The organism is Haloarcula sp. NS06 (assembly GCF_051122755.1).
Lineage (GTDB): Archaea > Halobacteriota > Halobacteria > Halobacteriales > Haloarculaceae > Haloarcula.
Window position 1 is genome coordinate 229687 of record NZ_CP184846.1, and the last position, 115343, is coordinate 345029.

The window sequence follows — 115343 nt, forward strand, 5'->3', positions numbered from 1 at the left end:
GGAACAAAACTCGCTAGACGAGCCGACCGATGATCTGGAGACGGGCGACGGCACCGTATACAGCGAGACTAGGCAGCGATTCCGTCACGCTCGAAGAGATCGGCTACGAGGCCGCCTACGGCGACGACGAGCGCGAACACATCCTGGGGAAGGGGACCCACTGTACCGAAGAGAGTCCCCCGCCGTTCGCCGCGCAGTTCGCCGACGTGACTGTCGACGAGACCACCGGCGAGTTTGAAGTGCACAAACTGGTCGTCGCGGTCGACTGCGGCGTCGCCATCAACCCCGGTATGGCCGAGGGCCAGATCGAGGGTGCGAACCACATGAGCTACGAGATGGCCGTCAGTGAGGGGATCACGCTCGATGACGAGGGACGGGCAGAGATAGCTGACTTCGACGAGTACGGACTACCGTCGGCGACCGAGACGCCACCCATCGAGTCGATTCTGGTCGAGACCCACGAACCAACCGGTCCGTTCGGCGCGAAATCGGTCGCCGAAGTTCCGACTAACACAGTCCCGCCGGCGCTGTCAAACGCCGTCCGAGACGCCGTCGGCGTCCGTGTCCGGGCGATGCCGATTACCGCCGGGAAAATCAGGGCAAAACTGGACGAGCGTGAAATCTGAATCGGAGTGCGTGGACAGTCACGGCTACAGTGCCGGTGTGTCGGCGTGCCATATCACAAATCCGCGATAGCTATTTATCGTTCTGTTCGTCATGTACCTGACATAGCCAGCGAGCTGATGAGCCATATGGAAATCGTACTGGAAATTAACGATATGGAACGGACGGTCGAAGCATCGAAGTCCGATTCGCTTCTCGATATCCTTCGACGGAACGGATACACCGGCGCGAAACGGGGGTGTGACACCGGCGCATGTGGCTTCTGTACGGTGCACGTCGACGGCGAGCCGGTCAAATCCTGCGTTGAGCCGGTGATGAAAGTACGGGACGCATCGGTCGAGACGATTGAAGGTCTGGGCGAACAGGACGACCTGCATCCGGTACAGCAGGCCTTCGTCGACAATACTGCGCTGCAGTGTGGGTTTTGCATTCCAGGGATGATCATGCGGTCGACGGCGCTACTCAGAGGAGAATCCGGACCCAAGCGAACAGGAGGTCCGGGAAGCGTTGTCGGATAACCTCTGTCGGTGTACCGGTTACAAGAAAATCGTCGAAGCGGTGCTTGACGCCGCTGAGCGGATGGACAGCGGGACAGCGGTCGCCGCCGACGGTGGGCAAACAGTCGATAGCGACGGAGGGGCCGCCACTGTAACCGAGTGTTCACGCACCGACTGCGGCTGCATGGAGGGCGATCAGTGAGCGATTCCGACCGGGTGCGGGAGACGAGCAAGCAACCTGATGGGACAGAGAGGGAGGAAGCGGACCCTGCCGAAGCCGAGAGGGAGGCAGAGACGGGCGTGGCACGCGAACCTGACCGGAAGCCCGAATCCGAGCGCGACGCCATCACCGTGGACGAGGAGAAAGACGACGCACGGAAAATCGTCACCGGGCAAGCCCGCTACACGGCGGACTACCGCGACCGGTTCCCGGACCTCGCCCATGGGAAGGTCGTCCGCAGCGACATCGCCCACGGCTACGTCGAATCGGTCGACACAAGCGCCGCCGAGACGATGGACGGCGTCAACGCCGTCATTACGCCGTTCGACGATGTGGTTCCGGACAAACTGTACTCCAGTTCGGGCCAGTCCTATCCCGAGCCGAGCCCGTGGGATCTGAAAGTGTTGCGCGAACACGTCCGTTTCGTCGGCGACCCGGTCGCCGCCGTGGCGGCTGACGACCCGGAAACGGCCGACCGCGCCGCACGGAAAATCGAAGTCGAGTACCGAGAGCTGGATGCCGTCTTCGACCCAGAAGAAGCCCTCAACGAGGGCGCCCCGCAACTGTTCGAGGCTGATGACGTAGAAAACAAGCAGTCGGGCGCGGACTACAGCCGAAACCTCGAATCACACTTCGAGGGGGAACTCGGGGACGTAGAGGGCGCGTTCGAACAGGCAAACGACGACGAGAGACGGCACGTCATCCAGACGAAGTGGGAGACACCGTATCAGTCTCACTGCGTCCCGGAGCCGCACGCAACTATCGCCTACACCGACGAGGACAATCGGCACGTGTTTATTACGGCGACACAGGTTCCCTTTCACACCCGTCGCCAGATAGCGCACCTGTTCGACGTGCCTATTCGCGATGTGCGGGTGAAGAAGCCCCGCATCGGTGCCGGGTTCGGGTCGAAACAGGAGATGGCAATCGAGCCGATAACGTTCGCACTGCATCTGGCGGCCGACCGGCCGGTCAAACTGGAAATGAGCCGTCAAGAGGAGTTCACCGCGCTTCGCTTTCGACACCCGATGCGGATGCAGATGCAGACCGCAGTGACGGACGACGGCGACATTGAGGCGATGGACCTCTACACGCTGTCGAACTCGGGGGCCTACGGCACCCACGGCATGACCGTCGCGAACAACGTCGGAACGAAGCCGCTCCCACTCTATCCCCGCGTCCCGAACGTTCGCTTTTCGGGGGATGTGGTACACACGAACCTCCCGATGGGGGCAGCCATGCGGGGCTACGGCGCGCCACAGGGGCATTTCGCCGTTGAATCGCACATGGACGAGGTAGCCCGTCGCCTCGACTTCGACCCCATCGAGTTCCGGCTTCAGAACGCGGTCCGCGAGGGCGATCTCGACCGGAGCGTCGCAATTCTGAAAGACGGTGACCGGTTCACCCGGACGATTCGCTCATGTGGCATCCGCGAATGCGTCGAACGCGGGAAGGAAGCCATAGGCTACGACGATCTCGAACAACCCGACGAAGACCACCGCATGCGCGGGGTCGGAATGGCACTCATCGCTCAGGGGAGCGGTGTCGCGGGGAAGGAACTCGGCGCGGCACAGGTGCAGATGAACGAGGACGGGAGCTTCCACCTGCAGGTCGGCGGCGTCGACACTGGGACCGGCGCGGACACGATGTTCTCCCAGATTGCCGCCGAGGTGCTCGGTTGTACGCCGGACGATGTCGTCGTCATCGCCGCCGACACCGACCTGACGCCGTTCGACTACGGGGCGTACGCCTCCTCGACGACGTATATCAGCGGCCGCGCAGTAAAGAATGCCGCCGAGGACGCCAAAGAGCGGTTGCTGGAGTGGGGATCGAAACTGCTCGGCGAGCCGCCGGATGTGCTCGACACCGGCGACGGCGGCGTGTACAGCGAGCGGACCGGGAACCGCGTATCGCTGGAGGACATCGGCTACGAGGCCACGTACGGCGACGACGAGCGCGAACACATTCTCGGAGACGGCAACCACTCAACCGACGAGAGCCCACCGCCCTACGGCGCGCAGTTCGTCGACGTGACTGTCGATACGGAGACCGGCGAGTACGAACTGAATAAGCTGGTGTTTGCGGCAGACTGCGGCGTCGCTATTAATCCCGCGCTGGTCGAAGGCCAGATAGAGGGCGGCGAACACATGAGCCTCGAATACGCCACGAGCGGCGACCTGACCTTCGATGAGGATGGGAACCCGGAGGTGCTGGGCTTTCGCCAGTACGGGATGCCGAGGACGACGGACCACCCCGAAATGGAGACGATTCTGGTCGAAACACACGAACCCACGGGTCCGTTCGGCGCGAAGTCTATCGCGGAACTCCCGACGAATGGCGTGCCGCCGGCGCTCTCGAACGCCATCCGCGACGCCGTCGGTGTTCGGCTGACCGAGTTGCCGTTCACTGCGGAGGACCTGAAGGCGGCACTGGACGGGCAGTCTGCTGACGATTGATTGGTTAGTTTCGGGCAGTTTTGTCCCGGTTAATATCACACACGGAGTGTTTTTACGTTGTGTCGAGCAAACTATTAAGAGGTGTTCGAGAAAATCTCGAAAGTATGGCGTACATCGGCTTTCTGCTGACAGGGGGTCCCTTCGACAGCGAGCGGTGGCGCACCGCCTACGAGCTGGGGCGGGCGGCGCTAGATCAGGGCCACGAGGTGAGCTACTTCCACTACCTCGACGGCGCGCTCGTCCCTGTTGCGGACCAGACCCTGCCCGGCTGTTCGGACAGCGGGCTGTACGACGAAATGCCGACCGAGAAGTTCCAGGAACTCATCGCAGACGGGGCGGAAGTCATCTGCTGTGGGCTCTGTGTCGATGCACGGGGAATCGACGCGCCAGCCGACTATCCTGAGGGCGTCGAGGTCGGGCTGCTTCCGGACCTCGCGGACATCATCGGCGAGGCCGATCGGGTGGTTTCGTTATGAAGCGAGATGTCGTGGTACTGCTCACTCGCGCCCCGTGCGGCCGAGTCCACATCCCAGAAGGACTGCGCGCCGCCCGCGGCGTCGCGGCCGGCTTCGATATGCACGACGTGACCGTCATATTCACCCAGGACGGCGTGTACGGAGCTCGGGAAGCTGTCGACCGCGAGGCGCTCAACATGAGCGGGCACGTCGCCGACCTTGTGGAACAGGACGGACAGATGGTCGGGGACGGGGCGGCAATGGCCGAGCGCAGCGTTGACGAGACCGAAATCGCCGACGACGTGATGATCTGGTCGGACGACCGTGTCACCGCACATATCCGCAACGCCGACCGAACACTGGACTTTTGACAATGCTGTATCTCATCGACAAACCGATGGCAGAAATCGGACTGCGTACCGCCGCCGGGGACCCCGAGGCACACGTCGTCCTGATTCAGGACGGCGTCTACCTCACACCGGATATCGACGCACCCGTCTCAGCAGTTGAGAGGGACGTAGACGTGCGTGGCGTCTCGCTACCACCGGATATCGACCGGATATCCTACGACGCCGTCGTTGATCGCCTCGTCGAACGGGAGGTCAAGAGCTTCGTATGAGCCTGTTCGAACGACTCGACGAACTGGCTGCCCGGGGAGAGCCGGCGGCGCTCCTGACTATCGTCCGGAAGGACGGCAGCGCGCCGCGGGACGTGGGGGACAAGATGATCGTCACCGCCGACGACGAGTACGGGACCATCGGCGGCGGCACGGTCGAGCACCTCGCTGTACAGGACGCCAGGTCAGTGCTTTCGGGAGCCGACGAGCCTGGCGTCCAGACGTACGAACTCGAACGAGGCGGCAACACGGGCATGGTCTGTGGCGGCGAGATGGACGTGTTCATCGACCGCGTTCGCGGGCAAGCACGGCTCTACATCGCCGGCGGCGGCCATATAAGCGCCGAGCTGGCCCCATTGGCCGAGCGGCTGGGCTATGCCGTCACCGTGGTCGACGACCGCGAGGCGTACGCCGACCCGGCGCAGTTCCCCGACGATACGGACGTGATTCACGGCGACTACGGTGAGGCGCTCAGTGACCTGCCGATGGGGACAGAGACAGCCGTGGCCGTCGCGACGCGGAGCGGGACGTTCGATCAGGCTGCCGTCGCCGCAGCGCTGGACGGCGAGGCTGGCTACGTTGGCCTCGTCGCAAGCGAGACAAAGGCCGACCACGTGCTCGATTCGCTCGCCGAGTCTGGGTACGTCCGTCGGGACCTCAGCCGGGTCCAGACACCGGTGGGGCTCGACCTCGGCGGGAGTGGGCCGGCCGCCGTGGCGCTCTCGATTCTCGCCGAGGTCACCATGGACCGCCATGACGCCACCGGTGAGCGGGCGACGCGCCTGAATCTCGACGACCTCGTCGTCGTCCGCGGTGGCGGCGACCTCGGGAGCGGCGTCGTCTATCGGCTTCAGCAGGCCGGCTTTCCGGTTATCGTCACCGAAGTCGAACAACCGACAGTCGTCCGGCGGGCGGTCGCCTTCGGCGCGGCGCTGTACGAAGACGAGGTGGAAGTCGAAGGAGTCACTGGCCGTGCAGCAGCGGACATCGACGAGGCACTCGAACTGCTCGCCGACGATGTCGTGCCGGTACTCGTCGACCCCGAGGCGACTGTCGCTGACGACCTCGACGCCGCAGTCCTCATTGATGCGATCATGGCGAAAGGGGCGTTCGACACCGATACGCGCCGGGAAGACGCCGACGTGGTGGTCGGGATGGGGCCCGGTTTCGAGGCCGGCGAGGACGTGGACGCGGTCGTCGAGACAGACCGCGGGCACGAACTTGGCCGCGTGTTCTACGAGGGGGCAGCGAGCGAGTACGACGGCGAGCCCGGCGAGCGGCGCGGCTACACCCACGAGCGGGTGCTTCGCGCCCCGACCGATGGCGAGTGGACCCCGGCGGTCGCCATCGGCGATAGTGTCACAGCCGGCGACGTAGTCGGCACTGTCGGTGATAGGCCGGTTGAAACCGAGATAGATGGACTGGTTCGCGGCTTAGTTCACGGCGGCCTCGGCGTCAGTGAGAGCACCAAACTCGGCGATGTCGACCCTCGCGGCGAGTCTGTCGACCCAACGAAAGTCTCCGACAAAGCGTTGTGTCTCGGCGGTGGCGTGCTAGAGGCAGTGCTCCGGTTGCGGTAGAAGGCACCTAATCGACGTTAGCGACGAACTTCTTCGATGGCCGGGTCGTCAATCGTGACACCGCGTCCAGCCGTAACACGGCCGACAACCCGATAGAATACGCCGGCGTTGTCGAATGCCGATTCGACGGCGTCAGCCGAAGCCGGCGGGACGGAGACGAACAGTCCCCCGCTGGTCTCTGCGCTCTCACCCTCAGTCAGTCCGTATCCGAAAAGCGTCGAGAGGGCGGGCGTTCCCGCGATGACCGGGAGGTGCGTCAGTTCGATACCGACATTGGAGCGGGCGGCCACCACGCGGCTCTGGCCGGCGAGGCCGAAGCCGGTAATATCGGTGGCGGCTGTCGCGTGTTCGCGGCACGCGAGCGCCGCGTCCCGGTTCGGTGTCGTCATCCACGCGATGGCCTCCGACTCGATTTGGTCGAGCGGGCGCTCAGTGGCGTCGGTGACCGTCTCGACGAACTGGTCGTCGGTCACGCGGGTCGCCCCCATAGCTGGCTGAGTCCCGAGCGGTTTGGTCAGGTAGAGCCGGTCGCCAGGACTGGCTCCCTGTGATGTGAGGAGAGCGTCGGGACGCGCCGTCGCTGAGATGGCGCCGCCAGCGAAGGGCCACGGACTCATGATGGTGTGGCCGCCGGCGATGACGCCGTCCATCGCGTCCAGCGCGTCGGCCATGCCGGCGAGAATCGGCGCTGCGCTCTCGGTTAGTTCTCGCGGGAGGCCGAGAACGACCAGGCAGTCGACGTTCTCCACCGCACCCGTGGCGAAGGCATCGCTGGCGGCGTTGCAGGCGGCGATACGGCCGAAGTCGTACGGGCCGTCGACAATAGGTGTGAAAAAATCCACCGTCGAAACCAGCGCGAAGTCGTCAGTGAGTTTCCGCGCAGCGGCATCCTCACCGATGCCGAACAGCAACGCGTCGCTCTCACCGGTGAGGCCGGCATCGGCGAGCAGCGAATCGAGGTCGCTCTGGCCGACTTTGCAAGAGCAGCCGTGGAGTTCCGTGTACTCCGTCAGGCGCGTTGTCTCGTCATCACCGTCAGTCACCGCGTCGGGTCCCACACTCAGGCCTCCGATAGCGACGCCATCTCGGTCACCCGAAGTTCGAGTTCGAACTCGTCGGACTCGCCAGCGGTCTCCGCGGTTGTCACGTCGATACCGTGAGTCGTACACATCCGCCGGAGGTTCTCTTCGGCCGGCGGGTAATCGCCTCGCACGACGAGCGTCTCGCCGGTATCGAGGTCTGCAAGCGCCCGCCGGACAATGAGTGCCGGCCGGGGACAGATTTCACCACGAACGTCTACGCGGGCCATACCGGTACGTGTGCCATTAGATCACAAAAACGCTACCGCCGCCACACGTGGTTGCGCCGGTAAGCTATTTGTGTGTCTTGCGCGGAGCGAGCGTATGGATCTGGCTGCTGCGCTGGGCCTGGGTTCCAGCGCCGCTGTCGCCTTCGTCGGGGCCGGTGGGAAGAAAACTGCGATGGGACAGTTGACTGTCGAAGGGACCGACAGGGGGTACGACGTGGGTTACACGACGACGACGGCGATGCCACCGCCGCCTGACCTGCCGCTGACGCTCACGGGTCCGAACGATTGGCGCGCCAATCTCGAAGCCCACGACCCGCCAGTTGCCGTTGCTCGTGAGAGGGTTCCCAACCCAGCACGAGTCGACCGGAAGGTCCGTGGGTTCGAGGCGAGTGTGGTGGAGCAGCTATCCGATGCCGGACTGTTCGACTGGCTCCTCGTCAAGGCTGACGGGGCACGCAAGCGGGAGTTCAAAGCGCCTGGCGACGGGGAGCCAGTCGTCCCGAGTACAGCGACCCACGTCGTCCCGGTCGCCTCGGTCGCCGCCGTCGGTGAAGCGCTGACGACGGACGTGGTCCATCGACCGGAGCGGGTCGCTGATATCACTGGCCTCCGTGTGGGCGACACGATTACTGCGGCGGCTGTCGGGATAGTGCTCACGCATCCGGAGGGTGGCCTCCGAAACGCGCCGGCCGAGGCGTCTGTGATACCGCTAGTCAACAAGGCGGATACCGAACCACAGCGGCGTATCGCTACGGATGTGCTCACCCACGCGCTTTCACAGACAGAGCGGTGTTCTCGGGGCGTCATCACATCGTTTGCGTCGGATGTCTGTGAGGTGGTCTCAACAGCGGATGTGCAAGAGGAGGAGCAGCGATGACTGACTGCGGGGGCACAGCCGGTAGTGTTGCGAGACGAGGGGTATTATGAGCGGTCAACATCGGACCAGAGTCGGCGGTGTCATCCTCGCTGCTGGGCAGGGTTCTCGATACGAGTCGGGTAACAAACTGCTGGCGACTATCGATGGGAAAGCAGTCGTCCGACAGGTGGCCGAAACCGCCTGCAAGTCATCGCTGTCGGACGCTGTCGCCGTCCTCGGCCATGAAAAAGTGGCCGTCGCTGCAGCGCTGGATGGTCTCTCGCTCTCGGTTCAGCATAACGACGAGTACGCGACCGGCCAGAGTACGTCAGTTCGACACGGTGTCGAGTTCGCCCGTTCGGCCGGCTGGGACGCCGTCCTGTTCTTGCTGGGCGATATGCCGTTCGTACGCGTCGAAACCATCGAGGAGCTTCTTGAAGCGTACCGTACAGGAACGGCAACCGTTGTTGTTCCCGAGCACGAGGGGAGACGGGGTAATCCGGTGCTTTTCGACAACTGCCATTTCGATGGGCTCGCCACTGTCTCCGGCGACCGCGGCGGTCGAGATCTCATCGATACCACCGAGCGGACAGCGTTCATCGAGGTTTCGGACCCCGGCGTCCACTGGGATATCGATACCGATACTGATCTCGCCGAGTTCACCGAGCGCCGCGACAGCCTGTAAATTTAAGACACTGATGGTGGAACACTCGGCTGATGAAACGGACCATCAGCACGGCCGATGCACCCGATGCGGTTGGCGCGTACAGCCAGGCGACGACAAACGGCTCGCTCGTGTTCACCGCGGGCCAGATTCCGATGACGCCCGACGGCGACCTGCTAGACGACGAGCCGATAGCGACGCAGGCGGAACAGGCGCTATCGAACGTCGAAGCGGTGCTGGCAGCCGAGGGGCTGGAGATGAGTGACGTATTGAAGGTGACCGTCTATCTGGACGACATCGACGATTTCGAGTCGATGAACGACACGTATGCCGGCTTTTTCGACGAAGAGCCGCCGGCCCGGAGCGCAGTCGAGGTCGCAAACCTGCCAAAGGGCGTGGGAGTCGAAATCGAAGCCATCGCAACGAACGACTGAGGCCGACAGACGCGCACTGCTGTCGTGGGCCACACAGCCGGGATGTGGCGCACACAACTTTCAAGCCCGGCGACTCGCATCACAGCGTAATGCGACCTACGAGGCGTGAATTCCTGGGTACAGCGGCAGCGCTCTCGCTGTCGGGCTGTCTCGGAAGGACAGCGACGGCGACGCTGACGGTCGGTGTCGTGCCCGACGTGGACCCGGATACCGCCATCGAACAGAACACCGAACTCGCGACGTATCTGGCGACCGAACTCGACGTCGAGACCGAGCTACGCACAGCGGCTGACTATGCCGGTATGGTACAGGCGATGGTTGCGGGGCAGGTCGACATCGCCTATTACGGCGGTGTGTCGTACATTCTGGCGCATCATCGAGCAGGCGCAAAGCCAGTCGCCGTCGGGTCACGGAACGGACAGACGGAGTGGCACTCTGCGTTCATCGCCCCGTCAGACAGTGACCTGACAGAGATGGCAGATGTAGTCGAAACCGCAAGCGAGATCGAACTGGTGTTCGGCGACCCACTCTCGACCAGCGGGACCGTGATGCCGACGTACCACCTTCAGACGGAGTACAGCCTACACACCGACGCGTTCGCACAGGTCACACACGTCGGTGCCCACGACGCAACGGCAGCAACAGTCGGCCGGACGAGCGGTGTCGTCGGGGCGCTGAACGCCCGCATCTACGACAGACTACGCGCAGAGGACGCTGTTGAAGGGGTGCAAGAGCTCTGGCGGACCCCCGGTTTCCCTGACTACCCGTGGGCCGTCGCCCCGTCGCTGGAGGCAACGACAGCGGACGCTGTGCAGAGGGCGTTCACGACTCTCGATTCGAAAGGGCGAACGGACATTCTCGACCAGCAGGCCGTCGACCAGTACGTCGGGGTGAGCCACGACGTGTTCGCCTCGCTGGAAACGGCTGTCGAGATGGCTGGCATCGAACAGGGAGGCGACGGGTGAGGAACAAGCACACAGCGCGGCCAGAGGGGAAACAATCAGGACAAGGACTTGTTTTCGACAGTGTCACCAAGCGATTCGGCGGGAAAGTTGCGGTACAAGATGTCTCGCTCAAACTGGATGCTGGTGAACGGGTCGCCGTCATCGGTCCGTCGGGTGCCGGCAAGACCACGCTTCTCAGGCTGGCAGCCGGCGCGTTGCAGCCTGATGTTGGAACAGTGCGCTTCGACGGGAGCAGCAGTACGGGTTCGACCGCGACGCTTGCGTATCAGGGGGAGACGCTCGTGGACCGGCGGACAGCACTGTCGAACGTCCTCACTGGGCGCCTCGGAGCCCTGTCCTGGCTCCGTGGCTTCATCGAGCCACTGCTGCCCAAGCATCCCGAGCCAGCCCTCGAACGGCTCGATGCCGTCGGGCTGGTCGACCGGGCCGATGTCCCCGTGAAGTCGTTGAGTGCCGGTGAACGCCAGCGGGTCGCCTTCGCACGGGCCCTCATGCAGGATGCTGAGGTCGTGTTGGCCGACGAGCCGACAGCGAACCTCGACCCCAGCTCCCGTCGGAACGTTATCGACGTGCTCAACGCTGTCCTCGATGGAGAACTGCTGGTCACCGTCCTCCACGAAGTCGATCTAGCACTGAAGCACTTCGACAGAATCGTCGGCATGGCTGACGGCCGAGTCAGGTTCGATACGCCTGCATCGGCAGTGACCGACGACCAACTGGATGCCCTCTTTGCAGCGGGCACATCCACACCGGATACCGACGCCGAGCGGACGCGAACGGAGAAAGAGAGCGACGCCCCGGTTCCACGGTATGTCTGAGAAATATAGCGGTCCAGATGCCGCCCAGCACGCTGCTTCCGGACTGTCGAAGCGCCAGCTCACGACACTCCTCAGCGGCTGTGTCATCCTGGCGACCGCGGCGTGGATTGCCGAAGTGGATCCGATGGCCCTGTTCGCCACCGGAGCTCGTGAGCAGATGGCCGCGTTCGTTGCCGAGGGCGTGCCACCGGAGACTGGCCGTGAATACCTGCTGGGACGAAGCCTTCGGGACGGTCTGCTGTGGGCTATCGTCGAAACCCTGGCTATCAGCGTCGTCGGAACCACGCTTGCCGTCGCGCTCGCCGTCCCACTCGGTCTGACCAGTGCCGCCACTGTCACCCATCGTGGCCCGCTATACAGAAACGCTTCAGCCGGCCGTATCGCCGTCGGACGCGGTCTCTATCACGCCAGCCGAACCGTGCTCAGCTTTCTGCGCTCTGTCCCCGGCATCGTCTGGGGGTTCCTGTTCGTTACCGCTATCGGCCTCGGCCCGTTTGCGGGTGTACTCGCGCTTGCGGTTCATAACGCCGGTGTCTTGGGAAAACTGTACGCCGATTTCCTCGAAGACACAGATCCGATGACGACCGAGGCAGTTGCCGGAAGTGGCGCGACACGCCTGCAGGCGGTCTGTCACGGGATGGTCCCCCAGGTGACACCCACAATCGCCTCGTACACGCTGTACCGCTGGGAGTGTACCATCCGGTCGGCCGCCATCCTCGGGTTCGTGGGGGCGGGCGGCGTCGGATACTATCTCGTCATCACCATTCAGCGGTTGCAGTACGGGAAACTCTCGACCGCCATCCTTGCCGTGTTTGCGCTGGTCGTCACGAGTGACTGGCTCGGCTCTCAGTTGCGGACGCGGCTCGGCTGACGGTCAGACGGGAGATAACAGCCTTCTCAGGGCTTCTGTTCCTGTGCGGACTTGCGCGCGTCTTCGAGGTCCATCTCAAGACCCATCGTCGAGGCCTGAGAGCGGACGGCGTCGGCGTCGATAGTGGTTACCTCACCCTGTTCCATGAGGACGTTCCCGTCGACCATCGTGAAGCGGACATCGTCTCCGTGGGCCGCAAACACCAGATGGGAAAGCACGTCGTGCAGTGGCGTCGCCCGCGTGAGGTCCGTATCGAGGCCGACAATGTCAGCGCGCCATCCCTCCCGGATCGCACCGAGTTCCTCGAAGCCAGCGGCTTTCGCACCGTTTCGCGTCGCCATCTCGAAGATTTCGGCTGCCGGCGTCACCGTCGGGTCTAGCTGGTCGACCTTCTGTAAGAGGCTCGCCTGTCGCATCTCGGTAAAGGCGTCAAGCGTGTTGTTACAGGGCGGTCCGTCGTTGCCGATTGCGACGTTGATACCACGGTCGCGGTAGTCCCAGATCGGTGCGATACCGCTGGCAAGTTTCATATTCGAGGACGGGCAGTGTGTGACGTGAGTCCCTGTCTCTGCGAGGACTTCGCGCTCGCTCTCATCGGTCCAGACGCAGTGCGCAAGAACGACGTCCTCGCCGGTGAGACCTACCTCGTCGAGCCAGTGGATGTTGCGCATCCCAGTGTCTTCTTTCACCGTCTCGATTTCGCTCTGGTTCTCACTAGCGTGGGTGTGGATGCGGACACCGTCGTATTTGTCCACGAGCTCGCGCACCCCGCGGAGGCAGGCCTCACTACACGAGACGGCAAAACGGGGTGTGACGGCGTACCGAATCCGGTCGTTGTAGGCACCGTGGTATTGCTGAATGAGGCGTTCAGACTCGTCCAATGCGGCCTGTGTGTCCTCCAGCAGGCCGTCCGGCGAGCGCTGGTCCATCAGCACTTTCCCGAGCACGCCGCGGATGCCCATCTCACCCGCCGCTTCAAAAGCGCGGTCCGCGTGAGCAACCGACAGGTGGTCGATGCAGGTCGTCGTCCCGCTTTCGATCATTTCCAGATAGCCCAGTTTCGCCGCGACTTCCATCTCCTCGGCCGTTAGAGAGGCTTCCATCGGTAGAATGTAGTCGAACAGCCAATCGAGTAGTTCCGTATCGTCGGCGATGCCGCGGCCAAGACTCTGCACGGAGTGGATATGACCGCCGACAAGTCCCGGTAGCAGCACGTCGTATGACTGGTGTTCGTGGTCGGCGTACTGCGATTCGAGTTCGGCCCGGGAACCCACGGCCTCGATACGGTCCCCGGAGACGACAACCGCCCCGTCCTGCAGGACGGTCTCAGAATCCGCAACGACAGTCCCAGTGAGTAGCATACGTCCTGCAAGACGGTCTCTACATAAAGAAGGTCCTCATATCGGGATGGCCGCCGAGTGCAGACAATCCGGCCACAGACGTGTGGCACTCCGTGTGGCGCGTGTGCTTCGCAATGGCTTCAGCTTTGCGAGCCGTTCCGTGTCCGTTTTTCACGGGTGATATATCTGGTGAGGCGAGTCTGGGTCCGAAACGAATCCACGCTGGCAAGTCGCTGAACGAGACGAGTGTTTGTCTCGTACTGCTCAGTAAACAGTTCAGGGTACTCCGACAGTAGCCTGTCGCCGATGTCGATTATCTCCTTGGGATCGGCCTGCATGGATGTGAGAATCGCGGAGTATAGCTGTTAACTGCTTTGCTCACAGAAAGACCACCGTTTGGCTCATACTGTTGGCCGTCCCTATTTCGAGAGGTTTGTCACCCTAGGTGGCCAAATACGCCACGGACGGACGTCAGTTATCCATCGAGGGCTTTGGTGGCGTGTGTCGCTTGTGCCGCGTGCTGGCACACCACTGAATCGTTCGCTCAACGACAGATTCGCCAACACCGACTTTGTCGGCCACTGTCGACGCGGAACAGCCCCTATCAATCGCGAAGTGGAGGATGCTGTCGAGGTCCTGCTGGTCGATGCCCAGCTCCGCCGCATCAGTTGCACCAGTGTGCTCCATTGGACGTGAGGACTGGTCGAGTAGGTCCGATGGAACCGCAAGCGCATCAGCAAGGACCTCGATCTCAGTTCGATAGAGGTCGCCAAATAGCGACAGGTCAACGCCGTTCTCGCCGTGTTTCGCAACGGAACCCAGCAGCCGGTCAGTCCGGGAGACTGTCCCGACAACGAGTTCGTTTCTGGTGTTTGCGACGTAGTACTTACACGCCATCCGGAAGCGTTCGCCGGCGTTTTGCATCGCCACGAGGTCGTCGGTCGGCTCGCCTGTTTCACCGACGACCCGCTGGAACGCCGTCAGTACCGGCTGCAGGTTGAGCCGGTGACAGTCGATATCCAGCAGCGACGCGACGGTTTCAGCCGTCCGGGCAGGCCCTTCATCGCTTAGCTGTACCGGCATCACCAGTCCGGTCACGTAGTCGGCCCCAATACCGTCGACGGCTAGCGCCGCCGCAACTGTCGATTCGATGCTGCCGTCAAGCGGCACGACCAGTCCATTGGCCTCCGCCTCCATGATCTTGTTCTCCAGAAACACCGGAAGGATACCCTGTATCCGTCTGGTCGCTGCCTTTGAGGTCGCCAATCCGTGTTCCTCACGCGGGAGTTTGAGCGTGTGAGGGTGGGTCGCTTTGCTCACAGGTCACTCCCTCGCTTGCAACTCTGGACATGCTCGGAGATGCAACTAGCGAAGCGCGTGCATCCAACCAGCCTAATCATACTGGAAAGTAGGTCACTGATGTCGTATAACTGTTGTCGACAAACGTCATGGGTGTCTTCAGTAGCCTCAATACACCTTATATATTATCTCGAGCCATCTCACATTATAGGCGACTCTATAAATCAAACCAAAAGAATCTACGGCCCATAACCGACAGATCACACCACAATACTCAGAATATTGTACACTCGTTAGATTTATCACGGAGGTAGAAGGGGCACTTCGAGGCGAAAATGTACCCAGCCACTCAACCCGGCATCCAGTAGACCACGTTCTGCGAAGGACGCCACATGCACCAGCAATGAACTAAAGCACGAGGCATCAGGGTCGCTTATGTTGCTGGTTTGGTCGTTTCCACGGACCGCTCAGTGACAACCAGTTCACGGTTGACAATCCAATCGACAATCGTACTACTGTCTATCTTATCCAAGATGACATCGCCGTCTACAGTGCTACGTCTGATTTTGTACGAATCAATCGCATTCCGATTCTCGGTGACAGCTTCGACGGCTTCGATTCGCTCGTCAGTCACGGTGTTACGATACGTGACGCCGGGGACAACGCTGACAGCCGGAACGTCAGTCGGCCAGTCCCAAGCGAACTGCTTGTGGTACTGGTCGAACTGCCACACGAGACGGTCGGCAGAAGTCTCTATTTCGAGCGTATCATCAGCTGCCGTCTCAAGTGTCCGGTCCCAATAGTCTATCAGGCAGGATTTCAGGTCCGCCTGAAGCTGTCCCTCGATCATCTTCTGTTCGATGGGATACCGCAGTTCAATAGCGACGATGGCGTGGCTGTCGAGATGGGTAAGACATCGCTGACACTCCATCTCAAACACGGAGAGGCCAAGCGGTTGCTCGACCGTGAGATGGACGAGTTCGTTCCCACAGTTCGGACACCACAGGAACAACACATCGTCGTGGCTCCCAGTTAGTTCCGCCAGCACAGTCAAATCGTCGAACGCCTTGTCGATGTCGGCGTCCTGTGGCTGTCCGAGCTCGCTTGTCGCTGTACTGGAGGCGTCGTCGGTGTACTTCGCGAGTTTGCGGTCTTTGAGCAGTGTTTTGATGACCGAATCGTATGACGAGTGTGACTCCGCGTTTCGTATTTTCCGCAATTTATTTTTCGTCCAATCTTTTACCCGAATGGTCGCCATCTGATTGTAGAACAGCCCTACTACTAATAGTATTTTTGTATAATTATCCTAAAATTGAAAATACTCTTAGAGAATGTGTTCCATTCTTGGACAACAGAGGTATGCAGTCAAGCAAGCCATCGGCATCGGTGGTGCGGACACTCCGACTTGAGGGAGTGTTAGTCGGCCGAGGCCTGTTTCTCGTTCGCAACAGTCCACTGGGTCGGGTCGATATCGCGTCCGTCAAACGCAGTGTATTCCGGGTACGCAGTGAATACCAGATACTCCGTTCCTTGTTGTAGATACTCAATAAGCGTGTGGAGATTGTCGTCGTCAAGGCCGCCAAGGCCGTCAACGAGCAAGAGCGGGACAGCGTCGCCAACATCGAACGACTGGCGGCCGGCCAGCGCTGCCACAAAGCCGATGAGTTCGAGCTCCCCCTCGCTAAGGGCATCTAAGCTCGCTTCCTGGCCGTCGCGAGCGACCACAATATCGAAGTCAGCGGTGAGTCGAGCCGTTTCGAACCCAGTCCCGAATCGGGAAAGAATGTCCTGCATCGCCGTGTCGAATGCTTCCCGTGCCTCACGCTTGAGCCGGTCTTTCCGGCCCCGGAGTTCCGCGAGGTCGTCACGAAGGGATTCAAGATCGGTTTCGAGCGTGTCGACGCGGGCCGCTCTCGTTTCGAGTTGCGCCAGTTCGTCGGCGGTGTCTTCGAGTTCGGCCTCGCGGTACTTGATCTCACTTTCGACATCCGAAAGTTCCGCCACGGCCGCATCAACGTGGTCGGAAAGCCGCTCCACGTCCGCCTGGGCCTGTTCGAGCCTGTCTCTGGCTGCGTCGAGGCTCTGTCTGCGGTCGGCTAGCGTCGTCTTCAACTCAGCGATGTCTTCCTCTAGATCGGCTTTTCGCTGGCGAGTCTGGCTAATCTCCTCGCGCTGTGTTTCCAGTTCCTCGACAGTATCTCGGTAGGTCTCCTTCTGAGCGCGGAGCGCCGTAAGTTCGCTCCCGAGTGCGTCCAGTTGGTCATCCAGGTCCGCTCGTGTCGTCTCACTGCCGCACGTCCAACAGGCGACGGTGTCCCCGTCAATATCACGCTCCACCTCGGTAAGCAGGTCCAGCCGGTCTTCACTGAGTACCATCTCGGTGGCGGAGTAGATGGACTGGAGTACCTCGGCATCTCGTTCTATTTGTGAGAGCCTCTCCCGGGCCTCAGAGAGTTTGCCTTCAACATCATCGTACTCCGGGATTTTGAGAGCATCGAGAGCGTCTTGGCGTTCCAAGAGACGCTGTTCCGTCCGCTCGATGCTCTGCTTAAGTCGTTCGACGCGGTTTTGCGCCTGATTCTGTTCGGTCCGTGCTTGGCTGAGTTGGCGGCGGGCCGACCCCGAACTGTCGTCGCCTCCTGCCTCACCGTCGATTGTCTCACGTTTGGTCCGCAGGTCTTCGATCTCGTCTTCCAGCCGTGTCACTTTCTCTTGCACGCTGGGGATCCGCTTTTTCGCTTCACGCGCCTGCGTGAGTTCAGTTTCAACCTGTTCGCGCTCTCGCTGTAACGTCTCGATCTGTGCGTCGATGTTCTGGAAGTCAAGCGGCCGCAACAGCACGTCCTCAAGGTTTTCTCCTGCCCGGACGGCACGACGGACTTCGTTCCGCTCGTCCAAACACGCGAACAGTTCAACGCGAATCACGTCGTACTCGTCATTAAGATACGGCTCACCATGTCTGACCACGGTGCCGTTCTCACGGGTGAGCGTCACGTCGTAGGCGCCTGTTGGTGTTTCCAGATGTACTGTACCGCTTTCTGCTCCTTCCGTCAATTCTGTCGAGGTGCCAAGAGCCGTTTTGATTGATTCGATAAAGCTCGATTTCCCCTGCCAGTTTGAGCCGCGGACGACGTTTACTCCCTGCTCTATCGTTGCCGACCCGTCAAGTATACCCGCGATTCGTTCGATATCGATGTTCCACGTCATGTGTTGTGTGCTGATAGATTCGCACTCCGATGTTGCTTACAGACGTACCCACGCTCGAGTGCGACATCGAACGGAACACGGGTCGGACAGTCCGGGCATCCGAGTTGTATCTGGGCCTCGATCTCCGCTGTGTCACCGCCGTCGATATCGCCTTTCTTCGCGAGCGATGACAGTGCCGTTTCGGCCTTCTGTTCGACAACCGTTTTGGCCGTTGCCACGCTTTCGCGCTCCCAGTTAGTTGTCGCCTTCCGTGGCTCTTTTTCACCGTCCAGACAGTCGTTGAGATGCGTTCGCATCGTCCCCCACGAGACCATATCATCGTGGAGCGACGCACCGGGAATACCTGTAGCCTGCAGCCGCTCGATGAGTTCGTCCCGTTGTAAGTCAGCATCACCACGCAATGTCTCGTAGTCACTGTCTATACGGGTATCAAGGGATTCGCGACCGTGTTCAGTATACACCTGTTTAAGTAGTCGTTTGTTGAACCACGCTGTCAACGACCGATACCCCATTTCGGTTCGGTCATCAGCGCCCGTCCAGCGTGCGAGCAGGCCATCGTCAAGGGAATCGTAGACGGGGTCCGCCGACGCCAACCCGTACTTGTCGATAACCGCGTCTACTTTACAACTGGAGTCAGCAACCATTGTTGAGTTATCTCAGTCTACTCAGTAATAGTTTTTGACGGCCGGTGTACGCGCAGTGGACATGATCCCAGACTGGGATAAAATGCACACCCTTAGTGTGTGTCTCAGCTATGGAGAAATAGGGGTGGGAAAAATTTGGTCGCAAATAGAAATTGCTATCATCCATGTGCTAATAAATGTATTACCACTATTATCTGGTATTTCGGCCACCCTATTATACACCCAATAGTACCTGAACTAAATGCAGATGTCAGTCAGCTCCTTTAGGAGCGGTTTTTAAGGCAGTTGATAACTGTATAATAGTCTACGGACGAAGGCCATTCAAAATATAGGATTATTATAATATAATATATTCCAATAAGTATGGTCAAAAAGAATTAGTCCTTCGGAGGACGTAGTATCCGTATACTAGTAAAAATAGAAGTTACTTACTGATTTAGAGGGGGCCGGTTTCCTCGAGAAAAACGGTTATGACCGGAGGCAGAACAATGGCGGCGTTGCAACTAAGTCAAACGTTTATACGGACTGTCGTATAAGTAGTGTAGTATGCGGAAGTTGGCCGGTGAGACTGGACCGGCGCCAACGGACAGTGAAACGGCAGCCTCGAAAATCAGGGTGCTGTTGGTCGATGACTACGGAGAGTTCCGGCAGACGACAGCGGAACTGCTGGAACACGAAAATGACCGGATCGAGGTGATTGAGGCCGCAAGCGTCGATGATGCGCTTAGCTACTTCGATTCCGAGTCGATCGACTGTATCGTCAGTGACTACGAGATGCCCGAAGCTGACGGGATTGAATTCGTAGAAACAGTGCGACAGTCGAACGGAGATCTCCCGTTCATCCTGTTAACGGGCCAAGGGAGCGAGAAGCTCGCCAGCGAAGCGGTTTCGGCTGGCGTCACTGACTACTTCGTCAAAGGTGGCGGGCCGGAACAGTACGCAGTACTCACAAACAGGATCGAGAACGCAGTCGAATCATACCGGTTCCGGCGAGAAACAGCACGGTTATCGCGGATTAATTCCCTGTTCCGAGAAATAAATCGCCAGGTACTGAGGGCGTCAACAGCCGATGAGATCAAAGCGGCTGTCTGTGACATTCTGACCAGGTCGGATGCCTACCAGTTTGCCTGGATCGGCGAGAAAAACGAGTCAGGCGATGTCGTTCCCACCGCTGGCGGTGGCGACGCACTCGAATACGTGGAAGCGATGCTCTCCCGCTATGGCCGCTCAGTGTTCGATGACGGGCCATTTGGCCATGCAATCGAAACCGGGGAACAACAGGTAGCGTCGGATATCCGGACTGGAACATCTGTTCAACCATGGCAGGAACTCGCATCGGAGTATGGGTTCCGGTCAATGATCGTTCTCCCAATCCAGTACACGGGATCAGTACAGAGTGTGATTTCGATATACGCGGACACACCCTTCGCGTTTGACGAGGCGGAGCAGACAGTGCTGACAGAGCTTGCTGAGATTGTCGCCGATGGGCTCCATTCAACCGCAACGCGTGCCGAACTCGAAATGCGGGAGGAAGTCCTGCGGACGATGACAGAAGTGTTCACAGCACGGGATGGGGCGCTACAAGAACAGATAGCGGATCTCATGCAAGTCGGCCGCAGCGTGCTTGGAACCGAGTATGCGACACTTTCTCATGTCAACGGGGTGGAATACGATTTCGAAGTGCTCCAGACACCTGAGGAAACGATTTTTTCAGGCGGAACGATTCCGTTGTCGGAAACCCCCTGCGCGAAAGCTATCGCAAACGGGGAAACGGTCGTGATGACTGATGTTGATGCCGAATGCGGTGACAGTGGCCGAGATCATATATGGGATGACGAAGTCGATCGGTATCTCGGAACGCCACTCACTGTGGGTGGGAGTATCTACGGGACGCTCTGTTTCTACGGGTCCGAGACGAGCGGGACCGGGTTTTCAGACTGGGACGTAACGCTCGTGGATCTGCTGAGCAAGTGGATCGGAAACGAACTACAGACACAGCGAGCTGAAATGGGCTTTACACAGTTGTACGAAACGGCAACAGATCTCTTGGGTGTTACTTCAGAGGAGGAAGCCGCCCAAATTGTGGTATCACGGACCCGCGATATCATCGGTCTCCCTGAGGTTGTGCTGTACGCGTTCGACAGCGAGACGAACACTTTTCGCCCGCTTTCGGCCACGGAGACTGAGGAACACCAAGCTATCCCAGCAGACGGTGATAGCTTCGTGAGTTCGGCCTTCTTTACCGAGGAAACTATAATTTTCGACGAGAACACGGCCTCGGAAGCGGATGAGGACACGGCAACTGACCGAAAAGCCGTGTTTGTCCCGCTGGGCGACCATGGGGTACTTCGAGCGGGCGATACAATCGGCGGCGAGTTCGATACTCAGACCCGTCGAATTACCGAACTCCTTGGGGCGACAATTCGAACAGCGTTCGATAGGCTGAACTACGAGACTGAACTTGAGGACAGGCAGCGCGACCTAGAGCAGCAGACGGTGCAGCTCGAGCAGATGAATCGGTTGACAGAGCTGAGTCAGAAGATTCACGAGCGAGTGCTCAGAGCAGACAGTCGCTCAGAAATAGAGCAGGCAGTGTGTGACCAGTTGGTCGCGTCCGATATCTGTTCGTTTGCCTGGATCGGTGAGTACGAATCCGATACCGACCGAGTCACGCCACGGACGTGGGCGGGAACCGACCGTGGCTTTCTGGAAGAATCCCGCACGCCCTCAAATGAGACACCGCCTCCACCAGCAGTCCAGACAGCCCGGACGAACGAGCAGACACTGAACAACAACATCGCGGACGGGCTCAGAGGGAAAGGATGGCAACGGCGGCTATTGGAACGGGGGTTCCAGTCAGTCGTCAGCATTCCACTCAGCTATCAGCAGCTCTCCTACGGAATCCTGACTGTGTACGCGAAATCGCCGAACGTTTTCGATCTGCCGACACAGTCAGTACTCGAAGAGGTGAGTGAAACGGTTGGATACGCCATTAACAGCATTGAGACGAAGCAGGGGCTCGTGGCAGATCGAGCTGTTGAGCTTCAACTGGAAGCAACCGAATCCGACGATATCCTTCATCGGATCGCGGGGGTCGTCGATACAGAAATCACGTTCGAGGGGATCGTCCCACAGGGAGATGACAGCTGTATCGTGTTTTTCAGCACTGATGCCCCCACAGAAGACCTGCAGGCGTGCTTGGACACCCTCCCTCGCATTGAGCGATTAGAGTGTTTAACCGACACAGAGGACACGAGTTTGTTCGAAGCGACAGTATCAGGTACACAACTCGCACTGACAGTCGCCGAACAAGGAGGGGCCCCGCAGTTAATCCAGTCTGACGGGAAGACACTGGAGATCCAGATTGAGGTCCCACAGACCGTCGATATTCGCCAACTCATAGCTGAATTACGGCGTTCGTGTCCGGACATCGAACTCATCAGTCGTCACAAACGGGAACGTGGTGTCCAAACCCGTGAGTCGTTCTACGCAGAACTGACAGCACAGCTAACCCCCGGCAGTTTGAGGTGCTGCTCGCAGCCTTTTATAGCGGATTCTACCAATCTCCCAGGGACAAGACCGGACAGGAGATTGCTGATACACTCGATATATCACAACCGACGTTCAGCCACCACCTTCGGGTAGCTGTTCGAAAACTACTTGAGCAATTGTTTGGCGAAGGGAGAACGACACAGCATCTAGATAGATAGCGCCCGTCGTCTGAGTTTGCTAGTCTGATAGAGTATATCCTGATACGGGAGTAGATTCATACAAAGAACAATGAGTCTGGAATGGAATGAGACAGAAACTGTCTTTTGGGCAAACCAGTACGAATCACCGAGCGAAGCAATTGTTACCGCTATAGCGGCGAAAGAATCAGTAACGGAAACCAAACTCCCGCCGTTGTATAATCAAATTGACCCAGATGCTCTCGACACGCTTGTCGCAGGGCAGTCCAACGACGACATTCAAATCAGTTTCACATACAGTGGATACACCGTTCGCATTCGAGACAGCGAGACGATCGAGATCACGCCCACGTAACCGGCTGACAATCCTCTACTAGTTCTTAAGTGAGTGGTTAATAACCAGCCCCGGTAAAAGAGTATGCTGGGGAGACGATCTGGAAGGGCAATACAGTAGCCGCAGAGGGGATGCCCGAATTTTGTGAGTAGACTTGGGGTGTCAGGCTCTTACCTCGACGGTTGGCGATATATCCTCTATGGCTGAGGTAAGCCAGGTATTTCAGCGTGGATAACAGCTATGCGACATTCGTGCGTTATCAGTAGAGTTGCAAAAAGGCCAACTGTTCACAGAGAATGGGACATACTATTTCTGGGATTGCTATCGCAGCCGCGGCTACCTTTTAGACTGGTCTCACTGAATTACTACTCAGCGATCTAATAATCAAGTGACAGGGGCATACCGCATAACCACAATATATTATTAATAGGATACTACGTAGTTCCCGCCTATTCGCGTTAGGGTTCGACCGCGTAGCACTAATCTTTGCAGATATGCTAATAGAAGGAGATCCGGAGCGTAGTAGTGTGATACAGCGACTTGTCCAAGATCAAATAATAACTCAGCGTACTGCGGTTTCACCCGTATATCAATTTTTATTTATTCTCAGTTGCTGTTATTTGTTGGTATAACACCAAGAACACTTCCCATCGCAAACTCAGAGATTATATACCGACTGTGGCCCATCAGGGAAGGACAAGAGCCCAGTACGTCATACAAGTAGCTATTTCTTACTCAGGAATTAGAAGGTAACGGGGGTGTAACAAAACGGTACCCCGGGTTTCGTGTATATATGTCGCTCTCGCGGCCTGACCACCAACCAAAGCAGCAACCGAGGTCATGAGTGCACCGATGGTAGAGGAAGAACCAGAGCTCTCACGAGACCAAATGTTCGATATCCTCAGCAGTTCCAGGCGTCGATATACACTTTACTATCTACGCCAGCAGCTGGAGCCAGTCCAGCTAACCGATCTAGCTGAGGAGTTGGCTGCGTGGGAAAACGATACAACCGTCGAAGAACTCTCCTCGCAGGCGCGAAAGCGGGTGTATGTCTCGCTGTATCAGACCCATGCTCCGAAGCTTCAAGAGGCAGGACTGATAACTTATGACGCTGACACGGGTGAGATAGCTCTTCGAGAGGATGCTCCGGAAGTTGAACCATTCATCAGTAATGGCGATGACGAGTCAAAATGGTATCAGTACTATGGCGCCGTGGCCCTGTTGAACGCCGTTTTACTCATAGCAGCAATCGTCGGTGTGCCTCCGCTTGGTGCGATTAGTCCATTAGTTATCGGATTAGTCGTCATGAGTTCGTTTCTCGTGCTTTCTATTGCTCACGCGGTCTCCAGACGACGGGGAAGAACGACAAGTCCTTTGATATCGGTGAGCCGTGAGTGGAACCGTATGCTAACTGAAAAATACCCCCCAAGGGTGTGTTATTCTTCGTCGTCGGCCGCACCGTCCGGCAGTAACTGGTCGGGCGACCGCTTGTACATCGGAGTGCTCGCGAATTCCGAAATCCGTTCCATTTCGCTGTCGGAGATATGTTCCGGCATACACCGCTACGTGAAACTGTTATAGTTTAGTAATTGAGTTCATATTTTGAGGTAGTCGGCTTCTTCTAGCACTTGCCAGTTATCCATGTCCTGAAGTATACTTGTGTCGAGCTTGCGAGTTTGTATTATAAAGCGCTCTGAAGTTCTCGACTACAATAGGTACCACCCAAAAATTAGCTATGAGAGTGCTCATCAGGGGTCTGAATAAGATTATAATATCAGTTTCACGTTCATTATATCTGATGTGTAGTTGTACTGTGCCTACCAGACATCAGTAGCTTTCTGATAGCTCCATCTAATTCGAGAAATTTTCGGTAGTATCTCAACAGTTGGTCAAGAGAATCGGCGAAGTCTTGGGAAAGATTAGAGTCCACTCGTCATAGCTAAAAAGTCAAGGCCAGAATGAGCCGGAAAGGACGGTGTGACCGAAGCCGCTCCGGCTCACTGCAAATGGAGAGAGCGATCCGAGTCGACAGCGACTATACAGGGCACGAGCGTCCCTGAGGGGGGTGGTAAGGATTGGGCCGGTGTTGTGGGTGTCGGGTAACTGCCCTCTCCATCACTGTCTTACGCGCAGGGGGGTATTGTTATAGTCGTGTTATTTCGGCATGGCGAAGCTTACCACTCCAGACGGACGTAGAGCAGCGGTAGCTAACCAAATTATTCAGATGTTGGGTAGGACTAAGATACGTGGTAGCACCATTTGAGAAAGAGTGTCGGTTTGGAGCTTCGGAGCCACGGTCACGGCTAGGCGAGACGTGTAGAATTACAGATTAGGATCCGCAGATACAACAGTGGTATTGATTTGGGTGGACTCGGAGATGTTCTTCACCCTGATCGATGGTGAATCCCGTTGCTGCGCTCAGCGTTCATTGGCTCGGGTACGTCGCAAAGTAGTGTCATTGTCCAGTGGCGTCCTATCGAATAGCAGGGTAATTTTATCCTACTATCAGAGATTAGTCTGTTTTCAGGGGCTTTGTTAGGTCCGAGATTGCAAGAAAAGTTGGTAAGTAACTGCTTTGCAAATGGTATATAAATATGCGATATAGGGACGCAATCTTTAATACAGTAATTACTCCTTTCCGAGATATGCTCGATGTCAGCGCAGCAGAGAGGAAGTTTAAACATTGTCTTAATCTGGGATTAGGGCAGGGCCAGAATTCGTGGTTTACACACAAGTGGCTAAGTTTGTCAAGATCAAGATGGTTGAATGGAGTGGCGGCTGAATGATGACCTCAGAGGAGTGGGAAGACGTAGCAACAGACCCAGACTGGGAATCTGACCTGGGCTACGAAATGGAGGAACTCACCGTCGTCAAATCATCGACTGATTCACAGTTGATATTTTTACCGGAGCATGAGTCGCAGCTCGGTGAAGAAGAGTTCATTGTTATTCACTCAGATTCACTTGTAGATCTGCGCCGATAGCTGAACAACGTTACTAGCCGAAAGAATATGTGGCTCATCCACCGATAACTGAGTAGCATTAGTAGCGGCATTACAATGTGTCATCTGGAGAAGCGTGTGAGTGATGAAAGCAGTAGTTCTCGCAGCCGGGAAGGGAACACGACTTCAGCCATTGACTGATGACCTCCCGAAAGCGTTAGTTCAAGTAGATGGAAAACCGCTTCTAACCCACTGCCTTGACGAGCTCGTTTCACTTGATGCAGACGAGTTTGTTATCGCCGTCGGATACCGTCAAAAGCAGATTATTGATCATTACGGTAACTCGTACGATGGTGTCCCAATAACGTACGTCCACCAGGAGGAACCTGCTGGGCTAGCGCACGCCTTGCTACAGGCCGAACCGGAAATTGAGGATGATTTCATGTTGATGCTGGGAGACAATGTATTTCGAGGAAACCTCAGCACAGTTGTGCAACGTCAACGGGAACAACGGGTCGACTGTGCGTTTCTGGTAGAGGAAGTTCCAGAAAAGGAAGCGTCTAGATATGGCGTTTGCGTGACCAATAAATACGGTGAAATAACCGATGTAGTAGAGAAGCCGGACAACCCTCCGTCTAATCTGGTCATGACCGGCTTTTATACGTTTTCGCCGGCAATATTCAAAGCTTGTAGCCTCGTCCAGCCCTCTGATCGCGGCGAGTACGAACTCAGCGATGCTATTGATTTACTGATGGACAGTGGAAGAACAATCGACGCTGTTCGTCTCAACGGGTGGCGTATCGACGTTGGGTATCCTGAAGACAGGGATGCTGCAGAGCAACGTCTTTCAGGAGAAACGGCCACACTAACTTCTGACGGCGGGAACATCCCTCAATAGATCCGGCCAATACAGACGATAGTTGATGTGCTCCAGAAGTTCCGGTCAACTAGCTATATCGCGCTTTCAGCATTGGTTCCTATTCCCCTGCCACATGGTGAGTATACGGGAGAGTCACATTTGTGCCATGCCGCATGTACCGGTTTTTGCCCTGTTATCTCCAATCAACTGCTTTGTTTGGTGGCCGGGAGTCGATGAATCCCAGTGCTATTTGATTCATTGTTTACGGAGTCTACTCTTATCAGCAACAATGTTCCTGTGGCACATCGACGGGGCGCCCAGTTGGAACATTTTGCGCCGGCAATTGCCGATACAGCGACTGTCACAAGCAAAATTACCGCCCAATAGCACTCTAGTAGTAGCATAACAAAACAGGAAGGCGTGTATTGACTTGTCTATGTGCGCTGGATGGGCCCGACAGTTTGTGGGAGTTTTTGTCGTCTGGCTATCGACGACGCTGGGGGGATGATATTTATTGGTCGTTGGAATCCGTTATTGTATTACCTGCTCAGCTACGCGGGCTTTCTCTTTGCGGTCGAACTCAGTAAACCAGATGGTGTCCGGCCAAAAAATCACAGGCGACTACGCTGGATTTCCATGGGCGGGTTTGTGGTCTTTATTTACGGGGTTGTGTCATGGGTCCAGGCAGTCATTGCAACCATGCCGGCGTAGGCCGGGCAAGTGAATGGCTTGCCTAATAATGACAGGGGGGCTATACTAATATCTTGAAAGCGAGAGCAACCTTATAGAAGGAATTTCATGGTATCGGTTAGTGTTGTCATCGCGACATTGAAAACGCGAGATGAGATTGAAGCGATACAGTGCCTCAAAGATCAGGCATTCGATGACTTTGAGGTTATCGTGTGTGACGAAAGCCCAGTGACCAGAGCACGAAATGAGGGAATCAGACGGGCCTCAAGCGACAAAATCGTGTTTCTAGATGACGATTCCCGAACCCGACCGGGGTATCTTCAAAAAGCCAACGAGGTCCTTGAAACAGAGGCGGCATACGCCGGTCGAACTATCCACCCTGCAGATGACGTGTTTGCTCGACATTTCACCACGCATTACGACTGGGGAGACGATGCTTGCTACGTCAAACATTTCTGGGGGTGTAATATGGGCGTTCACAGGGACGTTTTCGAGGCCGTCGGTGGGTGGGACGAAGAAATGGGGTGGGGGCACGAAGAAAAAGAACTCGCCAGGCGAGTCAGAAGCGAGTTTGACATTCGGTACGATCCCGAACTCATTGTCGACCATCCATATGCATCATCCATTACTGACTACTGGAAAAAACAGTATAAACTCGAAACGAAGAGTCCGTACTACTGGTCAAAGTGTAACATCTCGCAAGCGGATCAACTCAAGAATATTTTCTGTGAGGTACTTGACCCGCTGAATTACGTCAGAATAACGCCAGTAGCTACCGTGATAGAAGCGGGTAGTACTGTTGCAAAGACGGTCGGACGTCTTCGAGGAGTCCTCGATCAGACCCACCACGACGGAGACAAAGGCGAGGTGCCGGATATTGATCGGACCTCCCAATCTGCAGAGCTGTCGAGATAACGTTACTCTGGGATCTTCGATGTTGAGAGTTTAGACAGATAGTTGCTTCTGGTCTCAACTCGTTCATTAGAGAAAATTGGAAGAAATTCAGTACTAGTTATTCGCCGAAGCCCTGTTCACCATACCCATCTTCACCGTACCCACGATACAACATCTCCCGCTTCATTAGCACTGCAGCACCAAACGAGAGTCCAGTCGCAACGAGGGTCAGAATGGTCCGCCGGGTCGCCTGCTCCGACTCCACAGTCTTAGTCTCTTCATCTGAAGACATCAGTACAGTGAGATAGTCTCCCTCGGTACCGTAGCTACGCTTTGTCGGCGACGATTTTGGTCCATCGTTATCGAGAATCCAACGACGGAGACCGTTTTAGTAAACAGGCCATACCGTCAATCACGCTACAGTATATCCCCCTATTGACCACTTTGTGATTTGGACACAAGGCCAACTACTACCGATATGGAGGGATCCCAAAACTAGACTGTAGCCGGCTTGGCTGGCTTCGTATGTTCACTCACAGAGTGACTGTGATTCGTCCACGGGTGAACGACCAATTAGTTGGAGAACCGGTTGTCCTCATTGGAATTCACCAAGTTTGGGGTAGTTAAGAGTCATATAACACGCTGTTCGTGATCTAAAACGACACGAGATGGCGCTTACTCCCTTCTCAGATAGAACCGGCCAGAAGTTCATATATATTGTCACGATGGTAGTGAGAAAGCAGGCAGTCGGTGGGGACTGTCTGGGTAAATCAGTACGAGGTTACTACTATTGAGGCTACTAACCCACCTTCCATCGATGACTTACACTGTCGCAGTCATTGGGACTGGTGAAGATCCGGATGACCCGGATACCGACGGGTTCGCAATGGCATACAGACACGCAGGCGCGTACGAACGGCTGGATTCGTGTGAACTCACCGCCTGTGCTGACGTCGTCCCAGAGAACGCGAAAAACTTCGGCGAACGATGGAATCTCCCAGATGGAAACGTCTACACGGACACTGAGAAAATGCTCAATGCTGTCAAGCCCGACATTGTCAGTGTCTGTGTTCCGCCCCATATCCACGCACCTGTCGTGATGACGTGTGCGGAGAGCGGAGTGATGGACGCCATCCACTGCGAAAAGCCGATGGCAACGAGATGGGAGGACTGCCAAAAAATGGCATCGGCCTGTAAGCGGGCCGGCATCCAACTCACATTCAATCATCAACGGCGGTTCGGAAAGCCGTTCCGGAAAGCAAAGTCGCTGCTTGAAAACGGAAAGATAGGCTCGTTAGAGCGAATTGAACTCGGTGGGAAAAATCTATTTGATTACGGGTCGCACCTGTTTGACCTCTGTGGGTACTTCACCGATCAGGCGATGTCGAAATGGGTGATGGCTGGGATCGAATACAGCGAGGAAAACGTGCAGTTTGGGGCCCACAACGAGAACCAAGCCATCGCGCAATGGCGGTACACGAACGGAGTCGACGGACTTGCATCGACAGGCGACGGTGGCATTGTCGACTGTCATATGCGGTTACTGGGCTCAGACGGAACGATAGAAATCGGTGGTGAGGTTCCGCTACGAGTCCGAGCTGGTAAAAGCTGGACGACGATCGATACCGGTGGAGAGGACGTACATGGTCCCAACGAAACAATATTCGACGCTGCAAAACAGAAGATCAGCGCTCGAATACCGGGAGCCACTGTAGAAAACGCGAGACCCGAAAGCTATATCGACCGTGCCATAGCGGACACCGTCGACGCACTTGCCACAGGCCGTGAACCTGAACTTTCAGCTGACAACGCACTGCAGGCAACGGAACTTATATTCGGATGCTGGGAGTCGGCTCGGCGGTGCGGGCGAGTCGATTTCCCGCTGGAGATTGACGACAACCCGCTGGAATCAATGGTCGAAAGCGGACAAGTGCTCACAGCTGACAATCAGTAAATCTAGTGCACTCGAACAGTTGCACACTGAGAGGGTCCGTCAGGATACCCCCTCATAGGTCGGCTGCGTTACAGTTACCCCGCCCATAACAAACAGACGGTATCCGAAGTATGTAGCAACAGAGAGTCTATGCAGGCACAGCAATACAGAGTATTGAGTCGGGAGAGCGAACTGGTGTCCGGTAATCGGCCAGATGTCGTGGCTCGTCACATACGTGACGGGGAGTTCAAGCGACGATGCTAGATAAACTGAAACAGTTGATAAAGCGACTGCTCCCAGCCAGTGATGATATTATGGAGCAGGCTGTGAAGAGTGGCGTTTGGGTCGGCGTAATGAACGTCACTGAGCGGGGGCTAGAGTTGCTATTGCTGGTCATCGTTGCTTCACTGTTGTCTCCGCGTGCATTCGGGTTGATGGGGATTGCGCTGTTAACACTCTCCTCACTCAAGAAGTTCTCTGAGTTGGGTATCAAGTCTGCTCTGATACAGGCCGAGGAGGACAACGTTGACGACGAGCTCAACACGGCCTGGACAATCGAGACAGCCAGGGGGACCGTAATCGCCGTGATCCTGTTCCTTGGAGCCCCGTTTATTGCATCGTTGTTCAACGAACCTGCGGCGACCGACCTGTTTCGGGTCATCGCCCTCTCGCCGTTTATCGTTGGGTTACGAAACCCCGCTGTCGTCTATTTCCAGAAGAGTTTAGATTTCCACAAAGAGTTCGTCTACAGAGTCAGCGGCGCGGTGGCGTACTTCGTCGTCACTGTAGGCATAGCTCTGTATGAGCCAACTGTCTATGCACTGGCAATCGGATACATCGCCGGCGACGCAGCCCGGTTCCTCGTCTCGTATATCGCAGACGGATACCGGCCATGGCCGTCGTTTGACGTCGATGTTGCGAAGAAACGGTACAGTTTCGGGAAATGGGTTACCGCCAACTCGATCCTATACTTCCTGTACAGTAGAGGGGACGATGCATTTGTCGGCTGGGCGCTCATGGCAAGTGCATTGGGATTTTACCAGCTCGCTTACCGGCTCTCGAACGCGCCGGCGACCGAAATCACACAGACAATCTCGAGTGTAACGTTTTCAGCGTATTCGAAGGTACAAAACGATGTCGAGAAGCTACGGTCCGGATACTTCCAGACGCTCAGAATGACCACATTGGCTTCGTTCCCAGCAGCGATGGGGATCGCGGCAATCGCACCCGCGTTCGTCGAGGCGTTTTTTACCCCCGAATGGCAGCCGATGATACCGGTAATGCAGTTGCTAGCTATCTTATGGGCTATTGCGTTCAATGGGAGCAACGATGGGACCGGGTCTGGAAGGCAGTCGGACGGCCTGACTATATTGCTAAGCTCTCCGCTGTACGTGTAGCCCTCATTGCGATATTCATCTACCCAGCCACGATGATGTATGGGATCGAGGGCACCGCAGCCCTCATTACGGGCATCTACATCTTCCCGATGATGCCGATAGACACCTATCTTATTGCCCGGACTGTCGAAGCATCTCCGATTCGAGTCCTCAAGGAGGTCTCGTATCCACTGGTGGCAAGTCTTGGGATGGGGGCCGCAGTGACCTACGTCTATCAGACAGTGACTCTTAATGCGCCGGTATTGGAGTTTATCCTGTTAATTCTCGTGGGTATCGGAGTGTATGTGGCACTGGCTCTGGCCCTCATGTTTAGTTTCAATTGGGAAGTCAAGCAGAACCTCGAATCAATATTCGATGCGTTGGCGTGATCAAAATGAGACAGACAATCCAAATCAATCGACCTGGCGAACAGAGGAGTGAAGCGCGATGAAGCGACGAACAGTGCTTGCTGGCGTCCTCCCGTTTTTACAGGGTACGCGTTGGTTAGATCAGCTGCTGCTTGTCAATCAAGGAGAGGTAGTTCAAAAACGGTTTGTTGGCATCGCTGAAGGGGAGACGACTGAGATCGCCGTCATCGACGATGACGAGACAACTGTTTCGTCCGAGCATGAGGGGCAGCTCGGGCAGTCACCAGGGGAGATACCGCCAGAGGTTGCAACTTCGATACGAAAGACCTACGACTCTATACAGTTCCACGTCACAGTCGATCACCACAACAGCAGTTTCAAACTGTTCAGTCGGACTGGAACAATGGATTACCGGACATCAAGAGCGCTCTACAGCGGTACCACAGTGGGGACCACATTTCGTTTCAGACATCTCTCCTGAGCGGTGATTCCATCATCTCACTGTCGTGTCTGGCAAACGAAAAGGAGTCCCTACAACGTCGGTGTCGAGTCGGAGTCGAAGACCCGACCACGGAATGACCACTCCAGCGTAGAGACTCGTTCAGGAATATTGCGTAGAGCGTGGCCGCATTTTTCACAGAATATTCCTCTGTGAATATACTGCTACATCAGGTCCAGCAGCAGGGTTTGTTTTCGAGTGAATGCATCCCAAACTTGAATACCGAAGTACCGGACGGAGTGGTTCAAGAAATTCAATCAGCACCATATTAGAAGTCAATAGCGCAGTTGCTAAACCGAATATACTTCAAGAGGCCTGACATCCCACAGCTAAAGATGTGAGTGACAGCCATCCGTTAATCACTGCTGAGAATAGCTGGTACATCGGACGGACTGGTAGGAGCTGTGAACCCTATTGCGAATGGCTCGAACATCTTGAATCCACAAGAGAACTTGAGCGGACGACCTCGTTGTCTCTGAAACAAGACCCAGTGATGTAGGTCTATTGAGTTCCAAACAAGACTGATCTGATTGCCACGAGTTAGGGGTCTAGCTGATGGTAGGACGCTCTTAATATTCCAAATATACAGCAACACAACTATACCAGATAAGATATAATTTCTCAATTGCTATTTTCAAACATAAGATTTGCTCGAAATGTGGTATGCAAGAAAGTAACGGATGGAGATCAAGCTATGTAAACGAGATCTAACCGGTAACAACGAATAAAATAGTAAATAGGGATTACCGGAGTGTGACCAACGAAGAACAGAATCGCTCGTGCGACAGTGGTGAGGTGTCGCGAGATGAAAGTAGTACGACGGGATCGACTATCGTAGACCGCCGCACGTACATGAAAATAGCAGGCGTTGCCGCCGCGTCCTTGGCAGGATGTGCCGGTAAAGATGATCCTACCGCAGGGGGAGCGGCAACAAAATTCGGCTACGGTGGTGAGCCTGCAGTTACGACGCAACTCGCCGCAGTCGACGTTTCGAAGGTGGCCGAAGATACCAGCATGGCAAGTTCGGTCAGCAGGCTCAGCATCGATTCACCGCTCTCGACAACACTGTCTCCAGGTTCCTCTGACCTTTTTGCGTTCAGGCCCGACAGCGAAGATGTAGCGGTTAAATTTACGCCAAGTGCAGATACGGGTGCTGCGGCGCTTGGGATGTTCAATCCCGACGGTGAACTACTCTCCCAGGCGTACGCGAGTTCGGATGCCCCGGTGTATCTGCCGGAGTCTCTCTCAGACAGTGGCACGCACTACCTGCAAGTAATGGATATCAGTCGAAGCGGTGGCGATTACTCACTAACCATTTCGACGGACAGCACGACACAGTCTCAGTCACCCTACGAGGGGACTGTCAGAGCAATTCCTGGTCGTATTCAGGCACAGAATTTCGACCTTGGTGGCGAAGGCGAAGCGTACCATGACACGTCTGGTGGAAATATCTACGGTTCATCAAGCCGAGATACAGACGTTGATATCCGGCCAACAGAGGACGAGTCAGGGAAATACAATATCGGCTACTTTCCAGACCGGTGAGTGGCTCGAGTACACACTCGACGTCTCACCCGGAACGTACGATGTTAGGGTCCGAGTGGCCTCGGCACTTTCTGACGGGCGACTCGAACTGTCTCTTGGGGATCGTACCCTCACAACCGTCACTGTCCCTAACACAGGCGACTGGACCTCGTGGGAGACAGTCACCGTAGAGGACATCGAAATCGAGTCCGAGCAGCAATCGACGCTTCGCGTCGAAGCACTAGATTCCGGTGTGGAATTCAATTGGGTCGAATTCGATAGAGTCGATGCACAGAAGCCGTACAATGGAACTCAGCCACGATTCCCGGACGCATCGAGGCACAAAACTACGACACGGGTGGTGAGGGGGTATCATACTCTGATACGACTGCTGGAAACGAATACGACACCAGTTACCGTGACACCGATGTCGACATTAGAGAGACCCAAGACGACTCCGGGGAATACAACATCGGGTACTTCGAAGACGGCGAATGGCTCGAATACTCGGCCGATGTTTCGCCAGGACAATACGACCTCAGGGCTCGTGTTGCAACAACGCGAGACGATAGACAACTCAAGTTCTCTCTCGGCGATCGGGAATTAGGAACCGTTGACGTTCCCAACACGGGCGGATGGACCTCGTGGGAGACTGCAACACTGGAAGACGTGACCATCGATGCCGACGGACAGCGGGTGCTTCGGGTCGAAGCTATCGGGTCCGGCATCGATTTCAACTGGGCCGAGTTTGAGGTCGTCGGGAATCAGCCATTCGATGATATCCCGACGCTTCCCGGCAGGATACAGTCACAAGCATACGACCTTGGCGGAGAAGGCGTGTCGTATCACGATACTACTGCCGGCAGTGAGTATGGTCTTGGCTATCGGGATTCTGATGTCGATATCCGAGAAACGCAGGACAGTTCCGGGACGTACAACGTTGGGTATTTCGAGGACGGTGAATGGCTCGAATACACCGCGGAGGTGCCGGGCGGAACATACGACATCGACGTTCGCGTCGCGACGACACGCGATAACAGGCAATTGCAGTTCAGCCTCGACGGTGAGCAACTTGGGACAGTAGATGTCCCGAACACCGGCGGCTGGACGACCTGGGAAACGGCGACGCTTCCTGACGTGACGGTCCAAGATGATGGCGAGCACGTCATCCAAGTGAAAGCAGTTGGCTCCGGCATTGATTTCAACTGGTTCGAATTCAGCGAAGCGACCGAGACGGAGACACCAACTCAGACGCCAACGGAAACTGAGACACCAACTCAGACACCAACGGAAACTGAGACGCCGACTGAAACCGAGACAGCGACCGAGTCAGGTACTGACGACTTTGGCAGTGAAGGCTACGGGATGGGTGGGTACGGGGGTACCCAGTAACGCGACAAATCAATGGCAGAACGATACAACACGCCCGCAGAGGGCACGCTCGATTGGCACGTACCGCTCAACGAAAACTTCGAAAAACTCGACAGCCACGTCGAACTCCGGGATGCAGAGTCCAATATCAGCCAGTACGAACCGAAGACGGGGTCGAAGTTCTTGGCGACCGATACCGGTACGGTATACATTGGCGACGGCAGCAACTGGAACCGCGTTGGGAGCCTCAGTGCATCCGACGATTCCGTTTCTGAGGCCGACGACGGGTCGCTCATCGCACCGCCGGGCGAAGTACAGTCCGTAATCGATCAGGCGTCTAAGTCACACACCTGGGCACAGGGCCCGAGCCGAACTGTGAAGCTCGTCTCCGGTGAGAACTACTTCCCATCGGATACTATCAGACTGAAGCGGAATGTCCGGCTCGAATGTAACGGCGCTCGGATCATTCCGGAAGGCGACTTCAATGTCATTGAGATGTACCGCGGGACGCAGCTCATCGATCCGTTCATTGACACCCGGTCGGTTAATTGGAATTCGACACAGGTCGTCGTCGGCGCATCGGACGCAGACAAAATTGAGCTGGCGAACCGCGCAACCGTTGAAGACGCCTATCTCTGGGGAACACCCGGCGAGGGCATCGGACTCCAGTTCTTGGGTGGTTCGAAACCCTGCTCGATGCAGGTCGCTAGCGGAACAATACACGGGTTCGATATCGCGATCGACCTCTATGCCAGCGGCAACGATTACAGTGGACAGGGCGACTGGTCGAACGGGAACCAGTTCTACGGCTCACTGGAAGCCTTCCGTGTCGGCGTCAACCAGCGCTCTGAGGGAGCTGAAGTCTCGGGGAACGTCTTCAAGTTGATGGTCCAGCCTGACAACGATGTGAGCGAATGGCTCTGGTACATGGAGGACGATCCCCGCTCCGATAGCGATCGAGACGACAATATGTACCGGAAGTCGGGGAACACCATGATGGTGTATCCGTGGGACAACAACAATTATATGGACAACAATCCGTTCGCTGAGAGTGGCGATCGGAAGCCACCAGTGTGGTATATCGGCGAGGGGATAAACTACGGTAATTCACTCGTTGACCAATCCGGGAAGCTCGGAAACCAGTATATCGTCAATAATTCTGATTACCCAGATCGAAATGGGATCTTCACCTATCATGGTGGGAAGGTCACCGGCACCAGGCAGTTCTCACATCCGCCTGCGTACCAACGGAACAGCGAAAGTCGGATGTGGCACGAAGACTCGAAGAACTAATCCCATTAGGACTACTTAGGCGCTCGTAGCCGACAGGGAAACTATTTACTCAGCCTCATTTCGTGACTGAGGATGCCAATTTCGGCTATCGTTTTGCTGGTATGCTGGTTGTGTCTCAAACTCTGTTGTACCCACGACAAAGCCACCATGTGCAGTGAAGATGCCGTTCCTGTCTGGCGTATCTGAATTGTTGAGCACGTATTGGTTACCACGCACCCCGCTCATATCTAAGAGTGAGTTTCCGTACCGGCGACCACGCCCGATAAACCAGAACGGCGCATCTCGATCGCTCTCCGAATAATATGAGTTATTCCGCTTGAATGACGATACGTCCCAGGGATATGCCATTACCGTATTGCCTTTCATAACGAATTTATTATCATCTCGGGACTCTCGTGGGTCGGCCTCCATTTTCCAGAGCCATTCACTTACCTCTGGTTCGGGCTGCGTCTGTATGCGAACGGTATTCCCACTGACCTCCGCACCGTCCGACCGCATACTAATCCCGATCCGGAAGTCCTGTATCCGTCCCCAGAACTGATTCCCGTTCGACCAGTCACCTTGTGGATCGCGGTTCTCACCAGCAGCGTAGAAGTCTACTGCCCGGTCAAACCCATCAAGGGTCCCGTTTGCGACCTGCATCGAGCAGGGTTTCGAACCACCACGGAACTGTATTCCGATACCCTTGCCTGCGTCTCCAAGAAGGTATGCGTCTTTTACCCAAGCACGGTTGGCTGTATCTAATTTCTGTGCGTTTTGAGGGCCAATAACGACCTGTGTCGAACTCCAACTCTTGCCCCGAGTGTCGACAAAGGGGTCAATTAGAACTGTATCACGGGCGAGTTCGAAGACGTTGAAGTCACCCGTCGGGACTACTTTCGCCCCATTACATTCCAGTCTGACACCTCTCTTTAGACGGACCGTCTCGGATACTTCGTACGTCTCACCGGAGACCAGCTTGACGGTCTGTGCAGGAGCCTGTCCGAACTCAGACCCAGTAGATGCGGTATCGATAACGTCCTGTAGTTGTCCTGGTTGCGCGACGAACGTGCCGTCACTCATTACTGTGGCTCTCTCGCTGCCCTCAGCAAGTGAGACGGAACGCGCGCGCCCTGCCGCGCTGCCAAACTCCAGCCACTCCTCTCCGTTTCCGATAAATATACGTCGCGAATCTGTTGCGAGGAACTTGGCACCCTCCTTTGGTTGATACTGATCTAGGTTTTCAGCAGCATCTTTGATCTCAACTTCCGTGTCGATACGTGAAAAATTCTCGTTCAACGGGACATGCCAGTTCTGTGCTCCGCGATCCGGGCGCTGGTAGCTGTGGTTCGGTGTCTCTTTAGCCATATCGGTCACTTTACACAAGGCAAGTAAAATATACTGTTGCTACTCTCCCGGTGGATTTTCCCAGGGCTATTACTCAATCAGCGGTTGTGCGTAGGCGGTCTCTTCGGGTCTCGTCTCAAGTTCCCGATACACTCGCTCAAAGCCATCCACCATCGATTCAATCGTAAACTCACGTGCCGCCCGCTGCCGTGCAGCGGTTCCAAGCGTTTCAGCAAGTGACCGGTGCTGATGTAGACGGATAGTCGCCCACGCAATTTCGTCAGGTGACTGTACGTCGACGAACAACCCAGTCTGGTAATTCTCCAGCAGATCATTCGTGCCGTCCACAGGTGTCGCGACGATCGGAAGCTCCGCAGCCATCGCCTCGATCACTGCACCGGGAAGCCCCTCGTAATGAGAGGGAAAGGCGAAGATGTCAATCGAACCGAGAAGCGCTGGGACATCTTGCCGCGTTCCGAGGAAATGAACCGAATCAGCACATCCGAGTGAATTGACCCGCTCCATCAACCGCTCCCGATCGGCACCATCACCGACGAATACAAGATGTGCGTCAGGGATCTCAGCGACGATAGTGGGCCACGCATCAAGCAGATCAAAGTGGCCCTTCCGCTCAACAAGACGGCCGACGGTTCCGACTACAGTGGCCTCCGTCGGGATGTCCAGCTCTGATCGCAGGTCCGCCGAGTCTGTTGTCCGGTACTGTTCGATGTTCCGGCCGTTGTACACCACCGCCACGTTTTCTTCCTCTGCACCGCGTTCAACAGCGTAGTCCCGTCCCGCTGTGGAGTTCGAAACAATCGCGTTTGAGAGCGGTATCGTCATCCGGTCGATAACGCGGCGTGCAAGCGGTTCGTCGTTAGGCACCTCGCGAACCCCAGTGATAATGGTTGTAGAACAGAATACGCCGGCGATCCTGGCAATTACGTTGTCGTAAAAAAGAAACGACTGTATGATATCGGGTTGCTCACGACGGGCGACGATGCAGAACTTGAGCGGGGCGAACAGATAGACGAGCGGGCTTTCGACTCCGTCTATTGCCCCGTTCGAAATACGACCAGCGTCAGTAAGCGACCGAACGGTGACTTCATCCGAGAGTTCTGATTCGAGTGGGTTCGTCGAGAATATCGTCCAGATAGTGATGTCGTACTCCTTGCCATTAACTTCATTCGCTAAATCAACGAGTGTTCGCTCGGCACCACCGACTACAAGTGCGCCGATAAAGTACCAGAGAGTCGTACGCTCTGCTGTCATTCGGGAATCACTCCGTTGAGTTGTCTGGTATTTATGAGATGAGGTGTGGTCTTCATGTTCATACGAACGGTCATACTCAAAGGTAACCCATGTTTTCGAGCTGTTCTGTCGTCCCGTCGTCAATGTCACGTACTGTCTCCTCACTCTCCCCGGAGAGGCGGTCCGCTATCTCCACCCGCGCTTCGTCCGCAGTAAACTGTGGGTTTCCGTACGACTGATGTCCCGGCAGAAACCGACGGTATGAGTCTCGAACCTTCCGGTTGTGGAAGACCTGTCGTCCGAAGGGTTTCTGCAGTAGTAGTGCCATGTAGATAATCGATGACGTTATTTTGTGTCCATCCACGAACGTGTGACCACCGTGTTCATCCCAGAGACTCTTGATTGTCCGCTCAAACCCACCAGTGAGGCTGACGAACTTCTCGGCGGGCCCTGGTAACGAACCGTATCGAATGTGGTTCAGGTGCGTGTAGCCGGTTGTCCTACCCGCTCCTTCGTTGGTCCCGTCTACCTTCCCGAAATCAGGTTGCGTGGCCATCGCGCTGGCGACTGTCGGTAGGATGTCTACATGGTGTAGGAGCCCGTTCTCACCCGAAGAAGCCAAGTCCGGATGAATGAAGCTCGTCGGAACGTATACGACTTCAGGCGTCGCGAGATGTGTGTGTCCGAAGTACCCGTACTCTCCGAGTACCTCACCGTGGTCACTGGTATAGACGACGAGAGTATCTTCTCTGAGCCCTCTGCGTTCAAGCGTCCGTAGGACACGCTTGAATTCTTCGAACGAGCGGTCTACACCCTCGTAATAATCTCTGCGTGCCGTTTCCGGGTCCGAGGATATGCGCCAGAGGTATTCAAGAGCAGTTTCGTTGCGGTATTCGTAGTCGTCCCAGTCAAATCCGTTGTACGGTGCGTGGCCACCAGGCCGACGCGCAACGTGAACGAAGGGGGGTTCAATATCGTCAATCGATTTCCGTGGGGGATCAGCAAACATCTCCGCAATACTGTGGTTCATGCCGCCTTGAGCAGCTATCGAAGCCTCGTGGTCCGCAATATCGAATACCGAGCGGACGTTCGCAGGTACAGAATGCTTGAAGCTGTGGATGTTACTGTTCGGTGGTAACAGCCCAGTCAATAGACTCCCAAACGATGTGGGGGTGTGCGTTGATGCTGCAATCGTTTTGTGGGTCTGCCCGAGTTCCGCAAGATCATCGTTAACTGCGTTATATCTGACAGCGTCGTCAACGTATATGAGGACGTTCTCTACGTCGATCTCCATGCTACCAGAGGGTGGCTACTACAACAATATAGTAAAGATACCCCTACGAAGTATGAAACAGCAGGTAAAAACGCTACCAAGAGACGAGAGATCTATCGAGAATATCTCATTTCGTAATTGCTTCACTTTTGATTGAGTTGAGCGTCTTCATCGCGTTTTTGGCCGGCATATAACTAAATCTGCCCCCGAGCGAAGCAAGTGCAAACAGCCACCTATCGGTTCGAAACGGCCAGTAATACACTGATTTGAGTAGGTGCGTTCTCGCATCTGAGTATGCTCTGGTACGTAACGCTTCCTGTCCAAGAATGAACAGGAGTGACGCGAGAAAGGCCCGCTCGTATTTTCGTCCGTATCTCGCAGCGAGTTCCCGGTGTTTCTCAACCATCAGCGGATAGGAGATATCCCGTTTCTCAGCATAGTTGTTGCTGATTCGGTCCGCCTCTTCAGGACAGTGCCGATATGTCAGCACTTCTGGAATCACGCGAAACTCGGTATGTAGTGAGAGTCGTATCAGCCACTCTCTATCTTGCCAGCTGGGAAACCGCTCGTCAGGGAGTCCGGCCTGTGGAATGATATCGGCCGCAACCATCAGCGTCGAGAATTCACCGAACGATTCCCCCAATAGGAGATCTTTGGTAACATTTCCTTCCGCCGTGAAGATAACGTCACGTGTGTAGTCTCCGTAATCATACTCGCATCCGGTGTAGACTACGCCGACACCGTCAGCACTATCTTCCAACTCAGCGACCTGTCGAGCAATCTTTTCCGAGTCCCAGGCGTCGTCGTCATCTAGTAACGCGATGTACTCGCCTTCTGCTCGCTCAATACCCGTGTTCCGTGCCTGGTTCGCTCCTCTGTTCTCTTGATGACGGACACAGTTGACCTTAATGCTCTCTAGCGGCTCTCCGGCAAGTGTATCGGCTGCCAGCTGCGGGGAATGATCATCAACGACAATGAGTTCGATGTTCGAGTATGTCTGGTTCGCGACACTCCGTGCTGCACCTCGAAGTTTGTCCGGTCGCTTGTATGTCGGGAGAACAACGCTGACGAGCGGATTTGGCATATGGCTGGTGGTGATTTGCGGTATCGAAGTAAAGTTAGTGTCTGGCTATGCGTGGCTCTGCTGGCTAATTTTGGGGCGCCACGGACCAGCCGGTGAACCCTCCATTAGCGTATACCTTGTTCGCCGTTGGATCGTTGTGCATTCTCGCCAGACTGTCTTCGCCGTATCGGAATAGATAATCCTGTTGGTCTTTTGTATAATATGATGCGGTGTGCTGTTTGACATCGTGTGTCTTCGTGACGACGTAGCTTCGTCCAAATGTGTCAGAGGCAATAATGTCCGGACTGAAATAGCCGAGGTTCCGTGGCAAGTTATTGTCCATACTGAAACTCTGTGGGTAGTAGCGCGGATGGTTTGTGCCCAAGACGAACGCTTCCATCTTGTGTGACGTGTCCATTGCATGAATGGGAACTCCTTCATCAATATTCGCTGCCATGAATTGTGACCCGTCGTACTCGGCGTATGTCATGTGACGGTTTGGCTCGTAAGCAGCATTTGCAGCGAGACAGGCGCTTAAAAGCACGAGTACGGTCAAGGCAACGGTGATGGCCGAATGGCGCCTAGCAGCGGTATGGATCAGTGCCAGCCCTGTAAGGACCGCAGCGAACAGGAGGGCATATCTGTTGACTCTGATTATTCCCTTCACGATGAGATTGCTCAGAAGGAAGGTCGCTGCGATACCGAGTCCTGCAACGAAGTGAACCGAAGCGAAGCCCCAATCGTACCGCATCCCTTCGGAGAGAAACCAGTACAAGGTCAAGAGGACGGCTACCCCGGCGATAGCGAAGTAAATTGTAGTCGACCCGTATAGGGTGATGAATTTCTCGGCGAGTTGTAGAGGTGAAAACTGGACTGAGCCGGCTCGCTGTACCTCTCTGGCCGCTGGATTTACCTCATCTTGCGACGTGGCGATTTTTATTATAGCTTGGCGCGTCTGACCAAAGTTTGTGAGCCAGGCAAATACGGAGCGGAAGGAAGGCCACGCCAAGCCGGGGGCTGAGTTGCGGAGTGGATGATAGGGAAAGCCGTCCGAATACCCCGGAATAGATAGAGGTCAACAGTAAGACACCCAGCATAAACAGAGTTGTCATCGGGTGTGAGTAGATGATGAACAAGCCGACCAAAAGAATCAAAAGAAGGTACTCGGTGTCGTTACTCCGTCGGTAGAGTTCTGTGAGCGTAAGCAGAACCGGAACGATCATGAATGAGTTCATCGCCGGGTGGTTTGAGAGGTGGAAAGTCGTATAAATGAGAGTGCTTCCGGCTGCTAATCCGGCCGCTAGACTCCCCCGTTTGCCAGAGAGCGTCTTCACAAGGACCCCGATGCCGATGATCTGGAGCGTCGTAAACAACAACGCTGCCAGGTATGGCATCGCGTCAATCGGGACACCTAGCATCGTCATCTCGGCCATCAGCACGTGTTCACCAGGATACCAGATTCCGGGAAGTGATCCTGTTTCGAGAATCGCCCTGACATCGCCGAAGTGTTGCAGTGCGTCTGCTGTTCCCTGTCCGTAAAACCGATAGCCGCGAGCTTTCGGGAGGAAGAAATACAGCGCGTAGTTTGAAAGAACGAGGCCAAGGCCATGTCGCCAGTACCTCGTTTGCGTAATAGCTGCTGCTATCAGGGTCAATATTCCACCGACCATGATCGAATAGAAAGTGAACCAGAACATCTGGGACAGTCCATCGACCAGAGAGGTTTCATATCCAGTTACTGGTTGAATGGACAGGAAGAGCGCGCTCTCGAGGACAAGGACCCCGGACAGTAGTATGACCAGATATTCCTGTATATCACGGTTGGCGAACTCAAAGCTGTCGAACGATTCCCGGTCAAGATCAGTCTCAGTGACTCATTTATTACCCTTCTGACCCGCTACGCAGTGTGAGACCCACGTCTTGCCCAACCTTGCGTAGGGTAGATATTAAGTAATCAGCGACTAACGCTTCTGAGGCTATCGCCCTCACCAAGATCATGTTCCGACCAGTGTCAATAGACCGTCTGAACCGCAATGTCGATTGGGCCACAAAACACGGCATGGATGTGGAACTGTGCAACCTGAATCAGTCGAGGCTCGACTCGCCATTCGTTCAAATCTCGTCCTTGATCACGGGGTGTAGGGCTGCTGGTCGACTCCTTCTGGTCTCGAATCACAGAGTCACCGATTTCAGCCACTTGACCCAGTATTTCTGTTGTTTCTTGCACTGTCTCTTCCCAGTTGTAACGTGTCGTTACGATTTCGCGGCCGTGTTTTCCCAGTTCTGAGAGACGGCCCTGATCGCTGAGTAAGTCAGAAATCGCCGTCGCGAATCCCTCGACATTGCCAACTTGGACTGTTTTTCCGGTTTGATTGACTATTTTTGAGGTCTGTTCGAGATCGCTGGCAACTACTGGAGTTTCACAGGCTAAAGCTTCGATAACTGTCCGTGGAAAGCCTTCAGTCCGACTCGGAAGAACGAATAGGTCCGCTGCTCTGAATACCGAAGGCATTGCCTGATAGGGGACCCGTCCGAGGAGATGTTACAGCATCTGTCAGCCCCTTATCAGCGACAGTCGATTCGAGACTGTCGCGGAGCGGGCCATCGCCACAGAAAAACAGCGATGCGTCCGGACAGCGCTCTTGTATCCTATCGAATGCAGCTAACACGTCTTCGGCCGCTTTCCGTCAACTAAGCGGCCAACAAATACGATTGCCTGGCCACTCTGGTGCGCGATATCGGGATGGGCCTGTCCAGCAGGTGAAAAGCGGTTGGTATCGATTCCATTGTTTACAACCGCGATGTCAGCGTCAACACCAAGATTACGGAGTTTGGATTGCTCAACATCTGTGTAGCAAAGCGTAACATCAGCCGAATTATATGTCCACTTACCCAGCGTGCGAAGGTGTGCACGTGAGAACCAGAACGGACCTCGTTGTGAGTTGAGGCCGTGGCACGTGATTGCAATTGGGATGTTAGCCATTCGGCAGTACAGCGCGGCCACGTTACTGGAGAAGAACAGGTGAGAGTGGGTGTGAACCACGTCGTAGTCTTCCATACCACGCAAATCACGGACGGTGTTAGCGAAGATCTGATTGCCGAGGAGCTCTAGCTTTGGCGGTTGTTTGATCAGAGTGTATCCCTCTTGGTTAGTGACCTCTCGCTCTTCCACATCTTCCGAGACAGTCAAGACGGTGACCTCGTGCCCCATCGCGGCCTGATCACGGCTCAGAGCATGTATGTGATATGGCGCACCACCGACGGTTTCAGGGAAGATGCTTTGGGCAACCCGGAGTATGTGCATTTATTTCGCCCGACTCTTACAGGTAGACGGGTATAGTTAATAGTCCGATTTTTTGAGTAATAGGCCTCTATAGAGAGTACAAGAAACCAGATTGTGGTGAGCAGTCACACTAACTCCGGGCTCCGTATGCCTATTCGAGGACTCCCTGTTCTTGCATACGCACAGCCCAATGTTTGAAAACGTATACGGTCCAGAGGAACCGCGAGTGATCATGGTTTCCATCGAGGTGCTCTTCGAATAGGTCTAAAATCGCAGCAGTATCGAGAATACCCAGGTCGGTAGAGCGGACCATCGAGACGAACTCATCAGCAAGTTCGTGTTTGAACCACTCACCGATTGGCATATCGAACCCGTGTTTGTTTCGCTGTAAGATAGACTCCGGCAGCACATCATCAAAGGCTCGTTTCAGCACACGTTTTCGAATCGCGGCCAGTTAGTTTGTGATCCGTCGGGAGACTGAGTGCATACTCAACGACATCAGTATCAAGGAACGGAACACGAACCTCAAGTGAGTTGTACATGCTGGCCTGGTCGACTTTCGTGAGCATCTGATCTGGGAGTGATAAACGGGTATCGACAGCCTGTATCCGTGCCAAACTCTCTCTATCAGTCAGCTCAGGGGATATCGCGGCATGCTGTGTCCGGAGAGTGGTCTGCCCAGCCTCGATTGGGTCAACGTTCGTCACGGACTGGATAGCTTGGTCATCGGATACGCGCATTAAGTCGAAGTGACGTTCCGGAACCGATCGTTCTCCGCTTCGGTTTATGAACCACTGTCCTTTGTATACGGCGTCGCCGATTGCAGTCCCACGTGAGGCTGGTAGTGCATTTACAGCCGGTTCGACGGCGTATTTCCGTATCTGAGATGGAAGCGCCCGATAGTATTTTGACAGGGACTCGACTCGGTACTTATCGTAGCCAGCGAACAGTTCATCGGCACCGTCCCCTGAGAGTGCGACCTTGACGTTATTTCTCGTGGCTCGAGACACAGCGTAGCTCGGCATCAGTGCCGGGTCAGCGAAAGGTTCCCCCAATTTATTCAGGACATCCGGCACGGACTCGCGTACGTCATTCGCTGTGAGCGTGATCTCGTGGTGGTCAGTGTCGTGGAACGAAGCCACCTCTCGTGCCGCCCAAGATTCGTCGAACCGATCCTGATTGAAACCGACGGTAAACGTCTTCACGGGCTCATCAAGCAACTGTGCCATCGTGCCGACAATTATCGTCGAATCGATCCCACCACTGAGGAACGCGCCGAGTTCAACATCGGCCATCAGGCGTTTTTCGACTGCTGATTCGACAAGCGAACGTAGGTGTGAGGCAGCGGTGTCAATATGGGGTCACGGAGCGTGATGGATGGCTCGTGGTATTTCTGGCGGTCAATACCATCGTCAGATATGAGTATCCGCTCGCCGGGTCGCACCTTCGAGACGTTACGGAAGGCCGTTTTCGGTGCTGGAATATAGCCGAATGCGAAGTACTGAGCTATTGCGTCTCGGTCAATGCCACCGAGGTCCATCTCACTCTCAAACAACGCTGGGAGCTCGGATGCGAACGCGAGTGTGTCGTCCGCTTCGGCAAGGACAAGCGGCTTGATACCCATCGGGTCACGCGCCAGTAACAGACGTTCTCGCTTACTGTCCCACAGAGCGAACGCGAACATTCCGTCGAGTTCGTCGACGAAACTGGGACCCTCTTCCTCATAGAGATGAACCAGCACTTCCGTGTCAGTTTGAGTGGTAAATCTATGTCCAACAGACGTGAGTCGTTCCCTGAGAGGACCGTAGTTATAGATCTCTCCGTTGAAAATGACGGTTACGGTACCGTCCTCGTTGTGGATCGGCTGGCCGCCATTCTTGGGGTCTATGATACTGAGTCGGCGGTGTGCGAGTCCAACACTCCCATCTCTGAAAATCCCGTCGTCGTCAGGACCTCTGTGGCACTGACAGTCGTTCATACGTTCAAGAACATCAGTTTCAGGTGAGCCAGATTGTACATACTGACCACAGATTCCACACATTGTTCGCGTAATCGACACCAATGCTCAAAATTATACCCTCCCTACAGTGTGGAGTGAGATTGACTCTCTTTTGCTCACCGCTACCATTATGCAGTCTGACAGTCCGCTGCTGAACGTCCACAGCGTAGCTCTATTCGATTACGCTGCCTGAATAAACGAGTCAAGCTATTCGAATCAACTAAAGCACTGCAGGAAGGTCAGAACCGTGCTCCGAGGGTCGGCGTAGGGTGAGTATAAACAAGCCCTCTCACACAGACTGTGAAACTAATGGAAAACACTGGCCCGATAGCGTTCTTCGTTCCCTCCCTGACAATCGGTGGTGCCGAGCGTGTGACAGTTTCTGTCGCGAACGGACTCTCAGACGCGGATATGACGTAGACCTTGTCGTATCGTACGATGAGGGAGATTTCCGGAGCGATGTCGCCGGAAGCGTGAACGTCGTTGACCTCGGAACACAGAGGATACCAGGGATAGGAATCGGTGCGAGCGTTCCCGCTCTCGTGCGATATCTGCGGCGACAATCTCCCGAAGTACTCTTCTCTCAGATGACGTATGCTAACGATATCCATATAATTTCGCAAATTCTATCGGGCACCGATACTACCGCAATTGCTACAATTCATAATACACTCGGGATGCAGGAGGAATCGAAAGAAGAAACTCGTCCAGTGGCTGCAACGTCGCCTCGCCCATCAGATAGACCAGTTCGTCGCTGTTTCAGAGGGTGTTGCAGAGAGCGTCGTGGAACACGTTGGTATCAACCGGGAGAAGGTATCCGTCCTCCATAACCCGGTCCCCGTCAATGAGGTCCAAGAGCGGGCAGGAGAGTTGGTGGATCATCCCTGGATCGAATCTGCGAACCTTGACGTTGTCCTCGGTGTCGGTCGCCTAGAGAGAGCGAAAAATTTTGAATCGTTCCTCCGCGCTTTCGAAAAGGTCCATTCCGCCCGACCGGACACACGTGCGATCATTGTCGGCCGCGGGTCAAAGCGAACCAAACTCGAAACCCTCGCTGCCGAGTTAGGTATCGACGACGTGGTTTCGTTTCCCGGCTTTGTCGACAACCCCTACGGCTACATGGCGGGTGTGGATGTCCTCGCAATGTCTTCGGTCCACGAGGGGCTGCCGACCGTACTCATCGAGGCACTTGCCTGCGGATGTCCAGTCGTCTCGACCAATTGTCCCAGCGGCCCGGCAGAGATCCTCAAAGATGGTGAGTACGGCCCACTCGTGAATGTCAATGACGACGAGGGACTCGCAACGGCAATCCAGACGGCACTTGACGATCCACTCCCGAGCGACGTGCTAGTTGAACGTGCGAACGATTTCGCCCCGACAGCCGTAATCGACGAGTACGAAGCGTTTATTCGAAGTTTCGCATCAGTGGATATCGCCGATGGTGCCGGTAAATCGATCCGAGCCGCTCACCCCTTCGTGAGCGGCGCAGCCTACAACAGCCATCAGAACTGTGCAAAATCTACCCCAGACTCCTGTCGTCGATAGCTTACGTTACGTCGATCCAGATATGCGTCTCACGGTACGCGTTCTCAGCCGTGGGTTGATCCGGAAGACCTCCCCTGTACAACAAGTACGTTAACCGCAGGCGTTCGCCCTCCAGTACCGGCGTAACCGTGTGACGCTGCAGCCAACGGTCTCCAGCCGCTGTCCGGTTATTATAAGTATCGAGACGTGTGCGCTCAATCACCTCTCCAGTCGGCGCCGTTCTGGCCAACTGCACGGTGACGACGTACTCAGTTGTTGCCATCTCGTGATTCGTGACAGTGAAGTACATCTGTTCGGACTCGCCCATCGTGATCTGTTCCGGATAGCCGCTCGCCTCCAGATCACCAGTCTCATTCTCGGTCAACAGTCCGAACTCTGTGTACGCTTCGCCACGCTGTGGCTGCGCCGCGACCAATGTTACGCTGGCAAGCGCGACGAGGATTGCCACACCAACGACTATAGTCCCCAGCTGGACCCCCTCCCCTTCGGAGCCTCCGCTCGCCGCTCGTGAGTTTCCGAAGGGCATTGAGGTCTGGCCCAGACCCGTCGGTGTCCTTTGGTGGCGGCGATACCACGCGATTCCAGTTGCCACCACAGTTACGATAGCAAGGGTAGTGACAACTGGTGTTGGACGAATCGACCACGGTGTGAACTCAAGATTGACGCCAACGATGATTGCCAAGCAAATACTTGCCGCAACCGAGTATAGTATCCGTTCCGTGGCGATCAACCGGTGGCTCTCGTACTCTGGGTTCCGAGTCGGAAAAAGCGACGCGACCACGGCGTAACCTGGGACAAATAGCAAGAACGGCAGCGCGATGGCAGCGAGGAAAATTCCTTCAAGAGACGACAGTGTTGTGAGGAGCACAACCGCTGTGTACCCCACGACAGCAAGCAAATCGACAGTCGCTAGCGAAGTATCCGACCACCTTCCCATACGTTCCGCTCGCGCCTACGTCATAATAAGTAGCAGCCGCATAACGGTCTTTGAGTATGCCGATCGCGGTATCAAACGACTACAACCGTCCGGAATGAGTCCTACGACTCGGTTCGGGAGAGGTATTTTTGCTGTAACCGCCGGACGCACCCACGAAGTAACAGAAGCGATAGCTTCGGAACGAATGAGTTGTATCTGATTCCGCTCGATTCGTCACCATAAAGCGCCTCCATCGGCACATCCCGAACAGTCATTCCATTGGCGTCTAACTGAATTAGCATATCGTTCAGGAACCCGTAGTCGTCGAACAGGTCGTTCAGAGAGAGTTGTTCGAGCGCCGTCGCGGAAATCGCGGTGTATCCGTTCTGTGGGTCGCGCATTTTCCAGTGTCCGCTCGCGATTTTTGTCAGCATCGTGAGCAGCGCATTCCCAAATAACCGCCAGTTAGACATCTGAGTACAGTGGCGACGCGATATCAGGCGGTTACCTTTCGCGTAATCTGCTTCTCCCTCGACGACTGGGTCAAGTATCTCATCAAGGATGTTCGGGTCCATCTGACCGTCGCCATCAAGGACTGCAACCGCGTCCATGCCGCTCATAAGCGCTAACTCATATCCAGTTTGTACGGCGGCCCCCCGACCACCGTTGGTCTGATGACGGACCGGGACGATCCGCTTGTCGAGGAAGGTCTGGCTTTCAGAAACCGTTTTTCCGGCCCCGTCGGCGACAACTATTTGTTCTGCGGAATCACTGGTTACACCTGCCTGTTTTACCTCGGTATCGACGTATTCTTTGATCTCGGTCCATGTACCATCTGTCGAGCAATCGTCAATAACAAAGACCTGATCAACGTACGCCGGGAGTGAGTCGATGACATCACCGATGAACCCCTCTTCGTTGTATGCAGGGACAACAACACCAATCGTCGAACCCTTATACACGCTCTGTCCCCCCTGAGAATGAGCCGTGTCGCTTCGCGTCTGTGAGTTGCACGGCATGGTTGCATTGCTGGAGTGAATCCGCTACGAGACACACAGAGTTACCGGAAAGTGAGCTACTCATCTCGGGTCTGCTTTCATGCCAGACCCACGCGCCAATAGCAACCTCTGATTCAGTGATAGTCATGGTAGGTTCGTAGGGCCACTCACCGGCCACCAATAGGGCCCTCTCTGTCGCCATGTTGGAGAAATCAATCTATTGTTATTCCTTACTTTCCAGGGTTAGCGGTTATATACAGTGAACTGTTGGGTCGATAAATATCGCGTTAGATTAATTCTGAAAAGCACCCATGTACGGCGATTACTCCTGTGAGAAGGAGTGGTTACTCGAATTGGTCCTGATACGTCGTCCTGATGTCCGCCTGGCGACTAGCGGTTAGATTTTCGTATGACGACCCATATGTATCGTTGGCCAGTTCGTCCCATGACTCAATTCGGTCGCCAGAATCGGTCTGGAACTGTGCATCGAAGTCCGCTTCGACATTCTGTTGAGTTTCGATTTCTAATTTAGTGAAATTAAACTTCTCGCCGGCTTTCACATCGGCATCATACTCTTGCCGAGCTATTTCCTCACGCGTCCGCACCTCTGCGGCTGCAAGACCGTCTGCGAACGGTTGGCGTTCGTGGATCTCTTCGACTTGGCGCTTCGTTTCACTACTCACCTCATCATAGTAGAGTCCGTACTTGTCTTGAGTTATTTCGTCAAGCGAAGCACGATCACCCTCAGAGACACTGGTACTTCCACCGGAACCGCTTGACCCTCCGTCTTTTGCCCAAGACGGCTTGACCGACATAGCTGTGGACGCACGCGCGTCTTCTGAATAAATTCCATAGACGTACGTCTGCAGCCTCAAGGGTTCTACGGGGTACTCTGTCGAGTCAGTTACCGTATATTCGATCTCGAACTGAACGCGAGTCGACTCGCCGGGTGCAAGCGTGACGTTTCTATCGACTCCATAGGCCTCCGGTCGATCATCGTCATCGCTGTCGATCCGATGCTGGATCGATTGGGCTCCAGTTATGTTACCGGTATTCGTTACGTCCGCGGAGAACACAGCCACATCGCCGACGTACAGAACATTTGGTCCATCCAGATCCGACACCTCAAAATGACTATCTTCGACTGTCATGGAGACAGCTTCTGTGTCGGTACCAGTTCCGAGAGAATGGTTGTGTGTCCCACGGCTCAAATTTGTCGTATTCACGCCAATAGACACCGTTGTCGTTTCGTTGGCAGCAAGTGAAACGGAGCGTGAATAGGTGGTATTTAGCGCATCACTGCGGATTGTGACGTTGTCGGTGCCGTCCACATCACCAACGTTCTTGACGACTACGGAGACATTGGCGGTTTCGCCTTTTGTCACGTTGGCCGGTGTGGTCGTGTTCTGCACTTTGAACGTCGCCGGTTGCTGGACAGAGAGTGTGCCAGTCGTTGTTGTGTTTTCCGTGGTGATCTTGTACTGATATTGCCCAGGAGACATATCAGTGGTGTGGACCGTGGTAGTACTCACCTGACTCTGGCCGCCCGCAAGCGAGTATACGCTCTCGTTCAGCGTTTCAGCATCGGTGTATTGGCCGTTTTGGTCCTCGTCGATAGCGATTCGAACGGTTTGGACGCCACGATATGCACCGACATTGGTCAGGTTTGCTCGGACTGAAGCGTTCGTTCCACGGACGATAGTCGCGTTTTCAGTGGTATCCTCGAGTACAAACGTAGGAGGGGTGAGGACAGCCACATTCCCAGTTGCCTTCGGGGACGATGATTCACCGACAGCAACACCGTACGTGTACTCTCCGGAACTGAGTTGCTCAGGCTCGACAGCCAGAGTCACGTTCGTCAGTTCAGCTGCCGAAGCCTCTACTTGTTTTGTTGCTACTGTTTCGGGAGGCTGTTGATCTCCGTCCCCGTTCAATCGTAGTCTTACTTGTTTCGTTGTCGGTTCCGACCCCGTGTTTGTAATCCGAAGTTGTACATGCAGTGGCTCGTCCGGCCGAATTTCGGTCGGAGTCTGCACAGCACGTATTTCCAGTTCGTCCTCGTCCACAGTGGTCGCCGAATCTGCCGGCACATCGGCGAAGCCACCGATTCCAAGCCCTAGCGTAGCGCCTCCAAGGACTAACAGTCCAGCGACGCACCCAATCAGTAATTTTCCATAACCTATTGACAACATGCGTACGCAGGTAGGTTACAAATCATTATTGTTACGACCGCTATACCCGCCGGTAGAGACCCTTTGCATTCAAGATCGAAGAGCGGCTTTCGTTCGGCGATATCTTGGAATGGGTAGCATTCGTTTACCACCAGACGCATCCGTCAAAATGCGAACTGACAGCCACAGTCGTAGTGAATCGATATCGTTCGTTGGCGTCTCAATTAACCGACGGTCGTTAGCTGGACCTGTGGAAATCACACCAAGTTGTGACTCAATACCGGAATTGATCTCACAGAGTCGCGTGTACTCGGGCTATCCAGCTCCGGCTACAGTTACAATCTCAATTCGAACCGAAGAAGGACAGAGATGATTCTAAGTCGGCGCACCTGTACGATCATATCGGTATGAGTCCGAGCCGCGACGGTTATGCCATATTCTTCCGTTCGATTGTTTCCCAAATATCGACACCCTTCTCAGTAATGTCGTACACACGGCCTTTCTTCCGATCTTCCGAAACTAGTAGATCAACCAGTTCCGACTCACGAAGCTCTTGCAAGGCGCGTGAAACGTGAGCAATACTCATTTCTCTATCGTCCGCGATTAACGACGGTGTCGCAGGGCCTTCTGACAACCGTCGGAGAGTCTCGACTCGATACCGTGAGCTGATTACGTAGCTCACTTCGTCCCACTGATCAAAGTCTGCCATCGTATCTATTCGTATGCACGAGTGTACCAACTACTTTTCTTGGACACAAACTCGTGTACAGTGATATTCCATGTGCCTGTGGTTAATTGTTTCGCTCGTGTCGCTTGGTATCGCTTCGTAGCCATACACCATTTCGGTTGATTACCCTGCATACTGAGTATATGGTGAGTAATGTCTCCCTCCCCTCTGGTTCACAGATCGCGCGTTTCACCTGCGTATTCGGCAACCAGTCAACAACCGATCTACAGCAGACACTGCAGAGTTCGTGAGGTTCCAATTGCTGACGACCAGCCAAGTAAAGTTCCATCAAGGGTTCGTACGTAGAAGGCATTTAGCGGTGGAGGTAGCCGTTCAATTGCGATGCATAGGATTACGTTACTTGAACAGCCGACAGCAATAGACGGTATACGCGATGATTTATCCTGTACAATCATAGACAGAGTGATAGCGTATAACGGTAATATATCCGCCCCTCAGGAATTGAAACGTCCATTCTATATCTCTATTGTGTCTCAACACATTCCGAAACGGCGTCTTACCGTGGATCACCGGAGATTGATTCCAAGAACACTGTTACTCCCAGAATACCAACGCAGCTACTGACTATCCCCGATGGTAATCAGAGAAAAACTATTCAATATATTACATAACAAAGTATTAAGTGGCAAGGTGATGTTGATTTGAAATGCTGGCAGACAGCGTAACGCTCCGTCGATACAGCCGGGGGGCTGTGTGAGCGCAATTCCAGACGGGTGGACGATGTCGCAGCACACAGGAAGTGGGTAAATATGGGAGTCAAAGACACCGCACAAACGAAAGCAGAACCGAATAATGAACTAAGCGATGATTCCGTCCCAGCGCCAAAGGAGAACGAAAACAGTGCCGACCAAGCAGCATCACAAAAGCAGGACGACCCTAGTGCATCTCTGGACGTTATCTTTGAGATACTGAAAAACAGCCGCCGTAGAGAGGTCCTCCATTTTCTTCGAGAACGAGATGAACAGGTCTCTCTTGGAGAACTTGCAGAACACGTCGCGGCCATCGAGAACGAGACCACAACTGATGCGCTGACATCGAGCGAGCGCAAGCGCGTGTACGTAGGGCTTTACCAGTGCCATCTCCCGAAGATGGACGATATCGGTGTCGTCGATTTTAACCAAGACCGTGGGCATATTACCCTTACCGAGAAGGCCAACGACTTCGAAAAGTACCTCGACCGCTCTGAGGGGGAGGAGGTAGATAATCGACCGTGGTATCAGTATTATGCAGCTGTCTCGGTGCTGGGTGCAATGGTCCTCGCTGCCTCTATCGCGTTCTCACTTTCCGGGAGCATGGTTTTAGGACTGTTCTCCCTAGTTGTGGGTGTTGCAGGCGCGTGTTCCGTGTATCACTGGTCAGTTGAGCGGGAAGCGCCGGACAGCGGGTAGCTCAAATAACAACGTTTTGGTTCCGAACCTAATTTTCACGCAGTACGCGTACCGATTAGCTATGCCGAATAATACACTTCGTCGCCGGCAACATATGTTCGTACTATGGATGGAGACGGATCTGGATCAGCGATAATAATATCTGCCCTTGCCCCGCACTCCAACCGTCCTCTGTCGTACAGGCCGGCAGCAGCAGCTGGCGCAGTAGAAACACGTAACACCCGGTCTTTGAGCGGCTCATCGTTTTCAATGAAAACAGAGCTGAGCAGTGACTGCGGACGAAAGTCGCTACAAAGGATGTCGACGACGTCGTCTTTGATTGCCTGAGACGCATCGGGCCCGTCACACAGGCTCCCACCGCGAACCACATTCGGCGCACCCATCGCAACGGTCAGATTTAGCTCGGTTGCACGCTGCGCAACACGGTGAGATGGCGGGTATTCACTGATGTCGACCCCGATGGCAGCGACGTTATCTACACTCGCAGCAGTTCCATCGTCGTGTGAGGCGACCGGCATGTTTCTACTCCGTGCTAATTCTGTGATCCCTCGTGCGCGCGATATCAGTTCTGCCTCGGAGACACCACTACGGCGTGTTTTGAGGGCTTGAAGGCTGGTTTCTAATTCCCCGTCAGGGTGGTCATAGCGTTGCGCAAGTGTATTTTCGCTAGCGAGCGGACCTGTTCCGGGAACATGTGAGACCAAGGAAACGAGGTCGCCCCCTGATTTGATTTCTTGCGAAACAGCCTCAACTGCCGTTTCATTAGTTATCTCACACCGCATATGGAGTCTATTATCGACTCGGGCGCCAGTTTCGGAGTTGAAATTTCGTATCTGCTCTGCGAGGCGGCGGGCTAATTCGATACTCCGGTTATCATCTGGAACGTCTTCGAACGAGATAGCGTGATATTTTGTCGTAACGCCAGCGCTGGCATTAGCAATATCACATCGATCTAGAGCGATAGCTGTATCGACGCGCTCCCCTTCTCTTGGAAAAAGGTGCCGTTCGATGTCATCACCATGGAGATCTACCAATCCAGGTAGAATATATTTACCCGTCGCATCAATATCGGGGTTGGCATGAGATTCTGCTTCCACTGAGACTATTTTTCCGTCAGAGAACGTCACTGTCCCGTTCTCTACTACAGCTGTTGGCGTAACAACATTTCCTCCTGAGATCGATGTTTGGTTTGCGTTGTCGTTCATTCACTGTGGCTCCCTGTCAGATGTATCAGTGTGGTAATGATCCACTTCCTCGAAACATGAATATGAGCTTGCTACGGCTACACCACGGTCGAATATAGAGTTTATATTTATATGTGAGAGACGGTTGTAGCTGAGAGTTATGCGGAATAAAATAATCGGAGACCTTCGTCAAGCCCACTATTAATTCGTGGAGATGCGATCCACAGAATTCGACACCACGTAACATACCAGGTATTAATTCATATGTCAGTCGAGCACATGTTCTAAGTTATATTTATATAATACCTTCACAGAGTGAACAAGATACGGATGATTTTGGCAGATTCATATTTATTAGGTTACACCTACTCACATAATACCACCTTAACTGTCTGAACGAGAGTGTTTGACCAGTGATTTCTCCCTACTTTTCCCGTAGTGAGAAAGAGTATAATGGCACCTGAGTAAAGGACAGAGTCGCTTGTAACGACATCACAGTACCGAGTAGTGATTGACTCCGGCGGCATCAATTCACTCGCCAGCAGATCAAACGCGGAATCGATCAAAACCAGGAACACCATCAAGTATCGCCATCAAGAAGGACTCGGTCGGTCGGAGTTGTACCGAAAGTCTACGTGTTTCTACTGCCAGCGTGGTGTTTGCGTGTCCGGAATCCGAAGTTTTTAGCGCTGAGCGTTTAAAACAAATTCGTATGAAAGATTGGGTTGACACCTATAACGAGCGTGACTGGGAAACTACAACGGACGGAACGGTCCGGTACGCACTATTGGGCCTCGGCTGGTGGACAATCGATCTAGCGTTCCCCGCAATCCAAGACTCTGATCTGGGTGAAGTCACGACGTTTGTGAGTAGTTCCTCGGAGAAAGCTAAACGTCTCGCCAACGAGAACGGTGTGGACCATGGGATCAGTTACGAAGAGTTCCATGACGGGGAGGTGTCCGACGCGTTTGATGCCATCTACATTGGGACACCGAACGCTTTGCACCTAGAATACGCAAAGACAGCCGCGGAGTTAGACAAGGCAGTCCTATGTGAGAAACCGATGGAGTCAACAGTCGAACGGGCGGAGGAAATGGTTGAAGTATGTGAGGACGCCGCTGTGCCGCTGATGATTGCCTATCGAATGCAGACTGACCCCGCGGTCAGGCGTGCAAAAGAACTCATCGAAGACGGATTCATCGGCGAGCCAGTATCCGTCTACGGCAACAACAGCCAGCCATTGCTTGAAATGAATCCGGACACAGACCAGTGGCGGCTCGATCCGGACCTGTCAGGATATGGCACCTCAGTGATGGACCTAGGGATTTACTCGATTAATACGACTCGCTTCTTGCTCGAACGAGAACCACTGGCGGTGCAGTCACAGATGGAATCTCATGGAGAGGCCTTCGAAGACGTGCCTGATGAGCGCTCTGGGGCATTGCTTGTGCTCGAAGACGGTGTGAAGATGGTTACGACCGATAGCCAGAACGCCCACAGTGATACGCAATTGAAGATAACTGGAACGGACGGGCAGATTGAGCTCCGTCCAGCATTCCACGGGAAAGTAAACCTCCACCTGTCTCGGAACGAGACCACAGTAACTGTCGAACACGAGAACGTTGACGCAGAGGACGAAATGCGGGAGGAGTTCGATTACTTCGCTGATCGCGTTCTGACTGGCGCTGACATTGTCCCGGACGGCCGCCATGGGCTCCAAGATATGCGAGTTATCCGAGCAATTCACGAAGCCGCGGAGAGCGGCGATATCGTCGAGCTGTAACAGAATCGTTCGGATTTATCTAATCCCACCGCTGGCTCATTGTCTTGAGACTGAGTTATGTGCCGATAACGGTTGTTATGTCATCCCAGTCAGGACTGAGTACAGCGTGATCACAGATAGTATTTCGAATGGATTTCCAGAAGAGGCACCACTCCGCTCACCTATCCGGGATTGAAGATCTGTTTTTGCGAGCCATAGTTAGCTGAGAGGCCTAACGAAGATTTACAATACAGCGCACCAGGTGTCATTTAAAAAGCTGTGGCCTAGGCATAAAGCCGGAGCGTAATAACATCTGTACAGATGTTATATATATCCCAGCGAGCTCGACAAACCCTCGAAAGCCGTGTATTGACAATTGTGTTTGATATAGAGCCTTACTGATTTGATTCTACAGGCACCATATAGGGTTGAATTTACCTATCTGTTATCATCTAAGTCAACCTATCTTCAAGATATTACTATCTGTAGATATAAATGACGAGTATGGTTTCAAAGTTATCTATTCCAGCCTGATATTTTGACCCCCGCATACTCATTTTTTGCCGTTACCACTGTTATGATCGTATTTGTCCTATAGAGATTATGCGGTGGTATGTTTACAAGTAAAAAGTGGGGAGATATAGTAGGCACAGCAAAATACCGAGGAATTCTGTCACAGATTGAAATTGATCAACATCTACTGCAGTAATAACGTGGTCAGTCACTCGTACTGCAAGCAAGGCACAGAACATCCACAGTGGAACCGATTACCTGTCGGAGGCTAACTGGAGCTGACGATGCGTAACCCGCCGTTCGGGAGTCATCATGGAACGTCCTCGGTGAGTAGTGGTGCTGTCTGGGTGTTCTGGGTCGCCCTGTCAGTAATCAACGTTGTCGTCGGGAGCGTGGTTGTATCTCACCGCATTCGGACTTGGTTTCTTCCTCACCGTCAAGATCCTTTCGTATACCTAGCTGCAGATGTCCGATTAATTCGAAAGTCATATACACAGGATTAGGACAACCTAAAATATGGATAAGACAGGCGACACGGGTAGTCTCACACGGCGCGACTACCTTTCCGGCAGTAGTGTGCTGCTTGGCACGTCGATACTCGCTGGCTGTTCCAGTGACGGTGGCGAACCATCCAGTACAGCTACATCGGACAGTGGTGAAACGGGCACATCAACCCCATCAGATAGCGGCCTCTACACTGCCTCACTTTCTCCTGTCGGGGAAGTCGAATTCGACTCCGTCCCGGAGAACGTCTTCACGATGTACAATCAGTATGCAGATATGTTAGTTGCGCTCAATCACGGTAACGCGGTCAATTCGATGTTCGTACCGGATATGGCTGGGCCAGCAATGAACCACTACTACGAGAGACTTTCTGGTGTCTCTTTTGAGTGGGAAGACCTTCCGAATCCCTACGATAATTTCAGCAAGGAGTTCTTCTACAGCCTCGGTAGCGACGTTCACTTCCTCGATCCTGCATGGGCGATTACCCAAGAGAACTGGAATATGGGCGATATCGAGGAAATTGTCGACAACATTGGACCCTTTTTCGGAAATTTCTACAGCGGAACACACGGTGACCCGCAGGAACCCTACAGTGGGAACTACCAGTATTACACGCTGTGGGAACTTTTCGGTCGTGTTGCCACCGTGTTTCGGGAGCGAAAGCGTTACCAACAGCTCAGAGCCGTTCACAATGAGCTCATAAATACCATCCAGATGGACCTTCCACCCGAAGAAGACCGACCGACAGCGGTTCGGGTTACACTTGGCGACGGCCAGTTTTGGACGTATCACCTGAACCGCCCTGGCTTCTGGCTCGCCGACACGCGTCCGCTCGGAGCCAACGATGCTTTCGAGGATGCAACGTGGGACGGTCTCTGGGGTTCGGTCGGCTATGAAACAATGCTGGCGGCAGACCCTGATGTAATCCTCCACCTCTGGGGAATGACACCGCGCTACAACATGGACGATGTCCGTGAAAGCCTCACATCACACAGCGTTGGGAAAGAGCTCGCCGCAGTCCAAGCCGACCGTGTGTACGCACACGGAATGCGATACCACGGCCCGATCATGAATCTGTTCCAGATCGAGATGACCGCGAAACAACTCTACCCAGAGATCTTTGGTGAGTGGCCAACCTATGAAAACGGAGATCACTACCCGGAGATCCCGACGGATGAACAGCTTTTCAGCCGTGACCGGGTTGCCAAGATCATTACTGACGGATAGTGTAGTCAAGCCGGCGTCCGAAGCCTATGGCGCATTCCAGTCGTACCGCATGACAAGGTCGTCCTCGTCGATTTCACTTGCGAGTTTATCTACGATTTCATCCCGTTCGAGATTGTCGAACCGCTCCAGTTCGTATGGCTTGACCGTTACCGGCGAGGACTCACCCTCAGCGATTCGCTCTTGCAGTTTGGCGACGCCGTAGATGAGTGCCTCGGGACGTGGCGGACAGCCCGGCACGTGGATATCGACCGGGATGACCTGCTCTACACCTTTGATCACGTTGTATCCTTCCTGAAACGGGCCACCGGAAATAGTACAGGATCCCATCGAAACGACGAACTTCGGCTCGGGCATCTGGTCGTAGACGCGCTTCATCCGCGGCGCGAACTTCGAAACAATGGTCCCCGGGACGATAATCAGATCCGCCTGTCGCGGTGACGCCCGAGGGACTCCGGCAGCAAAGCGGTCAAGGTCATGTTTCATTGCGAGAGTGCCCATCATTTCAATGGTGCAACAGGCGATGCCGAACTGCAGCACGAACATGGAAGACCCCCGAACCCAGTTCATGAACGAGTCAAATTTCGTGAGTATGAACGGGGATGAACCAAGCACCTCTCGAAGTGTAGAATTAAATCGGTTGTTCGTGTTTCTGCCGCAGCGTGCCCGCTCAGCAGACTGTGCATCGTCCACATTTCGCCGATCACTACTCATGACCAGATGGTGATAGATAGTGGAGGCGAATACGCGAACTGTCGTACACACTAGTGTCTTTATTTAGAAGCCACCTCCAAGACTCGCCTGTGAGATATCTCCGCTTGGAGATTCAGTATGCACCGGAGTATCAGCGTCCGATGCACCGCTTTATAACCGAAAGTGAGGCAATCAAGCGCGAATGGCTCGTTACATGGAAAGTCGGCGTCGAAGACGGAATTGCCTATACGTTGTTCTATGTCGTCGGCGATCGCGATCCCTACGAATCGGCGCTTTCTGCTGTCGAAACCATGGAAAGCTACGATATTACACCCGTTCGCGACGAGGCGTTCTACGCATTTGTCCGTGGCCAAGAGACCGACCAATCACAGCAGTTCTACACGGCGTTCGAACAGCCGACGCTAATGGTGGTCCCGCCGATTGCCTACCGACCGCATGGGGTAGTGTTATTCGATGTCGTCGGGGAGCCTGCCGCTCTCGAACAGGTCCGAAATGCACTCCCCGACGGAATTACGGTAACTGTCCGGAAAGTCGGCGAATACGATGCCAGTCCCGGAACATTCGCCAGCGGCCTTACTTCACGCCAGCGCGAGGCACTCGCCGCAGGACAGGAAGTTGGTTACTACGACGTCCCACGAAACGGGAGCGTCAAGGACGTTGCCGAAGAACTCGGTTGTGCCCCAAGTACTGCATCGAATCATCTCAGAAAAGCGGAGGCACAGCTTGTTGAACGCGTGTTCAGATGACAGCTACCACAGAGGCAGTTAGATATCAGTGCGCCACTCCCGTGTTTGAATTGCTTGAACGGATGGAAAGCAGTAGAACGTAGCGAGTGGATTGTTGGTCATTGAGAACACCACAGTGTCTGCAGTAACACCGTATTAGATAGTATCTACTGCCGAATTACTGCGGACATTGTGGCGTCTGACCGAAGAAGACAGCGCATAACTCTAAGTGGACGCCACGATGTCCGCTGTTCTACTGAGCGCTTGAGAAGTCGGGGTCAGTTACTGCGGACATCGTGGTGTGGCTACGACGGAATAACGCCACGATGTCCGCTGTTCTGGTGGGTTAGAGAGGAGAACAGCGGACACAGCGGTGTGTGCTTAGACAATAGAAATGCTATGAATCGCTTAAAGGGAGTCTGAGAGTCGCAAACTCGGTCAGTAATTGGAGAGAACACTCCCACCCCACTTTGTCCGCTGTTCTTCGCGATGAGGCGAGAGGGGGAGAGAGAAACAGCAATTTTTGGGGTGAAATATGGTTTGCCTAGGCTAGGAATGCTCTAGAGTAATACTATAGTGCTGTCGCTTACAGCTATCAAATTGCATTACGGTCTAGTTCTTCATAGACTGTAATAAACCCTTCTATAATTTATGCTTCCTTTCTTTCACCCCCTCCCACCCTTCTCTGGTTACTGCGGACATAGTGGGGTGGGAGAGTCTCGCCAATTCTTTATAAAGAAAAGAACAGCGGACGCTCCGGACACTGCGGATGGGGGTGGTTTTATATATGTTCCTTCCAATACGTCAAGCAACGACTATGGGGATGTTCGAACGCGACACCGAGATCTACTTGGATCGGGACGCTCTTCGAGAAGATTACCAGCCTGATAATCTCGTCGGGCGTGATACCGAGCTAAACCGGTATCGAGCCGCTCTCCAGCCCGTAATCAACGGTGAGCAGCCCAACAATATCTTCTTATACGGTAAGACGGGGGTTGGGAAGACTGCTGGCACGCGGTATCTAATCGATCATCTCGAAGAAGACGCAGCAAAGTACGAGGATATCGATCTCACGGTGAAGATGTTAAACTGTGATGGCCTCTCCAGTAGTTATCAAATCGCTACCCGACTCGTCAACGAATTCAGGGACGAAACGAGCCAGATCAGTACGACAGGATATCCCCGCGCGACGGTGTATGATATGCTGTGGACCGAACTCGATTCCTGTGGTGGTACTATTTATATTGTTCTCGACGAAGTTGATCACATCGAAGACGACAGTATCCTCTATCAACTCCCGCGTGCGCGAGCAAATGAAAACCTTAGTTCTGCGAAGATTGGGATCATCGGCATCTCGAACGACTTCTCTTTCCGTGATGACCTCTCCCCAAAAGTCAAGAGCTCACTCTGTGAAGAGGAAATCCAGTTCCCTGCATACGACGCGAAGGAGTTGATACAGATCCTACAACAACGCGCTGACGTAGCGTTCCATGACGGTGTCCTCGAAGACGGCGTCATCGAGTTGTGCGCTGCGTACGGTGCGAAAGACGCTGGTGACGCACGACAGTCACTTGACTTGCTTATGAAAACGGGCGATCTGGCCCGGGATAAGACACAGACACGATTTCAGAAGACCTTGTTCGGGAGGCACGCGACGTTCTGGAACGGGGCCGGATTCAGGAAGGTATTTCGGGACTGACCCAACACGGTCATCTGGTCGTATACGCGATGGTGACACTTGATCAGGAAGGGAAGACGCCGGCCCGAACACGGGATATCAGACCTCGATACACGAACTTCGCGGAAAAAGCAGGGATCGACCCCCTTGTTCCACGCCGGATGCGTGACCACCTCGGTGAGTTGTCGATGTTGGGTATCATCTCGGCAATCGAGCGGAACGAGGGACGGCGTGGAGGGACCTGCCGTGAGTACTCTCTCGAGATGGATCCGGAAATGATTCTCGCGGCGCTTGAGAAGACTGTTGATGATGTTGGAATCCACAAATCCGTCACTAACCTTGTTGACAGCGAAGCGACACTCTCGGACTTCCAGTCCACGTAGGAACAGCGGACATGGTGGTGTCGAAACCGACTAATACGGAGTGGTTTTCAGGATATAGAACAGCGGACACAGTGGTGTCGTCGCCGACAATTGGAATCGTCTATTTTTACTTTAGTAGCGCGAATAACTCCGGACACGGTGGTGTCTCATAGTGACGATTCTCCCGTTGCTGCGACTATACTTCCTGTGAAATCTACTGATATTGCTTTTGAGAATCAAATACGTGTGATGTGTGTATTCAAAACCATCTTTCAGGAAGGAATGGCTGGATAGTAGTTTTCCCCGTCAAATGATTGCTTGTTCGAAAATTCAAAACGATCTCGCCTACTACATGAATCGGATCTTTCATCTGGTCATCCCGTAAATCCTCTGTCTGCACAGTTTTACAGGCCTGATTACTGCAGCCTGTCGTGGTGTTCCCGTTTGATGATGTGAGATTCTCCAACTCAGTAAGTGAAGACTCTGAGATTGATCGTCAGTGAGGTATACACACAGAGAAGCTATCAGACCGGCTAAGATGTCCTATAGCCCTGCGATTAGTTCCGTCTTGGACTGCAACTGTCAGTGCCCGACAACTGGATTACTCCGTCAGCGCGAACTGTCACCAGAAAGTTTCGGTATTGAAACGTGATGGTCTGGGTCGCTGATCCGGTTAACTCGTTTGGCTGCGTGCCGAACAGTAGTGTCTCAATTGCACCGACATCAATGTAGTCGTGCAGTGGAGACTCATGATACGTTTCTGTTCTCGTCTGGTCGGCGATGGCTTGAACAATAACTGCAGCAAGCTCTTGATCGCCAGTTGGGTCGTACCGAACTTCAGTTGGGGTGCCGCTTGTCGCCGCGAATAGGCCCGCATCCTGGTCAGCCTCATGATTCTGGCTGTTGTCGGCCATCCATCTAGCAAACAACTGGAATGCATATATAATACATGTATGAATATTCGGGTACGATATTTACCTTCTCCAATCTGACTGGGTTGAATTCATATCTACTCGAATCAGCTATACTATATAGCTATACAGCCTTCAGCAGTCAGCCCATACACATACGCCGATCCGACTTACAGCCAGATTGGCACACAAATGGTAACAATAAACATGGTATTTTGTGTGGTACACGTCAGTTGAGGATGTCTGTATCCATGCACCAACTACACAGGCGGCAGCTACTCGGAGCCGTGTGTTCGGGCTTGACTGTACTTGCCGGTTGTGGCAGCAGTCAAAGCGGTGGCCCTGGTGAAACCGAGAGTGGTGGCGGTGCCGAACCAACGCCTGACTCAGCCTCGACAACCACTACAGATAAATCAACGGCTCGCGGTAACGACGACAGATCGACACAGTTCGGTCAGGTTACACGATTCCCCGATTCGTATGCGATGATAGCCACAGTCCAGTCTGGAGGGCGGACCGTCGAGATGTCTGGCCGTTTCTATCAAGGGGATATGTACTGGTCGTTCGACCAGCAGGGACAACAGATGGAGATGTATTACATTGGGAACAGCACGTACACTGTTACTGGAGGGCAGTGTCTCCAGGGAACGATGCAACAGGGGATGAATCGTGACGCGGTCGATCCAGGCCGTTTCTCCGATCAGCCGGAGGAAAACCCGGAAATCACGCCGGCCGGTCGGGATACTATCGATGGTGAGGCAGTGCTGGTGTATGAAATCTCTCAGGGAGGCTCTCAGGAGCCGCTGACATACTATATCCTCGCGGACTCCGGATATCCGCGACGCATTGAAGGCGAGTCAATGCGGTGGGACTTCCATTCATGGGGTACGGTTGACCCGATCCAGAAACCCGAAGAAGACTGCCAGTCGATGCCCGGTGGCGGCACGATGGCTGACGGTGGCAGTTAATCGTTCAGCTAGACGTGACTTGGCGGGGCTACTCGGAGAGTAGACAGTTCTCGATATACCGCCGAAATTCGGCTCTCACGTCGTCGATTGTGTCCTCGTCGCTGGTAATCCGCTCCGCCTGGATCCCAACTAAAACCGTGTGGAACAGTGCGGCTGTCTGCGATGGGTCTTCGACAGCAAATGCGCCGGCATCAACACCCGCTTGGATGACACGGGCGATCTGCTTTCGAATAAAGTCATCACTCCTGCGAAAGAGACGGTTGTAATCCTCGTCGTGTGCTGCCTGCGCTCGCAGCTCAATCACAGCCTGGGAAAACTCGATATCACTGTTGCTGCTGGTCCCAAATATTTCGTCGACGATTACGTCAATGTACGCTTCAGGGGACTGGTTGGGAAGCGGAACCTGGTTTTCGACCTGCTCAAGCATGTAATCAAGAAGATCTACCAGCAACTCGTCTTTATTATCGTAGTGGTGGTATATCAGCGACTGACTCTTCCCGAACTCATCGCCTATCTTTGAGATAGTCAAATCCGCGTATCCGTGTCGACGCAGTGCATAGAAAGTAGCCTCGAGGATCTCCTCGCGGGTTCCATCCGGGTTCCTGAAAAAGGATATCTCGTTAGTCATCGTTACATCGACCGTTCCCTGCTTGAGCGGTACGGTTCAAATGACTCACGGTTTTACTGTTTCCTCGTTGTCGGCCACGTGGCCAGTCTGGGATCTCGTTTTTATCACTGGATTGAGTCGGGGCAGCTGTTCGTAGATAGCTATACTGTTGACTATACATTCAATAAACTTAAGCGTACTGTTGCCTCCTACATCAAGGGGTAAACTGGACTGCATTCCAGTTCTCCGTGTTCGTATATCGATTTGTGTATCGTCTCTCTAAGTCCACTTGGGGCCTTTACGGCCGTTCTGAGGCAAATAGACCGAAGAACCGAAATCGAGCAGCGCGGACTGTGATTGATTGGATGTTCCGATCCGACCCCGGGAGATACGAAAGCACTATATGTGATTGAACGTTTAGTCAACTACAGGAACATGACGACTGGTAACCGAAGAATTTCGAAGCCGTTTACGACTACTAACGAACCGCGGATTGAATGGAAGTCTTACTAATATGGCATCTAACGCACAGAAGCTGCTACTCCTGGCCGTAGTTGGCGTTGTCGTAACTAGCGGAACGGCAACCGCTGCGATTGTTGGGAGCCCCGATATCGTTGCAACGCTTGAAGACGACACTGTCTCCCTTGGTGAGCAAAAGACAATAGAAATTTCGCTGGTCAACACTGGTGATCTTGACAGCGGCTCCACCCAGAACCCGGCGTTAAACAGTGAGGTAACCACGGCAAAAGGACTCACTGTGAAACTTATTTCTGGCGACGCGCCGATATCGGTCAAGAACTCGAAGCGAAGTATTGGCACGCTCCAAACCGGACCGCAGGCGACAGTGCCGTTTGATATCAGCGTGGATGACGACGCTTCCTCTGAAACGTACGAGGCACAACTGAAACTAAACTACAAGCACACGAGCTACATTTCCGAAGGAACAGGATCACGGGACGAAGAGACGAAGACCCGAACTATTGACATTGAAATCGATGTCACCGATGACGCCACATTCAATGTGACTGATGTTGAATCAAATGCCCGTGTTGACTCTACAGGCACGGTGGCGGTTAGCGTCGAGAATACTGGAGACGGCTCTGCACGGGACGCCGCGGTAACGCTGGCATCTCAGAATCAAGACCTCGAAGTAAGTGGTGGCGAGGCGACTTCACGGTTTGTTGATAAGTGGGAGCCGGGTGAAGTCCGAACGTTCAACTATCGTGTAAGTTCCGCTGAATCCGCAGAGCCGGAGCCATACGGGTTTGAGCTGTCGGTCGCATTTGACAACGAGGACGGCCTCCGAACACAATCAGTCGGACAATCTGTCGCGGTCGAACCTGATCCGGAACAGCGGTTTTCGGTCGTCAATTCAAGCAGTTCTGTCGCCGTCAGCAACACGGGAACGTACGAGGTTCAACTCCGCAACACGGGCCCGTTGACCGTTGATGACGCATCTGTCACGTTTGTCTCACAGAACGCCGATATAACGTTCGGCAAGAGCTCCTCAACAATAGCCTATGTGGGCGACTGGGAACCCGGTGAAGTTCGGACCGTTCGAGTCGATACAACAGCGAGCCCCGATGCTGAGGAACGAAGCTACGCGCTATCGGCCAACGTCCAGTACGATGATCAAGAGGGCGATACCAGCACCTATGACGATGTACAGTTGAGCCTCAGCCCGGCACCTGAACAGAACTTCGACGTGTCTAATATTGATACCTCACTTCAGGCCGGCGAAGACGGATCACTGAGTGCAACCCTCACAAACACCGGAACGCGTGATGTCGAGAACGTTGTCATCGCGTGGGAAAGCCAGCAATCGACGCTATCGCCAAAAGAGACGCAGTACGCTGTCGGAAATCTCGATGCGGGCGAATCAGCCAACTTCAGCTTTGGCGTTGACGTGTCTAACAGCGCGGAGGCAGGCGCTCGGCAGTTTGACTTCGGCGTGAGCTATCGCGACGATAACGGTGACAGGGTTGACGCAGACACACTTGAGGTTCGTTCAACAGTCGATGGCAGTCAGGACGAATTCGACATCGAAGTGCAGAATTCAACGCTCGGTGTGGGACAAGACCGCTCAATTACGTTTACGATAACGAATACGAAAGACAAGACGCTGAGCAGCATTGAGGGGAAGGCGTTCGTCAATGACCCGCTCAGCAGCAGTGACGATGAAACGTTTATCGCTGAGTTGGAGCCCGGTGAGTCAGAAACGGTCTCCATCCAGCTCTCAGCGGGAAGTAATGCGCTGGACAAGACGTATCCGCTCAATCTTGACTTCCAGTATGAGACGCCTGACGGGGACAAACGGGTTTCAGACACCTACAGTCTCCCGATAGAAGTCACGGACCAGTCTGGAGGCGGCGGGACACCACTGTGGCTGATCGGTGGTGTTGGACTCCTCGTAGTCGTTGGCGGTGCGGTCTGGTACAGCCGACAGTAAGTCTCCGAGGCTAACGTATATGTCACAATGTTAGACTACCAGAAATATATCGACGTCCTAGACGATTGGATTGTCAACCGTGACAAGACAGTCGTTGCTGCGTTCATCGTGATGACCCTCATTCTGTCGGCAGGGTTCGGCATGACCGCAACCGACTCTGGGACATCACAGTTCACCGACGGCGTTCCTGCACAGGAAGCCTTCGACGAGGTCAACGACAACTTCGAGCGCGAACCGTTCGGTGAAGGGACCGGCTCTACGACGCTAATTCAGAAGGACCAGAACGTCCTCTCGAAGCCAGCGATCCTCAATATGCTGGAGGCCCAGAATCGGCTGACACAGCGCGAATCACAGGACGTTGTCGGAACGACGAGTGTCGCACAGGCCGTCGCACAGACGCTTGACCCGGAGGCGGAGACACTGCCTGAACAGATCGATGCCGTAGAAGCAGCCTCACAGTCGGAAATCAAATCGGCCACTCGAACGACGCTCGAGCGCCAGCCGGCAGTTGCAGGACTTCTCAGCAACGACCTAAACACGGAAGATCCGTCGGCATCGGCAACACTGACGACTGTGACACACGAGGTGCCAGGTGTCTCAAGCAGTGCCGGGACAGAGGGGACATCACCACTGACGCCCATTCAGCAGGAAGCTGAGTTTATCGTCAGCTCGGTCGACGGTGATATCTCTGTCTTCGGCAGTGGGATCATCTCTGCAGAACTGAGCAGTGTCATCTCTGATTCGCTGGGACTCGTCGTCCCAGCTGCCGTGGTCCTGATTCTGTTCTTCCTCATTATCGCGTACCGGGACCCGTTTGATCTACTCATTGGCCTCATCTCCCTAGCGATGGCAATTATATGGACATTCGGGTTCATGGGATGGGCCGGTATCCCCTTCACGCAGATGTTGATCACAGTCCCGCCGTTGCTTCTCGCCGTTGGAATCGACTTCGGGATTCACGCCGTGAATCGATATCGTGAGGAACGCGTCGAGGGCATTGAACCGACGCCTGCAATGCGGACCGCGACAGACCAGTTACTCCCGGCGTTTTTCATCGTGACTGGCACGACAGTGCTGGGATTCGCCGCCAACGGGACCAGTCAGCTCGGTCCGATCCGCGACCTCGGGTTTGTCGCCAGCGTCGGAATCCTATTTACGTTTCTCATCTTCGGTATCTTCCTGCCGGCGTTGAAGCACTTCATGGACCAGCAGCGGGTGCGATATGATCTCCCCGAATTCAGTACCGCTCCCATTGGCTCTGAGGACTCCGCAGTCGGTAAATCGCTGACTGTCGGTGTCACAGTCGCTCGCCGAGCCCCGTATGTATTCTTTGCCCTCGTACTGGTCTCTACGGCGGCTATGGGGGCGTATGGAACTGGAATCGATACCCGGTTTACCACTGAGGACTTCCTCCCACCGGAGGAGAACCCCGGATACGTCGAGGTCCTGCCGGAAGCTGTGGCTCCGAGTGAGTACACAGTCACGAAACAGATAAACTATCTTGAGGACAACTTCGAGAGCGGCGAGAGTGATACAGTAACGATATACGTCGAAGGATCGATGCAGGACGGAACAGCGCTAGAGGAGATATACCGAGCGAATCGGGACCCACCGGGCTCCTTTGTCACAGCCGGTGGGAGTGCAGATTCGACAAGCATCCTTACGGTGATTAACCGTTACGAGCGTGATTCACCGGAGTTCCGACAACTCGTCGCACAGAACGATCAGAACGGTAACGGCGTCCCCGACCAGAACCTTCCGACCATTTACAACGCGCTGTATGACTCACCGTACGGTGACCGCGCGGCATCGTACATGACTGACGACTATACGCGCACGCGAATCGTGTACTCTGTTGAGTCCGATGCGAGTCAACAGGAAGTGACAGACGACACAAGGGCCGTTGCTGATGAGTTCCGGATGGAGGCGACCGCAACCGGCAGCGTTGTGGTACTCAAAGCCGTCTCGGATGTAATCGCAGAATCGGCGTACATGAGCCTGGGTCTCGCCATCCTCGCGTCTGCAGTGTTCCTGTTGTTCGCGTACTGGCTCCTCGAACGCCGTCCCGGACTTGGGATTGCGAACCTCATCCCGATACTGCTCACCATTGCCGCCTTGGCTGCGACAATGCGATATCTGGATATCCCATTTAATGTCCTCACCGGAACGACGTTATCGATCGGAATCGGGCTCGGTATCGATTACTCCGCCCACCTCGTCCATCGGTTCTCTGAGGAGTACCGTGGCGACACCCAGCTGCTTGAAGCACTCGACATTAGCGTCCGGGGAACAGGTGGCGCGTTGGCGGGCAGTATGGTCACCACGACCTCCGGCACTGGAGTGCTCGTCCTCGCGGTCGTCCCGATCTTGGGTCAGTTCGGGTTGTTGATCGCCCTCAGTGTCCTCTACTCGTTCACAGCGTCCATACTGGTGCTTCCGACCTCGATCGTCATCTGGGACCGCAGCCGGGGACCGCTTGGGGAACTGCTCTCGTCGCGCCAATCGCGGAGCGCAAACTAATGCGGTCCACTCACTTCGGCTCCTGCTCACCTGAGGCCCGCCGTGACCAAACTGAACGAGTTGGTCAGAATCGTTCGGGTACTGCCTTCGAGCAAGCGATACCGTACCGCCAGCCCAGCTACAGTCAGGGGGGACGACTGTCTCTATGACTAAAGAGAGCGACGCACTGTGCGCAACTGAAAAGGAAATTATGCACGCAACTCACAGAGCGCTTGTTAACAGCGGGTACGCTGAGCTCTCGATATCGCGTATTTCTGATGAATTTGACAAGGCTAAGTCGACGATATACCACTATTACGACTCAAAAGACGAACTGCTACTTCGGTTTCTCAGATTCACCGTTGACCGATTCGAGGCGACAATCACGACCAGCATCGGTGACGACCCGAAAGAAGACCTCAACCACATCATCAGAACACTCCTCCCGTGCCAGCTAACGGAGGAGAAACGCCAGCTACACAGCGTTTTAGTCACGCTCTCCCCACAAGCGCTGGAACGGGCGGTATTTCGCGAGCAGTTCACCGAAATCGATACTCGACTCGTTACAATCATCGAAAAAATTGTTCGCCGGGGCGTTGATGCGGATGTGTTTCGCGATGTCGATCCGACGCACGCGGCCGAGCATATTCTAGCAACGATTAAAGGAACCATGTATAGCCGCCTCACGACCAACCGTGAAGCCGCGACGACCGCAGCGAAAGCGTCTCTGTTCTCGTATATCGATTCGCATCTGGTTTCGTAGCTCCTGTCAGTTATCAACTATTTCTGCTACACAATTTTATCAAGCTGATTAACAGGATGTCCTCCCGGAGACTACGAAGGCTGGGAAAGTATCGACAACTGCTGTTTCTCGATAGTGTATTTCTAACCTGAAAGGAAGGGTAGCGGAGCCGACACCGTTCAGCCCCGAATTACTGCAGCTAGTAGCCGAGGTGTTCGCGGATGAGAACAACGGTCGTGCGATCCTCTTCGAGCTCCTGGCGGAGGATGAGTTGCTTGGCGATCGCGGAGTCGACGCCGTAGGCCTCCTTCGCACGCTCGTTTTCCAGAGGGTACGCGACAGTTTCCAGTCGGTCGAGCGCGTCCTCGAGCGTCGGCACGATCTTGTTCGCGCCACTGACGATGACGACGTTACTGGCCGCGAACGGATACGCACCGATGCGGCTTCCCGAACGATCCGCCGCGACGAGTTCACCGGTCTGGGAAATGCCGTTGATGCCCCCGAGGAAGTAGTCGGCCGTTTGTGACTCCCGCCGGGCAGCTTGGCGCTTTGCGTCGTCGTCGATACTCCAGATCTTGTCGGGAAGACTCTCCCAATCGTGGTCCCCATCACTCAGGTACTCGTCGAACCCGATCTCTTCGAGTGTCGTTGAGTGGCCGTTCATGACAGACGCTTCTGCCGGAATGAGTGATTGCAGTTCCGCGAGCGCATCATCGGCCGAGTCAACGACGATGACTTCGAACCCGTTTGCCTCCAAGTTCTCGACGGTCTCCTCGATGGTTTCTTCGGAGGGCAGTTCGTCCAGTGATTCGTCGATATCCGCGTCGTCTACGTAATCTGATTTCTGTTGAGACATATTCTTTGGCGGTAGGTGTATCAGCATCAACACGAAGGCGTACCTAGCCCAAAAATCCTCGCGGACACCGGTGTCAGGTAGTTACATCGGTGATACTCCATCCTCAGACAGGCTGTAATATGCGGCTGGAACCTCTGTGAACACCGTTCTCTGGATTCAAATCGTTCCTTCCCCGATGCGGTCGGACTCGACTCTGTCCGTACACAGCAGGGGTGGCTGTGATATCAATTGCTGAAAACCGGGGGGTAGCATATATTGCTCTCCATTCATCATGTTACACTATCAATGCAAATGGCACGGAAGGAAACTACAGACACTACTGGGACACTCTCGAAGATGGTACTGTTCTGTCCGGACTGTGATTTTGAGAGCGGGATGGTCGGTGGAGACTGGGATGTTTCGAGCACCGAACGAACGACCCGCTATCACTGCCCACGATGTCAGCACTCGTTCGGCGTTTCCAACCGCCGATAATCCTGAGCAGAGAACGGACGACGTATAGCGACTCGAACGTTCACGTTCGAAGAAATTCCGAGACGTACACTGTCATTCCCAGCGTATACCTCGATATTGGGATGGTACTCGGCACCCCGCCCACCGCCGCGACCGATATGGCACGCGCGCCACCGAAGTTCTACGATACTCTCCCGGTTGTACGTTTCAACGAGGACGACATCATGGCACTGGCGGCGGCTCCGAGTCCGGCTACGACAAGGCGAACTTCTACGCTGCCGACCCCGATGTCAATCTCACCGACCCTTGGAGATTAAAACGGTACACTGACTGGGCGGACTCCGACATCTTGGAGATTGAAACAGCCACCGGCCCGCTTGTTGCGTCGGCGATCCGTTTCGGCCTTGAACACCCTCTGGGAATGAACAGGATACCTACTACGAACTCTACGACGTTTTCGAGAAAATGGCGGCAACCTTCCAGCGCCAGGTACGGCATCAGGCCTGGAGTCGCTGCACGACAAATTTACCAGACCATCCGGTCTTATTTTCTGCCGGAAGATGAGCGCCTCCGTCATTGCGGTGTGGCGCGGCGTCGACCCGACTACCGAGTGGTCCCGTTCGAATTTCAGCGAGTTGCTAACGAGCTGCTGGTCTTTGAGTAGGTAGTTGCTCTCTTAGTCGTCGCTCGGCACAGCGTCAACGGATCTCTGCCCCTCGTCCTGCCAGCTGAAGAAGCTTGCCAGCGCCGGTCCCGTGATGTTGTGCCAGACGCTGAACAGTGCGGGAATGAGTGCGGCCGCAGGATCAAACAGGGTCGTCGCCAGCGCAACGGCCAGCCCGCTGTTCTGGAGCCCGACCTCGAACGCACAGGTCCGAACGCGGTCTTTCGGCATCCCGGCTGCCCGACCGACACCGTATCCCGAGCCGAGTCCGATAGCGTTGTGAGTAACGACTGCCACCAGCACAAGCAGACCAGCAGTGAGAATATTGTCCACGTTCGCACCAACGACGCCAGCGACGATCGCGACGATGGCGGCGACACTGATAACGGGGAACACATCGGTACCGATTTCAGCGGCTTTGGGCGAATAGCGGTCCAGCAGATACCGGATCGTGAACCCGAACAACACCGGAATAATGACGATCTGAATGATGCTCTGAAACATCTCCGCGAAAGTGACGTTGATCTGTTCACCGAGAGTAAGCACCACCCAGGCCGGCATCACGATCGGTGCTGCAAGGGTTGTGAGAGTCGTGATCGCGACGGAAAGGGCCACATCGCCCCGACCGAGATACGTCATCACGTTCGATGCAGTCCCACCGGGGGCGGCACCAACCAGAATGAGGCCGACACCGACCGCATCTGGAAGATCGAGCAGGACATACAGCCCGTACGCAGCGGCAGGCATCACCAGCCACTGCGTGGCAGCGCCGATACCAATATCCACTGGTTCCTCAATTAGCCGGCGAAAGTCCGCCGGCTGGAGCGTCAAACCCATCCCAAGCATAATTAGCCCGAGTAGCGGGGACACGTAGTTTAGAACTGGGACAAACGGGTCCGGCCTGACAAGAGCGAGTCCTGCCAGAATGATTACCCAGACAACGAAGTATTTGCTCGCAGCGCGACTCACCGCTCGAAGCGTCGATATCGAAGTCACATATCTGGATGATGAACAACATAGAAAAAGTTTACTCTGGACCGTCATAATGCTGAATTCCGACCCGTGGTGAGGGGCGGCAAGTGGTTCGTCGGTAAGCTATGCGATTGTTGGTACCAAGGTCGGTACCGACCTTCGACAAAATGTTCGAGCGAATAAGTACTCCTGTTGCTGTACTGCGAAAGAGATCTTGTTGCTCAATTTTCCATCGTATTCCACCCCATACTTCTATTTGAAGACTTCCGCCAGCAGCGTAGTAACCGAAATTCATCAAAACCGCGCAGCAACGTGACGGAAATAAATCATGTTGCTATCGGATGTGGTATAACTGGTTATTTCAATTACATTCTATGTCCGTACTAGCTTACTATTAGATATCTATCGCTATTCAAACGTAATCAACTGGAAACTACTATTAGTAGCACATACCAATCAAGCTGGAACATGATGACTCAACCCTCAATTCTGCTGCACCGGGGCAGACACCCGTACAGTACTCCGGCTACGCCAGAGGTGGCTCACCGGTGAGCACTCTTGCACGTAACATCAGTTCCTGGCTACTCATCGTCACTGTGGTCGCTACTAGTGGGACAGTCGGGACAACGGTTGCATTTCAGGATTCTGCACAGGACATACAGACAGAGAACGAAGCCCTCCGCGCTGAAAACGAGGAATTGCGTGAACAACTGAACGAGACTCAGGAAGACCAACAAGCCGCAAAAGCCCGCGCTGAAGAGCTCAACAGACAGTTAGAAACCCGTAACGAGGACGTAGACACACTTGTTTCGGAACTAGAAACGAAAGAAAAGATGCTAAACGCCAGTCAAGCCCGGCTCGCAGAGTCCCGAGAAGATCAAGCGGGTATGTCGCGATCCGAAATGGAAAAACGGCTTGATTACCTCTGCGCACAGCCAGAGAACAGGGATCGGTTCGGCTGTCAAGAGTTTGGTCCCGGTGAATGACAACGGGCTGGGTCCCAAGCAAATCCGTCCTTCAGAACTGCTGAATCCTCTTCTGTGCTGTTAGATGTGGCCACTGCATAAGACTTCCATTCCGGGTGGCGAAATTCCTCATGGACTCACGACAGTCGCAGTCGCAGGAGCTACTGTGCGTACTCGGAATATGATATCACTGTTGCGGGTTCCTGCCCACCAGTGCTCTGTGAAAGACGATGGAGAGTGGTTGTCCTCAGCATGGGTGTGTCGGGAGATAGTGCCTGACTCTTCGCACGGTATGCGGAATCTGCATGCAAATGAACCATATCGCATAAAATCGGACTTTCTCCGGACTGGCTCCGCTGAGATTTTGATATAGCCACATACAGTTTATGTGTTATGGTAATACAACCACCAGTGCTTGTCTTGTTGTGGGTTTCTGCATGAGAAAACAATACAAGACAAATTATTAGTGGTACGACGGAAACACGCTACATACGAAATTCCGGAGACTCAGAGTACCAGTAAGGACAGTACGTCGGTTACGCTGTCCACATACTCAGATCAATGACTGAAACCCGCTACTCAACGATGGACTTGGCCGACTGCAAAGCATTCTACCATGAGACCGTTGTGCCGGCGATGAAAGACGACGGCCTCAATCCAACCACTGAAACCCCCACATATGCGTGGCTGAACGGACAGTTTCCGGGATTCGTCAAGCATCTCCAGCGGCGATTTGATCTGTCCCCCGGGCAGTTCTACGACGAGATCGAAGCGATAGAAGATAAGCAGACACCGGAGCCATTCGATTTCCTCTCTGATAACACGCAGCGCGCCATTGAGGATTACCTCATCGAACTTTCGACCCGGCGTGGGCGTGCTGATGCGACAATCGACACACGTCGGTCGATTTTGCGACGCTACGCGAAAGTATATACCAATATCCACGATACAAAAGATTTGCTCGCACCACTGGAGAAGCCTAGTGAACGCGTTGCAGAAATGGATCGGGTTGCAGCGACATTCGACGCACTTGACCAGTTGGACGAGGCCCTGACGACGCTTGCGTCCCGGCGTAAATACGTTCAGGACACACGGCAGTTCTACAAGCACCTGGTGATGTTCGGTAATGCCGCGTACAACCCACTCGCCGACCTTGAAACTCGATTTGGGTGGGATAAGACTCCATCTTGGGACAACAAAGCACTCGACAGAGATGCCGTCCAGCGCCTCTATGCAGCGGCGACTGAGCTACGCGACCGATTCATCGTGGTCGCATGTTGTGGATGGGGACTGCGACCGAGCGAAGTCGCATCGCTCCATGTCCGACAGCTCAATCTTGATCCGGATGATGACTCCCATCCGTATATAGAGTTCGGCGATGGCGAGCGGAAAAACGGCCCTGGGACTGTGGCTCTACTGGCCGGTCTGGAAACAGTCTCTGAGCGTATTGAAAGGCTCTCTGATCCGGATTGGAATGGTTATCTGCTCCCTTCCTCGGCCGCAGTCTCTGGCCACCTGACCGCTGAAACCGTTCGCCGTCGGTTCAAATCAGTGGCCGAAACCGCGGATGTTACCGTTGATGATGCTAGACCAACGCCGAAGACGGGTCGCCGATTCTGGTATACGACGTATGGTGCTGCTGTCAGGCGGGTCGCGGAACGGTTTGAAGATGTCGCAGCTGAGCAGGGATCAGCGTCTGCGCAAGTCGTGCTTGATAACTACCTCTCGGAGTCTGAGGCCCGGTCGCACCGCCGGGCAGAGATGCGGGAAACGCTCGCAAGGTTGTTTGACGAGTAGCTGGCTTCGCCGGGCTACGTAGTTAGCTGAAATAATGTGGCTATACTGTATAGCTATACCGTCTGACTAATCCTTATATCTGTGCAGTGTATTCGGTAGAGTATGCTGACCTACACCGTGTACAGCGAGGCCGGCGGTGTCGGCAAGACAACGATGGCGGCGAACCTCGCCGTCGCCGACGCCCGCGCTGGTCACGACGTACTCGCAATCGACATGGACCCACAGGAGGGGAGCCTCTCGTTCCTGTTTGACGTTGCGGACCACCGAACTGACTCAGAGGCCGATAGTTTGGTTCGACATCTCGTCGAGCGGCCACGGGGTCCTTTCGCCGACCTCATTGAGACCGCCGAAGGTGTCGATGTCCTTCCCGCACACAACTCTCTGGAAGTGCTCTCGAAACACCTTCGTCGCCGCGAGGAGGAAGCAGCGGACTTCGGCGAGAATTGGAACCCGAATGTCCAGCTCTTGCGTGTGCTAAAAGACGCGGGCGTTCCGTCCGAGTATGACACTGTCATTATCGATCCACCGGCAACCGCGGATGTGAAACTGTACAATGCGTTGCACGCGACGCGAAACCTCGTCATCCCGTTCGAGCCGAGCGGGAAGGGCCAGCAGTCCGTTGCGGGACTTGCGGATCTCGTTACTGGCCTCGAAGACACACTGGACATCAACGTGGGCGTGTTAGCCGCAGTACCGAACCGATTCAAAGGAACGAACGATCAGGAAGAGATGCTTAAACGGCTTCAGGCGGAATCGTACGATATCCCGGTGGTGTTCCGTGAGCGAACGTCCTTGCTTGAAGGGTGTTGGCGCAAGCAGTGTTCGGCGTTCAAATATATCGAAGAACATCGGAGTCGGGAACGTGACTACGAAATCGAAACGCTGGAGCAGTTCGAGGAATTGGCGGCACACCTCCGACAGACCCGCGAACAGGAGGCAACAGCATGAAATCCGGCTCCGGTGACGATCCGTTTGCAGAGACGGATGCAGATCCAGAGCCAGAACCGGACGACCAACAGGATGAGATGGCTGTCGAAACTGAATCCGCCGACGTAGAAACTTCGACCCAACCCGATATCCCATACAAATTTCGTCGGGACTCTGTCAAACAGAATCGCAAGCAACGGCCAATTTTCATTCGGCCCGAAGTTGAGGAGCGCGAGTCTACATTTCTCCGTAACTTGGAAGATGAAGTCGGTGAAGACGTGTATAAGACCGACGCGCTGGAGGCTGCCCTCGTCGTCGCTATGGACAATCCGGACCTTGTCGCGGAAAAGCTCCGCGAGTGGGGCTACGACTGGGAGCAGTCAACCGCTTCTCCATAAGCTCTTTTTGCTTTCTGAGTCGCTGTTGACGAGGTCCTTCCTTCGTGTTCCGCTAATGGTTCTGTCTGGTGTGCCTGTACCGATGATTCACTAGGTTGCCGAACAGAACTGGAATTGATAGTTGTGTCCACTGACTGCTCTTGGCCGCTGGACCATTCGGCTACTTGTTCTAGCTACAATGGCTAGCTATACTGTCTAGACATACTAAATAGCTATTCTACTTAGCTATTCTTTATGGCTATGGAGACAAGTCAAATCTAATAGCTGAAGGGCTTTATTAGCCCTTGTAGGTGTTACGGCGAGCTAATACAAATAATCCCTATCCGAACCACCCAACTACTCAGACGGTTGCTGCCGACAGGCTGAAGCAGGTTGCGCCAATTGTCGATGCAAGTGCAGACTACTGGTAGCGGGTATCGACTCCCTGGTAAAGTAACCCACAATATGTCGAATTCTGTATCCACGGCTCCTGACCGTACACCTGTCTCTGGCCAACCGAGTGTCTAATCTGATTGGAGACGCTAGACGAAGGTCCGAACAGCGCTCAGAATATCTGTTGGCTGCTGTGGTTCGAAGCTCTCCTGATACTCAATATCGGACTTTGCCAGACGAGCGATTCCGTCTAACCCGATGGTGTGATGGATGGGGGACGCCGCACTGGTGACCGCTTTTGTCCAGAAGTTCTGGCACAGTAACCTGCGTTTATACGACTCTCCTTGCACGAAGGAACTCACAGCAGCTCGGCCAGATTGTGCCGCATGCACCATCCCAAAGCCCGTCAGGCGGTTCGCCAGCCCGATAGCATCGCCAGCGATATGAACTGCACAATCGTTTAGCTCGTACGAGCAGTCTGAGAGACTTCGCAGGCCGTTTGAAACGTCGGTTCCGCTGTATAAGGTCTCACGTTCGGGGGGCTCAATATCGACTTCTGCAAGTAATCGTCGCATATCTTCGTACAGTTCGTCAGGAGACTTGTCCTCCCGGCAGCCGAGCCCGACAGTTGCTTCCGCTGGTGATTGTGGGACGATCCAGAGGAAGTAATTCTCGTACGCAAGCGCTCTCGGCTCCGGATACAGGTGTGAAAAGTCGGCCTCGATTCTCCCGCTCAGTGTCGGACATGCCACGTCATATGACAGGGACGTGAACCGGCTTGAAATCGGGAACTGACCGGTAGCATCAATTAGCAGATCTGATTCCGTAGATAGCCGCCGAAACTCCGCTTCGTCGACTTCTGCGTCCTCTACAATCTCTGTTTCTTCGAGTGTGCCTGCCCAGTGTTTCTCTAATTCCCCTCTATTCAGTATCACACCATCAGGGACATTTATCGCAGTCTTCCCGTCGGCACCGACAAATATCCCGGTTGTAGCTTCCCTGACGTAGCCCGGAACGTGCCGATCTAGTGGCACTTGTGAGTAGTCCCAAACCATCTCCCCCCAAGCGCCTCTTCGGTCACCAGTATATGCGCCCTTATCGTAAAGTTGCACGTCTGACGTTACCTCTTCAGCCAGTTGTGCTGCCGCTAATCCGGCGAATCCCCCTCCGACAATAGAAACCCTCATAGTGTCTCCTTTGGTGGTAGCTATTTCAAACATACCCTCTTGCCCGCATGCATTTCGCGCCGTTTTGTGAACTCCGTGAGCGGCTGATCTGACCGTTGAACAACGGTACTCGCGTGTTACCCCCGGCTTCGACAGCACTATCTGCGTATTAGAACTGTAGACTCGATATCTACCAATAGGGCTGCTAGGGTGATGAAGGGGAACCCGTTGGTCGATGTCTGACAAACCCTGTAATAAGCTTAGCCGCAGATCGAATTAGAAACACAGTCATTCTTTCTACCTGTAAGACTCTAGAAATGGACTTAAATGTCCTATGTATGTACCTATTTTCGAAAGTAAAGACAAAAAATCGAAATATGGTAACAGAATACCTATACATAGTCATATGAGAAGAAGTATAGTTTTAACCTCCCAGCCATTGCCTGGAATATAGCGACCGATATTGAAATGTGGCAAGGACTTCGAATTGCCATCTTCGTTCAAATTGTACCGTGCGAGAGTATAACGAATGTACCACTGTTATTGGCTTGCGGACATACCAATCCCGCTGGTTCCGAACGCTTAGTTCCCACTACAGCACGCTCCTCCGATCTGACCACGTGAACCGACTGAGGGGTCAGAGATGTAGTTGCTGGCGAGCGGAACAGAAGCCACTGGTGTCGTCTGTGGGTAGTATCTGCCCGATCAGGTCACGACTGGTGGCGGCGAGTGGATTGGGGACAAGCTGCCCACTATATACCCAGCAAAGGTCTGATTCCCCGCTGCCCTCTGCTGTATATGACTATACCGAACAAAACCTCGGTTGCTCCGGTCCCTGACGCGCTGGCTGACGTGTGGCTGAGCCCCCTCTATGGCCCACAAGACGTGTCGTTGTCGGCACTGGGGTTCCCTGCGTTAGCACGCAACCCCAGTTCGGAATTACCGAAGACAGCTAAAATTCAAGCTGCTTGACGTGGTTTCAGGAAGATTCACAGTACTCGCTACGACCTGTTAACTCATATAGAGAGCGTCTGAAATACGACTCTACACGGGGCCTCCTGTGCTGTCTCTGAGCCAAATAACTGTAGTACCGGTCTGCTAAGTACCCGTAATTATTTGACATACGTGAATACTACTCGCTGCTGGCGGCTGCGGACTCCAAATTGATCTCGATGATGTTTGCTGCCTGCATCACCAATTCCGGGAGGTCACTACAGAGGTATTCACCGGAGAGTCGCGTTTTCGGTGCGGTCACACTGATCGCACCACAGACCGTGCCGTCCACGTCCTGTATCGGAGCGCCTACGGATCGCATCCCCCGGATTTCTTCCTCATCGTTTACCGCGTACCCCCTGCTTTGAATTTCTGCGAGTTCTTCCCGCAGCTTGTCGGGTTCGGTGATCGTCTTCTCAGTCTGCTGCACAAGTCCTTCAGTAGCCACTGTTTCAGTGATTTGATCGTCATCGAAATATGCCAGCAGCGCTTTTCCGGTCGCAGTACAGTGGAGATACTGTGGGGATTCTCTGGTTCGCCGTTGATAGTCCACGGCGACAGTTTCGCCCTCATTATGCTCGTACAGCGTTACCTCCCTGTTCCGGTACGCAACTGTGAGATGGACCCATTCGTTTGTCTCTTCGGCGAGGCGCTCTACTTCCTCTTTGCCGTGCTGATAGAGGTCAACCCGATTCCGGACGCTCTCACCGAGCGGTATGAACCGCAGGCCTAATCGATAGACGCCATCTGATTTATCGATAAAGTCCTCAGCAACGAGTGTCTGTAGATACGTATGTAGCGTACTTTTAGCAACATCTATATCCTCACAGAGATCGGACAGCGTCGCCTCAGACTGTGACTGAATTTCACGCAGGACCTCACTGGCAGTCTGCATCGACTTGATTCGTCGGGACGGTGGCTCGCGTTCAGTCATGTACTGATCCTCGGTTATCATGGTTATATGATTTTGGTATATCGAACGCACAGTCTGTTGCTGTAGCCCTTTCTCTACTATATACGGACCAGACTGGGACGGTCCGCCTCAGTGCATTGGATTTCGACGCACAATTTAATCTGAGCCAGATTCATCGACTGTCAGCATCCCGCCTCTGCATGAACTTTTATTAATGATGGTGTCGATGGAGCAAACGACATGCGCTGTTGCCACAGTCGGTGTAGTCGCCAAACTACCGGTATAGCGACTGAAAAGCTGATCCGAACCCCATCAGTCAGAACAGACTCTGATGCAAATAGATCACTGCGCAACGAGCGGAAACGCGATACGTAATTGAATTACTACGAATGAGTTCTGAATTCGACATCAAGCTGTACGACGACATTGACCCCGAAGACCGACCCTCTCTGGGGGAGGCGCTGATACCGATCATCGGGATGCTAACCGCGCTGGGCATAGGAATCGGAATTTACGGACTTGACCCGCAGTTCCCTCTCCTCTGGGGCATTGCCTTCACTGGACTGTTCAGTTACTACCGATTCGACATCTCTTGGGACGAGATGTATGCTGGAATCACACATACGCTGCTGATGGGCATTCAGGTCGTATTCATCCTGTTTATCGTCTATGCGCTTATCTCGACCTGGATACATGCTGGAACGATTCCGACACTCATGTACTACGGCCTTGACCTGCTGCACCCGATAGTGTTCCTCCCGCTCACAGCGATCATCACTGCGGCGATAACGTTTGCCATCGGGTCATCGTGGACCGCGGCGGGGACGCTCGGTGTTGCCTTCATCGGAATCGGTTCGGGACTCGGGCTCCCTGAGCCGATGACCGCAGGTGCAATCCTCACCGGCGCATACACGGGTGACAAGCAGTCACCGCTCTCGGACACAACAAACCTCGCTTCGGCGGTGACGAACACCGATCTGTACGATCATATCAATGCGATGCGGGCAGGGACGTTCCTTGCCTTCTCTATCGCTGTCGTCCTGTACGCCGGTCTCGGTATTCGCGCGTCAGGATCTATTCCTGTTGATCGGATCGCTGAGATCCAGACGGCACTTACGGGTTCGTTCACGATCTCTCCGCTCGCCTTCTTCCCGCTTCTCGTGACATTCGGGCTGGCGATCTACGGCATCTCCGCGATTCCAGCTCTCGGTGCTGGTGTCTTTGCCGGCGCGATAACCTCGGCCGTGCTTCAGGGCAACTCGTTCACGTCTGTCTGGACCGTTGCACAGAGTGGGACAAGCCCGGAAACGGGGATGGAACTCGTAAACGGCCTCCTCGCAAGCGGTGGCATGGTTGGCGGTGCATGGGCGGTAACAATTGCTATCGCCGCACTCGCACTGGGCGGCCTGTTCGAGTGTACTGGAATTATCGCTGTCTTAGCTCATCATCTCGGCCGGCTCAGCAAGAGCGTTGGAAGTCTCACCGGCATTACGGTTCTGTCGTCAGTCTCGATGAACGTCCTTGCGGCAGAACAGTACATCAGTATCGTTGTTCCTGGCGTGACGCTGGGCAGTCTCTACGAAGAGAAGGGACTCAAGACGGAGAACCTTTCGCGGGCGATTGAATCTTCCGGGACTGTCACAAGTGCGCTCATTCCATGGAACAGCGGCGCGGTGTTCATGGCTGGCACGCTCGGCGTCAGCACGTTCCAGTATGCGCCCTACTACTTCCTGGGCTTCCTTTCGCCGCTCATCCTCATTCTCATGGGAGTTACCGGCTGGCAGATCACATATACTGAGACTGAGGCTGACGAGCATATGACGAGTAACGTGGCTGCACCGGCAGATAGTGACTGAGCGCACCGCTCGAAACGAGTAACCATGTGAGAATCCGGAGCCAATTCTGAATCTACAGCACACCTCCGTTCTCGTGACCTGCTGCCTACTGGGTCCAACTTAGTTGTGAGTGAAATACAGTAACTGACACAGCCGCGTGAGAAACAATGATTGAAGGAATTGAATATATGAAATATTATATGATATATTATCTATTTGGGAACCTAACAACTGTTTCCATGACTTGTTGATGTGGGAGGCTAGTCTACTGGAGATTAAAGCCAGACTATCTCACGCTTTAACACTTTAAACCCACATTCAGCGATTCTTACGCTTAGAGAACCAATTTAACATACCGACAGATCTAGTTTCACCGGGTATAGTGGAAAACTACATTTTTGGTTCATCTGTGTATAAAGTGGCAAGTGAGGTACTGAAAAACTGAACAGCGAGATCTCATTCTTTGCTGCTAGGGCAGTGCATCTGGCGTTAGTGGCTCGCCGCAATAGCGTAGACGGCAAAATGACTTGAACTACCATCTAAATAGTAATATATCCTTCTTATATTAGAATATTACACGACCGCGGAAGAGACGTTCTGATTGAAGCGTTCTCGTATTATTCATCCCACTGTCTTGTGCTGGCGGGCCGACACCTGTAGAGCGTTCTCTGGGTAAAAACGCATGAGAGAGATGCCAGTAGCACCTGAGCGGATGGAACTAGCAGTAGCTATTGCAACCTAGTTCACAACACGGCACAAATCACCAATTCGGTTGGCACTGCCCCCGTTCAGACCACCACAACACGGTCAGTCTGCCAGCAGCCCCGAAACTCGCCGACGGACTGCACTGACAGACCGAACTCGTACGTGGTTGTCTGTCTATCCGGCCCGGTAATCGTTACCCGCTGTTCAGCGTAGTTCTCATCCCGCTCTACAGGGCCTCGCACAGCCTCCCTGAAGTTGATCATCGGGCGGTACTGCGGTGACTGGACCATGGCTATAAATCGGTCAAGTGGGCCAGTCGAGCGGCGGTTGGCCGGGGAGGCGAAATTGTACGCCGTCATGATCCCCGCGTTCTCAAACGGGTCGTCGTTCGTTTCCAACGCAGCAAGCTGGAGGGAAACGGCGTCGCCAGGGCTGTACGTCTCATTAGGCGTCGGAAGGTCGGCCACCGGATACTCGCGTTCAGACATTGGTATCGTAGGGACGAGCGCGTACCTGTAACAGGTGCTGTATCAGCATGAATGGCACGGCTGAGCGGCCACAGGCCGGACACCGACGGGAGTTTGTGTCACCGCCGACTAGATCAACTGACCGCGAACATGGCCTCACTCAGGGACGTACTTATCGAAACCATGCTGCTCGACGAGGAGCAGTTTCGCCGTCGGCTTCCGGACCTCGTCGAAACACACAACCTCCAGAGTGTTGACCCGGAACCCGCTGACGAGTCACCGGCCGCTCTCCTTCAGGATTTCAAGGGATTCGAGCCTACCTCGGTAACGGGTTTTGAGCGAGAATATATCGCGAAAATGGTGCGACTTGGGACGATCCCTCTGGGCCTGACGCTCACTGGCCCGGCGTATCAGGACAATCCAGTCCGATATGCGACACAGACGTTCCAGGAGATGACCGGGTACTCGCTAGCCGCGCTTCGCGGCGAGAACCTTCGATTGCTGCAGGGACCAGCAACTGACTCCGATGCAATCGCAACGCTCCAGGAAGGGATCGATATCTGGGAACAGCGGACCGTCGAACTGTGGAACTACCGAGCGGACGGGACACACTTCAAAAACCGAGTGACGATAGTGCCACTTACTGGCCCCGACGGCTCTATCACGAACTGGCTCGGTGTGCAGGAGGCTATCGATACGCCGAACAGCTGACTACGGGTGGCACCACTGTGGTGGCCGGCTACGTCTATTCGACCGACAACCGAACCGAGACGCTACACCTCGTCTACCTTCCCATCGCGTCGGTCACGCTCTCTTGCTTCCGGGTCCCGCTCTGCCGGATCGCCGTGTCCGCCGCCACCGGGCGTTCGGACGGAGACGGTCGTCCCGGCCTCGATGTCAACGGACGCCTTCGCAGGAACGGGGTCGCCGTCGACCAGATTCTCCCCTCTCGCGCCATCCTCGCCGCCATCGATTCCGGCAGGAGCCGTCCGCCGCCGCTCAGTCAGCAGTGACACGGTGGCGTCGGTCTCAACGGTAACGGTGCGTTCGAGGCCCAGTCCGCCGCGGTATCGGCCGTCGCCGCCGCTTGACCGACGCAGCGCGTACCGCTCGACTCGGAGCGGATACTCGGCCTCCATCGATTCGACAGGCGTGTTGAGCGTGTTCGTCATGCCGACCTGTACGCCGTCCATCCCGTCTTTCCCGGGCCGGGCACCGAACCCGCCGCCGATAGTCTCGTAATAGGTGAAATCGCCGGTCCGGTCACCGATGATGAGGTTGTTCATCGTTCCCTGTCCGCCGGCAGGAACCCTATCGGGGACTGTTTCGGCGAGCGCTGCCAGTGTGACGTCCATGACGCGTTGACTCGTCTCGACGTTGCCACCGACGACTGCGGCCGGCGCGTCCGGGTTGAGTACTGACCCTTCAGGTGCGGACACGGATACCGGCTCGTAACAGCCGTGGTTTGGGGGTATTTCCGGATCGGTGATCGCTCGAACGACGAAGTAGACCGCGCTCTTCGCGACCGACAGGGGTGCGTTCAGGTTGCCCGCCACCTGGTCGGCAGTCCCGGCAAAGTCGACGGCTATCGAGGCCCCATCGATGGTGACGGCCACTTCAATCGGGATGTCGGCATCGGTCACGCCGTCGCCTTCGAGGATATCCTGCGCTCGATACGTTCCGTCCGGGAGCGCGTCGAGTTCAGCCTCGACCCGCTCGCGGGAGTACTCGATGACGGCATCGAACGCCTCGAGCAGTGTCGGCCCGTGCTCCGACAGGAGTTCACCGATGCGTTCCTCGGCCCGTTCGTTTGCCGCGCGCTGGGCCCGAAGGTCCGCCTCGCGCTCGTCCGGCGTCCGGACGTTGGCACGGATGAGGTCGTGAACCGCCTCATTGGGATCGCCACCGTCGACGAGTCGGACAGCAGGCAGGCGGAGCCCCTCCTCGTAAATTTCCTGTGCGCCCGGTGGCATACTTCCCGGCGAACTCCCGCCCACGTCGGCGTGATGGGCCCGCGAGACGGCGTACCCGACTATCTCGTCGTTAGGCGCGATGGTCGAGACGAGCGTGATGTCCGGGAGGTGTGTCCCGCCCGCGAACGGGTCGTTAACGATGAAGACGTCGCCCGGTTTCGGGTCATTCTTGAGGACAACATCCACTGCATCGGGCATCGCGCCGAGGTGGACCGGGATGTGTTCCGCCTGTGCGACCATCCGACCCGACGCGTCGAAGAGCGCCGTCGAACAGTCCTGTCGCTCCTTGATGTTCGGGGAGTACGCCCCCCGGATGAGCACGTGGCCCATCTCGGTTGCGACACTCTCGAGCTGGTTCCTGAGGATTTCCAGCGTTACAGGGTCGATTGTCTCCTGTCCGTCACTCGATGTCGTAGCTTCGTCGTTCATGTGTCGCTCACCGCCGCTGTCAGTGTCCCGTCATCGCGCACCTGGACGTTCCACGTCGGTGGGATGACGATTGTGCTCTCATCGCCCTCGACAATCGCGGGGCCGTCGATGCTATTCTGTGGTTGCAGTTTCGCTCGCTCGTAGACCGGGGTTTCGCGGACCTCGTCGGCGAACACCGCCTCCCGAGAGCCCTTCTGTGGGTCGCCTTCGGCAGTGTACTTGACCGGCGGCGCGCTCCGTTCCACGGTCGTCGTCACGCGACAGTTCACCAGGTCGACCGACTCGTCCGCTCGATAGCCGTACGCGGACTCGTGGGCTGACCCGAAACGCTCGCGGGCGTCCGCGGTGTCGAACGGCCGGTCGACGTCTACGGTAAGTTCGAAACTCTGGCCGGCGTACCGGAGGTCGGCTGAGTGTCGCACTGTCGCTGCCTCGCGGTCGCTAACCTCAGCCAGAAGTTCTTCGGACAACTCCTCGTAGACTGTGTCGACCTCGTCGGGGTCGACCGCGTCGAGCGAGCGCTGATACGTCCGTACTGCGTCGCGCTTCTCGTCAGCTGCGAGCAAACCGTATGCCGACAGCACGCCTGAAGCGCGCGGAATCACCACTCGATCGATATCGAGGCTGTCCGCGATTGCCGCCGCGTGCATTGGCCCGGCACCCCCGAACGCGGCGAGCCCGAACTTCCGCGGGTCGTACCCACGCTCGACGGTCACGGAGCGAATGGCTCTGGTCATGTTCGCGTTCGCGACGCGGTAGACGCCACGGGCGGCTTCCAGAGGCCCACCGAGACCCGCCTCGTCGGCGAGGTCCGCAAGCGCGTCGTAGGCGGCATCCGCATCGAGTGAGAGTTCACCACCCAGACTTGTGCTTTCGCCGATATAGCCCAGCACGAGATTCGCGTCAGTGACGGTCGGCTCAGTTCCGCCTTCCCCGTAGCAGGCTGGACCGGGGTAGCTCCGGCGGAACGCGGGCCGATTCGGAGTGCGCCCCCGGCGTCGACCCAGGCGATGGACCCGCCACCTGCACCGACTGTTTCGACGTCGACCATCGGTGTCTTGATCGGCCGCTCGTTGATGACGCCCTCTGTCGTCCGTTCCGCTTCACCGTCGCGGACGAGACTAACGTCACGTAGAGGTCCCACCCATATCGAACGTGACTAGCCCGTCCTGTTCCTCAGACGCCATCGACCCTGCCCCAACGACCCCGGCGGCAGGGCCCGAAAGGACGGTTGTCACGGCGTTCCGTCTGACGGTAGCAGTGTCGGTGATACCGCCGTTCGCCTGCATAATTCGGGGCTGTGGAACGCCGAGGTCCCGCGCACGGTCGGTCAGACGGCTGACGTAGTGGTCAATCGCCGGCCGTACGTAGGCGTCGACGGCTGTCGTCGACGTTCGTTCGTACTCGCGGAACTCGGCGAGGACTTCGTGCGAGGCCGAGACGGGCACGTCGAGTTCATCCCGCAGGATGTCTGCGACGCGTGTTTCATTTTCGGGGTGTGCGTACGCGTGCAAGAGCGAGACGGCGACAGACTCGACATCCATCTCGCGTAGCTGCTCGGCGATTGCCCGGACTTCGTCCTCGTCGACGGGCTGTTCGATACCGTCGGTGATCGTCCGTTCGGACACTTCGAAGCGGCGGCGGCGGGGAACCAACGGTGTCGGCTTTTCGGCCGACAGGTCGTACAGCGACGGGCGGTCCTGCCGACCGATCTCCAGAACGTCCCGGAACCCGTCTGTCGTGACGAGTGCGGTCTTTGCGCCGTCCTCTTCGAGCAGTGCGTTGACCGAGACGGTCATCGCATGAGAGAACTCGCTCACGGTCTCAGGGTCGATATCAGCCGCTTCGCAGGCCTTCTCGATCCCGGCGATAACGCCCTCGCTCTGGTCTTCAGTGCTCGGGACTTTCGCGGTCACGAGCTCCCCATCGAGCGACAGCGTCACGTCAGTGAAGGTTCCACCGACGTCGACACCGACCCGCCGGCCGCCCATCTACAGCACCCCCGCGACGCTGAGTAGCGTCCGAACCCCGAGCCACACGACGATAAGCGTCACAATCGCGCCGAGGGCGTTCGCTATCGACCCGTTCGTGTACTCGCCGAGGAGGTCCCGCTGGTTCATCGCGTATATCAGGAATACCGCGACGATCGGCAATAAAATCCCGTTGACCACCTGTGCGAACACGATGATCTGGACGGGACTGCCACCCAGCAACACCGAGAGAACCCCGACGCCGAGGATGGTCCCCCAGACGGCACGGAACTGTGTGCTCTGCATATCCGAATCCCAGCCGAGTGCACCTGTTGTCGCCCACGCGCCCGCGAGCGGTGCTGTCGTGGCACTCGTGAATCCGGCGGCGAAGATGCCGATGCTGAAGAACAGTTCGGCGTACGGACCCGCGATGGGGCGCAGCTGTTCGGCCATCCGACCGATATCGCTGATCTGCGTTCCGGGCTCGAATGCTGCGGCCGCGGTCACCATGATCGTAATCGTAATAATGCCGCCCGCAACGATCGACACCACCGTGTCGATACGGGAGTGGCCGATATCGTCGGGACCGCTCCACCGCTCTTGGACGTTACTCGCGTGCAGGAACAGATTATACCCGACGATGGTCGTTCCGATGAGGCCGGTGATGAGGTACAGCGACCCCGAGGGGATACCGGGGACGAACCCCATCGCAATCGCACTGGGGTCGGGACCGATAAGCACCGCCGATGCTACGAACGAGAACGCCATCACGGCGACCAGACCAATGAGCGCTCGTTCGATCAACTTGTAGCGCCCAGTGTAGAGCAGGAGTCCGGCGACGAGTCCCATCACGACCCCCCACACCGTTGAGTCGATACCCGTGATCGTCGCGAGCCCTGCGGCACCGCCGAGGATATTCCCAGCCTCATAGGCGGCGGTCCCGACGCCGATCGCGCCGACAACGAGGAATATACTCACGTACTCGACGATTTGATTGTCGAACCGTTCTCGAAGTGCTTCCCCGAGCCCCTCCCCCGAGACAAGGCCAAGCCGCGCACTCATCTCTTGGAGAACGATCGTTGCCACAATCGAGAAGACCATGGTCCACAGAAGCGCGTAGCCAAACTCCGCTCCGGTGACGCTCGCAGTCGTGACCGTGCCAGGACCGATAAACGCGGCGGCGACCATCGCCCCCGGGCCGACGGCTTTGAGTCGTTCTGTAATGCTCATGATTGTTGGTTTTGATAGCCACTGTCACGGTCCCGGCAGGTAAGGAAAAACATTGTTAAGACCTGTGTGTGGCCGGAACATCGGTCGTATGAACCCTGTGTATACGTCACCAAGTGTGTGAAATAGTAAGAAATACCCAACCCCCAGATTCGAGTCGGTTTGCGTTCCGTGCAGAGGTATTCACGGTTCTCGTTCTCTTAATAGTACTTTCGAAACACTCTCTTCGATTTCAATTTCGAACGGAAGGTCGGCGATGCTACCGCGGATGAACCGAATCATCAACCACCGCACCGATTCGGATGGGAACACCACGTGGAAACTCCCCTTTTCGTCCCGCCGAACGGTCAGGAACCCACACAGTGAGAGCCATTCGAGAACATCTTCGAGCGAATCGAACCGCTCAGCATACTCTTGAGCGTGGTACTGTGCCACCTGATCGATCATATTGAGAACCTCCTCGTCCCGCTCATCCGGGTCAGTAAACTGACGCAGGAGTGCGTGCAGCAGGTCGATGTCCAGCAGGACGTGTTCGCCCGTCGAGAGCATTTCGTAGTACGTCTGGAGGTGATCGCTATCACTTGCGTGCGCCGAGTCGAAGTTTGCCGCGTAGAACGCGATTGCCTCGCGGATCAACTGGCTCTGGCTTTCCCCAGTTCGGTCGGTTAGCCCTTCTAACGTCTCCTTGGTCTCCTCGTCAGAGAGACGGTGACGCGGTCGGTTGGCATAGTGCCTCTGCTCACTGGATGGTCTTAATATCGTGTCGTTTGGTGACAGAGGGCTCTCAACATGGCAGCGAGAACGGCGGCCGATGTGGTTCAGAACCCGTTACGGCCAAGTGCCGCTCTGCTCGCCGGCGTTCATCACCCGCTGGAGTGCAACGACGTATGCGGCGGTTCGGAGCGAGGAGAGGTTTCGCTCCTCGTAGGCGTCGACGAGGTTCCCGAACTGCTCGACGATAATCGAATCCAGTTCCTCGTTCACACGCTCTCCGGACCAGTAGAAGCGCTGCCTGTTCTGGACCCACTCGAAGTACGACACGATGACGCCGCCCGCGTTCGCGAGGATATCCGGAATGACCAGCGTCTCGCGGTCGCTGAGAACGTCGTCTGCTGCGGGAGTAATCGGTCCGTTCGCAGCCTCAGAGATGACATCGGCAGAGATGTCATGTGCCAGCGACTCATCGATGGCGTTTTCGAGTGCGGCCGGGATCAACAGGTCGACGTCGAGCGTGAGCAGTTCATCATTCGTGAGTTCCTCCGCCGCGTCGGTATATCCGACGACGCTCCCGGTTTCGCGTTTGTAGTCCTTGACTGCGACGGGTCGAACGACGCGTCGCTGTATATCGCGCCGCTCGAATCGGACACGGCGACGACGTTGGCCCCCATTTCGTGAATGAGTTTCGCTGCGATCCAGCCGGCGTTCCCGTAGCCCTGAACCGCGACCGTCGCGCCTTCGATGTCCTTGTCAAGATACTCGAAGGCTTCACGTGCTGCGACGACCGTCGAACGCCCGGTCGCTTCGACGCGGCCTTCACTGCCACCGCTTGCGAGGTCCTTCCCGGTTATCACGCCGGGCTCTGTCGTGTTTTCGAGTGTCTCGTAGGTGTCTTTGATCCAGTTCATCTCGCGCTGGCCCGTGTTGACGTCAGGTGCGGGCACGTCACGGTCGGCCCCAATCAGTGGCGTCAGTTCCTTCGCAAATGAGCGTGTGACCCGCTCCAGTTCGCTCTCGGAATAGTTCCTCGGGTCGATGACGATTCCGCCTTTGCCACCGCCGAGCGGGATATCGCTCGCCGCCGTCTTGTAGACCATCCACCCGGAGAGCGCCTTGACCTCGTCGCGGTCTACCTGTGGATGATAGCGGATTCCGCCCTTGTACGGGCCACGGTCGCCGTTGAACTGTGACCGATACGCACGGAATACCTCCACCGACCCATCGTCCATCTCAACAGACAGATTCGTTTCCAGTATCCGCTCAGGGGTTTTCAGCCGTTCCAGTTGTCCCTCTGAGATGTCTAAGTATTGTGCTGCTGCGTCGATTTGCGTCCGCAGGCTTTGGTACGGATTTACATCAGACATATATCGACGGGATTCATCGAGATACCAAAAGCTACCCATTTCTACCAGAAAAATTACTATATCATTCGATATAGAAGAGGCTAGATGAGGGGCTTACAACCGCGAATGGGTCCGAATCGTTAATCCTATCTTCACATTTTTGTCGAATTCTGACATAACTACGCTTCCTGTATTGTCCGTCACCCGAACAGTGGTATCCGTATCGAGTGCCACAGCGTCCGCAACCTGTTCCGTTCCATTGACTGGCACGTCGATCCGGTCGACGTCCGGGATCAGACAGTCACGATACCCGTCACGTTCGAGCAAGGCATCTCCGCTGGGAAAATGCCAGACCCGCGTCACAGCTCGGAACACTGGCATCGACGCCGGCGCTTCGACGTGCCTGATAGCTCTCTTCTCCGTCAAGCGACGTTGTACGTCCATCATAGCTGTGCAGAATCGGCAGGAGCTATTGGCTCGCGACTATCTGAACGACGGGCAGGGACCGACCGTGTCGGCGTCTGTGTGATGTCCGTCATGTGTCTTCGCGAGTACCGGCCGTCGACCGATGGCACTCTGCCGAAATAACCGCAGGAATGAGGAAATACTAAACTGTTTAGCAACGAAGTATTTTGAACGCAGGTGTTTATTATTGAACCCTCCATCGAAAACACGGCAACTGAACCACTCCGTTCACGGTAGATGGCGACAACTCGAACGAGTGTCCACGTATCGCGCCAGTGTTCTCAGTGATCACTTCGTGCCCGGGAGCAGCAGATGAGAGACGCCGGGAGCCCATTCGACACGGCTCAGGTTCTCGTTGTTGGTTCTACAGGCTGGACCGAGCCGCTCTCAGAAGCGCTTAGAGCGAGCACAGAGGCTACTATCCTCGCTGCTGAGACGATATCGGACGCCCTCGAGACGGTTCGGAAGCGCTCGGTCGACTGTATTGTCACGAGAAAGACACTCGATGACGGGAGTGGCATTGAACTGACCCGACAGCTCCGAGAACTTGGCCCCGGATCTCCCTGTCATCCTCGGGACTACGGACGGAAGCGAAGCCCTGGCGAGTGAGGCAATCGAGGCCGGCGTTTCCGACTACGTACCCCTCGCAGGGACAGACGGCCTGCGGATAGACGAGGTAATTGAGCGAACCGAGAAGACGCTCCAGTCCGCCCGGCGAACGATCACACAGCGCGAACGGGCACGGCAGTTCGACGCCGTCTTTCACGACACACAGACGGCCACGTGGGTCCTCGACCCGGATGGCTCGCTCGTCCGTGTGAATCAGACAGGACGAGCAATGATTGACGAGGACGTGGACACGGCCATCGGTGACCTGTTCTGGACGCTGCCGTGGTGGTCACAGTCCGATGCGACAGAACGCGACATCCGGCAACTTGTCGAGGCTGCACGCGACGGGCAATTCGGCAACGTCGTCGTTCATCAGCCGTCCACGGCCACGGACCGCGTTATCGAGCTGTCAGTTCGTCCGGTCGAGAACGACTTCGGCGATGTCACCTCGATCGTGATCGAAGGGATCGACATCACGGAGCAGGTCACCCTCGATCGTGACCTCCGTCAATCTGAGGAACTTCACCGGGTCACGCTCAGCAATATGACCGACACCGTCCTCATGACGAACGAGGGCGGGGAATACACCTACGTCTGCCCGAACGTCCACTTCATTTTTGGCTACACTGACGACGAGATTTGCGAGCAGGAAACGATCGACACGCTCCTTGGCGAGGACCTGTTCGACCGGGCGGAACTCGCTGAGAAGGGCGTTCTGAAGAACATCGAGTGTACAGTCACCGACAAAGCTGGTCACGAGCACACGTTGCTGGTCAACGTCCGCGAAGTCTCAATTCAGGACGGCACACTGCTGTATAGCTGCCGGGATATCACGAAACGGAAACAGCGCGAGGAAGCGCTGACGACGCTGCAGGAGACCGCACGGAAGTTCCTCTACACGGAGACCAATCAGGAAATCGCCCAACACATCGTCGATGACGTGCTCAGTGTGTTCGACGTCTCCGCGAGCGCAATCTATCTGCACGACGCCGAGACGAACGAACTCCTCCCTGTTGCACAGTCACGGGCGATGACCGAACACCACGGACCGCTTCCGGCTGTCCGCACGAACGATGACACGCTTCCGAGCTACAGTTTCGTCAACGACGAGACACTCGTGTTCGACGATGTTCACACGTCGGATCGATTGGAAAACCGGGCAACTGACCTCCGGAGTGTTATGTTCATTCCGCTCGGCACCCACGGCGTGTTCGTCACCGGGTCGACGGCTGTCGGAGTGTTCGACGACCTGACACAGGAACTCACCGACCTGCTCGCAGCAACTGCCGAGGCTGCTCTCGACCGAGTCGTCCGGGAATCCCAGCTTCGGGAACAGGACCGTGAACTCCAGCGGCAAAACGAGCAACTGACTGCTCTGAATCAGATCAACAACACGATTCGGGAGATAGACCAGACGATCGTCAGTGCGGAAACACAGGAGGAGATCACTCATACCGTCTGCGAACGGCTGACTGACACGGACCGATTCAAGTTCGCATGGATCGGGAGCGTCGACCCGGGCGGTACTACCGTCGAACCGCGAGCCTGGGCCGGCACTGACCAGGGGTATCTCGACAGTCAATCAATCGCCGTTGCGGCCTCCGAGACTGAGCCCGCGGGCCAGACGGCTGCGACCGGCGACGTGACGATGATCCCAAATGTCGCCGCTGATCTCCGGAACGCGCCATGGCGGTCGGACGCGCTCACGCGTGACTTCCTCTCTGTGCTGAGTATCCCACTGGTGTACAACGACCTCAGGCATGGAATCCTCACCATCTATGCCGACACGAAAGACGCGTTCGATGAGACAACGCGCACCGTGTTGCGTGAACTTGGCGAGACGATCGCCTCGGCACTCAGCGCTATCGAACGGAAACATGCGTTGCTCACGTCGTCGGTAACCCGCGTTGAGTTCGTCATCGATGACGAGCGGTTCCTCTTGTCGCGACTCGCTCGGTCGACTGGGTGTACCATTTCCTACGAAGGTGGCATTCAGCACGCGCCGGCCGGTAACAGCGTGTTTGTGGCGGTCGAAGACGCTGACGTGCAAACGGTCGCGGCGGCTGCGGCTGACATGACGACGATCGACGACGTGACACAGATAAGTGATGACGACACTGACAGCGGTGTCCTGCGGCTGGAGCTGTCACAGCCGTTCCTCGCGCTGGAACTTGCTGACCACGGCGCTATCTTCCGGGAAGCGACCGCAGACCCGGAGGGAACGACACTCATCGTCGATGTACCACAGAGCGTCGACGTTCGAAACATCGCACAGTTGGTCGACAGTACGTTTTCCGGCGTCGAACTCAAGCGCAAAGAAACGCTTGAGCGGGGTATCGAGCAGGATCGCAGTTCGGAGTTCCTCAGGGACCTCACGGAGCGACAGCTCGAAGTGATTCAGACCGCCTACTACAGCGGCTACTTCGAGTCACCGCGCACAAAGTCCGGCGAAGACATCGCAACGATGCTCGAGATTTCGCCACCAGCGTTCTATCAGCACGTGCGGACAGTCCAGCGGAAACTGTTCACAGCATTGTTCGAAGACCGGAGCGTTTCGAGTCGGGAGGCGTAAGATGGGGTTCAATAATAAACAACCAAATCCACCCCTGCCTCTTTGTTTAACCTCTGAATATTCCTTTGATGTCCTTCTATTCCTTAATCGAGTACTGGCGGTCGGAAACCGTCACTCGTGAATACACATGAGAGATGTAGAGCAAGACCACGACGAGAAGACACCGTACGAGTGCTTTGCATGTGGCAAAGTCATCACTGCAGTGAGCCAACCGGAGAACTGTCAGGACTGCGGCGGTGAAATGCGCAACCGACTCACTCCGCTGGAATAACGATGGGACCGGAACTGAGCTCCACTTCTCCATCGGGAGACTCGTCGACGTCGTCCGAACCGGAATCCGCGCTCGAAACAGCCCGTTTGCAACTCCACAGGGCTGCGGACCACCTCGATATCGACCCGAACATTGTCGCACGACTCAATCATCCGCAAAACGTCCATGAGGTTACCGTCCCGATTGAGCGGGACGATGGCACAGTGGAAGTGTTCACCGGGTATCGGGCCCAGCACGATAGCGTCAGGGGACCGTACAAAGGCGGGCTTCGCTATCACCCTGACGTGACCAGGGACGAATGTGTCGGGCTTGGAATCTGGATGACCTGGAAATGCGCGGTGATGGACCTCCCCTTCGGCGGCGCAAAAGGGGGTATCGCGGTCAATCCGAAAACGCTGAGCCGAGACGAAAAAGAACGGCTCACCCGCCGGTTCGCGCAGGAACTCCGCGAGGTCATCGGGCCAAACCGGGACATACCAGCCCCGGACATGGGAACGGACCCACAGACGATGGCCTGGCTGATGGACGCCTACTCCATGCAAGAGGGCGAGACGATTCCGGGTGTTGTCACCGGGAAGCCGCCGATTGTCGGTGGGAGCGAGGGGCGTGAAGACGCGCCCGGCCGGAGTGTCGCGATTATCACACAGTTGGTCTGTGAGTACTACGACCAGCCACTGTCGGAGACCACGGTCGCAGTACAGGGCTACGGCAGTGTCGGTGCGAACGCAGCACGGTTGCTTGACGAACAGGGCGCGACTGTTGTCGCGATCAGCGACGTGAACGGGGCAATGTACGACCCCGACGGAATCAATACGGCGACAGTCCCGTCACACGACGAGGAACCGGAAGCGGTCACCGAGTACGCCGACACCGTGATTTCGAACGATGAACTGCTGACGCTGGATGTCGATGTCCTCATTCCGGCAGCGCTCGGAAACGTCATTACCGAAGCGAACGCGGACGACATCGCTGCGGATTATGTCGTCGAAGGGGCAAACGGCCCGACGACGTCCACTGCTGACTCCATCCTCGCTGACCGGGATGTCGTTGTGATTCCGGACATTCTGGCGAACGCCGGCGGCGTCACGGTGAGCTACTTCGAGTGGCTACAGGACATCAACCGTCGGTCGTGGTCACTCGAGCGAGTGAACGACGAACTCGACGAAGAGATGCGAGCGGCCTGGGACGCAGTCCGAACGGAGTTCGAAAACCGCGACATCACGTGGCGCGATGCGGCGTATGTCGTCGCCCTGTCCCGTATCGCGGAGGCTCACGAAGCACGGGGGCTCTGGCCGTAGCACCGGCGTTGCAGATTTCATAACGGGATCCACAACTGTCGCTGTCGGTACCAAGAAACCGCTGCTAACGCTGCCCTCAGTAGCAAAACTCGAACCGTGCCCCGCCAGCAGCGCCTTCCGTCACACGGACAGTCCAGCCGTGTGCTTTGGCGATGTCCTCCACGATGGAGAGCCCGAAGCCAGTGCCTCCCTTGGTAGACGTAACGCCGTGTTCCAGTACTTCCCCACGCTTTGCTGATGGAATCCCATCGCCGTCATCCACGACGTAGAACCCGTCACCGCCCTCTAACTGCCCGACGGTTACCGTGACGGCGTCCCCGCCATGCTCGATAGCGTTTCTGAAGAGGTTCTCGAACAGTTGTGTCAACCGGCTGGCGTCACCAGCCACTGTCGGGACCGTGTCAGCAACCGTCAGCGTTGCTTCAACGGTGTCGACGTATCCCCAGGCTTCCGTCGTCACGGCCGCAAGATCGATCTGTTTCGTATCCGTAACTGTGGTCTCACCGCGCGCCAGCGTCAGGAGGTCGTCGATCAACCGCTCCATACGGCCATGTGCCGATTCGATTCGGTCCACGTGACTGAGGTCACCTGTCTCTTCGACGATGTCGAGAAAGCCGATAGCGATGGACAGCGGGTTCCGGAGGTCGTGGGCGACAACACTGGCAAACTCATTGAGCCGCTCATTCTGTCGCTGGAGTTCGGTTTCCCGGCTTGCACGGGTGAATGCCGCCTTGACGGTTGCGCCCAGTATCTGGAACAGATCCACGTCTGCTTCAGAGAAGGTCTGTTCCTGTGGCGTTCCGACACCCATAAGCCCGAACTCCCCCAGTGGCACGAACAGACCGCTTCTGAGATTCGTGTCGGCTTCGCCGAGCGATGTCACGGATTTGATGTCGTCGTATCGACGCACTTCTGATGTTTTAAACGCCTCCCAGGCAAGCGACTCATCGGACTGCAACCGTGGTAGTTCACCGAGCAGTTCCCTTGTGGCCGCACTCGTCGTCAGTGGAACAAGCTCGTCTGTCTGGTCGGTGTACTCCCAGATACTGGTGAGTTCGAACCCAAGAATTTCGACAGCAGCCTCAATAGCGATGTCGCCGATTTCGGCACTCGACTGTGCGCCACTGAGCCGCTGTGCTGTTTCCTGCAGTGAGCGGAGCTTCGACTCTAACTGCTTCTGTTCAGTGATATCCTCTAGAACAGCCAGTACGCTCGTTATCTCTCCGTCGGGAGCGGTGATTGGTGCAGCCGACAGGAGCAACTCTAGTTCCTCACCCGCCTTCGTCTTCCGTTGTACTTCCTTCCCCCTGATTTGATCGCCGCTCAAAACGCGCTGTCGGTGGGACTCAAATTCAGCCTGCTGCTCATCCGGGACCATCGGATTGCCCTCGCCAAGCACCTCCGCCCGTGACCAGCCGAACATATTCTCGGCCCCATCGTTCCAGCGGATGACCGTCCCGTCTGTGTCGATTTCCATGACAGTGAGCGGTGTCGCTTCGATGAGTGATTCAAGTCGCTGGTTCGTCGTTTCGAGTTTGCGTTGTCGGTCGACCTGTTCGGTTACGTTGCGGGCGATACCGACGATCCGGACGATCTCATCGCCGAGCATAACTGGTGCGAGGCTCGTGTCCCAGAACCGCGCGTCGTCAGCGATGTCCAGCTCTTCCCGATACGAGATCGGCGCACGCTCCTCGAAACAACGAGTGTAGTTCGCCGCGAGTTCGGCACCACGCTCGTCACCGAAGATCTCCCGTGGCGTTTCCCCTCGAACCTCGTCAGTCGTGAGACCTGTCTGTGACTCGTAGCCGGGGCTGAGTCGCGCAAACTCGAACACTGGATCGTTACCAGTCGTATCGACATCGAGCATGAATATGGCGTCACCTGAACTATTGAGCAGTGCCTCGTACTCCTCAGCAAGTTCCTGATGCGCTCGTTCCTGGGCTTTTCGCTCCGTGATATCCTGAAAAACGCCTCGAAGCACGGGCTCATCGTCCTGTGGGTCGTCGACGCGTTCTCCCCACGCCCGAACGTCGCGCACGTCGCCATCAGTGCGCACAATCCGGAGATCGATGTCGTACGGTTCTCGGTCCGCAATCGTCTGCTCGACTGCCTGCGAAATCTTTTCTCGGTCGTCAGGGTGATAAAAACCAAGCGCGTCATCGAGTGACGGGTCATACTCGTCGTCAACGCCGTGAATCCGACGAACGCCGTCAGACCAGTCGAGGCTGTCTATCGACGGGAAATACTCCCACACACCGATATCTGCGATATTCTGTACCCGCTCGAACAGGAATTCCTGGCGCTTGAGGTCAGTCTGGTCCTGCATCCGCGATATTTCGGCGCTCACGAGCTCCGAGAGTAGCTCCACGAACGTTTGCTCAAGCGCTCCGAAGGGCGCGACTCGCGTTGTCGGACTCGAAAAATTGACCGTCCCGTACCTGACTCCATCGACGATGAGTGGCACCCCGATATACGATTCCAGCTCCAACTCACGATACGCAGGGTGGGTTTCTTTGCCATCAGCGACAGCATCTGCGAACGAGCAGACTGCATCTGTCCCGACCACCTCCGCGCAGTACGTCGATTCGAGGTCGAACAGGTCCCCGGATTCGATTTCCGTATCCGGGGCGTGTACTGCCCTGACCGTGTAATCATTGCCCTGAACGTGTGAGACGATTCCGATGTCGAGCCCGAGCGTCTGGCAGCCAAGTTCGAGCAATTCTTCGAGGCGCGCCTCAGCAGCGATATCACCCTTTGCCATGACAGTCTGGAGTTCCCGAAGTGCATCCCGCTCCTGCTCTAACTGTCGCTTTGCCATGCTCTGTTCGGTGATGTCACGGGCAACGACGAGCACCTGCCGATCATCGTCGCCCCGGAACGGTGTGACGCGGACGTCTAACGTCCGCTCGCCACCGCCGGTCGTCACATCGATTTGCAGGTCTGCGTCGTACAACCCTGTAACGCCACCGTCGCTCTCGATATCAGTGACTGTCGATTCGACCGCCGCTGTGAACCGCTCGGCATCGGACTTGGACATCCGGTCTCCCACGACTGCTTCCAACTGCTGTCCCGTTATCTTGGTCGATTCTTTCCCGGTCACGAGTCGTCTCGAAGCGGTGTTCGCGAACTCGATTGTCCCTTCATCATCGAGAACAAATACAACGTCGTGGATGTTTTCGAGGATCGCTTCACTGCGCTCTAACTCCAGTTCTCGCTCCCGCTCTGCCGTGGTTTCCCGTGAAAAGACGGTCAGACCGTCATCGTCGGGAAAGACTCGTATTTCGACCCAGTAATCCAACGGTTCGCCAAGGTACTGTTCGAACGACACCGGGTCGCCGGTCTCCATCGCGGTTCGGTATTTCTCTTCGAGTTCCGTTCCAACTATCGAGGGGAACTCTTCCCAGATAATCGTCCCGACGATAGTTTCCGGTTCGCGGTCGACGCGCTTTGCCATCTTCTCGTTTATATATTCGATCCGCCACTCGCTATCGACGGCATAAATCCCGTCAGTTGCCCGCTCCAGCGTTCGTTGGAAGCGGTCGGACAGTCGCTCGGCGGCCGCTTGTTTGTGGGCGGCCTCGGTGAGCGTCTGGATGCGGCTCGCGAGCAACTCGAAACTGTTCTGGCCCGCGTGGACCGGAACGTAATCGGAGACCCCCGCCTGTGTCGCTTCGCTTGCAATTTGCTCGCTCCCTCGGCCGGTAAACAAGATCGTCGGTAGTTCGTACTGCTCCGTTCGTAACCGATCTAGGAGGTCGATTCCCGTCCCGCCCGGCAATGAGTACGATGTGACCACGCAATCGATAGCCGAAGTTGCAAGCGAGTCGAGAGCAGCCTCGATACTCCCGACTGTTGTGACGTCAAAGCTAGATGAGATACTCAGGAGCTTCGTCTGCGCTAATTCAGCAAAGTCACCATCATCGTTTACATACAAAACCTGAATGGAATCGGGAGTCCCGCCACCTGCATAGGCCATTGCCACAACTATGTATCGAGCTTTTATGAATCCACTGCGCCAGTTCTTATATGTGATATTATAATAGGCAATAATATCTGTGCCAGCCAACCTAACTACGTCTCAAGCGGCCTGTACGCACTCATTCGGATAGTGCCGAAATTCAACAAATAAATGACGGCCCTATCGGAGTATATATTCTGATACTTGGGTCAGCAACTTTATGGTTCGAAGTTAGGTACAATCGATATTGTGTCAGAGCTGTCGAATATCGTTGTGCTTCATATTGATGATGAACCGGATTTTTTAGATGTGGCATCGGAACTACTTGCACAGCAATCCGATCAACTCAACGTCATAACCGCGGCGAGTGCTGCTAAAGGGCTCGACAGACTTGCTACATGTTCTGTTGACTGTATTATCAGCGACTACCGGATGCCTGAGAAGGACGGCATCGAACTCCTCAAAGCTGTCCGTGCGGAATACCCTGATCTACCGTTTATTCTATTCACCGGTGAGGGAAGCGAAACGGTCGCCAGCGACGCTATTGCGGCCGGTGCAACCGACTATCTCCGGAAAGGGCACGGAACGGAACGATACGAACTCCTCGCGAATCGTATCGAAAACGCCGTCGAACAGTACCGCACCAATCAGCGCGCTACCGAACTTGAACGAGTGCGAGCGCTGGTCAGCAACATTGACCAGGCTCTCATCCGGGCGACCTCGCTATCGGAAATCAAAACACGTGTCTGTGAGATCATTAGCAATTCTGAGCCCTACCGTTTCGCATGGATCGGTGAGCGTAATTCTGAGACAGACCAAATCGAGCCACAGGCCTGGGCCGGCGCCGAGGACACGTATCTCGACACTATTGTTGTCACTGCGGACAACTCCCCGACTGGACGAGGTCCTGCAGGCACTGCCGTCCGGGAACGACGTATTGCGACGTCACAGAATATTCAAGACGACCCGGCGTTCGAGGTCTGGCGAGAGGAAGCACTCGACCGTGGCTATCGAAGCACTGCTGCGGTTCCGCTAGAATACGACTGGCACCCTGTACGGTCTCCTGTGCGTTTATTCGTCCCGTCCGTTTGCCTTTGCTGAGGACGAACAGGCATTACTCGGCGAACTCGGGAACAGTATCTCGCACGCCATGCACTCGCTGAAGATCCGAGACGAACTGCGCACAGAGCGGAGCTTTATCAACCAGGCACTCGATTCACTCGCGGACATATTCTACGTCATCGATTCTGCGGGCAACGTCCAGCGCTGTAATGAACAATTCGCAACGCTGGCCGGGTACACTGATGAGCAACTCGCGAATCTTGACGCAGTCAGTCTTTTTCCGGACGACGAACAGGACGCAGTCGCCGGGGCAATAGAGGAAGCACTTTCAACTGGGCATTCGACCATCGAAGCGGAGTTCCGTACCACAGAAGGGAAGCGTGTTCCCCATGAGTTCACTGCTGACCGGTTAACTGATCAGAACGGTGACTTGATAGGGCTTGTCGGCACTGGTCGAAACATCTCCGAACGTACAAGACGTGAACGTGAACTGCAGGATCAAAAAGAACAGCTAGAGCAGTTTGCTGCAACTGTCAGCCACGACCTGCGGAACCCGCTAACTGTCATACAAGGTCGGCTGGAGCTCGTCCAGGCCGAACATTCGAGCGATCACCTTGCTGTGATCGAGACAGCGACCGCACGGATGGAACGCATTGTTGAGGACCTTCTCTGGCTAGCACGGGAGCAACAAGAGATCGGGTCGCTGGAACCTGTTTCGATCGACGCAACCGCTGAGGCTGCGTGGAACCTCGTATCTGACCCTGCAGACGAGGCCGAACTATACTGCGATTACGAGGCCGAGACCCAGCCACTGGTCAAAGCTGATACCGATCAATTTCGGCATCTGCTCGAAAATCTGTTCAGGAACACGATTGATCACGCAGGCCTAGATGTCACTGTCGTTGTCGGAGGGATTTTTGAAGACACCAACGCATTCTATATCGAAGACGACGGCCCTGGAATCCCCGTTGAGGACCGCGAAAAGGTGTTCGAGGCTGGCTACTCGACTTCCGAATCCGGAACTGGGCTGGGCCTCAACATCGTCAAACGAGTCGCTGACGCCCATGGCTGGGATATTCGCGCAACTGAGAGCTCGATGGGTGGGACACGGTTTGAGATCACCGGTCTCGAAGTCGTGGAATAACTCACTATTTACTGTGCTGTCATCCCCCACGCCGTTGCCGCGATTACGGACGCTCAGCGATCGCAGAGCCAATAAAATGGGCCAAAACGTCATAATTGTTATTTCATACCAACTATGAATTATTTGATAGGGTTCTGGTCCCGCGCCACCTCCCCCCACTGAATCCGATCATGTTCATCAAAGGATCAGGGTCCAGAACCCCTCGTCGTGGATGCGGAGTTTGAATGGTGCGGTGTACACCACCCCCGGCTGCCCACCATTCCTTTGCTGTTGAATGGGATGTACTTCTCACGTTATCAGATGGGACTCACGCTGGTGAGAATTGAATAGTTTGCGATCAAACCAACAGACGGCGTGGGGATATCACAAGCATTTTATATACACTCGTATCGGGCCTAGGTGGGTTCTGCGCCCTGCCCAATCGCGCTGGATTCACCCACACGATTGCTCCGGGCTGGAATCCGTCGTCGAAACCGACGACTTCCGATGGTACGTTGCACCCCATCTCTCCCACCCCCACAGCAACGTCCCATCCCTTTCTGTGACCGGTGACGCCGTGCGTTCCGGGGATGACTGCACTGAGTCATTGCGTGAAATTACAACTATGTTAGGAGTTGGCATAAGGCATATCACAAACGGTGCATTACATCTACACGGGTTCTGGTCCCCGCTTTGGGCCGCTTCCTACTTTGCGCCCACTCGCCCCACCCCATGTCTTGGGTCCAGAACCCATCCGTGCCTCTGACTGCAGTGGGTGGCACACCACGGTGCCCATCGCCACCCGTCATCCGCTTTCGCGCAGGCGTGCAAAACTTGCTATCCCTGCTTTTGAGGGGAACTGCTGTTACTGTGAGTCGGCAGCTCTGTTCGTTTCACTGACGATATCCGCGAGTTCCTCGCGGTCGAATAGCTGTTCGCTCTCGGGAACTTTCGGAAGCTCGCCAGCGGTAATCTCGCCCGGCCACTCACCGAATTCGTCTGGATAGAGCTGTTTTCCAAGCATCTCTGTCTGGAAGAGATTGATGATCGGGCCCTGATAGGCTGACCCACCGACGTAGAGGTTGCCCTCCTGAACGGCGGTGAGTTCCTGCCCCAGCGAACTGTCTCGCATCCCTTCAACTGTCTTTCGGAGCGCATCCTCGCCGTTCCAGTCGTGGTAATTGACGCCGAAGTGGAACACGAGCACGTCGGGATCGCCCTCCAGTAGTGCCTCGTAGTCGACCTGGATCCCGGACTGGCCATCGTACTCGCCCTCGAACGCGTCGACAGTGCCGAGATCTCGGTACTGTTTTTTCCCGTATGCCTTGTCGATCTCAGTTCTGGGATTGTAGGCACGGAAGAACCCCTCGTTGTCGGGGTTTATCTGCGCGTTGAGCAATCCGACGCTCGGCCGGTCGGACGCCGGTGGAACGCGCGACCGCATCTCCTGTAGCGCCTGCTCGTAGAGGGTGTTGATAGCAGCGGCTGTCTCGGATTTTCCGAGCAGTGCTCCGTATCTGCTGACGAATTCGGGGATATCGTAGTAGGCGTAGGACTCATCACCGGGCCAAGTGGGCCAGTCGTCGCCGCGTCTGCGGCGGCTGGCGTTCCCAAAGAAGGGCCCAATCGAATCGTTGATCTCGGAGATATCGCCCTCGTTAGCACCGTAGTACGAAATGAACCGGTTCGGGTCGGTAGCGAATAGGTCCGGGTCGAGTTCATAGAGAACCTCCGTTCTGAGCGACCAGTCGTCTGTCCGGACCAACTCCAGTGACTCGGGATTAGGGACGTCTACGCCGGGAAGCTGGTCGTAGAAGCCGGTGAACCAGAACTGGTTGCCCTCGGCGGCGACGAGCTTGTCGGCCTCTCCCAGTGCAGTCAGGATGTCCTCCTCAAACCCCCACCCGCCGACAATAGTCTCCGGACTCGATTCAAGTCTGAGGTCGCCGACCGGCGCCATCGTCCCTGAATAGGATCGGTCAGTCTGTGTCTGGGTCTCGTCCGATTCGGTGCCCCCACTCGAAAGCCCAGTACAACCTGCGAGCGAGCCAGTGGTCAGCAGCGCGGTCCCGTACTTTACACACTCTCTCCGCGTCGACCACGTTTTGTCATGATTAGTCTCCGCCATGAATTTTAGCCCAGCCTAAAATAACAAATACCCTTCGATTTTTAGCCAGGCCTAAAAAATTGGACAGCCAAACCATGCGAAACGAGTCGTGGTTGCCGGAACGATCGGGACATCTCTAATCCGAGATCCTTTTGTGCTAGGAGGGGTTCCATTAGCGGGGTATGAACGAGTTACGCACTGGATTGAGTTATGGCGACGTTCTTCTCGTCCCGAAACGATCACCGGTTGACAGTCGGAGCGACATCGACCTTTCGACGCCGCTTACTCCGACCGTCGAACTGGACACGCCACTCGTCTCCGCTGCGATGGACACCGTTACGGAGGCAGAACTGGCAATCGAGCTCGGACGGTCTGGCGGGTTCGGGGTGCTACACCGGTTCCTGACGCCCGAGGAACAGGCCGAGCAGGTCGAGCAGGTGAAAGAAGCGGGTGAACAGATCGGCGCAGCAGTCGGTATCAACGAGGACTACGTCGCACGGAGCGCGGCCGTGACTGCCGCCGGTGTCGATGCGCTCGTCGTTGATGTGGCCCACGGCCACCTCGACCGGGCACTCGACGCTGTTGAAACCCTCGCAGACGAATTTCCTGACACTGACATCATCGCCGGCAACGTCGCGACGCCCGCGGGTGTCAAAGACCTCGCCGCCGCCGGGGCCGACTGTGTCAAAGTCGGTATTGGACCCGGGTCCCACTGTACCACCCGGAAGGTCGCGGGTGCCGGCGTCCCCCAGCTGACCGCTGTCGATGACTGTGCGACAGCCGCCGAAGATCTGGATGTCACCATCTGCGCGGACGGAGGAATCCGCACGTCCGGTGATGCAGTGAAGGCCCTCATGGCCGGGGCAGACACCGTGATGCTCGGGAGCCTCTTTGCCGGCACAGAGGAGGCCCCGGGTGCAGTCGTCGAAGTCGATGGGACACGCTACAAGCGCTCACGCGGAATGGCAACCACTGCGGCGGCCGAGGACCGGGATGACAAGCAGAACAACGTCAGCGCCGACGAGGGGGTCGAAGCACTGACCCCGTACAAAGGCTCAGTCGCCGCCGTGGCTGAGGAGTTCTGTGCTGGCATCCGCTCCGGACTTTCCTACTGTGGCGGGCATACCATCGATACGGCCCGCGACAAAGCAGAGTTCATCCGTGTCGCACAGAGTGCGAAAGAACGCGAAGGGTTCCACACGGACCACGACTGGGAAGGCGTCAACGTGGAGAGCGAAGCGACACAGGTCCGCGACGCCGGCACCGAAGCGACAGTCGACAGCGACGACTGAATTGGTTGCAGGCTGTTCCAGAAGCGCGCCTACTCACCACCATCGGTGTAGCCGCCGTCGTTACTCGCTGTCTCCATCAATTGCCACCGGGCCTTCGTCCGTCTCCGCAGCGCTCTGTAGCAGGAGATCGGTCCCGGCTGCGGCGACCATCCCGACACCAACTGCACGTAATTGTCGGCGATACGCTGGCTTCACCGTGAGCTGGGACGCGTTCTCGAAGTTCTTCCCGATCATACGCTTGATAAGTTTGACACTGATCTGTGGGAAGAGTGCAGTTACCACGCCCTGAACGAGTACCACTGCCGCACTGAGTTTCCGGTTCTTTTGACTGCCCATCATACGTATAACTATAGTTGCAAGTGGGATTACCATTGCGCCTAATCCACTGCCGTGAGAAACGTAGAAATTGTTTTATTCTCCCTTACAGCGAGTCGATAGTTCTGGTAATCCGCAGGCTATCTCTACGTCTACCGATAGCCATCTCATAGTGACTGCTGTAGGTCATTTCGGCATCGACCGCACCACGTCGTGCAGTCGTACTGGTACACAGTCACAGCAATCAGGATGAAACCACACCGTCGTCACTCTCTGGGTTGCACACCGCTCGCAAGACCTACGCATCCGATCCGCTCAACTATTTCCAGAGCGTCTCCGGACTCGCTTTCTGTCTATGTGGTCGCCGATGGCTTCTGCACCTGCACCGCCGAGTGCTTGTATTCCGGAATCTCGGCGACCGGGTCGAGAGCATCGCCGGTCAGGGCATTTGCGAGCGGGTCCAGATAGTGGAACGTACAGAACACGACTCCGGGCCGAATAGCCGCCGTCACAGCCGCTGACACTGTCACGCTGCCGCGGTCGTTCTCGACGACGACAGTATCGCCGTCCTCGATGCCCCGTGTGGCAGCGTCGTCCGGGTGTATCTCGAGGACGTCCTCTCCGCGCATTCGCATGAGCGTCTCCGACCGGCGAGTGAGTGCGCCGCTGTTGAAGTGCTGGAGCGCGCGCCCTGTCGTGAGAACGAGTTGCTCCCCAGAGACGGCATCGGCTGGCGGCGTCGGCAAGACCGGGCGAAGCGGAGCGGTTTGCTGGCCCGACGCGAACGTTTCCGTATGGAGCACGTCGGTTCCGGAATCAGCGCCCGCCAGGAACGGCCACCGCTGGTAGCTTTCACCGATGCCGTCGTAACTCATGCCGGCGTACAGCGGATTGACCCGCGTTAGCTCTTCGAACACCGCTTCCGGGCCGTCGTAGTCGAACGCGTCTGACTGGTTGACCAGCCGCTGACCGAGGTCAGTGAGGATATCGAGGTCACGGCGAGCGTTCCCGGGCAGGTCAGCGTTCGGCCGCATCCGCATCACCCGCCGGTCAGTGTTGGTCACTGTTCCCGCTTTCTCCCCCAACTGCTTCCCGGGAGCACCACATCGGCGTGGTCGACGGTTGCAGTCTCAAAGAGGTCGATGACGACGCAGAAATCGAGGTCATCGAAACTGGACCGGACAGAACTGGCGTTTGGTTCCGTGACAGCGGGGTTCTCACCGAAGACGACTGCAGCTTTGACCGTGTCACCGAACTGGTGTGTCGCAGTCGTCTCTGTCAGGCCGGGTTCGCTCGGCGGCTCGACGCCCCACTCGTCTGCGACTCGCTGTCGGGCATCCGGGTCCGTGACGGGTTCGTAGCCGGGAAGCACGCTGGGAAGCGCTCCGACGTCGCCGGCCCCCTGCACGTTGTTCTGGCCACGGAGCGGGTTCACGCCGGTCCCCGGGCGACCGACGTTGCCGGTCAGCAGTGCGAGGTTCAACAGCGCGTGTACGTTGTCGGTCCCGGACGTGTGCTGGCTCATCCCCATTCCGGTGACAATCGCCGCACTATCGGCCTCAGCGTACGCCCGGGCTGCGTCCCGAACGGTTTCCGCGTCGACGCCGGCCACGTCGGCACCCGACCCGACGTCGACATCGTCAAGGTGTGCTGTCAGGTCCGCGTAGCCGGTCGTCCGTTCCTCAACAAAGGACTCGTCGACGAGTTCCTCATCGAGGATGACTTTCGCCATCGAATTGAGGAGCTGGATATCGTATCCGGGGCGAACGTCGAGGTGGATGTCGGCGGCATCGGTCGTGTCTGTCTCGCGCGGGTCAATATGAATGAGCGTGCCACCGTTGCGAATTGCCGGTAAGAAGTACGAACGGAAAATGACTGGATGCTGTTCGGCCGGATTTGCGCCGGTGACGAGCAGACAGTCGGTTTCGGCGAGGTCATCGAGCGTGTTCGTCATCGCCCCGGCACCGAGGCGCTCGCTCATCGCGGCCACGGTCGACGAATGACAGAGGCGGGCGCAGTTGTCGACGTTGTTGGTGCCGAGCATCCGCGCAATCTTCTGAAAGACGTAATTCTCCTCGTTCGTACAGTTCGACGAGGCAAAGAACTCGACGGCGTTCGGCCCGTGCTGGTCGATGATTTCGGTGAGTCGGTCGGTCACGCGAGCTAGGGCAGCCTCCCAGGATGCGGTGACGAAGCGACTGCCCTCCCGGACGAGTGGCTCGGTCAGCCGGTCCTCGTGTTCGACAACGTCGAATGCGGCCCCTCCCTTGGGACAGATCTCTCCCTTCGTGTTCACTGGCCCCGCTGTGCCGGTTGCCTTCCCGTTGCCCGCGTACTCTATCGTACAGCCGACGCCACAGTACGGACAGACTGTCTGCTCGGCCCGGGGGTTTCGGTCCTGATTGGTGCCCATCTGTACATTGGATGATAGGAACGCAGCTACAAGTAGCCCATCGGTAAAACGTAGGCGGGTTTATCAGCGTGAGGATACTGGCGCTATTCGAACGGTGCCAGAGGTGGGTTGCGGACTGATGTCGTTGGCCCCGCGTGCGGGTGCGCCGCCAGTTTCGAGAGCCACACCACATACTGTAATGGGACATCGCTCGTAGTGCCGGTAGATGCGACCAGCTCTGACGACTGTACAAGTCTTTACGCTACTGGCGGTAGTTCTCAGCACACTGGTCTTCGCCGCGTCGTTTGCCGTCGACACCACCAGCGCCCGCCCCGAACCGGTGGTGTTCGATACCACTGTGCAACGCGGTGTTACGGCGGCCGACGAACAGATCGCCCGGAATCGGAGTATCAGCGTCCCGCGCGCGCAAGTCTTCTACTCACAGTACCGCTACGTCGTCGGCTACGTCGGCATCGGTCAGGCTGTGACAGCGCTCACCGAGCCGGGACACGAGCAGCAGTTCGGGTATCCACTCGTGGTGTACGTTTCCGACTACAGTGACCGGCCGGTCAGGTGCGGCGACGACGGCTCTCTCCGGACCGCCACACCGCCCGACTGGGTCGAAGCCAATCAGGCCCACTACGTCGTCGATGGCTCGGCGCGGGTCCCGTCCGGGCCGGCGGTTGTGCCCTTTGCCGACCGGGACGACGCCGCGGCGTTCGCCGAGACGTGCGGCGGGCAAATCATCGACTGGGACGCGCTCAGATCCAGATCGTTCGCCCTCGAACAGGCGGCGGCAGTCCGAGAACAGGTCGGCCCGCGACGAACCGATGCGAACGCCACCGTACAGGCGGCTCGCCAGCGTCGAAATCGGCCCGTCTCGGTCAAAGTCGGAACTGATGCCCCGACGGTTCAGGCGGCCGTCGATGCGGCACCACCGAACACGACGGTCGTTGTTCCGGCCGGTACGTACGACGAGCAGGTGACGATAGACAAGCCACTCACCCTCAGTGGCCCCGGAGCGACGCTTGACGGTGGAGGGAACGGCACTGTCGTGACAGTGACTGCCGACCGCGTCGGTGTCACCGGGTTCGAAATTGTCGGCGTCGGCAACACGACGGTCGGCGACCCGACGCAGAGCAACGATAGCGCTTGGGACGCCACCGTCACGACCGCCTATGGCAACAGCGACGCCGCCGTGACCGGTCGGAACGCGTCCGGACTGTACGTTGCGAACCTCAGCGTCGAGACGCCCGCCAGCGGCGTCGTTCTGCGGCGGACACCCGGCGCAGTCGTCGAGAACGTCACGGTCAACGGGACGGCAGACTGGCAAGATGGGTTCATGGGCGTTATCGGGATGCACGGGTCGGTTGTCGTGCAGGACTCGGTGTTCAACGGCGGGCGTGACAGCGTGTACCTCCACCGGGCCGACGGGACCGCTGTCCGGAACAACACGTTCCGGGACAACCGCTTCGGCGTCCACCTGATGTACACCTCTCGGTCGCTCGTTGCGGACAACGTCGCCAGGGGACAGGAGTACGCTGGCGTCGTTGTCATGACGAATCCCGTGGCGAATGCCATCGTCGGGAACGACGTGCGCCACTCCGGGAGCGGCGTCATGTTAGCCGGCTCCCGGAGCTATATTGCACACAACGTGGTAGTCGACACTACGCAGGCGATGTCCACAAACGCCGACCGGTCCCTGTACGAGCACAACGTACTCTACGGGAATGACATCGGTGTGCGGGCCTCGACCGTCGTCCCGTCGAACATCGTCACCGAGAACGATTTCATCGCGAACGACCGCCACGCCATCTCGGGACCGGGGCCGCTACGCGTGTACACGCACGACGGCAGGGGGAACTACTGGAGCGGCGCGTACGACCTCACTGGCAGGACTGGCCCGGTGTTGGCCAACTCCTACTCACCCACCGATTCTGTCGACCGCCGTCTCCATCAGACCGACGCTGCGGTCGTCCTTAGGTCGGCACCGAGCGTCCGTGGCCTCCGGGCGCTTCGCGGCACCACGCCTGGATTCCGCCGGGGAAGCATTGTCGACAGGGCACCCCTGACAGACCCTGCGAATCCCGAGACCGTCAGGCGTCTTCGAAACGAGACATCGATGGAGGGGGCAGCATGACTGGCGAGACGTACCTCACGGCGGACGAAATCACGAAACAATACGGTGATGTGACAGCCGTCTCGGAGGTGTCACTCGACGTGCCGTCCGACGCCGTGACCGGGTTCATCGGCCCGAACGGGTCCGGGAAAACGACGCTCCTGCGCATGCTTCTGGGCATCGAGCGACCCACCAGCGGGACTGTCTCATACGGTGGGCCTGAGGCCAAACGCCAGCTGGGCTACCTGCCACAGCGGCCGACCTTCCGGCCGGGGTTCAGCGTCCGGGAGACTGCTGCGTTCTACGCGGACCTCGTTGACGACGACCCGGCTCGACTGCTTGAACGTGTCGGCCTCGAAGAAGTGGCCAGCCGTCCCGTGTCAGGGCTGTCCGGGGGAATGACGCGCCTTCTGGGAATCGCACAGGCACTGGCCGGCGACCCGCCGATTGTGATGCTCGACGAACCGGCAAGCGGGCTTGACCCGGCGATGAGTCGACTGATATTCGACATCGTCGAATCGATTGCCGACGCCGGCCGTGCCGTGGTTCTTTGCTCGCACGAACTGCCACTCGTCGAGGCGACGGCTGACCGACTGGTAGTACTCGAATCCGGCCGCCTCGTGCGGACCGGGTCGGTAGAATCGCTTCGGGAACAGACCGGCGGGCCGCTTCACGAGACGTTCACAGCGCTTCTGGAACAGGACAGAGCCACTATCGCTGCACCAGAGGGGACACAGCCATGATAGACGGTACCGGTTTCTGGACAGTTTTCGTGCGGGAGGTCCGTAGTGCGGTCAGGACACGAACCTATCTCGCGCTCGGACTGGTCACGGGAATTGTCCTGTTCGGCCTCGCCCATGCCGGTGGCGGCCCCGCCGGCGGTTACGTTCCGACCGTCGTCGATACGCTCGTCGCCGTCGAAGTCCTCGTGCCGACGCTTGCCTTCGCCGTTGGCTATCGCGCGATTGCCGACCCCGCTGTCCGGGGAGAACTCGACATACTTGACACCTACCCACTCTCGACGTGGTCGTACGTCGGCGGGGTGTACGCGGGACGTGCCCTGCTGTTGCTCACTATCGTTGTCGTCCCGTTGCTGGCGCTGGGCATCAACGTGGCGACGACCGCAGGACCGGAGACGACGGTGTTTGCGAGTCACCGTGGCGTCGACTCGCCGTTCCTGTTCATCCGATTCATCGCGCTGACCGTCCTGTACGCGCTCTCGTCGCTGACTATCGCGTTCCTGCTGTCAGCGCTCGCCGGCAGCCGGGGCCGAGCGCTCGTGCTCGCACTTGCCGGGCTGCTGGTCCTCACTGTCGGAAGTGACCTCGCGGTGTTCGCAGCGCTTGACACCGGCGTCACCACGGGCACGCTCGGCGGCGCGCTCGCCATGACGCCGGCCGGGGCGTACCGCGGCCTCGTGTTCGATCAGGTCCTGTACGTCGCTGTCCCGGGCCGCTCAGCGTTCGTCCCGACGTGGGTCGCTGCCCTCTCGCTCCTGTTCTGGTGGGGACTCACGTTTGTGGGGGCGATGCTTGCGACGGATGCGGCCTGATACTGACGGCTGTAAGCCCGGAAAGAATGACGTCCTCTGAATATCCCGCAGTAGTTACGGCTGAGAGTAGCAGTTCAGTCGTCGTCCGAGGCGGCTGCGAGCCCTTCGTCGACCAGCCGCGTGAACCGGTCGATGAGACGGTCCGTAAGCGATGGTCGGACCACCGCGAGCAGCCGCTGTGTCGCGTCCAGATCGCTCAGAGCCACGACAACACGCCCCCGTTCGCCGTACGACTTTTCGAGTATCTCCGCGTCGGCCAGTGCCGAAACGTGCCAAGAGACAGTACTCCGGGCGACGCCCAGTCGGTCGGCCAGTTCGTCTGCCGACAGGGACTCCGCTTCCAGCAGATGTAGAAGAATCGTCCGCGCGGTCTCCCGCCGGGCAAAGGCAAGCACACGTCGCTCCCAAGGGCCGTACTCTTGACTGTAATAGTGCGTTTTGCCCTGAATCTCTTCACCAACGATATCGCCGGCACGGCGCAGTTTCCGCAGGTGATACTGTGCCTGTCCGGTCGCGATATCGAGGTCTGCCGCAAGCGCGTTGAAATGGACTCCCGGTTTGGACTCGACATGGGAACGCACTTGCTCAGTAACCGTGGACATGGTCTTCAGAACAGCCTTCCACCTACCAAGACAACAGGGTATCGAGCGTTCTCACTGCGTGGGAACTCGTCTACATCCCGCCAACCAGTTCTCTCGATATGTCCTCCGCGGGGAGGGTCTGGCCGCCGTACTCTTCGGCAAACGACTCGGCGTCCGCGCTGTCGCTAAACGGAACGATAGCCGTCCCCATCGCGCCCTCCACGTCGGAGTTCGCAGCGACGGTGAGTTGCCCCACCGGCGCGAACGCCTCGGCCTCCAGATGCCGGGAGATAATTGTCTTGCCCCCGTCGGTCCGAATCTCGTAATCGGTTGTGCTGTAGTCGGTCAGGAACGTCTCCGCGGGGGTCCACCCCGCTTGCTCCTTGGCGAATCGGTGGCGATACGTGCAGGTCGTACTGCAGAACCGTGCCGGTGAGTCGTGCCCCTCGGGCGTGTTATCTTGGTAGTACGTCTGGCCGACCGGACCCGGGTGCTGGTCGATGACCATCCCACACTGGTCGCAGCTCTGGCCGCTTTCGATGCTGACCGGGTCGATTTCTTCACCGTTCCCCAGGCATCCAGAGAGTGACACGACTGCCACAGTCCCAGTCCCGGCTAGGAAGCATCGTCGTGTGAGGCCTGTTGCATGTTCAGACATACTAGATGCTACGCTGAACGACACCAAATGGTTCATGGTGCGACCGTCGAAACGCCGGTCAGTCAGGGACACTTGGCGGCGCGACTGAATAGATCGCACTCAATACCAGCAGCGCGATGAGGAAGTCGAACCCGTGTTCAGTGAGATGGTGTACGACCATTGGGACAGCACCGAGGACGGTCCCGATGCCGACCACGGACCGAAATACCAGCAACCCGATAGCGACGGTCAACAGCACGTACGGCCGTGACCGGCGGCGGTATGTACTGACCGCTGCGACGGAAAACAGCGCCAGCGTTCCAAGCGCGGAGAGGCCCAGCACGGCGATCAACAGTGCCGTTTGACCGGGACCGATCCAATCAGCCGTCGGTTGGAGCATCTCTCAGGCTTGTGTTTCG

The 115343-nt window shown here is 56.0% G+C and carries 78 protein-coding genes and 14 pseudogenes (1 of these 92 running past the window's edge); 50 read left to right on the top strand and 42 right to left on the bottom strand.

The features are described 5' to 3' along the window. From ACODNH_RS22745 to yqeB, 7 genes and pseudogenes are all read left to right on the top strand, one after another. Window positions 1–626: pseudogene (locus ACODNH_RS22745) on the top strand (xanthine dehydrogenase family protein molybdopterin-binding subunit); it begins 1827 nt to the left of the window's first position. A gap of 126 nt (window positions 627–752) precedes the next feature. Then, a pseudogene (locus ACODNH_RS22750) lies at window positions 753–1323 on the top strand ((2Fe-2S)-binding protein). Beyond that, complete coding sequence (locus tag ACODNH_RS22755) at window positions 1320–3797, top strand: xanthine dehydrogenase family protein molybdopterin-binding subunit (RefSeq protein ID WP_434531768.1); 2478 nt, start codon at window positions 1320–1322, stop codon at window positions 3795–3797. Before ACODNH_RS22750 ends, ACODNH_RS22755 begins: the two are co-directional and overlap by 4 nt. Window positions 3798–3901: 104 nt before the next feature. Next, window positions 3902–4273, top strand: a complete 372-nt coding sequence (locus ACODNH_RS22760) for a DsrE/DsrF/TusD sulfur relay family protein (RefSeq protein WP_011222661.1) — start codon at window positions 3902–3904, stop codon at window positions 4271–4273. After that, the gene (locus tag ACODNH_RS22765) at window positions 4270–4623 is read left to right on the top strand and encodes a DsrE family protein (protein WP_434531769.1); all 354 of its coding nucleotides are present in this window, start codon (window positions 4270–4272) and stop codon (window positions 4621–4623) included. Before ACODNH_RS22760 ends, ACODNH_RS22765 begins: the two co-directional genes overlap by 4 nt. A gap of 2 nt (window positions 4624–4625) precedes the next feature. Continuing rightward, window positions 4626–4871 (top strand): hypothetical protein, encoded by a 246-nt coding sequence (locus tag ACODNH_RS22770; protein WP_434531770.1) that lies wholly within the window; start codon window positions 4626–4628, stop codon window positions 4869–4871. Continuing rightward, entirely contained in the window at window positions 4868–6448 is a 1581-nt protein-coding gene (yqeB, locus tag ACODNH_RS22775) for a selenium-dependent molybdenum cofactor biosynthesis protein YqeB (RefSeq protein WP_306710878.1), read from the top strand. The genes ACODNH_RS22770 and yqeB overlap by 4 nt, the downstream gene beginning before the upstream one ends. A 17-nt stretch (window positions 6449–6465) precedes the next feature. Here yqeB and selD read toward each other — a convergent pair whose 3' ends face one another. Both selD and ACODNH_RS22785 read right to left on the bottom strand, forming a co-directional pair. Continuing rightward, window positions 6466–7506, bottom strand: a complete 1041-nt coding sequence (gene selD, locus ACODNH_RS22780; protein WP_306710876.1) for a selenide, water dikinase SelD — start codon at window positions 7504–7506, stop codon at window positions 6466–6468. A 2-nt stretch (window positions 7507–7508) separates the two neighbouring features. Then, complete coding sequence (locus ACODNH_RS22785) at window positions 7509–7757, bottom strand: sulfurtransferase TusA family protein (protein WP_306710874.1); 249 nt, start codon at window positions 7755–7757, stop codon at window positions 7509–7511. Between the two features lie 94 nt (window positions 7758–7851). On the opposite strand from ACODNH_RS22785, the gene yqeC reads away from it, so the two are divergent. The 6 genes from yqeC to phnE all read left to right on the top strand — a co-directional run bounded on the left by yqeC (window position 7852) and on the right by phnE (window position 12365). Continuing rightward, window positions 7852–8634: a selenium cofactor biosynthesis protein YqeC gene (gene yqeC, locus ACODNH_RS22790; protein ID WP_306710872.1), complete on the top strand. Its 783-nt coding sequence runs from the start codon at window positions 7852–7854 to the stop codon at window positions 8632–8634. A gap of 46 nt (window positions 8635–8680) precedes the next feature. Then, entirely contained in the window at window positions 8681–9298 is a 618-nt protein-coding gene (locus tag ACODNH_RS22795) for a nucleotidyltransferase family protein (protein ID WP_306710869.1), read from the top strand. A gap of 32 nt (window positions 9299–9330) precedes the next feature. Then, window positions 9331–9711, top strand: a complete 381-nt coding sequence (locus ACODNH_RS22800; protein ID WP_306710866.1) for a Rid family detoxifying hydrolase — start codon at window positions 9331–9333, stop codon at window positions 9709–9711. Window positions 9712–9800: 89 nt separating this feature from the next. Then, window positions 9801–10676 carry a phosphate/phosphite/phosphonate ABC transporter substrate-binding protein gene (phnD, locus tag ACODNH_RS22805; protein WP_306710864.1) on the top strand — a complete coding sequence of 292 codons (876 nt, stop codon included), beginning with the start codon at window positions 9801–9803 and terminating at the stop codon, window positions 10674–10676. Then, window positions 10673–11494, top strand: a complete 822-nt coding sequence (locus ACODNH_RS22810; RefSeq protein WP_306710861.1) for a phosphonate ABC transporter ATP-binding protein — start codon at window positions 10673–10675, stop codon at window positions 11492–11494. The genes phnD and ACODNH_RS22810 overlap by 4 nt, the downstream gene beginning before the upstream one ends. Beyond that, window positions 11487–12365, top strand: a complete 879-nt coding sequence (gene phnE / locus ACODNH_RS22815; protein ID WP_306710859.1) for a phosphonate ABC transporter, permease protein PhnE — start codon at window positions 11487–11489, stop codon at window positions 12363–12365. The genes ACODNH_RS22810 and phnE overlap by 8 nt, the downstream gene beginning before the upstream one ends. A gap of 26 nt (window positions 12366–12391) precedes the next feature. On the opposite strand, the gene ACODNH_RS22820 is transcribed toward phnE, so the two are convergent. The 6 genes from ACODNH_RS22820 to rdfA form a co-directional block, all read right to left on the bottom strand. Beyond that, window positions 12392–13726, bottom strand: coding sequence for a 5'-deoxyadenosine deaminase (locus tag ACODNH_RS22820; RefSeq protein ID WP_306710857.1), 1335 nt, complete (start codon window positions 13724–13726; stop codon window positions 12392–12394). A 119-nt stretch (window positions 13727–13845) separates the two neighbouring features. Further along, on the bottom strand, window positions 13846–14043 hold the full coding sequence (locus tag ACODNH_RS22825; protein ID WP_306710855.1) for a 30S ribosomal protein S17: 198 nt from the start codon (window positions 14041–14043) through the stop codon (window positions 13846–13848). A gap of 133 nt (window positions 14044–14176) precedes the next feature. Next, window positions 14177–15025, bottom strand: coding sequence for an NAD(+) synthase (gene nadE / locus ACODNH_RS22830; protein ID WP_434531771.1), 849 nt, complete (start codon window positions 15023–15025; stop codon window positions 14177–14179). A gap of 412 nt (window positions 15026–15437) precedes the next feature. After that, on the bottom strand, window positions 15438–16262 hold the full coding sequence (locus tag ACODNH_RS22835) for a hypothetical protein (protein ID WP_306710851.1): 825 nt from the start codon (window positions 16260–16262) through the stop codon (window positions 15438–15440). Window positions 16263–16420: 158 nt separating this feature from the next. Beyond that, window positions 16421–18211: an archaea-specific SMC-related protein gene (locus ACODNH_RS22840; protein WP_306710849.1), complete on the bottom strand. Its 1791-nt coding sequence runs from the start codon at window positions 18209–18211 to the stop codon at window positions 16421–16423. After that, window positions 18208–18855: a rod-determining factor RdfA gene (gene rdfA / locus ACODNH_RS22845; RefSeq protein WP_306710848.1), complete on the bottom strand. Its 648-nt coding sequence runs from the start codon at window positions 18853–18855 to the stop codon at window positions 18208–18210. The genes ACODNH_RS22840 and rdfA overlap by 4 nt, the downstream gene beginning before the upstream one ends. A gap of 546 nt (window positions 18856–19401) precedes the next feature. On the opposite strand from rdfA, the pseudogene ACODNH_RS22850 reads away from it, so the two are divergent. The 7 genes and pseudogenes from ACODNH_RS22850 to ACODNH_RS22880 all read left to right on the top strand — a co-directional run. Next, window positions 19402–22284: pseudogene (locus ACODNH_RS22850) on the top strand (GAF domain-containing protein); the annotation flags it as partial. A 98-nt stretch (window positions 22285–22382) separates the two neighbouring features. Next, window positions 22383–22565, top strand: a complete 183-nt coding sequence (locus ACODNH_RS22855) for a helix-turn-helix domain-containing protein (RefSeq protein ID WP_434531772.1) — start codon at window positions 22383–22385, stop codon at window positions 22563–22565. A 70-nt stretch (window positions 22566–22635) separates the two neighbouring features. Beyond that, window positions 22636–22899 carry a HalOD1 output domain-containing protein gene (locus ACODNH_RS22860; protein ID WP_306710844.1) on the top strand — a complete coding sequence of 88 codons (264 nt, stop codon included), beginning with the start codon at window positions 22636–22638 and terminating at the stop codon, window positions 22897–22899. An 831-nt stretch (window positions 22900–23730) separates the two neighbouring features. Further along, window positions 23731–24272, top strand: a pseudogene (locus tag ACODNH_RS22865) (DUF7344 domain-containing protein). 1388 nt (window positions 24273–25660) lie between these two features. Beyond that, on the top strand, window positions 25661–25861 hold the full coding sequence (locus tag ACODNH_RS22870) for a hypothetical protein (RefSeq protein WP_306710840.1): 201 nt from the start codon (window positions 25661–25663) through the stop codon (window positions 25859–25861). 103 nt (window positions 25862–25964) lie between these two features. Further along, complete coding sequence (gene aglF / locus ACODNH_RS22875; protein WP_434531773.1) at window positions 25965–26717, top strand: UTP--glucose-1-phosphate uridylyltransferase AglF; 753 nt, start codon at window positions 25965–25967, stop codon at window positions 26715–26717. Between the two features lie 759 nt (window positions 26718–27476). Then, window positions 27477–28283 (top strand): glycosyltransferase family 2 protein, encoded by an 807-nt coding sequence (locus tag ACODNH_RS22880; protein ID WP_306710836.1) that lies wholly within the window; start codon window positions 27477–27479, stop codon window positions 28281–28283. 97 nt (window positions 28284–28380) lie between these two features. Here the strand turns inward: ACODNH_RS22880 and ACODNH_RS22885 are convergent, their stop codons facing one another. After that, window positions 28381–28527, bottom strand: coding sequence for a hypothetical protein (locus ACODNH_RS22885; protein ID WP_306710834.1), 147 nt, complete (start codon window positions 28525–28527; stop codon window positions 28381–28383). A gap of 552 nt (window positions 28528–29079) precedes the next feature. Here ACODNH_RS22885 and ACODNH_RS22890 point away from each other — a divergent pair. The 5 genes and pseudogenes from ACODNH_RS22890 to ACODNH_RS22910 all read left to right on the top strand — a co-directional run bounded on the left by ACODNH_RS22890 (window position 29080) and on the right by ACODNH_RS22910 (window position 36626). Next, window positions 29080–30216 (top strand): Gfo/Idh/MocA family protein, encoded by a 1137-nt coding sequence (locus tag ACODNH_RS22890; protein WP_306710832.1) that lies wholly within the window; start codon window positions 29080–29082, stop codon window positions 30214–30216. Between the two features lie 236 nt (window positions 30217–30452). Further along, a pseudogene (locus ACODNH_RS22895) lies at window positions 30453–31960 on the top strand (lipopolysaccharide biosynthesis protein). Window positions 31961–32018: 58 nt separating this feature from the next. Continuing rightward, window positions 32019–32420 (top strand): hypothetical protein, encoded by a 402-nt coding sequence (locus ACODNH_RS22900; protein WP_434531774.1) that lies wholly within the window; start codon window positions 32019–32021, stop codon window positions 32418–32420. 771 nt (window positions 32421–33191) lie between these two features. After that, window positions 33192–35354 (top strand): annotated as a pseudogene (locus tag ACODNH_RS22905) (carbohydrate-binding domain-containing protein). A gap of 12 nt (window positions 35355–35366) precedes the next feature. Next, the gene (locus tag ACODNH_RS22910; protein WP_306710822.1) at window positions 35367–36626 is read left to right on the top strand and encodes a hypothetical protein; all 1260 of its coding nucleotides are present in this window, start codon (window positions 35367–35369) and stop codon (window positions 36624–36626) included. 45 nt (window positions 36627–36671) lie between these two features. Here ACODNH_RS22910 and ACODNH_RS22915 read toward each other — a convergent pair whose 3' ends face one another. The 8 genes and pseudogenes from ACODNH_RS22915 to asnB form a co-directional block, all read right to left on the bottom strand. Continuing rightward, complete coding sequence (locus tag ACODNH_RS22915; protein WP_434531775.1) at window positions 36672–37973, bottom strand: hypothetical protein; 1302 nt, start codon at window positions 37971–37973, stop codon at window positions 36672–36674. Between the two features lie 69 nt (window positions 37974–38042). Then, window positions 38043–39224 carry a glycosyltransferase gene (locus tag ACODNH_RS22920; RefSeq protein ID WP_306710819.1) on the bottom strand — a complete coding sequence of 394 codons (1182 nt, stop codon included), beginning with the start codon at window positions 39222–39224 and terminating at the stop codon, window positions 38043–38045. A gap of 76 nt (window positions 39225–39300) precedes the next feature. Further along, complete coding sequence (locus ACODNH_RS22925) at window positions 39301–40497, bottom strand: sulfatase-like hydrolase/transferase (RefSeq protein ID WP_306710817.1); 1197 nt, start codon at window positions 40495–40497, stop codon at window positions 39301–39303. 106 nt (window positions 40498–40603) lie between these two features. Then, window positions 40604–41560 (bottom strand): glycosyltransferase family 2 protein, encoded by a 957-nt coding sequence (locus ACODNH_RS22930; RefSeq protein ID WP_434531776.1) that lies wholly within the window; start codon window positions 41558–41560, stop codon window positions 40604–40606. Window positions 41561–41624: 64 nt separating this feature from the next. Beyond that, window positions 41625–42320, bottom strand: a complete 696-nt coding sequence (locus ACODNH_RS22935; protein WP_434531777.1) for a hypothetical protein — start codon at window positions 42318–42320, stop codon at window positions 41625–41627. A gap of 133 nt (window positions 42321–42453) precedes the next feature. After that, window positions 42454–43236, bottom strand: coding sequence for a hypothetical protein (locus ACODNH_RS22940; RefSeq protein WP_434531778.1), 783 nt, complete (start codon window positions 43234–43236; stop codon window positions 42454–42456). Window positions 43237–43651: 415 nt separating this feature from the next. Next, window positions 43652–44843: pseudogene (locus ACODNH_RS22945) on the bottom strand (glycosyltransferase family 4 protein). A gap of 130 nt (window positions 44844–44973) precedes the next feature. Further along, window positions 44974–46800: pseudogene (asnB, locus tag ACODNH_RS22950) on the bottom strand (asparagine synthase (glutamine-hydrolyzing)). A 672-nt stretch (window positions 46801–47472) separates the two neighbouring features. On the opposite strand from asnB, the gene ACODNH_RS22955 reads away from it, so the two are divergent. Then, window positions 47473–48366, top strand: a complete 894-nt coding sequence (locus tag ACODNH_RS22955) for a glycosyltransferase (RefSeq protein ID WP_434531779.1) — start codon at window positions 47473–47475, stop codon at window positions 48364–48366. Between the two features lies 1 nt (window position 48367). Here ACODNH_RS22955 and ACODNH_RS22960 read toward each other — a convergent pair whose 3' ends face one another. The 4 genes from ACODNH_RS22960 to ACODNH_RS22975 form a co-directional block, all read right to left on the bottom strand. Next, window positions 48368–49303: a DUF1616 domain-containing protein gene (locus ACODNH_RS22960; protein ID WP_306710803.1), complete on the bottom strand. Its 936-nt coding sequence runs from the start codon at window positions 49301–49303 to the stop codon at window positions 48368–48370. Between the two features lie 101 nt (window positions 49304–49404). Continuing rightward, window positions 49405–50244 (bottom strand): glycosyltransferase family 2 protein, encoded by an 840-nt coding sequence (locus tag ACODNH_RS22965; protein ID WP_306710801.1) that lies wholly within the window; start codon window positions 50242–50244, stop codon window positions 49405–49407. Window positions 50245–50624: 380 nt separating this feature from the next. Beyond that, window positions 50625–52472 (bottom strand): hypothetical protein, encoded by a 1848-nt coding sequence (locus ACODNH_RS22970; protein WP_306710797.1) that lies wholly within the window; start codon window positions 52470–52472, stop codon window positions 50625–50627. Between the two features lie 406 nt (window positions 52473–52878). Continuing rightward, entirely contained in the window at window positions 52879–53160 is a 282-nt protein-coding gene (locus ACODNH_RS22975) for a winged helix-turn-helix domain-containing protein (protein WP_004515801.1), read from the bottom strand. A 788-nt stretch (window positions 53161–53948) separates the two neighbouring features. Here ACODNH_RS22975 and ACODNH_RS22980 point away from each other — a divergent pair. Next, on the top strand, window positions 53949–54587 hold the full coding sequence (locus ACODNH_RS22980; protein ID WP_306710788.1) for a DUF7344 domain-containing protein: 639 nt from the start codon (window positions 53949–53951) through the stop codon (window positions 54585–54587). 59 nt (window positions 54588–54646) lie between these two features. Here ACODNH_RS22980 and ACODNH_RS22985 read toward each other — a convergent pair whose 3' ends face one another. Next, complete coding sequence (locus tag ACODNH_RS22985) at window positions 54647–55792, bottom strand: alpha-D-ribose 1-methylphosphonate 5-triphosphate diphosphatase (protein WP_434531780.1); 1146 nt, start codon at window positions 55790–55792, stop codon at window positions 54647–54649. 691 nt (window positions 55793–56483) lie between these two features. Between ACODNH_RS22985 and gfo6 the strand changes: the two genes are divergently transcribed. Together gfo6 and ACODNH_RS22995 are read left to right on the top strand one after the other, a co-directional pair. Further along, on the top strand, window positions 56484–57554 hold the full coding sequence (gene gfo6, locus ACODNH_RS22990) for a D-xylose 1-dehydrogenase Gfo6 (protein WP_306710784.1): 1071 nt from the start codon (window positions 56484–56486) through the stop codon (window positions 57552–57554). Between the two features lie 1008 nt (window positions 57555–58562). Then, window positions 58563–59777 carry an ABC transporter substrate-binding protein gene (locus tag ACODNH_RS22995; RefSeq protein WP_434531781.1) on the top strand — a complete coding sequence of 405 codons (1215 nt, stop codon included), beginning with the start codon at window positions 58563–58565 and terminating at the stop codon, window positions 59775–59777. 24 nt (window positions 59778–59801) lie between these two features. On the opposite strand, the gene ACODNH_RS23000 is transcribed toward ACODNH_RS22995, so the two are convergent. Next, on the bottom strand, window positions 59802–60488 hold the full coding sequence (locus ACODNH_RS23000; RefSeq protein ID WP_434531782.1) for an NADH-quinone oxidoreductase subunit B: 687 nt from the start codon (window positions 60486–60488) through the stop codon (window positions 59802–59804). Window positions 60489–60640: 152 nt separating this feature from the next. Here ACODNH_RS23000 and ACODNH_RS23005 point away from each other — a divergent pair, with 152 nt between their 5' ends. Both ACODNH_RS23005 and ACODNH_RS23010 read left to right on the top strand, forming a co-directional pair. Further along, entirely contained in the window at window positions 60641–61234 is a 594-nt protein-coding gene (locus ACODNH_RS23005; protein ID WP_306711226.1) for a helix-turn-helix domain-containing protein, read from the top strand. A 796-nt stretch (window positions 61235–62030) separates the two neighbouring features. Then, window positions 62031–63274: pseudogene (locus ACODNH_RS23010) on the top strand (Cdc6/Cdc18 family protein). A 536-nt stretch (window positions 63275–63810) separates the two neighbouring features. Here the strand turns inward: ACODNH_RS23010 and ACODNH_RS23015 are convergent. After that, the gene (locus ACODNH_RS23015; RefSeq protein ID WP_434531783.1) at window positions 63811–64167 is read right to left on the bottom strand and encodes a HalOD1 output domain-containing protein; all 357 of its coding nucleotides are present in this window, start codon (window positions 64165–64167) and stop codon (window positions 63811–63813) included. A gap of 521 nt (window positions 64168–64688) precedes the next feature. On the opposite strand from ACODNH_RS23015, the gene ACODNH_RS23020 reads away from it, so the two are divergent. After that, complete coding sequence (locus ACODNH_RS23020) at window positions 64689–65132, top strand: hypothetical protein (protein ID WP_306710775.1); 444 nt, start codon at window positions 64689–64691, stop codon at window positions 65130–65132. A 28-nt stretch (window positions 65133–65160) separates the two neighbouring features. Here ACODNH_RS23020 and ACODNH_RS23025 read toward each other — a convergent pair whose 3' ends face one another. Next, window positions 65161–65760, bottom strand: a complete 600-nt coding sequence (locus ACODNH_RS23025; protein ID WP_306710771.1) for a TetR/AcrR family transcriptional regulator — start codon at window positions 65758–65760, stop codon at window positions 65161–65163. A gap of 493 nt (window positions 65761–66253) precedes the next feature. On the opposite strand from ACODNH_RS23025, the gene ACODNH_RS23030 reads away from it, so the two are divergent. The 3 genes from ACODNH_RS23030 (at window position 66254) to ACODNH_RS23040 (ending at window position 71450) form a co-directional block, all read left to right on the top strand. Continuing rightward, on the top strand, window positions 66254–68188 hold the full coding sequence (locus tag ACODNH_RS23030; RefSeq protein ID WP_434531784.1) for a COG1361 S-layer family protein: 1935 nt from the start codon (window positions 66254–66256) through the stop codon (window positions 68186–68188). Between the two features lie 27 nt (window positions 68189–68215). After that, window positions 68216–70708 (top strand): efflux RND transporter permease subunit, encoded by a 2493-nt coding sequence (locus ACODNH_RS23035; protein ID WP_434531785.1) that lies wholly within the window; start codon window positions 68216–68218, stop codon window positions 70706–70708. Window positions 70709–70853: 145 nt separating this feature from the next. Continuing rightward, a complete protein-coding gene (locus tag ACODNH_RS23040) occupies window positions 70854–71450 on the top strand; it encodes a TetR/AcrR family transcriptional regulator (protein WP_306710765.1) in 597 nt (198 codons plus the stop codon). Window positions 71451–71628: 178 nt separating this feature from the next. Here the strand turns inward: ACODNH_RS23040 and ACODNH_RS23045 are convergent, their stop codons facing one another. Both ACODNH_RS23045 and ACODNH_RS23050 read right to left on the bottom strand, forming a co-directional pair. Then, window positions 71629–72285: a lactate utilization protein gene (locus ACODNH_RS23045; protein WP_306710763.1), complete on the bottom strand. Its 657-nt coding sequence runs from the start codon at window positions 72283–72285 to the stop codon at window positions 71629–71631. A 1129-nt stretch (window positions 72286–73414) separates the two neighbouring features. Beyond that, entirely contained in the window at window positions 73415–74371 is a 957-nt protein-coding gene (locus ACODNH_RS23050) for a bile acid:sodium symporter family protein (RefSeq protein WP_434531907.1), read from the bottom strand. A 551-nt stretch (window positions 74372–74922) separates the two neighbouring features. Here ACODNH_RS23050 and ACODNH_RS23055 point away from each other — a divergent pair. From ACODNH_RS23055 to ACODNH_RS23070, 4 genes are all read left to right on the top strand, one after another. Next, window positions 74923–75360, top strand: coding sequence for a hypothetical protein (locus ACODNH_RS23055; RefSeq protein WP_306710761.1), 438 nt, complete (start codon window positions 74923–74925; stop codon window positions 75358–75360). Window positions 75361–75900: 540 nt separating this feature from the next. After that, on the top strand, window positions 75901–77136 hold the full coding sequence (locus ACODNH_RS23060) for a tyrosine-type recombinase/integrase (RefSeq protein WP_306710759.1): 1236 nt from the start codon (window positions 75901–75903) through the stop codon (window positions 77134–77136). A 102-nt stretch (window positions 77137–77238) separates the two neighbouring features. Further along, a complete protein-coding gene (locus ACODNH_RS23065) occupies window positions 77239–78084 on the top strand; it encodes a ParA family protein (protein ID WP_306710757.1) in 846 nt (281 codons plus the stop codon). Beyond that, window positions 78081–78461, top strand: coding sequence for a hypothetical protein (locus ACODNH_RS23070; protein WP_306710755.1), 381 nt, complete (start codon window positions 78081–78083; stop codon window positions 78459–78461). The genes ACODNH_RS23065 and ACODNH_RS23070 overlap by 4 nt, the downstream gene beginning before the upstream one ends. Before the next feature lie 521 nt (window positions 78462–78982). Here the strand turns inward: ACODNH_RS23070 and ACODNH_RS23075 are convergent. Both ACODNH_RS23075 and ACODNH_RS23080 read right to left on the bottom strand, forming a co-directional pair. Continuing rightward, window positions 78983–80053: an NAD(P)-binding protein gene (locus ACODNH_RS23075; protein ID WP_306710753.1), complete on the bottom strand. Its 1071-nt coding sequence runs from the start codon at window positions 80051–80053 to the stop codon at window positions 78983–78985. A 1078-nt stretch (window positions 80054–81131) separates the two neighbouring features. Next, complete coding sequence (locus ACODNH_RS23080; RefSeq protein WP_434531786.1) at window positions 81132–81926, bottom strand: IclR family transcriptional regulator; 795 nt, start codon at window positions 81924–81926, stop codon at window positions 81132–81134. A 368-nt stretch (window positions 81927–82294) separates the two neighbouring features. Between ACODNH_RS23080 and nhaC the strand changes: the two genes are divergently transcribed. Beyond that, window positions 82295–83761 carry a Na+/H+ antiporter NhaC gene (gene nhaC, locus ACODNH_RS23085; protein ID WP_306710749.1) on the top strand — a complete coding sequence of 489 codons (1467 nt, stop codon included), beginning with the start codon at window positions 82295–82297 and terminating at the stop codon, window positions 83759–83761. 767 nt (window positions 83762–84528) lie between these two features. On the opposite strand, the gene ACODNH_RS23090 is transcribed toward nhaC, so the two are convergent. Beyond that, window positions 84529–84933, bottom strand: coding sequence for a DUF4864 domain-containing protein (locus ACODNH_RS23090; RefSeq protein ID WP_306710747.1), 405 nt, complete (start codon window positions 84931–84933; stop codon window positions 84529–84531). 51 nt (window positions 84934–84984) lie between these two features. Here ACODNH_RS23090 and ACODNH_RS23095 point away from each other — a divergent pair, with 51 nt between their 5' ends. Further along, window positions 84985–85623: a PAS domain-containing protein gene (locus tag ACODNH_RS23095; protein ID WP_434531787.1), complete on the top strand. Its 639-nt coding sequence runs from the start codon at window positions 84985–84987 to the stop codon at window positions 85621–85623. A gap of 62 nt (window positions 85624–85685) precedes the next feature. Here the strand turns inward: ACODNH_RS23095 and ACODNH_RS23100 are convergent, their stop codons facing one another. The 5 genes and pseudogenes from ACODNH_RS23100 to ACODNH_RS23120 form a co-directional block, all read right to left on the bottom strand. Beyond that, window positions 85686–87314 (bottom strand): hydantoinase B/oxoprolinase family protein, encoded by a 1629-nt coding sequence (locus tag ACODNH_RS23100; RefSeq protein ID WP_306710742.1) that lies wholly within the window; start codon window positions 87312–87314, stop codon window positions 85686–85688. Next, window positions 87311–89305 (bottom strand): annotated as a pseudogene (locus ACODNH_RS23105) (hydantoinase/oxoprolinase family protein). The gene ACODNH_RS23100 and the pseudogene ACODNH_RS23105 overlap by 4 nt, the downstream one beginning before the upstream one ends. Further along, window positions 89306–90514: an Nramp family divalent metal transporter gene (locus ACODNH_RS23110; RefSeq protein ID WP_306710737.1), complete on the bottom strand. Its 1209-nt coding sequence runs from the start codon at window positions 90512–90514 to the stop codon at window positions 89306–89308. A gap of 180 nt (window positions 90515–90694) precedes the next feature. Beyond that, window positions 90695–91239 (bottom strand): annotated as a pseudogene (locus tag ACODNH_RS23115) (ribbon-helix-helix protein, CopG family). Between the two features lie 100 nt (window positions 91240–91339). Further along, a pseudogene (locus ACODNH_RS23120) lies at window positions 91340–92631 on the bottom strand (Glu/Leu/Phe/Val family dehydrogenase). Window positions 92632–93348: 717 nt separating this feature from the next. Here ACODNH_RS23120 and ACODNH_RS23125 point away from each other — a divergent pair. From ACODNH_RS23125 to gdhB, 3 genes and pseudogenes are all read left to right on the top strand, one after another. After that, window positions 93349–96217, top strand: a pseudogene (locus ACODNH_RS23125) (bacterio-opsin activator domain-containing protein). 127 nt (window positions 96218–96344) lie between these two features. Continuing rightward, on the top strand, window positions 96345–96488 hold the full coding sequence (locus tag ACODNH_RS23130) for a rubrerythrin-like domain-containing protein (protein WP_306710726.1): 144 nt from the start codon (window positions 96345–96347) through the stop codon (window positions 96486–96488). Window positions 96489–96490: 2 nt separating this feature from the next. Next, entirely contained in the window at window positions 96491–97786 is a 1296-nt protein-coding gene (gene gdhB, locus ACODNH_RS23135) for a glutamate dehydrogenase GdhB (protein ID WP_306710724.1), read from the top strand. 76 nt (window positions 97787–97862) lie between these two features. On the opposite strand, the gene ACODNH_RS23140 is transcribed toward gdhB, so the two are convergent. Further along, complete coding sequence (locus tag ACODNH_RS23140) at window positions 97863–101762, bottom strand: PAS domain-containing protein (RefSeq protein ID WP_434531788.1); 3900 nt, start codon at window positions 101760–101762, stop codon at window positions 97863–97865. A gap of 291 nt (window positions 101763–102053) precedes the next feature. On the opposite strand from ACODNH_RS23140, the gene ACODNH_RS23145 reads away from it, so the two are divergent. After that, window positions 102054–102845: a response regulator gene (locus ACODNH_RS23145; protein WP_434531789.1), complete on the top strand. Its 792-nt coding sequence runs from the start codon at window positions 102054–102056 to the stop codon at window positions 102843–102845. Between the two features lie 49 nt (window positions 102846–102894). Continuing rightward, window positions 102895–103950: a two-component system sensor histidine kinase NtrB gene (locus ACODNH_RS23150; protein WP_434531790.1), complete on the top strand. Its 1056-nt coding sequence runs from the start codon at window positions 102895–102897 to the stop codon at window positions 103948–103950. An 844-nt stretch (window positions 103951–104794) separates the two neighbouring features. Here the strand turns inward: ACODNH_RS23150 and ACODNH_RS23155 are convergent. After that, window positions 104795–106057 carry an ABC transporter substrate-binding protein gene (locus ACODNH_RS23155; RefSeq protein WP_434531791.1) on the bottom strand — a complete coding sequence of 421 codons (1263 nt, stop codon included), beginning with the start codon at window positions 106055–106057 and terminating at the stop codon, window positions 104795–104797. Window positions 106058–106218: 161 nt separating this feature from the next. On the opposite strand from ACODNH_RS23155, the gene ACODNH_RS23160 reads away from it, so the two are divergent. After that, window positions 106219–107328 (top strand): guanosine monophosphate reductase, encoded by a 1110-nt coding sequence (locus tag ACODNH_RS23160; protein WP_434531792.1) that lies wholly within the window; start codon window positions 106219–106221, stop codon window positions 107326–107328. A 60-nt stretch (window positions 107329–107388) separates the two neighbouring features. On the opposite strand, the gene ACODNH_RS23165 is transcribed toward ACODNH_RS23160, so the two are convergent. Further along, a complete protein-coding gene (locus tag ACODNH_RS23165) occupies window positions 107389–107667 on the bottom strand; it encodes a hypothetical protein (RefSeq protein ID WP_434531793.1) in 279 nt (92 codons plus the stop codon). Between the two features lie 329 nt (window positions 107668–107996). Then, a pseudogene (fdhF, locus tag ACODNH_RS23170) lies at window positions 107997–110056 on the bottom strand (formate dehydrogenase subunit alpha). Between the two features lie 205 nt (window positions 110057–110261). Between fdhF and ACODNH_RS23175 the strand changes: the two are divergent. Genes ACODNH_RS23175 through ACODNH_RS23185 form a run of 3 tightly spaced genes read left to right on the top strand, consistent with a single transcriptional unit; the run spans window position 110262 to window position 113706 of the window. After that, window positions 110262–112175, top strand: a complete 1914-nt coding sequence (locus ACODNH_RS23175) for a NosD domain-containing protein (protein ID WP_306710713.1) — start codon at window positions 110262–110264, stop codon at window positions 112173–112175. Beyond that, window positions 112172–112897 carry an ABC transporter ATP-binding protein gene (locus ACODNH_RS23180; protein ID WP_306710711.1) on the top strand — a complete coding sequence of 242 codons (726 nt, stop codon included), beginning with the start codon at window positions 112172–112174 and terminating at the stop codon, window positions 112895–112897. The genes ACODNH_RS23175 and ACODNH_RS23180 overlap by 4 nt, the downstream gene beginning before the upstream one ends. After that, complete coding sequence (locus ACODNH_RS23185) at window positions 112894–113706, top strand: ABC transporter permease (protein WP_434531794.1); 813 nt, start codon at window positions 112894–112896, stop codon at window positions 113704–113706. The genes ACODNH_RS23180 and ACODNH_RS23185 overlap by 4 nt, the downstream gene beginning before the upstream one ends. A 74-nt stretch (window positions 113707–113780) precedes the next feature. Here ACODNH_RS23185 and ACODNH_RS23190 read toward each other — a convergent pair whose 3' ends face one another. The 3 genes from ACODNH_RS23190 to ACODNH_RS23200 all read right to left on the bottom strand — a co-directional run bounded on the left by ACODNH_RS23190 (window position 113781) and on the right by ACODNH_RS23200 (window position 115324). After that, a complete protein-coding gene (locus ACODNH_RS23190; protein ID WP_434531795.1) occupies window positions 113781–114308 on the bottom strand; it encodes a winged helix-turn-helix transcriptional regulator in 528 nt (175 codons plus the stop codon). A gap of 70 nt (window positions 114309–114378) precedes the next feature. Beyond that, window positions 114379–114945 (bottom strand): nitrous oxide reductase accessory protein NosL, encoded by a 567-nt coding sequence (locus tag ACODNH_RS23195; RefSeq protein ID WP_306710705.1) that lies wholly within the window; start codon window positions 114943–114945, stop codon window positions 114379–114381. A gap of 58 nt (window positions 114946–115003) precedes the next feature. Beyond that, entirely contained in the window at window positions 115004–115324 is a 321-nt protein-coding gene (locus ACODNH_RS23200) for a DUF7471 family protein (RefSeq protein WP_306710703.1), read from the bottom strand. Window positions 115325–115343 lie beyond the last annotated feature (19 nt).

What these genes read in the sequence shown, in the direction of transcription:
- ACODNH_RS23155 (WP_434531791.1), bottom strand. Translation starts at nt 106,057, where the DNA reads ATGGCGGAGACTAATCATGACAAAACGTGGTCGACGCGGAGAGAGTGT.
- ACODNH_RS23045 (WP_306710763.1), bottom strand. Translation starts at nt 72,285, where the DNA reads ATGTCTCAACAGAAATCAGATTACGTAGACGACGCGGATATCGACGAA.
- ACODNH_RS22860 (WP_306710844.1), top strand. Translation starts at nt 22,636, where the DNA reads ATGAGTCTGGAATGGAATGAGACAGAAACTGTCTTTTGGGCAAACCAG.
- ACODNH_RS23160 (WP_434531792.1), top strand. Translation starts at nt 106,219, where the DNA reads ATGAACGAGTTACGCACTGGATTGAGTTATGGCGACGTTCTTCTCGTC.
- ACODNH_RS22985 (WP_434531780.1), bottom strand. Translation starts at nt 55,792, where the DNA reads ATGAACGACAACGCAAACCAAACATCGATCTCAGGAGGAAATGTTGTT.
- ACODNH_RS23150 (WP_434531790.1), top strand. Translation starts at nt 102,895, where the DNA reads ATGCACTCGCTGAAGATCCGAGACGAACTGCGCACAGAGCGGAGCTTT.
- ACODNH_RS22900 (WP_434531774.1), top strand. Translation starts at nt 32,019, where the DNA reads ATGAAGCGACGAACAGTGCTTGCTGGCGTCCTCCCGTTTTTACAGGGT.
- ACODNH_RS22980 (WP_306710788.1), top strand. Translation starts at nt 53,949, where the DNA reads ATGGGAGTCAAAGACACCGCACAAACGAAAGCAGAACCGAATAATGAA.
- ACODNH_RS23015 (WP_434531783.1), bottom strand. Translation starts at nt 64,167, where the DNA reads ATGGCCGACAACAGCCAGAATCATGAGGCTGACCAGGATGCGGGCCTA.
- rdfA (WP_306710848.1), bottom strand. Translation starts at nt 18,855, where the DNA reads ATGGTTGCTGACTCCAGTTGTAAAGTAGACGCGGTTATCGACAAGTAC.
- gfo6 (WP_306710784.1), top strand. Translation starts at nt 56,484, where the DNA reads ATGAAAGATTGGGTTGACACCTATAACGAGCGTGACTGGGAAACTACA.
- ACODNH_RS22915 (WP_434531775.1), bottom strand. Translation starts at nt 37,973, where the DNA reads ATGGCTAAAGAGACACCGAACCACAGCTACCAGCGCCCGGATCGCGGA.
- ACODNH_RS23200 (WP_306710703.1), bottom strand. Translation starts at nt 115,324, where the DNA reads ATGCTCCAACCGACGGCTGATTGGATCGGTCCCGGTCAAACGGCACTG.
- ACODNH_RS23080 (WP_434531786.1), bottom strand. Translation starts at nt 81,926, where the DNA reads ATGACTGAACGCGAGCCACCGTCCCGACGAATCAAGTCGATGCAGACT.
- ACODNH_RS23110 (WP_306710737.1), bottom strand. Translation starts at nt 90,514, where the DNA reads ATGAGCATTACAGAACGACTCAAAGCCGTCGGCCCGGGGGCGATGGTC.
- ACODNH_RS22820 (WP_306710857.1), bottom strand. Translation starts at nt 13,726, where the DNA reads ATGCTACTCACTGGGACTGTCGTTGCGGATTCTGAGACCGTCCTGCAG.
- ACODNH_RS22920 (WP_306710819.1), bottom strand. Translation starts at nt 39,224, where the DNA reads ATGACAGCAGAGCGTACGACTCTCTGGTACTTTATCGGCGCACTTGTA.
- ACODNH_RS23060 (WP_306710759.1), top strand. Translation starts at nt 75,901, where the DNA reads ATGACTGAAACCCGCTACTCAACGATGGACTTGGCCGACTGCAAAGCA.
- ACODNH_RS23025 (WP_306710771.1), bottom strand. Translation starts at nt 65,760, where the DNA reads ATGACTAACGAGATATCCTTTTTCAGGAACCCGGATGGAACCCGCGAG.
- ACODNH_RS23075 (WP_306710753.1), bottom strand. Translation starts at nt 80,053, where the DNA reads ATGTTTGAAATAGCTACCACCAAAGGAGACACTATGAGGGTTTCTATT.
- ACODNH_RS22925 (WP_306710817.1), bottom strand. Translation starts at nt 40,497, where the DNA reads ATGGAGATCGACGTAGAGAACGTCCTCATATACGTTGACGACGCTGTC.
- ACODNH_RS22890 (WP_306710832.1), top strand. Translation starts at nt 29,080, where the DNA reads ATGACTTACACTGTCGCAGTCATTGGGACTGGTGAAGATCCGGATGAC.
- ACODNH_RS23190 (WP_434531795.1), bottom strand. Translation starts at nt 114,308, where the DNA reads ATGTCCACGGTTACTGAGCAAGTGCGTTCCCATGTCGAGTCCAAACCG.
- ACODNH_RS22960 (WP_306710803.1), bottom strand. Translation starts at nt 49,303, where the DNA reads ATGGGAAGGTGGTCGGATACTTCGCTAGCGACTGTCGATTTGCTTGCT.
- ACODNH_RS22800 (WP_306710866.1), top strand. Translation starts at nt 9,331, where the DNA reads ATGAAACGGACCATCAGCACGGCCGATGCACCCGATGCGGTTGGCGCG.
- ACODNH_RS23065 (WP_306710757.1), top strand. Translation starts at nt 77,239, where the DNA reads ATGCTGACCTACACCGTGTACAGCGAGGCCGGCGGTGTCGGCAAGACA.
- ACODNH_RS22770 (WP_434531770.1), top strand. Translation starts at nt 4,626, where the DNA reads ATGCTGTATCTCATCGACAAACCGATGGCAGAAATCGGACTGCGTACC.
- ACODNH_RS23090 (WP_306710747.1), bottom strand. Translation starts at nt 84,933, where the DNA reads ATGTCTGAACGCGAGTATCCGGTGGCCGACCTTCCGACGCCTAATGAG.
- ACODNH_RS23100 (WP_306710742.1), bottom strand. Translation starts at nt 87,314, where the DNA reads ATGAACGACGAAGCTACGACATCGAGTGACGGACAGGAGACAATCGAC.
- ACODNH_RS23040 (WP_306710765.1), top strand. Translation starts at nt 70,854, where the DNA reads ATGACTAAAGAGAGCGACGCACTGTGCGCAACTGAAAAGGAAATTATG.
- ACODNH_RS22970 (WP_306710797.1), bottom strand. Translation starts at nt 52,472, where the DNA reads ATGTTGTCAATAGGTTATGGAAAATTACTGATTGGGTGCGTCGCTGGA.
- nhaC (WP_306710749.1), top strand. Translation starts at nt 82,295, where the DNA reads ATGAGTTCTGAATTCGACATCAAGCTGTACGACGACATTGACCCCGAA.
- ACODNH_RS23165 (WP_434531793.1), bottom strand. Translation starts at nt 107,667, where the DNA reads ATGATGGGCAGTCAAAAGAACCGGAAACTCAGTGCGGCAGTGGTACTC.
- ACODNH_RS22760 (WP_011222661.1), top strand. Translation starts at nt 3,902, where the DNA reads ATGGCGTACATCGGCTTTCTGCTGACAGGGGGTCCCTTCGACAGCGAG.
- phnD (WP_306710864.1), top strand. Translation starts at nt 9,801, where the DNA reads ATGCGACCTACGAGGCGTGAATTCCTGGGTACAGCGGCAGCGCTCTCG.
- ACODNH_RS23030 (WP_434531784.1), top strand. Translation starts at nt 66,254, where the DNA reads ATGGCATCTAACGCACAGAAGCTGCTACTCCTGGCCGTAGTTGGCGTT.
- ACODNH_RS23130 (WP_306710726.1), top strand. Translation starts at nt 96,345, where the DNA reads ATGAGAGATGTAGAGCAAGACCACGACGAGAAGACACCGTACGAGTGC.
- ACODNH_RS22785 (WP_306710874.1), bottom strand. Translation starts at nt 7,757, where the DNA reads ATGGCCCGCGTAGACGTTCGTGGTGAAATCTGTCCCCGGCCGGCACTC.
- ACODNH_RS23175 (WP_306710713.1), top strand. Translation starts at nt 110,262, where the DNA reads ATGCGACCAGCTCTGACGACTGTACAAGTCTTTACGCTACTGGCGGTA.
- ACODNH_RS22880 (WP_306710836.1), top strand. Translation starts at nt 27,477, where the DNA reads ATGGTATCGGTTAGTGTTGTCATCGCGACATTGAAAACGCGAGATGAG.
- ACODNH_RS23180 (WP_306710711.1), top strand. Translation starts at nt 112,172, where the DNA reads ATGACTGGCGAGACGTACCTCACGGCGGACGAAATCACGAAACAATAC.
- aglF (WP_434531773.1), top strand. Translation starts at nt 25,965, where the DNA reads ATGAAAGCAGTAGTTCTCGCAGCCGGGAAGGGAACACGACTTCAGCCA.
- ACODNH_RS22975 (WP_004515801.1), bottom strand. Translation starts at nt 53,160, where the DNA reads ATGGCAGACTTTGATCAGTGGGACGAAGTGAGCTACGTAATCAGCTCA.
- ACODNH_RS23020 (WP_306710775.1), top strand. Translation starts at nt 64,689, where the DNA reads ATGTCTGGCCGTTTCTATCAAGGGGATATGTACTGGTCGTTCGACCAG.
- ACODNH_RS23185 (WP_434531794.1), top strand. Translation starts at nt 112,894, where the DNA reads ATGATAGACGGTACCGGTTTCTGGACAGTTTTCGTGCGGGAGGTCCGT.
- ACODNH_RS22995 (WP_434531781.1), top strand. Translation starts at nt 58,563, where the DNA reads ATGGATAAGACAGGCGACACGGGTAGTCTCACACGGCGCGACTACCTT.
- ACODNH_RS22825 (WP_306710855.1), bottom strand. Translation starts at nt 14,043, where the DNA reads ATGCAGGCCGATCCCAAGGAGATAATCGACATCGGCGACAGGCTACTG.
- ACODNH_RS22940 (WP_434531778.1), bottom strand. Translation starts at nt 43,236, where the DNA reads ATGTTCTGGTTCACTTTCTATTCGATCATGGTCGGTGGAATATTGACC.
- ACODNH_RS22870 (WP_306710840.1), top strand. Translation starts at nt 25,661, where the DNA reads ATGATGACCTCAGAGGAGTGGGAAGACGTAGCAACAGACCCAGACTGG.
- yqeB (WP_306710878.1), top strand. Translation starts at nt 4,868, where the DNA reads ATGAGCCTGTTCGAACGACTCGACGAACTGGCTGCCCGGGGAGAGCCG.
- ACODNH_RS23095 (WP_434531787.1), top strand. Translation starts at nt 84,985, where the DNA reads ATGGCACGGCTGAGCGGCCACAGGCCGGACACCGACGGGAGTTTGTGT.
- ACODNH_RS23000 (WP_434531782.1), bottom strand. Translation starts at nt 60,488, where the DNA reads ATGAGTAGTGATCGGCGAAATGTGGACGATGCACAGTCTGCTGAGCGG.
- ACODNH_RS22930 (WP_434531776.1), bottom strand. Translation starts at nt 41,560, where the DNA reads ATGCCAAATCCGCTCGTCAGCGTTGTTCTCCCGACATACAAGCGACCG.
- gdhB (WP_306710724.1), top strand. Translation starts at nt 96,491, where the DNA reads ATGGGACCGGAACTGAGCTCCACTTCTCCATCGGGAGACTCGTCGACG.
- ACODNH_RS23140 (WP_434531788.1), bottom strand. Translation starts at nt 101,762, where the DNA reads ATGGCCTATGCAGGTGGCGGGACTCCCGATTCCATTCAGGTTTTGTAT.
- ACODNH_RS23070 (WP_306710755.1), top strand. Translation starts at nt 78,081, where the DNA reads ATGAAATCCGGCTCCGGTGACGATCCGTTTGCAGAGACGGATGCAGAT.
- ACODNH_RS22795 (WP_306710869.1), top strand. Translation starts at nt 8,681, where the DNA reads ATGAGCGGTCAACATCGGACCAGAGTCGGCGGTGTCATCCTCGCTGCT.
- ACODNH_RS22910 (WP_306710822.1), top strand. Translation starts at nt 35,367, where the DNA reads ATGGCAGAACGATACAACACGCCCGCAGAGGGCACGCTCGATTGGCAC.
- phnE (WP_306710859.1), top strand. Translation starts at nt 11,487, where the DNA reads ATGTCTGAGAAATATAGCGGTCCAGATGCCGCCCAGCACGCTGCTTCC.
- ACODNH_RS22835 (WP_306710851.1), bottom strand. Translation starts at nt 16,262, where the DNA reads ATGGCGACCATTCGGGTAAAAGATTGGACGAAAAATAAATTGCGGAAA.
- ACODNH_RS23195 (WP_306710705.1), bottom strand. Translation starts at nt 114,945, where the DNA reads ATGTCTGAACATGCAACAGGCCTCACACGACGATGCTTCCTAGCCGGG.
- ACODNH_RS22765 (WP_434531769.1), top strand. Translation starts at nt 4,270, where the DNA reads ATGAAGCGAGATGTCGTGGTACTGCTCACTCGCGCCCCGTGCGGCCGA.
- yqeC (WP_306710872.1), top strand. Translation starts at nt 7,852, where the DNA reads ATGGATCTGGCTGCTGCGCTGGGCCTGGGTTCCAGCGCCGCTGTCGCC.
- ACODNH_RS23035 (WP_434531785.1), top strand. Translation starts at nt 68,216, where the DNA reads ATGTTAGACTACCAGAAATATATCGACGTCCTAGACGATTGGATTGTC.
- ACODNH_RS22840 (WP_306710849.1), bottom strand. Translation starts at nt 18,211, where the DNA reads ATGACGTGGAACATCGATATCGAACGAATCGCGGGTATACTTGACGGG.